Source organism: Haliscomenobacter sp. (assembly GCF_041740695.1).
In the GTDB taxonomy this organism is placed as follows: domain Bacteria; phylum Bacteroidota; class Bacteroidia; order Chitinophagales; family Saprospiraceae; genus Haliscomenobacter.
Window position 1 is genome coordinate 1 of record NZ_JBGSLK010000043.1, and the last position, 115,343, is coordinate 115,343.

A 115,343-nucleotide genomic window follows, 5' to 3' on the forward strand; every position below is an offset into this window, starting at 1 on the left:
GAGGCTACCGCAGCGACTTAAGCACGAGCCTTTTCTAAGTCGCTGCGGTAGCCTCAACCTTCTAAACTTCCTCAACCTTCTAAACCATTCCATCGGATGAACCTCATTTTTGGTATTGCACTAGACAATCCATCCTGGCCATTACCCAACCATTCACAAGGCGGTACGTTGTGGTTAGGGCCAAATGGCTTATTGCAATGGCTGGAATTTTTTTATGGCTTGGCAGGTCACAAAAACAACAATGAACACCTGCGCATTGAGCAATACCGCCAGGCGATCCGCCAACACCTGGAACAAGATTCAACAGCTTTTTTTTCACGTTCTTTTGCTGCCGATCAATTCGCAACCGCGGCCAATTTACTCAGCCGTCGGGATGAATTGTTATTGGCTGGGTGGGATTTTGCCCCAAACGCTACTACCCCAGCTCGTTTGACCAGCATTGCCCAGGTTGAAAAAGCCCTACAAGACAGTGAGCAAAGCCTTCCCGCTGGCTTCGCCGATCGTTTTATCGTCTTGGAGCAAAAAATCAAGCAACGACCTGCTCCTATTCAACGCATAAATTTCGTTGAACCGGCTACCTTGATTCCGGTACATTGGCAACGCCTTTTTAAGGCTTTGCTACAACAAGGCGTAGAGCTCAACTACCCTATTGCTCAGCATCAACCTCAGTCCGATACCGATTTGGGGCGTTTTCAGGCTTTTTTGGCGAGAAAAAGCCAAACACAAGAGCTGGCCAAAGATGGTACCTTATTGTTGTTGCGGGGTAAAAGAGACACCGATTTGGGGAGTTACCTGGCTGCCTTATTGCGCCGCAATCCTAACTTCCACCCCTGTTTCCTGATCCCGGATAAATCGCGCACGCTGGATGAAGCTTTCATTCACGAAGGTTTGCCCAGTTTGGGTATCCAACCCGCGTCCTTGGCAAGGCCCACGCTGCAAGCACTCAAATTGATCCCCAATTTTTTGTGGACGCCGATTGATCCTTTTAAAATCATGGAGTTCGTTTGTCTACCGCTTAAACCACTGGAAACTGAATTGGCCAACCGCATTGCGCAACAAATGGCTCAAACCCCGGGAATCCTTGGTGAATCCTGGCAAGCCATGCTGGGGCAATACTTCGCTGAACTAGAAGAACGAGCCGCCAAAGAACCAAGCCTGGACATTCGGGAAATTCGCCAGCAGTACCGTTTTTGGTTCGAGCGGCGGCGCTACGATATTGCTGGAGTAGTTCCTAAAAGTGAGGTGGAAGAAATTTTTCTGTACCTGCATATTTGGGCTACTCGCACATTAGAGCAGAAGAGCAACAATCCTTCTTTGCTCACCCTGGCTGAACAAGCCAAACAGATCGTCGATTTGTTGCAAACGCTACCCGAGAATGAGTTGACCCGTCTGGAATTGGAGCGCATCGTGCGGACAGTTTACGAACCTGCTCCCATGCAGATGAGTTTGCAAGAAGTAGGTCGATTCCCCTATGTCCACCAACCCAATGCTTTGACGGCCCCTGTACGGGACTTGATCTGGTGGAATTTCACCCAAAACGAACCCGACTATTTCTTCTCCCGCTGGTACGATCAGGAGCGCAACTGGCTACAGGGGCTCAACATTCAATTGAGTAGTCCTTCTGATCAAAATGCCTTATTGGGCTTTCAACGCCGTCACCCCGTTTGGATGAGCAAACATCGTTTGATTTTGGTCGTTCCCGAAATCGCGGAAGGGGAAGCCATGCTCCCACATCCCTTGTTGGGTGATTTGGAGGCTTGTTTTGGTCATTTAGACGCCATTACCTGCACTGAAGAAAATCAGTTGCTGAAGCGATATTTTGAACTGCCCCAAAAAGTAAACATTCCTTTCCGACGTTTGGGCAAACCAGCGGCGTTTTTGCGCTTGAATCACCCGGAAAAATTGGTAGAACGTGCTGAAGAAACGTTTACCAGTCTGGAAAGTTTGTTGTACTACCCTTATCAGTGGTTGTTTCGGCACCACATCCGCCTGCGTAAATCTTCCATCCTCAGCATTGTAAAAGACAGCACGCTACAGGGGAATTTGGCGCATCGTTTTTTCCAAAACCTTTTACTCATCCCTGAGTTAAGTAGCTGGACTAAATCGCAGGTTGATCAGTGGATCGATCGGGAAGCGGAACGGCTATTGCACAGGGAAGGTGCCGTTTTGCTCATGTATGGCAAAGAAGCAGAACGCAAACGTTTTTTAAAACGCCTAAAATTTGCCGCTTGGAGCCTGGTGAATTTGTTACAAAACAACGAGTGGGCGGTAGCCGCTACAGAATTGCCCCTCGAAGGGAAATTTGCCACAATTCAGTTAAACGCCCGCGCCGACCTGGTTTTGGCACGGGAATTGGAACAAACAGTATTGGACTTGAAATGGCGCGGTGGCCTAAGGCGGGAACTGATGATCAAAAACGAAGAAGATTTGCAACTCGCCCTGTACGCTCATTTGTTGCCGCTGAGTACAGACCAGGTACATACTGCTTATTTCATTATGGAAAATGGGTGGCTCATTGCTCGGGACCGATCTGCTTTCAAAGACATTACCCCAATTAGCCCCGATGTGAATCCAATTGAGGTGCGAAAACGTATACTCCAAAAGATGGAGGCTACTTTGCAGTGGCGATTGACACAGATTCGCCGCGGTGAGGTGGAAATCCGCTGCGCAGCCACCATTGCCCATTTGGAGGAACAGTATGCCGAGGACGATTTATTGGCTTTTTTGGAACTAAAAAGGGAAGATGCCCCCTTTGATGACTACCGAACCTTAATCAATCTGGTTAAGTAATTAGACTTTATAAACTCAAGCAGCTTCTGTTCATAAAGTCTTTTTGTACTTCCTGAGACAAAACTTTCGTTTCTCTACAATGGGGGTTTTTGCTATTCTCGTGTTTATACCTATAATTGACACTCTATTCTGACCCCCATCATAATCTTAAAAACAAGTGAGCATGTGTTTGATGTACTTACAACGATCTATAATCAAAGTCCTGCTTTGTATTGCCTTGTTTTTTTCCGCTGGACAGCATGATCTCAAAGCGCAAAACCTCAACGCAGCCAATGTAGCAACGGCATTGTACCAAGCTTTAGAGCATAAGTCTGATCAACAGCATTTCCATATCCTGGTCAGCCTCAAAAGTCAGGTGGACCTTTCCAGTTGGCAACAAGGAGATCTGCGGAGCTCCAGTTCCCGCGATCAGCAGGTTGCTTCCCTGATCAATGCGCTGCAAAGCAAAGCAGCAGCTACCCAGCCCCGCTTGGTCAACTGGATGCAGGCGGCGAATGGGGTGGAAAAAAACTCGGTCAAAACTTACTGGATTGCCAACATCATTGAACTAAAAGCTAGCGCAGCCTTTATTGCTGAATTGAGCAATCACCCAGAAGTAGACTGGATTGAACCTTTTCCGGAAATGGCCATCGAAAGTTATCGGTCTGCACCGGCTCCACCACCGCTTAGTCCGGGAGGCATAGAGCCGGGTTTGAACGCGATCAATGCCCGCGCTTTGTGGCGTTTGGGCTATACCGGATACGGGCGCAAAGTATTGATTATAGATTCCGGACAAGAGTATGAGCATCCAGCTCTACGTACCCAGTTTGCCTACAATTATGGCTCCATGGCTTCCACTTACCGCAGTTCCATCCTTGGCGACCTATGTGGCGAGCACGGTACTGCCGTAGCAGCCGTAGCCGTTGGTTTGGATCGTTTGACCCGTGATACAGTGGGTGCAGCCTTCAATGCTTTGTGGATGGGGGGGCCAGCCGCTTTCCGCAATCCAACCACTAACGAGATCTGCCCCTTGGAGGGCATCTCAACGAGCACGATCGAAGTTTTGCAATGGGCGCTCAACCCCGATGGGAATACCCTCACCTCTAGCGACATTCCCGATGTGGTCAACAATTCCTGGGGCAATAGCAACAATGCTGATGAGTGTCGGAGTTCCTTCCGCAACGTGGTACAAGCCTTGGATGCTGCTGGAATTGCCGTCGTTTTTGCCGCAGGCAACCGTGGGCCAGATCCTTCCACCGTTAACCTTCCCGGTGGGCTAAACCTCGATCTGGTAGTGCCCATGTCGATTGGTTCGATTAACGGCAATACCCTCAATTATCCCATTTCGGATTTTTCCTCCCGTGGTCCTTCTGTCTGCGGTCGCGATGGTAGCTTTTTGATCAAACCAGAAATGGTTGCTCCCGGTGAACGCGTGCGGACTGCCACTTTACAAGGTGGTTATTCAACGGTAGATGGCACTTCTTTTTCTGCGCCATATGTTTCAGGGGCGATTTTGCTACTCAAAGAAGCTTTCCCTACCCTGAGTGGCCGCCAACTGGGGCTGGCCTTGTACAATTCAGCAAGAGATTTGGGCACTGCCGGGGAAGACAATGATTACGGCAGGGGTCTTATTGATGTAGGTGCAGCCTACAACTGGTTGATCAGCCAGGGTTTTCAACCCACTCCACCCCTGCGAGCGACCAATGATGTCATTCACGTACTGACCAAACCGCGCATTTTTGGTTGTGATCGGCAAGCCTATATTGAAGTCAGTTTTGAAAATAGCGGGGCGGACACCCTGCGCAGCATGGACATCATCATCCGCCGCGACGGGCAAAGCACTGTTTTATTCCAAAACCGTTGGATGGGAAAATTGGCACCAGGCAAATTGACCAGCTATTTTGTCCCTCCTTTTGATGCCCCAGTTGGACGCTACATTGTGGAAGTGGAATTGCGCAACCCCAATGGTTTTGCCGATGCCCGGGCTTTAAACAACAAGTTCAAAACCTACGTCAACGTTAGCGCCTTGTCGCAATTGCCAATTGCAGAAGCTTCGGCTGTCAATATTTGTGCGGGTAGTGAAGTTTTGTTGAGCAGCAACTACGAAGGTGAAGGGACAGTGCGTTGGTTCAATCAGAATACGGGTGGCACAGTGCTGGGCACTGGCAACAATTTTGTCACCGGCGCCCTGAACAAAGATACCGTGCTTTTTGCCGAACTAACATTTAATCGATCCACTGGTCGCTTGAATCAAACGGGCGGTGATGTCGTTTATAGTGATTCAGTCGGTGGACTGGTTTTTGACGCCTATTACGACTTTATCCTCAAATCGGTTACCATTTATCCGAATCGGACCGGTTTGCGCTTTTTCACCTTGCGGAATTCTACTGGAGGAGTACAAACGATTAGTTATCGAGTGAGTAAAGTTGGGGAGCAAAAAGTCCCGCTTAATTTCAAGGTCATGCCAGGAGCCGATCAGGTGTTAGAATTGACCCGTGGAGCGGAATTGTCCGTACTCAAAACCGATTCCTCCTACCCCATCGCCATTGCGGACGTGCTGGCCATCAAATATGCCAACAATGTGGTAGGTACGGATGATTATCCCTTCTTTTTCAATTGGGAAATTGAATATGGTTATCCTTGTGGCAGGACTCCCGTGTTTATTGATGTAAATCCGAGCGCCGCCAAACCACAAGCTCAATTTGCGGTACCCAGTGGCTCTCTTAAGCCCAATACTACTTTGAGTTTTCAGGATTTGTCGACAGGAGCAACCGAGATATTGTGGAATTTTGGCAATGGGCAAGTGAGTACCGAAAGTAATCCAAGCACCAGCTACGCCCAAGCGGGATCTTATCTGGTCTCGCTGAGCGCCACCAATGCCGAAGGCTGTAGTGATGTCAGTGTAAAAACCATTCAGGTGGGTACCGCCACTTCAACCGCCGAACAGGAGGCATTGGCGTATCAACTCAAAATATTTCCCAACCCAGCCCATGACGAAGTCAACGTTGAATTCAACCTTGATCGGAGCAGACTGGTTCGGGTAAGTGTGGTCAACAGCATTGGACAAGTAATGCGTACCCAAAACCTGGGGGAACGGACGCTCGGTCAGGCTCAAATTGCCTTAACTCAGCTGCCCCCTGGCGTTTATTGGCTGATGTTTGATGTGGAAGGAGTAAGAGTTGCCAAACCACTTTTAAAGAAATGAAAGATGAGAGATGAAAGTGGCAACCCAAATCTCTCATCTTTCATCTCTCATCTCTAACCTTTGCGGTCTTAACTAAAATCACCCAAACTGTTGCACACGCCCATCATCCACGTCATCATCCCCGTTTTTAACGAAGAAAAGTCCATTGGTTTGGTCTTGGCTGAGATCCCCCGGGATTGGGTGCAGGAGGTCATCGTGTGCAACAATGGGAGTACCGACAATACCGCTCAAGTGGCGCAGGCAGCAGGAGCTACAGTAGTATTTCAGCCCAGCAAAGGTTACGGCAATGCTTGTCTGAAAGGAATGGAGTACATCCGGCAAAAGCCTCTGGCGGAGCAGCCCGATATCGTTGTTTTTTTGGATGGAGATTATTCGGATTATCCCGAGGAATTGCCTTTGGTTGTCGGCCCAGTTCTGAATGAGGGTATCGATATGGTGATCGGCTCACGTTTATCTTCTGGCAAAGCAGAAAAAGGTTCACTCACCCCACAGCAAGTTTTTGGCAACTGGCTGGCTACTTTCCTCATCCGGCATTTGTACAATTATCATTTTACCGATTTGGGGCCATTCCGGGCCATCCGTTGGAAAAGTTTGCTGGCGTTGAACATGGTCGATCGCAATTATGGCTGGACGGTGGAGATGCAAATCAAGGCTGCCAAACAAAAATTGCGCTGTACGGAGGTCGGGGTGCGTTACCGGAAGCGGGTTGGGGTGTCTAAAGTATCGGGAACAATCAAAGGAACCATCTTAGCCGGGTACAAAATACTTTATACCATCTTCAAACATCTTTGAGCTCTAATAACGAAAAAACGAAATTAGATTCTGTGTTTTCAAAGAATCCAATCATAAGGTTTTTAGGAATTGTGTGACAAACAATGCCCCGCAAACGTTTGTACGGATTATAAAAAAAATATTTCTGAAAAAGGCGTTACTTTGCCCCCCTAATTCGTTCTAAACTAGTGAAAAACGATATAAATTGCATCGTCTTTCAGCACATGTTGAGAAACCTGTTAAAAGAGAAAAACGCACATAACCAATATGATGTCCGCACTTGCCTTCTTTTTTTTGGGGGTGTACACCTTGTCCCTGACCTACGTGACCGCTTACTGCTTGTCACAATTCAATCTTCTCTACTACTACAAGCGCTTTGATTGGCGCCGTAAAAAAGAGGAGTTTAAAGCAAGATTCGCGGCAACGGCTCAGGCCGAAGCTGTAGTCGCTGCTGCCGCTGTCGTTGGGGGAAAAACCATCACCTCTGCTCAAAACCTTGGCGTAGCAAACGCTGATTACAGCCTAATGAGTACTGAAGAGTACGAAAAAACCTACCCTTTTGTGACCATCCAGTTGCCACTTTACAACGAACAATACGTAGTAGAGCGCCTGATTGACAACATGGTACAAATGGATTACCCACGTGACCGCTTCGAAATTCACGTATTGGATGACTCCACCGATGAAACCCAGGAACTGGTTCGTGGCAGAGTTGCTTACCACCAGGCTCAGGGGATCAACATCGAACAAATTCGCCGGAAAGAGCGCAAAGGTTACAAAGCTGGTGCACTGAAGGATGGTATGGAATTCGCCAAAGGTGAGTTCATGGCCATTTTTGACGCTGACTTCCTGCCTCGTCCCGACTTCCTGAAAAAGACTGTTCCACACTTCGAAGATCCTAAGGTAGGGGTGGTACAAACTCGTTGGGAGCACATCAACGAAGATTATTCGCTGATCACTCGCCTGCAAGCCCTGCAACTCAATGTACACTTTACGGTTGAGCAAGTAGGCCGCATGGAAGGCAAACACTTCTTGCAGTTCAACGGCACCGCTGGTTTGTGGCGTCGCAAAACCATCGAAGATGCGGGTGGTTGGGAAGCAGATACCCTGACTGAAGACCTCGACCTGAGCATTCGTTCTCAGCTGAAAGGCTACAAAATCAAATTCCTGGAAGAAGTATCGGTTCCATCCGAGTTACCAGCCGACATGAACGCCCTCAAGGCGCAACAGTTCCGCTGGATGAAAGGGGGTGCTGAAACCGCTCGCAAAATGTTGCCCATCGTTTGGAACTCCAACATGAGCCTGATGCAAAAAATGAATTCCACCTTGCACTTGTTGGCAAGTACGGTATTTGTGTTTGTATTTGTGATGGCGATGTCCAGTGTTCCACTCTTGTATCTGGTGAACGTTTTGGCTAAGCAGCATAATTTCGACAAAGACTTCTTTACAGTATACCTGCTGGGTATGTTGAGCATCACCTTGATGTACTACATCGCCAACGTACAATCCAAGGCGCGGCATTTGCCTGTGGTGAAATCGGTTTTCCGCTTCATTACGCACTTCCCGCTGTTCCTGGCTATGTCGATGGGCTTGTCCTTGCACAATACCATTGCCGTAATTGAAGGCTGGAGAGGTAAAAAATCTCCTTTCGTACGTACACCGAAGTTCAACATCAAAGACGGCAAAGACCAGTTCTCCAACAACAAGTACCTGAAGAAAAACCTGACCTGGGGCACTTACCTCGAAGGGTTTATGGCTTTGTACTTCGGTACTGCGGTACTGTGGTCGGCTTACTGGGGTGAAACGATCTTCATCGTGTACCACGTGATGATGACGATCGGGTTTGCTTCGGTTTATTTTTATTCTTGGAAGCACGCTCGGGCGTAATTGACGCAAGGGCTTGAAGCTATAAACGGCCAAGTAGAGGAATCTGCTTGGCCGTTTTTGGTTTGAGAGAAAGGTATTATTTGATTATCAAGCAGTTGATGATTTTCTTTTTTTGAGTTCAGAGTTCCGAATACATGACTTACGAATTTAGAAGTGAGCTACCGCAGCGACTTAAGCCAAGGTTGTGTCTAAGTCGCTGCGGTAGCACACTTCTAAACTCATGTTCTCATGTATTCGGAACTCTTAACTCAAAAAAGCCTTAAGCCAAAATCATCAGATAGGGCAAAATCGGAAATAAACCCTCACTAAAGGTTTGGGAGGGCTTGTTTTTTTTCCTCACATTGGCACTTTTGCCACTTCAAAAGCATGGAAATGCAACTCCCGCACGAACTCCATATTGCCGAACAATTTTTTGCCCCCGGACAGCGCTTTCATGCGACCTAGCCGCCGGTTTCCCCGTTCCATTTCAGCAGAGGTGGGTGCTCGGCGTTCGCCGATTGTGCCATAGATTTTGGTCATCGGTGGTGTCTTGAATTTGCCAAAAAACAGGCTATTCAGCCAGTACCACTTCCCGCTGTTCACGGCCATGATGCAGACTTTGGGGTTGGTCCCAGCATTGCGGGGAATAGTTTGGGTGAAAATTTCAAAGTAAAACCCCGAGAAATCATCCCGATTGAGAAAGAACGAACCGATGGGCGTAACGTTTGGTTGCCCCTCAGCATCCGCTGTTGCAATGGAAACGTGTAGGTTGGTGGCAAAACCATGCCGGAAGTTTTGGCGGATGATTGGCCAATTTTCAGAGGTGATGGGTGAAGGCATATGGGTGTTTTTGGATGAAACAAGGCAGGGGGGTATTGGGTTTTTGAAAGGATCGATTGGTTTGAATAGCAGAAATTGATTCTCGAGACGCTTACAAGTCTTTATTTTTCAAAAATTCTGAGCTGCCCTCGAATGGCATTGACGGTCGAGCGGTCTTCGTGGGCGTAGATGATAAAAGTCTTCAGCGGGGTAGGTTCCATCCGTAATGTAGCTGTAGCGTTTTAGCAAATGTAGCGAAATTTTTTTTAATTCAAATTTTGAAGCGGGGTGGGAAATGGAGGGATGGGGTTCTACTACAATAACGTGAGATGTGAATTAATTGATTTTTTTACCGCAGAGTTTCTCAGAGTAAACACAGAGTTTCTCAGAGTTTTATAAGTTTTCAGGAGTTTTGCCACCTCTGGTGGCTGGAGGTCGGGTACAATTAAAATTTGATTGTTTGGCATTAAGTAGTGGGGCAAAAATAAGTGCTCATTTTTCTTAAGCCAAAGGAGCATTTATTTTTTTATCGCCCTTAATAAGGTTTATTCAATTCGCCTCTGAGTAATCTTAGCCACCGAAGGTGGCCTAAACTCTGTGAAACTCTGTGTGTACTCTGCGAAACTCTGCGGTGAAAAATGTGGTGTGTGAATGGTTTTTTGCCAAAAAAGTCAATTCCTTGATATTCAAGGCGAAAAAATCAAAATTCACATTAAAATAATATCTTACACCTTAGGGCTTAGCATTGCCTTTCCCTATCAAATCCTCCCCAACTCCACCTCCGCCGCAATAAACGCAAAACTCGCCCACTGATTCCCCCCAGTAATCACCCGAAACAGCCGCTCCGCCTCCTCTTTTTGCCCATTGAGTAAATAATAATTCGCCAAACCAAGCGCCACTGTGCTGTTGCTCAATGAATTGGGCTGGGCGATTTCTTCCTTGAGTTTTGTGGCCTCAAGTGCCCCTTTGTGCAGCAGCAAGATCCGCAGGTAATCAAAATTTTCGATCAAGGGCAGGTCGGGTTTGATGCTTTCGAGCAATTTTTGGGCTTTTTGCTCCGCGCCGAGCCGCCGGTAACACAAGTACAACCAGTTGGCCGTGGCTACGTACATGTCTGGATTTGCGGATTTGCGGAGGTCTTCTTCGTAGTAGCGCGCGGCCTTTTTGTATTGCCCTTTCAGGTAGAGGCAAAGCCCCAGATGGTAGCGTATGTTCGACTGCAAGGTGCTGGTAGGAATCCCCTTGGCATTGGGTGCACCATCGGGTTCTACCTCGTCGGGTTTGCCTCTGGTGAGTGCATAAGCCTGTTTAAAATCGGCCATGGCTTTGTCTACACAACGAATGCTCATATAGCGGTGACCGCGGTGGCGGTACAGTCGAGCATCGGCGAGGTGCTGGGCAATGCCCTGGGTATACAGTTCGATGGCCTCGGAGTAATGCCCCAGATAGGCCGTTCGGCGGCCGTACCAGATGAGGGCGTCGGCGCTGTTGGGGGCTTTTTCGTAGTCGGCTTTGGCTGCAGCGCGTTTTTCTTCCATACTTGTACGGGCGGCTTCGCTCAATACGGGAGGGATGATTTGGGTGGCGCAGTCTTGCCCCAGTGCTACAGATAGAGTGATGATGGCCAGGCCGCAGCTTAAGATGATTTTGCTGAATACTTGCATAGGTTGCTGAAAATCGGGTTATGGTGGAGAGGCTTTTGACAGGAATAAAGGTAGGGCTTAAGTCGAAAATCTAAACGCAAATTTTAATTGTGTTTTTTATGAATCGGATGTGACGCTCGTTGGGGCAACCCTTGCGATTGCCTTTTGGGCAACGACAGTGGGCAACCACATAGGGTTGCCCCTACCGTTCGACCCAACGCCGAAACTCCCCAGCCTTTTCCCGACTCACCGTCACCTCCTCTCCTGGCGACACCTTCAATTTCAATTTCAACTTCCCCCAATCATCTGCACGAAATCCCTCCAGAGCCTTCAAGGCAATCAAAAACTGGCGGTTGGCACGGAAAAACTGCGTCGGGTCCAATAATTCTGCCACCTCGTCCAGCGAGCGGTAATCACTCAGGTATTTTTTGCCATCGGTGCTCAGGAGGTAGATGAACTCCTCTTTGCCAAAACACACAATGTCTTCCACCGGGATCAGGATCATGCTGCGCCCCTGGTGTGCAGAGAACCGGGTTTTGTATTTTTTATTTTGTTGGGCAAAATTGGCAAATAGCTCCTGCATTTGGCTGAGGTAAGTGCTGTTTTTAAACTTGTCTTGCAGCAGGTGAAATTTGTCCAAGGCAGCTTTTAAATCCTCTTTTTCAACGGGTTTGAGCAAATAATCCACACTGTTGAGCTTGAAGGCGCGGATGGCGTATTCATTGTAGGCCGTGGTAAAAATGATGGGGCAATCGAGTGGCCGTTGGGCAAAAACATCCAGGCTGATGCCGTCCGCAAGTTGGATATCAGCCAGCACCAAATCCGGGCTAGGGTGAGCATCCAACCATTCTTGCGCCTCCCTTACACTGCCCAAAGGACCGACAATGGTGGCATTCGGTTCTATTTCTCGAACCAAACTCAAAAGACTAAAAGCCACCAAGGGTTCATCTTCCAGCATCAATATGTTCAAGGTATTGGGCATCAAAGTAGAGGTATTTGTACTTTAAAAAATAAGTCATCATCCAGAATCTGCACCGGTTTTTCACTCAAAAACTGGTACAATTGTTGCAATTGGGCTAAGCCCTGGCCATTGGAGGATTCGATTTGGCGGCGGATCTGTTTGTTGTTTTTCACCTCCAAATAACCCTTTTGACAAGTAATGCTGATGTAGAGTGGTCGATCAATTTGGACAATGTTGTGTTTCAAAGCATTGTCGATCAGCATCTGCAAAGTGACCATCACAATCCCCTGGTCTTTGGCTGATTCAGAAATGTCTATTTCGATTTGGAGCGCTTCGCCATAACGGATGTTCAACAATGAGCTATAATGTTCGATGAAGTTGAGTTCGGTTTGCAGGTTCACGACCTCGTTCTCCTTGTGTTCCAATACATAGCGGTACACTTTAGCCAGATGGCGGATAAAACGGGAAGCCAATTTTGGATCTTGCTGCACCAATCCATCCAAAGAAGTAAGCGTGTTGAACAAAAAATGCGGATTGACCTGATTGCGCAAATTGTGGTACTGCATCAAGGTTTTTTCGCGCTCGGCCTGGGCGGCCAGTAGCTCAAAAGTGGCTTTTTCCTTTTGAGACAAGTTGAGTTTTTTTAAAAAATCAAAAGTGAAAAAGATGAAATTCAACAAGGTTATCGATGCAACCGCCAAAGCACCCAACACCATCAAAAACTCGGGATTGGCATAACGGGGAAAGTAGCTACTAAAAAGGCGAATCGTGACTAAAAAAACAGACGAAATCCCCGTAGTAGAAACCAATACAGGTACCAGGATACGAACAAAAGGGCGTTTATCCAATGAAAAATGAACCTCCAACCTTCGGTTCACCCAAATGATCAGCTCCCAAATGCCCAGGATGGTCGCAAATTGAATAAAAAACAACAGCATATATACATACCAAGGTAACCCTACCAAGATTCGGGAACGGACATAGGTGCCAAACAAACAAAACAGCCCAATAAACAGGTAAGACCAATACCGCCGTTTCATTCCTGGACAATTTGCCCGTCACTCATCACAATGACCCGATCGCTGCCCGCAGCAAAATCCTGATCGTGGGTGACCGTAATGATGGTTTGGTGATTTTGTCTGGCTAGTTCCTGAAAGATTTCAAAGACCCTTTGGGAGTTTACCTTATCCAGGTTCCCGGTGGGTTCGTCACCCATGATGATCGTAGGGTCGTTGATGAGCGCGCGGGCAATGGCCACGCGTTGTTGTTGTCCACCGGAGAGTTTGGAGGCCATTTTGTGCGCAAATCCGTCCATTTCCACCATACGTAGTTTGTCCAGGGCGCGTTGTTCTATTTCAGCGTAGCTGTATTTGCCCAGCTTCAGTGCGGGCATCATCACATTGCGCAGGGCGGTAAATTCTGGCAAGAGAAAGTGAAACTGAAATACGAAGCCCAGGTTTTCGTTGCGAAAGCGCGCCAATTGATTCTGCGACCACCCATTGAGTTTTTGCCCTTTGATGTTGAGTTCACCACCGTAATCGGTATCCATTGTGCTGAGGATGTACAACAAAGTTGATTTGCCACAACCCGACTTACCCACGATGGACAAGAACTCGCCTTGCTCCACGCTGATGTCCACTTCCTTGAGTACTTGCACCGTTTCGGGCTCGTGAAAGTATTTGGTGATTTGTTTGGCTTGTAGTATCGGCATGATGTTATCCTCTGATGATCTGCACTGGGTCTACCTTGGCGGCCTTCAAAGAAGGGAAGAACCCCGCCAAAACGGTGGTGATTACGCCAAAGCAAAATCCCATGATGTAATGTTGTGGATTAAAATTGACGGGCATGGTCTCGATGCGGATGATATCACCGTTGGGAAACGGGGTGTGCGACAAAGCCAAACAAAATCCATAACCCAAGGTCAGACCAACTATCCCTCCCAACAAACCAATGATGGCTGATTGCCACAAAAAGATACCTACAATCTGGCGGCTTTCAAATCCCGTGGCCTTCAGAATAGCAATATCCTTGAGTTTGTTGATGATGTTCATGTTCATGATGTTGTAAATGCCAAAGCCAGCTACGAGCAACAAGGTAAAAGAAATGATCCCAGTCATCGCATAACGGATGTTCTCCCCAGCCAGTAACGGAGCATTGGCAGTAGTCCAATCTTCAGCATGCACACCAAACTCCTGGCTGATTTTTTCGGCCATGACCTGGGCCTGGGTATTGTCGTACATTTTGATGTGTAAGTCGGTGATAAAACTGGGGTCGCGTAGCATTATTTTTTGCACCGTAGCCAGTGTAGCATAGGCCCGGGCATTGTCAAAGTCGGCCATCCCGTAGGAGAATATTCCCACCACCCGCAGCATTAAGATATTGCCCTCCGAAGTCGTGATGCTTACTCGATCTCCAATGCCTACGTTCATCTTCTTGGCCAAACCATAACCTAGAATGACCCCATCGTTGACACCTAACAAGTCAAGCAACTCGCCAGCATCCATTTTGCGGGCGAGGGTAAACAACTCTCCCTGGCGTTTGACATCGATGCCCAACAGCGATCCCGTTATCCGAATCGGGCCATTGTTGAAAAATACCTGGGTGGCCACTTGTGGCGCAACGCCTTTGATTTCCGGCATGGCTTCGAGGGATTGTGACAGCATGATGGCATTGCGCAATTTGGGCAACACGTTTTTGGGGCGTTGGTGGTGGACTACGTATACATTGCCTGTGGTATCCGGCGCGGCTTTGGCGATGATGGTATTTTTTTCAATTTCCAGGGGATTGTAAATGCGAATATCGGGCGCCTCTTCCATGGCCAGACGCTTGGTAAAATCGTTTACCCCGGTCATAAAACTGATCATCACCAAAAACATGGAGATGCCAAAGGTTACCCCCAACATGGCCACAACGGTCTGTTTGCGCTTGGTCAACAAGTGCGTCAAGGCAATTTCCAAAGTCAGGCTGCGCTTCATTATTTAAGTATCAATTGAGAATTTTCAGTCAAACCACTTTTCACTTGTACCCGCTGGGCATCTTCTACTCCACGCTGTATTTTGACTTTACGCTTGTCCTTTCCTTCCATGACCCACACACTATCACCAGGCAAAAGCAAAGATTTTGGAATCACCAGCGCATTCTCTGCTTCCTGAATCACAATATTGGCTTCCACATTGAGGCCGTACAATTGTTGAGGCAAAGTATCGAGCAAAGTGGCATCCACCCGAATGGATTGTTCCACCCGATTGAGCATCGGGTAAATTCGGGTGATTTCGGCATGAAAAATTTGATCGGGGAAGGCATCCATGGTAAGCAAAACCTTTTGCCCCATTTGTATTCTCCCCAAATCCGTTTCATCGATCATCAGTTTGGCAATCAAGGTTTTGCTACCGATAATAGCCAAGGGTTGATTGGGGTAAATCATATCACCAGGGTCTTTGAGCACTTCATAGACCATGCCTTCACCAAAACTTTTCAATTGGGTGTTTTGCTGCGAGGTATTGGCGATGCGCAACTGGTTTTCCGCTTGCTGGGTTTGCAGGGCTGCATTGAGGTTGACCTGACGAATTTGTTGCTGCAAGGCCTGGACTTCGCGCTGGCTGGATTCGTATTGCAACTGGGCTTGCTCAAATTCTCGTTTGGAAATGGCTTCTGACTCCCATAGACTGCTGAAACGCTGGAATTGTAAACTGTCGAAACGCAATTTAGCCTGAGCGTTTTGCAGGCGGTTGCGCAGTTCGCGCAATTGGGGCGCAGCATCGCTGGTCAGGGGTAAAGTTTTGTTGAGCAATTGTTGAGCCGCATTCACATTGGCCGCCAAATTGGAATTGCTGAGGGAAAAGAGTAGGCTACCCGTTTTGACTAGGTCTCCAGCTTTGATGCGCACCGCAGTAATGATGCCGTCGGATACACTCATCACCCGGTATTCGGATTCGGGCACCAGGGTACCGGAGGCGTAAACGGCTTCGGTTAGTTTGGTGACTTCGGGCTGAGTAAGTTGTGGTTTTTCTTTGCTACAACTCCACAGTAGGAGACTTATACTCAATATGAAAAAAGACAATTTCATTGCAATGGTTTTAAGCGATGCAACAAAATACGGGATTTTGGGCGGGGAAATGCAAATGAAATGCAGGGAAGCGGCGGAAATGGCACTTGAAGCGAATCCTGAGTTGAATTTGCTGCGATACCCATATTTATATCGACTTCCACACCTGAAAAGCCCAAAAAACTCTAGCTTTATCCCAACAGTATGAAAAAAACCAAATTGCATGAAGCCATTATTTAGCCTTCTTTTACTACTGGGTGGTTTGGGTCTTTTTGCCCAAAACACCCCTACCCTATCCAAAGACAAAGCTCAAACCCTCAAGCGCCTGGATGAACTATCCGGTAGCTATACCCAAGTCGCCATGAAAATCTGGGACTGGGCAGAATTGGGCTACCAGGAAGCTAAAAGCTCCCAGCTCCTGCAAGAACAATTGCGCAACGCAGGTTTTGAGGTCAAAGCTGGAGTGGCCGATATGCCTACCGCCTTTGTGGCCAGTTTTGGCTCTGGCAAACCGGTCATCGGCATCCTCGGCGAGTTCGACGCCTTGCCTGGGGTATCTCAAGCCGCAGTACCTACACGTCAAGAGCGCCCGGAAGTAAAATCTGGTCATGCCTGTGGACACCACTTGTTTGGGGCGGGTTCGGCCGCTGCGGCAGTAGCGGTTAAAGAATGGTTGCAAAAAAGTGGCAAATCAGGTACCATCCGTTTTTATGGCACTCCTGCCGAAGAAGGTGGTGGTGGCAAGGTATACATGGTGCGTGCAGGTTTGTTCGACGATGCAGACGCGGTCATCCACTGGCACCCTGGGAATGAAAACAGTGCCCGAGCCAGTTCTTCACTAGCGAATATTTCCGCCAAGTTCCGTTTTTACGGCCAAGCGTCCCATGCAGCGATGGCCCCCGACCGCGGTCGCTCAGCCCTGGATGGCGTAGAAGCCATGAACCATATGGTCAACCTCATGCGCGAGCACGTACCGGAAGATGCCCGCATCCATTATGTTATCACGCGAGGCGGTGATGCGCCTAACGTAGTGCCTGCTTTTGCCGAAACGTATTATTACTCCCGTCACCCCGATGCCAAAACGGCCCAGGAAATTTTTGACCGCATCGTCAAAACTGGCGAAGGGGCCGCACTGGGTACGGGCACCCGCATGGAGTACGAACTCATCAACGGCGTATACAACCTCATGCCCAACGAGACCCTGGCCCGTATCATGCACAGCAACTTGAGCGCGGTAGGTGGGGTGATTTACAACGCTGAAGAACGCCAGTTTGCAGAAAAAATCTTTCCCTCTCTCAACTTGCCCAATGTAAAAATAGAGTCGGCAGCGGCCATTTCTCCTTTTGAACAAGTTGAAGAACGCAACAGTGGCTCCACCGACGTAGGCGACATCAGTTGGGTCGTGCCTACTGTAGGTTTAGGCACCGCTACCTGGGTGCCTGGCACCTCAGCACACAGCTGGCAAGCGGTAGCCGCAGGTGGCACCGGGATCGGCGCAAAAGGCATGATGGTGGCGGCCAAAACGATGGCTTTAACCGCAATTGACTTATTCAATGCGCCGGAAACCTGTATCAAAGCTAAGGCGGAATTGAAGGAGCGCACCGGGAAGGATTTTAAATACCAATGTTTGATTGGGACGCGGAAACCGCCGCTCGATTACCGGAAATAATTGCTGTTGGGGCGGGTCCGTTGGGGCGGCCCTACGTGGCCGCCCTTGGCCGAAAAATGGGGCAGCCACGTAGGGCGGCCCCTACCACATGCCCCAAATAAATCGTACGGGCGGCACTATGTGGCCGCCCCAAATAAATGACCATGAAACCATTTTATATTTTTTCCTTACTCTTAATCGCTTGCAATGCCTGGAGCCAATCCTTCAGTGCTGCGGAAATTGCCTACTGGAAAACCCAGGCCCAAGGCATTACCATTACCCGCGATAAATGGGACGTCCCCCACGTATATGGCAAAACCGATGCGGATGCCATCTTCGGGATGCTTTACGTTCAGTGTGAAGACGACTTCATGCGGGTAGAAGACAACTACATCACCAGTATTGGTCGTATGGCAGAAGTAGAAGGCGAAGCCTATTTGTACCAGGATTTACGGGCTCGCCTGTTTCTGGATACCAATCGGGTAAAAGCCATCTACCAAACTTGCCCAAACTGGATGAAAAAGCTGCTCCATGCCTTTGCTGGCGGCTGCAATTACTACCTCTACACCCACCCGGAGGTCAAACCGCGTTTGATCAAACGATTTGAACCCTGGATGCCGCTGATGTTCAGCGAAGGGAGTATTGGGGGCAACATTAGCGCTATCTCTGTGGAGCGGCTGAAAAGTTTTTACACCAAAAACCATTCAAGTTCCTGGCGTTACAAGGACTGGAAGGAAAAAGAATGGGAACCGGTTGGTTCAAACGGGTTTGCCATCGCTCCTGCCAAAAGTGCCTCTGGTCATGCTTTGTTGCTCATCAATCCACACACTACTTTTTATTTTCGAAGCGAACTGCATGTACGCAGTAACCAAGGCTTGAATGTATACGGTGCGGTGACCTGGGGGCAGTTTTTTATTTACCAGGGTTTCAATGAAAACTGCGGCTGGATGCATACTTCCAGCGCTGCCGATGTACTGGATGAATACCTCGAAACCATTGAATGGAAAGCAGGGAAACCCTTTTATCTATATGGTGGATTAGTCAAACCCGTTAGGGTAGAAAAAGTAAAATTGTGGTACAAGGATGGCAATGAGCTCAAAGCACGCGAGTTTGATACCTACCACACCCAACACGGTCCGGTTATATCTGAAAAAGACGGCAAGTGGATCAGTATCAGCATGATGAATGAGCCTTTCAAAGCGCTGGCTCAATCCTTCCTGCGCACCAAATCAAAAGGCTACAAACAATACAACAAAGCGATGGATTGGCGGGGCAATGCCTCCAACAATACGGTATTTGCTGATCGTCAGGGCAACATCGCTTATTGGCATGGCAACTTTATGCCTCGGCGCAACCGCAGTTTTGATTGGGAAAAACCAGTTGATGGCAGTAACCCCTTGACCGATTGGCAGGGTTTGCACCCGGTTAAAGAGACCGTCCAATTGCTGAACCCGACTACAGGCTGGTTGCAAAACTGCAACTCAACCCCCTTTACTGCTGCTGCCCAAAGCCCTGATCCCAAAAAATACCCCAGTTATATGGCCCCCGATCCTGAAAACTACCGGGGGATCCATGCCGTGCGGGTATTGAAAGACGCCAGTGGTTTCACCCTGGATAAACTCATTGAAAGCGCCTATGAACCCCACCTCCCCGGTTTTGAGCCCATCATTCCGGCTTTGATCAAGGCATACGAAGAGAGTGCCAATAAAACGCCCCGGCTTGCGGAAGCCATCAACGTCCTTCGGCAATGGGATTTTAAATACAGCCTTGAGTCTCAGGCTACCACTTTAGCCATTTATTGGGGAGAGCAGATGTTGACCTATACCCGTTATCATTTGCCGGAAGATGAACCCAACGATGCTTTGAGTTTGAGTGAACACATCATCACGCGCAGTACGGCCGAGGAAAAAATCCAATTGTTCAACCTCGTTCTGGATGAATTGACCCGCGATTTTGGCAGTTGGAAAATTGCCTGGGGCGATATCAACCGCTTTCAACGCTTGACAGGCAAGATCCGTGAAACCTTCGACGATCAAAAGCCAAGTTTACCGGTTGCATTTACCTCTTCACACTGGGGATCGCTCGCGGCTTTTGGCGCAAGAACCTATCCCGGCACCAAAAAACGGTACGGCAGTGTTGGCAACAGCTTTGTAGCAGTCGTAGAATTTGGGCCACGCCTTAAAGCCAAGTCCATTGTAACGGGTGGGCAAAGCAGCAACCCTAACTCCCCGCACTTTTTTGATCAAGCGAAGATGTATACGGAAGGGGAGTTTAAGGACGTATTGTTTTATCCAGAGGATTACCAAAAGGGTGCCAACCGGACTTACCAGCCTGGACAATAAACGCCCTTACCTCCTCCGCAACAAATACACTTTGAACAATATCGCTGTCTCGGCAGTGGTATTGTTCAAAGAATGCGGAATACTTCCGTCAAAAAAAAGGGTGTCCCCGTGGTGGAGTTCGAGGATGTTGTCGCCCAAACCATATTCAACCGAGCCCTGCACCACGTGGATCAATTCCATACTGTCGTTCGCCAGTGGCCTGCGGTAAGTACCAGCAGGAATGGAAATGATGGATACTTGCAGATTGGTTTCCGCCACGCCGGTACTCAGGATGTTTTCGTACAAAAGCCCTTGTGAATCTTCCCGCTCTTCTTTTTCACCCTGGCCTTTGCGCACCAGGATATAACTGGATTCACCATTGTTGCCCACCAGATCGACCAACTCAGCCAAGGGCACATTTAATGCCATCGAAATGTTGTGCAAAACCGGGAGAGAGGGAAGGGTACGAAAATTTTCGATGCGTGAGAGCAACCCAGCAGTGATGTCACTTTTGTCGGATACCTCTTGTAGGTTCATGCCGCGCTCCTTGCGCAGTTGTCGGATTTTGCGTCCGACTTTACCTAGTTCAACGTTTCTCATTTTGTTTTGGGTTAGATGCCTTGCCTAAAGAAATAGATCAATCCAGGAATAACCATCTGATTCCCAGACGAAATCCACTACTTGGTGGCATTGGATAGAAGGAAGTTTGATAAAATAATTGATTCTGGGGATAGATGAATCGAGTAATGTTTTCCAGTTTAAAAAAGGCCCGAAATTTAGTTATTTGAAACGCTGCAAATACATCGGCAGCGGGGTAAAAATCTACCGTACGCTTGTCTTGCAATTGAAATTGTCCAGTCAGTGGTAAATAGTAGTCGGCTCGATAAGCTGCCTGATACCGCACATCAACCCCGATTCGAGCGTTCAAAACCCGAAACAGTTTGCCTTCAAAATATAAACTGTGTTTACCAAAATATTGCGGCAAACGCACGATGGCTTCTGAAGATTGTTGCAGTATGGCTTGATTATCAAGATGAATACGCCAAAGTACAAAATTTTTCTTTACAAAAAACTGCAAAATACTCACGGGTTTTCCGGATTGCAGCGCATATCCAGTAGTATCAAAGTATATCATATTATTAATCAAATGGTAAGCTGCGCCAAGCTCTACTTGAAAGCGCTCAATATTGAGGGTCGCTTCCAGGTTGGTTTCCAGTGTTTTTTTGAAATCATTGTTCCAGACGCGTTGTTGGGTGACCCAAAACTCGCGCTGAATCAAGCTGGGGCTGTACAATTGGTTGGTGGCTTTACCCGTCAAATTCCCCAATTTGCCCAATTTAAAATCAAGTTCTCCACTAGCCTGATAGTCTCCAATATTGCCCAATAAGCCCAATTTGGCATTCAAGCGCAAATCGAGCAGCGGAATCGGTTGTAAATCCCAGCGCCCGGTAGCAAATACCTCGTTGAGGCTGGAGTCCTTACCTTCCAATTCAAGGCGGTGATAGGCATGTACCAAACCCAATTCCAGCAAGCCATTTTCCTGGCGCACTCTGCCGACCAATGGCCCTTGGCTGCGGTAAGTCAAGAGGCGAAACTGATTTTCGATTTTTTGGTGGCCGACAAAATTGCGGATCCCGCGAGTATCGGTATTAAAATTGCGGTAGTAGGTATCCAGCAGCGTAATGTCTTCATCGTCGTAGCGCGAGAAGATTTTTTGAAAACTCACACTGTGCGCCACCTGGTAAATTTGTTTGCCAGCTACAGCGACCTGAGGCAAACTATCTAATTGGCTCGTATCCCTTTTGCCCAGGCGATTCAATTGGAAATATTGGGTAAACTGCACCTCCTCATGCTGGTAACGAGAGCGCCCTGATTCCAGAAAAACCTTGGCTTGGGACGGGGTGGCCAAATTGCCTTCCAGGGTAAGGGTATCGTTGACCAAGCCTCCATTTTCTTGGCGCTCCAGTTTGTTGTTGACAAAAGTGAGGTAGGCATTGTAGCGACCATTCTGGCCTTTGAACCAAAAATTGAGGCCGAAAGTCGTATTGCGCAAGGATTGCTGGGTAAACAAGGTGGTAGTCCCACGCTGCGATAGGCGCTGGTAATCAATAGAGGCATTAAAACCCTTGCCAAAATTGCGCGAGAATTGTAGGTTAAAAAAACTGTTGTTTTGATTCCCCAACTGATTGTAGCCAATGTTGGTAAAAGCGGACTCGTGCCGGTAAAAAGGAATGTCATCGGCCGATTTTAAGTACAGATCGTACTGGTGCCAGCCCAAATGGAACCCGCGGCGCAAAGTAGGCTGATACACGATGGGCTGTGCCGCTGATCCGGATATCCCCAGGTGCATGTAATCCCATTGGCGTTGCCGGGCGGGATCGTGCTGGTACAGGTAATCGTTCAGCAGGGTATCCGCAAAGATTTTTTCCTGAAAGGGATTTTTGGCAAAAAATCGATAAACCCCAAAAGTATCACGCTTGACTTCCTCCTGGATAGAATCCCGCTCTGATTGCTCTGGTCTTTGTACATTCAAACCATTGTTGGTTCCAAAACCACCCGGGCCTTGGGTTGGAAACTGAGCCAGCAGCATGGTTGTACCGGAAAGGAAAAGGAGCGTGGTGAGGAGTTTTAGCACAAAAGAATAGTTATGAGTGATAAGTGATGAATGATGAGCGATGAATTTCCATTCATCATTTATCACTCATCACTCATCACTATATTAAAGTCCAAGTATCGCCGGGTTCATCCCCATTGAGGAGAATCCACCATCGTGGTAAAGGTTTTGCATGGTGACCATCTTGGTGAGGTCGGAGAACATGGCGATGCAATAGTCAGCGCAGGCATCAGCAGAAGCATTGCCCAGCGGAGACATTTTATCGGAATAGTCATAAAAATCACCAAATCCCTTGATGCCCGAACCAGCTGTCGTTTTGGTAGGGGATTGTGAAACGGTATTGACCCGTACGTGTTTTTTCAACGCCCAGTGGTAGCCGAAGCTGCGGGCAAAAGATTCGAGCAGTGCCTTCGATTCAGCCATTTCGCTGTAATCGGGAAAACTGCGTTGCGCAGCGATGTAACTCAAACCCAGGATAGATCCCCATTCGTTCATGGCGTCTAGTTTGTACAGGGTTTGCATCATGCGGTGGAAAGAAATCGCCGAAATATCGAATGATTTTTGCATCCACTCGTAGTTCAGGTCGGTATAGTCCTTCTTTTTGCGCACGTTGATCGACATTCCAATGGAGTGCAGGACAAAATCGAGTGGGCCACCCAAAATTTCTACTGACTTGCCAAACAGGTTTTCCAAATCATCCATATCCGTAGCGTCTGCCGGAATGATTTGGGCGTTGGTTTTTTCAGCGAGGTGGTTGATTTCGCCCATCCGCATGGCTACAGGTGCATTGGTCAGCACAATTGTTGCCCCCTCTTCTACACAGCGCTCGGCTATTTTCCAGGCAATTGAGTTTTCATCAAGGGCGCCAGAAATGACTCCACGTTTCCCTTTCAATAAGTTGTTCGCCATTGGTCGTTTTTTTAACATTAATGTTTTAGGCGGAGCAAAAGTAAGTGAAAAGTGAAAAGTGAAAAGCGAAAAGTTGACAAAGCACTACATTTCATGCCTAACATCCCATTTTTCACTTTTCACTTTTCATTTTTCACTCAATTAAAGTCCTAGCAATTCCCGCGCATTCACCAAGGCCGACTCACTCGGTGGGCTTTGGCTGAGCATCACGGCAATGGCGCGTACCCGATCATCATCACTGAGCAAACGGACATTGGTGATGGTGCGATCGGGTTTGTCCACTTTGAAGACAAAATAGTGTCGATCCGCCTTTGAAGCTACCTGCGGTGAGTGGGTAATGGTCACCACCTGGTGTTCATTCGACAAATTACGCAGGATATTGCCCATTTTGAGGGCCACGTCACCGGATATCCCCGAGTCGATTTCGTCAAAAATGAGGGTGGGCAGCGGGATTGCACTGGCAACCAAGGATTTGGTGACCAGGGCGAGGCGCGACATTTCCCCACCGGAAGCGACGTCCTTGATTTGTTGCAAACGGCTACCCCGGTTGGCGGCAAATAGGAACTGTACTTCATCCAGACCTGTTGGGCACAAGTGATCCAACTTGCGGTTTTCAATTTTGAGCTGTGCATAGGGCATCGCCAATTGGGTCAACATGTTCACCACTTTTTGCTCATACCCCGGAATGACCGCCTGGCGTCGATCGCTGAGCTCGTCTGCCCAACGGTATAGCTGTTCTTCCTGCACCTTGATTTTATCGCGTAGGGCACCTATTTCATTTCCCAGATCGGCAAAACCCGCCAAGTGCTGCTCCAGATTGGTTTGAATGGCCAAAAGTTCATCAACGGAAGAAACAGTGTGTTTTTTGAGCAGACGGTAAATCAAGTCCAGGCGTTGTTGCACCTCTTGAATCCGTTCAGGGTCGTGATCGGTTTGGTCGGCCACTTTTTCAAACTCGTTGCTCATCTCGCGCAACTCAAAAATCATACCGGCAAAACGATCCGAATACTCCCCCAATTTGGGTGCGTATTTGCCGATGGTCACTAGCGCAACGCTCAGGCTTTGCATTTGACCAACGATGGATTGTTCGTTTTCAGTCAAAATATCAAAGGCCATGCCTAGGGTGCGTTTGATGTCTTCGGCGTGGCTGAGCCGGGTGAGTTCTTCTTCCCAAGTCTCCTGTTCACCCGCCACCAATCCCGCTTTGTTAAACTCTTCCAACTGAAACTGGATGAAATCCATTTCTTTGGTTGATTGCTCATTGCGGTTCAGCAACTCCGACAAACGGCGCTGGTTGGCGCTGTATTCGCGGTAAACGTTGCGGTATTGGAGGAGGCGTTCTTTGTTGCCCGCCAGGGCATCGATCATCCTGAGTTGGAAGGAGAGGTTGTGGATGTCGAGGGTATCAAACTGCTGATGGAGGTCGATCAACTCTGCACTGAGGTCTTGGAGCACCCTGAGGGTAACCGGGCTGTCGTTGACGAAGGCCCGAGATTTACCAGAGGGTGTCAGCTCGCGCCGGACGACCACTTCGGTTTCGTAGTCGAGGTCATTTTCGACAAAAAAATCGCGCAAATCATGCGCGCCCAGATCAAAGATCCCTTCGATGATGCATTTTTCTTCCTGGTTGTATAAGGATTTGGTATCGGCGCGGTCGCCCATGATCAAACCTAATGCCCCCAAGAGGATCGATTTACCGGCGCCAGTTTCCCCGGTAATGATGGTCAAGCCCCTGGCAAAATCAATGTCCAGGTGCTCAATAATGGCATAATTGCGGATGTGAAGCCTTTTTATCATAGCGCTTTAAAAAATACTGCGCGTAAAAATAAAGGTTTTGTTTGAAATAATTGGACTTCTTGCGCAAAGCATTAATTTTGCATCAAAATAATTGGATTCACACCCACACACCCACACCCACACCCATTCTTGAGTAACCACAATGAAACAATTTTTAATCTTCCTACTCATGGCCTCGGTATTCCATACCTGTGGAGGCTCTAAATCCAAATCCTGGCAGGCACTGGACCTCAAAGGATATGGTATCCCGGCGACCATCCTCGCCCCTGCTGACAGCACCCAGGTAGAAAATTTTGAACTTTCGGGAATCAAAGACGTCTCTATCACCTCTACGGGTGCTACACCCTTTGCTGTGCAAATTTACGCGGGCAAGGCCCGCGGGAATAAAGTGGTGGAACAAACCTTCCGCCAAATCCGCGAAGTACACAGCAATCCCGAATTCAGCAAAATCGTGGAACAACACACCGATGGTTTTATTTACGAAGTAAAAGGCCATCGGGAAGACCGCTACAGTTTTCGCTATGTGCATTTGGTACGGGACACGGAAATTGTTTTCACCACTGCGCTGAATCAGCGGTTTTCCTTGGAGGAGGTGAAAAAGATGTATGAGGCGGTGAAGCAGGAGTGAACTATTTAGGCATAGCTGCGAAAGAAAACGCTGCAAGAGGTTTAAATTCAACCAATTGCGGCGTTTTATTTGTGGAGGTAAGGGGATTCGAACCCCTGGCCTCTTGCATGCCATGCAAGCGCTCTACCAACTGAGCTATACCCCCAATTCACTTTCTATTTAAGTGGCTGCAAATATACAGGCGGCATGGTGACTTATCCAAATATTTTTTGCAAAAATATTTCTTGCAGCCCTTTGCAGAAAAAAACGAGCTTTTTTGCAAAAAAATCCTCAAAAACTGCAAATTATTGCATGAAATAACGCAACTTGTGGATTATTTTGGATTTTATAGCTACCGAGTATGGAAAGGATTACTGAAAAACCTTCTCGCTATCGCCACCTGGAGAAGATGAATGTGCGAGAATTATTGGAAAACATGAACCGTGAAGACCAGGAAGTTCCCACAGCGGTAGCGCGTGCCATTCCCCAAATTGAAGCATTGGTCAATGCCGTTGTTCCTAAAATGCAACGCGGTGGCCGTTTGTTCTACATTGGGGCGGGTACTAGTGGTCGTTTGGGGGTATTGGATGCTTCCGAGTGCCCACCTACCTTTGGGGTGCCAGAAGATCTGGTCATTGGTTTGATCGCCGGTGGGGATCGGGCCATTCGGCATGCCATCGAGGCCGCTGAGGACAGCCTAACTCAGGCCTGGATAGATTTACAAGGGCATGAAATAGACGAGGATGATGCCGTAGTTGGCATTGCTGCCTCGGGCACTACTCCTTATGTGATTGCAGGCTTGCAAGCTTGCCGGGCCAGAGGGATTGTCACCGGCTGTGTCACCTGTAACCCCGGAACCCCCTTGGCGGCCAACGCGGATTTCCCGGTTGAAGCCGTGGTAGGACCCGAGTTTGTAACCGGAAGTACGCGCCTCAAAGCTGGAACTGCCCAAAAACTGGTACTCAACATGATCAGTACCAGCATCATGATTCAACTGGGCAGAGTCTTGGACAATAAGATGGTCGACATGAAACTCTCCAACGTCAAATTGGTCGATCGGGGCGCCAAAATGTTGGTACAAAACCTGAGTTTGCCTTACGATGAAGCCCGCGATTTGTTGCTCAAACACGGCAGCGTACGCAAAGCCATGGAAGCCTTTTCCCCCGAGCACAACCTGAGTGCAGGCCTATGAAAATCCTGGTTGACAGCGGCGCCACCAAAGCCAATTGGGTGGCTGTGAGCGAAGGTAAAACCCTGCATCAGCTCCAAACCCAAGGCATCAGCCCATACTTTCTGAGTGACGAAGGCATCGTCGATGTGTTGCGCGAAGTGCGGCGCAGCATTCCTGGACCAGTCAATGAACTCTACTTTTACAGCACGGGTTGTAAGGCCGAAGACCAACGTCGTCGAATGAATCAGTTGTTGCGCCTGATGTTTCAGGAAGCCACGCAAGTGCAAGTTGAGACGGATTTATTGGCGGCAGCACGGGCCATGTCGCAACGTGAAGCAGGAATTGTGTGCATCCTGGGTACCGGTTCCAATGCCTGTCGATATGACGGGAGTCAAATTGTAGAAACCGCAGGTGGACTGGGTTTTATCCTGGGCGATGAAGGCAGCGGTGCCGGAATTGGCAAAGAACTGATCCGCTCTTTTTTGAACCGCGAAATGCCCGAAAACCTCCGCGAAGACCTCAACAATCACTATCACCTTACCCGTGACAACATCCTGCAATCGGTGTATCAACTCCCCTACCCCAATCGCTTTCTGGCCACTTTTGCTCCCTTTGCCTTTGAACACCGCCAGGAGCCGAGCATTCGGGATTTGTTGGACCGCCAGTTTAGTTTGTTTTTCCAACGCAGCGTCATTTTATTGGAAGGTAGTCAGCAGTTGCCGATTCACTTCGTGGGTTCTGTCGCTCATTTTTTTCAGGAGGAAATTGCCCGCAATGCCGTGCCTTTTGGCCTGCAATTGGCCCGATTCCAGCAAGATCCCATGCCAGGTTTGATCCAGTACCATGGTTAAACTGCATCTTTGTGCAAGAAACCAGGCAAAAAAAAGCTAAAATTGCCAGAATTGAAATATTTTCTGCCTGAAAATTTGGGTTTTTGAGAATAAAACTGCATTTTTGTGCAAGAAATACGAAAAGATTGGTTAGCGGTTGAAAAAACCGCAATTAAAATAAACACACTATTTGCTAGCTATTACCAGCCTGCCAGAAGAAATTCTGGCAGGCTTTTTGTTTTAGTATTGGTTTGTGGCAAATCCTTCAAAAAAATGCAGATTTCACCGCAAATTCTCAGAATGTAGTTATCTTAGTCCCACGCTAATGTATCAACCATATGCTAAAAAAAGAACGTCAAGCACTGATTTTACGCGAAGTCAATATCCACAACAAAGTTGTACTCACTGACCTGAGTATAAAATTGGATGTATCCGAAGACACGGTGCGCCGGGATTTGCAAGAATTGGCCGATGCAGGTAAAGTAATCAAGGTACGGGGTGGTGCCTTGTCCAAGTCTTATCACGTCTATTCCTACAAGGAAAATGAAATATACGCTTACCAGGAAAAAACCATCATTGCCCGCAAGGCCATCAGCCTGCTGCGCGAAGGCATGCTGGTGCTGATCAGCGGGGGCTCAACCAACCTGGAAATTGCCCGCATTTTACCCCCCGACCTCAAAGTGACTTTTGTAACCATGAGCCTTTCCACCGCCATGCAATTGCTGGAACACCAGGGCTCGGAGACGATTTTTATCGGCGGGCATTTGTCCAGTGCGGCGGGCATTGCGGTAGGCGGTGAAGTAGTGCGCACGCTTAAAGACATCAAACCCGACATCTGCCTGATGGGGGTCAACGGGATCGACGCCATCGATGGCATGACCGAATCGGACTGGGAGGTGGTGACCATCAAAAAGGTCATGATGGAATCGTCCAAAAAAGTAGTGGCGCTGTCGATTGCTGAAAAGCTGGATTCTACTCAAAAAATCCGGGTTTGTGGCCTGGATGAAGTGGATGTGTTGATTACGGAGTTGGATCCGGAGCATCAAAAATTGAATCCTTATCGGAATTTGGGGATTGAGATTATGTAGGCAATCCTGCCTTTCACTCACGCTTCTAATTGACTTTTGTCCGACAAAAATCAAGGGCATGGTGCTGTGTAATAGAATAGTTTTGTGCATCCACAAAACTAAACGTACACCATATGAAGCCACACTCAACTTTCTGCTTCTTCATTGCCATTTTGGGTTGTGCCCTAAACTTGTCGGGCCAACAAAACCTGCTCCAGTTTTTTCGCCTGAATGCCAACGAAGCTGCCTACCTATATCAGTATCCAAAAAAGCAGCCTGATTCCACATTCTTTCATACACCAATCACCAAAACGCAGGCTGAGCAAGAAACCGGGCATTACCTCCAAGTACTCATCCGAGGCGAATCGGTGGATTTGGCCCTTAAATCTACTGCTCCAATTCAAGTCCAGGTGCTGAATAACCAACAGGATCTTTCCATTTTGGTTAAGGATAGCCTGGGCCAGCAGCTACCTGATGTTCAGGTTTTGTTGGGTGAAAAACTGCTCCGCTATGATCCTGAAACACAATCTTTCCGCACCAAAAATTCACCCAAAGAAAGGATATTGGAAATAAAAACCCCTACTTCCAGTGCCTACTATAATTTGGTAAAAAGTGGTAGAAAGAGCATTGCAATCCTCACGAATTACCGGCGTTTTTCTACTAGTCGAATAGGGCGTTTCGTCACCATACCCATAAAAATTGTACAAGCTCCCATTGCTTACGTGGTTCGGAGCATTCGTTCCCACCATTGGATTTTGCCTTGGAAGTATTGGTTTCGCAAAAAATACAATCGTGATTTAGAAGGCTATATTGCCTTGAGCCAACCGGTATACCGCCCAGGGGACACCCTAAAAATGAAGGCTTTTGTGACCACAACCAAAGGGCGACCCTTGCATAAAAGCATTGATTTTCAGCTATCTAAGGATTGGTCAAAGCAGGTTTTTACAAAAAAAATCAAACCAGAACGACCCGGTGTTTACCTCTTCGAATGGCCTTTGGCTGATACATTGGACATAGATGAAGAATACCAGCTTAAACTATCGAAGCGCAAATCGGACATCGAACAAGGGTTCCGTTTAGAGGAATACGAACTGGATGAAATCAATTATACCTTAAAAGCGTCCCCTGAATCCTTTACACGTGGGGAGAAATGTACACTTTCACTCAGTGCCAAAACGACCAATGACCTGGCAGTTCCCGACGCGACTGCTGAAATTTACATTTTGGCAGGAACAATCAAAACCTTTCATGGCCAGGAGGTGCTTGTCCCCGATACCCTTTGGCACAGCAACGAAAATCTGGGTGTACGCGGCGAATGGGATGTAATTTTGCCCGATTCCCTTTTCCCGGCTGCTTCGTTGGACTTGCGCTGCCATGTATATTTCAACAGCAGTTCCGGTCAATTGAGTTTTAAGGACAAAACACTTCAATTCAAGTATGAACCCAGTTTTAAGCTGAGTTTGGACGGTAACAAAATCATGGCAAGCAGTACCTCGGCCCTTACCGATTCACTGATACTGAGCGCACAATACGCCGATGAAAAAAGCCAATCTCAAAAGGTATTATTGCCAGCACAGCTACCCCTTGACCCCAATGTAGAATCGTATACCTTGCTGAACCCCAAAACGCTAGCTGAATTTAAACTCCCCCTCCACCAGGAAGAAGAAGGCCTGCAGATTGTCGGCAAACGCAGCGCCGATTCCATCCATCTTCGCATTGAAAATCCACGCAATTTGCCCCTTTGGTACCAAATCAAAACCCATTCCGGTACAATCGAAACAGGCTTTACTCGTGATTCCTTGTGGCATTGGCAGCACCGTGATCAAAGTACTGCTTTTTACCACCTCAATTACGAATTCCTCTGGGCTGGAGAGCTTTTTGAAAGACATGAAGAATTTCGTCATTATCCCAAAGCCCTCTCCATTGACCTACAAGGCCCCGATCTAGTCATTCCTGGCCAGGAAAACAGCTACAAGGTACAGGTGAAACGTGGCTCCGGGCACCCAGCCAAAGGGGTAGACCTCAGTGCAGGAGCCATCAATGCTCAGTTTGGTGATGAAACCAGTTACAGTACACCCAATATTGGTTATCGGCGGCAAGCTGCCCCCCGCAATTTTCCTTCTTTCCGATTGTACGATACGGATCGAAATTACAAGCTTCCGATGACGCGGTTTTTGGCTCAAACTTTTCAAGTTCAAGACGCCCTATATTACCAATATCGTTATGCCCCACAACTCTTACTCACTCGACGGGATTCGGTACTACGCCAGGATTCTTTTTATCAAAACATTGCCCAATTTGCTCCATTTGTGGTCAAGGGAGGAAAAATGCAACCCATTTTCCTCATCTACCTCAATCGCAAGTTGGTGTATTCCCACCTTACCCGGGATGCGCACCCTTATAGCTTTCTCGGAACAGAGGGATATCATCAAATCACCATTCGCACCCGTGAGTATGAGTACGTTTTGGACAGTATTTTTTTGCGGCGTGGCGAAAAACTGGAACTGGTGCTTAACGAAGATTTCTGGCCGCATGGAATTGCTCCGACCCATTTCAAACGGATACCGGTTGCCCAAAATCTTAGTGCGGTTGAAAAAGGGTTACTCCGCAACAACATTTTTGTCATCCAAAATCTGAAAGCCAAGGACAGTATTTTCATTTGGGATGATCCACAAAACATCCATTTTATCACCTATCGTTCCGGGCAAAACAATCATGTCGGGCCATTTAATGCGGGTTCAAGCTTGACCTATTTGAGCATGAATCAGTTCAAAAACGCCTTTGTCTTTGAGCCTGAGTTCAGTTATGCTGTGGAAAAAAGCCGGGAACGTTTGTACCAGCATGAGTTATTTCCAACCAGCAAAAAAGAAGTTCTCTTGCCCCGCAGTTTGCCTCATCCAGCCATAGGGCAATATGTCATTTCACCCAAGTCGGTTAGGGCATTTTCACCAGCCCAGCGATCCATCGTTTTTGATCAAACGCCTGCAAAACCGGAGAAGGGAGCGGGTAAATACCAGTTTTTTTACCCTACATTTAAAACACCTGCTGATTCCTTAAATCTCTCCTTCGTGATCATCCGCAACTTGAAAGCAGACAGTCAGTTGTTGTTAAATCCCAGCACGAGGTTTATTCCCAACTTGCCCGCAGGTACTTATGAGTTGTTGCTTTTTAACCAAAAAGAGGCTGTGTTCCGCAAAAACATCCAAATCCGCAGAGACACGCTGCTGTATGAAGATTTATCCAAGATTCAATTCCAGCAAATCGACTCCCTGTTGCCGTCTCTCTTAGGTGAAAAATATGTGCCCATTCAGTCTGTACCAAGCTCTTCCACACACACTGGTAAATATTATGGCCAAACCCAACTCCTGCAAGGCCGGATTTTGGATACCAATGGTGATCCTTTGATTGGCGCTTCGGTCTTGGTAAAAGGAACCAGTATTGGGGCTGTTACCGATCTGGATGGCAATTACAGTGTATTTGCACCCTTGGGAACCCAAACTGTTGTAGTGAGTTATACGGGTTATGCATCTCAAGAAGTTGTAGTGAATGACCGAAACTATGCTTCGCGGGATGTCCGGTTAGACGAAGATGCGTCCTACTTATCTGAAGTAGTTGTGACAGGTTATGGTACAGTTACCGCCCGTACCCAAGAGGCTAGTGTATCATTGGCAGGTAAAGCGGCGGGAGTAGTGGTTCGAGGCGCCCGTGCTTCAAATACGGATTACTATGTAGATGGCATACGTATCCGGGGATTAGCTAGTCTAGATGAGAGGAATCAAAGTTCCGACACCCTCAGTTTTTCAGGCATCCGCAAAAGTTTTCACGACCATGCTTTCTGGCAACCTCGCCTGCGCAGCAACTGCAGCGGCGAAGCGGAATTCAAAGTAAAATTTCCAGACGACATCACCAATTGGAAGGTCTTTGTATTGGGTGCTGATAAAAATCGCCGGGCAGGGCTTTACACAGGCAATATCCAATCCTATAAGCCACTGATGGCGCAACTGTCCCTCCCCCGGTTTTTGGTGCATGGAGATCAAACCACCCTGAGTGGCAAAGTGCTCAATTACACCCAGGATAGTTTCCAACTCAAAACTTACTTCCAAGCCGCAGAGCAGCGCCTGTCGGAAAAACAAAGCCTGGTAAAAGAAGCTTTGGTGGAAAAAACTGAATTCCAGGCACCCGATAGCGGCGACTCCCTAAAACTTCGTTTTGCCCTAGAAACTACAAAAGGCTACACGGATGGTGAAGAACGGAACATCCGCATATTGCCCATTGGAACACTGGAGATGGAGGGTGAATTCATGGTTATTGAACGTGATACCCTATTGAATTTTGGCAACAAAAGTGGGCAAATCCAGTTTCGAGCCCAACCCACAGCCCTCCATCTGCTCCAGGAAGACCTCCAATACCTGCAAGATTATGCCTACACCTGCAATGAACAAACGTCCAGTAAGTTGATTGGTTTATTGAGTGAAAAACAAATTTGTCAGACCTTGAATAAACCCTTTACTGGCGAAAAAATGATCCGCGGCGCCATCGCTCGTTTGGTAAAAGCCCAAAACGCGGATGGTTCTTGGGGCTGGTGGCCGAATGGCCCGGTTAATGTCTGGATGAGCAATTACGTGATCCGGGCACTCCATAGCGCCCAAACCATGGGTTATCCAAGCAAGGCTCTTGAAAATGGATTGCGTTGGTTGACGAATCAATTTCCTCTAAAAAATGAGCAGGAGTTTTTACAGACATTTGAAACCCTTTTGTTGACTGGCCAAAAAATCACAGTTTCAAAGGAACTCAGCGACTCCTTGAATAAACCCCAGAAGTTGTTGCACAATCGCTTGTTGAAGCTATGGGTTCAGCAGGAGCTCGGATTGAAACCTTCATTGGATAGTTTAATGAAATACCGCAAATTGGACGCACATGGCGGCGCTTTTTGGGAAGAATCGGAGGCAACTCAGGATTGGCAATACGACTGGTACAACAACCGCCTGAGCAATACCCTGCTCGCCTATCAAATTGCACGAGGAGCTGGTTTAAAAGACGAACTACGTCGCATCCGAATCCATTTATTAGCCAATCGCGGTTACACTCAAAATGGCCTACGGAGCGCTTATGGTTGGCGAAATACACTTGAAGTGGCCTCCGTACTCAAAACCATTCTACCAGATTTATTGGCAGAAAAAAACACTCAGTTGGGAAGACTCCAATTGTCGGGTGCTTTAAATGCTGAGGTTAGTACCTCCGCCCTGGAAGCCACTTTTGACGCCAGCCAACCCTTATCATTAAAACTGAACGGCGCAGGCCCATTTTTCTGCACCGCCTATCAGCAGACCTGGAATCCCAACCCTCAGCCCAAGTCCGATCTTTTTGCGGTAAAAAGTCATTTGGAGCAAAATGGGGAAGAAATCAAGCAACTGCAATTTGGCAAACCTGCTCAGTTGGTGGTTGAAATTGAGGTCAAACAGGAGGCGCAATACGCCATGATTGAAATCCCGATTCCTGCGGGCTGTTCCTATTTCAAAAAGCCGCAAAGTTACAACGCGCCCGAAGTGCATCGGGAGTATTTTGCTGAAAAGGTGAGCATTTTTTGCGAGCGATTGCCCATTGGGAAACAGCGTTTTGTGGTGGATTTGGAGCCGCGTTTTAGTGGGACTTACACTTTGAATCCGGTGCGGGTGGAGGAGATGTATTTTCCGGTGTTGTATGGCCGGAATGGAGTGGAGAAGTTACAAATCCGACAAGACCCATAATTACTAAGGTGTACCTTTAGTGTCTTAGGTTTCTTAGGTGGTGAAAAAAACGAGTGGCATATTTTTTCACCACCTAAGAAACCTAAGACACTAAATGTACACCTCAGGCGGTTATCACAAATCCCCGATACTGATCAATTTTTTCTCCAAATACTCCTGCAATCCTTCTTCCCCACATTCATAACCCAAGCCGCTTTGTTTCCAGCCGCCAAAAGGTGCCTCGGTCGCATGTGCCGCCCATTCATTGATGCCCACAATGCCAAATTCGAGCGCCTCGGATACTTTGATGGAGGTGCGCAGGTCGTTTGTCCAGAGGTAGCTGGCCAGTCCGTATTCGGTGTCGTTGGCTAAGGCGATGGCTTCGTCAGTATTGGAAAAAGGCGTAATGCCCATCACCGGCCCAAAGACCTCTTTGCGGAAAATATCCTGCTCAGGAGTAACTTCTGATAGAACCGTTGGGGTATAAAAGTACCCTTTGGACAAGTGAGCCGGGCGTTGTCCACCAGTATTCAATCGCGCACCTTGAGCGATGCTGTTGTTCACAATTTGCTCCACCTGCTCCCGTTGGCGGGCATTGATCAGTGGACCAATTTGGGTGCCTTCATCCAGGCTATTGCCCACTTTTAGTTGAGCCATGTAGTGACTGACCCGCTCGGCAAAACTGGCATAAATTTCCTCGTGCACCAAAAAACGCTGAGGCGATACACAAACCTGCCCACAATTGCGGGTTTTGGCTATCGCGGCACTTTTCGCCACCGCTTCCACATTGACATCGGGGAAAATGAGGCAAGGTGCATTGCCGCCTAGTTCAAGGGACAATTTGGTATTGGTTTTTGCCGCACCTTCCAGTAGGATTTTACCTACTCGTGTACTACCGACAAAATGGATTTTGCGCACTTCTGGCCGGGCCAACAAGGTTTCACCAATGGCTGCTGCGTCGCCCAATACCAGATTGGCCACTCCGGCTGGCAGCCCGGCTTCCACCAACAATTCCATCAGGGCCATGGCCGTAAGGGGGGTGTATTCACTAGGCTTGGCCACGATGGTGCAACCCGCCGCAAGCGCAGCTGCCCAGACCCGGCAAAGGTTCCAAACCGGAAAATTCCAGGCCGTCACAATGCCTACAACTCCAATAGGTTGACTGATGACCGACATGCGTTTGTTGTTGCGACTAGCCGGGATAACCCGTCCGTAGTTGCGCTTGGCTTCTTCGGCGTACCATTCAAAAAACTGTGCAGCAACCACCCATTCACCATTGGCTTCCAGCATGGGTTTACCTGCCTCGGCGATGGTCAATTGGGCCAGTTCTTTGCTGCGAAGGCGCATCAAGTCGGCTACTTTTTTGAGCACATCGGCGCGTTGCCAGGCATTGGTATTTTTCCAGGCAGGAAACGCAGCTATTGCCGCGTCGATCGCCACCTGAACGTCCGCGACTCCGCCAAAGGGAACTGTGACAATGGTTTGTTCAGTAGCTGGATTGATGACGGGCCAGGTGCCGCCGTTGAGGGCGTCGAGCCAGGTGCCGTTGATGTGGTTTTTTTGCATGGTCTAGCTTAACTTTAACAGTTCTTCCCGCATGATTTCCAAACCCTGCTTCAACATGGGCTGGCTGATCACCAAAGGACAAAGTACCCGAATAACATTGCCGTAGACTCCGGCGCTGATCAAGAAGAGACCGCGGGTAGAACAAGTAGCAACCAGGTTTTTGGTTAAATCAGCATCAGGTAGGTTGGGATTTTGATCCTTAACCAATTCAATCGCCACCATCGCCCCTAAGCCACGCACTTCACCGATAGCCGGGCATTCTTTTTTGAGTTTGGCGAAAAAATTCAACAAGATTTTACCCACTTTTTCGCCCTTCCGGTTGATGTCGATTTGTTGCATGTATTCGATGGTTGCTAGTGCCCCAGCACAAGCAACCGGATTGCCCGCGTAGGTGCCGCCGAGGGTGCCGGGCAGGGCTTTGTCCATCACTTCAGCTTTACCCATTACAGCTGCTATGGGAATGCCCGATCCCATTGATTTGGCCCAGGTCGAAATGTCCGGAATAACCCCGTAATGCTCGTAAGCCGCCCATTTGCCCGTACGGCCAAAGCCAGATTGCACTTCGTCCAGGATGAGCATCATGCCGTGTTGGGTACAGAGTTCACGTAAGCCTTGCAAATACCGGGGTGGCATTACATAAAAACCACCCTCACCTTGCACTGGCTCCACAATCACTGCAGCTACGTTATCCGGGGCAACTACCGTACTCAAGTATTTTTTAAAGTTTTCCAACTCTTGTTCCACAAAAGCATCAAAGTTTTGCCCGTGCCCATTGTGGTAATAATCCGGGAAAGGCAGACGATACACTTCGGGGGCAAAAGGACCACAACCGATTTTGTAACTCACCTTGGAAGTCAAGGTCATGCCCATGAGCGTACGCCCATGAAAACCTCCCGTGTAACAAATGATGCCTTGCCGCCCGGTAGCCTGGCGGGCAATTTTTACTGCATTTTCTACCGCTTCGGCACCTGTGCTGACAAACATCACTTTGGTGGCGTCACCGTGGGGCAGAATCTCCACCAGTTTTTCGGCCAGTAACACATAAGGTTCGTGGGTCAGCACATTAAAGAAGGTATGCATCAAAGTCTGAGCCTGTTTGGCAATAGCCCGGCTAACCGGAGTAGGGCAATGGCCAGCATTGAGCACGCCGATGCCTCCGCTGAAATCAATGTAGGTTCTCCCCTCGGCATCGGTGAAAGTGGCACCTTTGGCGGAGACTGCATTGAGCGTAGACGTGGTGTACATCGCCTTTGGCAGTACCCGATTGCGGCGCTCCATTAACTCTTTGGATGTCATCTGGATTATCTTGTTTTTGGTTAAGGGAGGTTGAGAGGGTTGAGGAAGGTTGAGGCTACCGCAGTGATGTTGACAAGGACGATGTACAAGTCGCTGCGGCAGCCTAAACCTTCTCAACCTCCCTAAACCTTCTCAACCATTAATGTAATGCGTTTTTACCACACAAAAATCCTTGATCCCCGCCTCCGACAACTCCCGACCATAGCCCGATTTTTTCACGCCACCGATCGGTAAACGGGAGTCGGAACGCACCACCGCATTGACAAAAACGCTGCCCACTTCCAGTTGGCGGGCCAGGGTTTTAGCCTTATCCAAATCTTGGGTCCAGATCGCTGCACTCAAGCCGTAACGGGATTGGTTCGTCAGTTTGATCGCTTCTTGTTCGGAAGAGATGGTGGTAATGGCGGCCAAGGGGCCAAAGGTTTCTTCTCGAAAAGCCACCGAATCGGGCTGAACGTTGTCCAGCAGGGTGGGTTGAAAATTGCAGCCGTCGCGCTGGCCACCGTAAAGCAGGGTTGCTCCTTGGGCCAGGGCTTTTTGCAGTTGGCGCTCCAGGGTTTCGGCCAAATCCAGGCGGGCCAATGGGCCAAGTTGGGTGGTTGGATCGAGTGGGTCGCCTTGTTTGAGATTTTGAATCAAGTGTAAAACCTTTTCTGTAAAAGCCGCTTTTATGTCCTGGTGCACCAAAAAACGCTTGGCGGCGATACACACTTGCCCGGCATTCATCATCCGCGATTGCACTGCCGCCGCCGCTGCTTTGTCCAAATCGGCATCGGGCAAGACGATCAGGGCGTCGTTGCCCCCGAGTTCCAGCACCGTTTTTTTGATGTGGCTACCCGCCAGTGCAGCTAAAGATGATCCAGCTCGTTCGCTCCCGGTGAGAGTGACCATGCCAATGCGGTCGTCGGCCACCAAACTTTGTATTGCATCGACATCAGCAATCAGTGTTTGGAATACTCCTTCTGGAAAACCTGCCGCTCGGAAAGCGGTTTCGATAGCCACGGCACAGCCGAACACATTCGGCGCGTGTTTGAGTAGTGTGACATTACCCGCCATCAAAGCCGGAACTGCATAGCGAAAAACCTGCCAAAATGGGAAATTCCAGGGCATGATGGCCAGAACGATGCCGACGGGTTCATAGCTGACCCCACTTTCTTTGGCGTCGGTGGGGATGTTTTGTGCTTGCAGCAAAGACTCGGCGTGTTGGGCATAATGGCTGCATTGAGCAGCACATTTTTCGATCTCGCCGAGGGATTCGGGCAGGATTTTGCCCATTTCCTGGGTCATGAGCAGGGCCAATTCGGCCTTCTGCTCGCGCAGGTATTGGGCCAGGTGCTCAAAGCAGGCGGCTCTATCGGGGAAGCTGCGGGCAGCCCAGTCGCGTTGGGCCATTTGGGCCCATTCCAGCTTGACATCGATTTGAATTGCGCTGGCTTCCATGTATTCCCCTACGATTTCTTGGGTGTAGGGGTTGAGGGATTTGAAGAATTTTGGCATTGGTTTACGGAGTTTTCCCACGACAAAAGCCACGGGTTGGTGTCCCACGAATAAATTCGTGGGTTGGGGCGGTAGGTGGCCTCCCATGGATAAATCCATGGGTTGGCGATATCTCTTGGGCGGTGGAAGGCTATCACACCCATACAGCGGCAACCACTAAGGGTTGCCACTACTCACTCTCACTCGTTCTCCCCCACTTATAGACTTTGAGGTACATGTTGATCTCGTATTTGCGTACATGGTTGATTTTGTCCATGTTGCTGCGCAGGATTTCCATGAGGTGGGAGTTGTCGCGGCACATGACGTTGATTTCCAGTTGGAAATCGCCAGTACGTAGCGCCAAAAAACTCACTTCAGGGAGGGCCATCAGTTCCTGGGCGACTCGTTCAACATTCGCTACGGTATCCACCTGTACGTTGATGGCCGCGTAGGCGTTGAGGCCAATGCGCTCGGGTTCAACTCGCCCGACTATCGCAAGGATGCCACAGTCGACCAGGTTCATGTATCGTTTGGAGATGGTGCTGACGGCCATACCCATTTCTTTTGCCAGATCGGAAAAAGATTTTCGACCGTCATTTTGCAGGGTTTGCAAAATCAGATGGTCAATTTCGTCTGGTTGGTAATCGTTTGTATTGGTGGTTTCCAAAGTGGGTTGTATTATTGGAGTAAAAATAGAGATTCATTTGAAACGAGGAAGGGAGAAGAGAAAAATATTTTGATTTTTTGGTCGAAAATCGAATTATTTTTGAGCATTCCGTTTCTTTTAGGGCGATAAAAAATAAGTGTTTCATTTTGCCAAAGGATTAGATAAGTAAACGATTCATTTTAAGTGTCTTATCTAATCCTTTGGCTCAGAGAAAATGAACACTTATTTTTGCCCCACTACTTAGTAAAAAAACGCCTATGTCTACGCTTTGGATGTTCAGCTTGTTGTTTGGTAGTGTGGGGCTTATCGTGTGGAGTACCGCGCGTTGGCGGATGAACCCTTTTCTGGTGCTGTTTTTGATTGCTTTGTTGCTGGGATTGGTTTCAGGAATGCCACTTGACAAAATTGTGGATACCCTCAAAGAAGGTTTTGGCGAGACCATGAAAAAAATTGGGCTGGTCATCATTCTCGGCACAGTGCTGGGCGTCTTGCTGGAACGCAGTGGTGCCACCTTGCGCATGGCGAATTACATTCTGGGAAAAGTGGGCGAAAATCGGGCACCCGCCGCGCTTTCGATCACCGGTTTTTTGGTGGGTTTGCCCATTTTTTGTGATTCAGGGTTCATCATTCTCAATGGTTTGAAACAATCCCTGGTTCGGCGTACCAATTTCGGCATGCCGCTGATGACTTTGTGTTTGGCCACCTCTTTGTACGGGGTACATTGCCTGGTGCCGCCTCATCCAGGTATTGCTGCCGCAGGCGCTACCCTAGGGGCCGACCTTGGCATGGTGATGTTGCTGGGCATTGGTATTTCCATTCCATTGACCCTTTTGGGTTATTTTTGGGCTTTGCGTTTTGGGCCAAAGGTGACAGAGGCTGAGTTGTCCAAAGAAGTGGACCCAATTGCCAGTGAACCCCGACAACTCCCAGCAGTGTGGCGTTCTTTTCTGCCCGTGGTAGTACCCATTTTTTTGATTGGCCTCAAGTCTTTGGCCTTTTTGGGGATTGCGGCGGATGCCCCCAAAAGTGGGTGGTTGAAGTTTTTGAGTTTGATTGGTGATCCAATTATTGCCTTGTTGTGTGCGATTGGTCTGGCGGTGCTGTTGTTGCCCAGGGCGAACGACCGCAAGTCAATTCAAAAGTGGTTTGGTGAGGGGGTGGAAAAAGCGGGGCCGATTTTGGCGATTATTGCAGGCGGCGGTACATTTGGGGCCATGCTCAACGCGACGAATGTGAGTACTGCTTTGGCTGCGAGTATTGAGCAATGGCATTTGGGCTTGTTTTTCCCATTCTTGGTAGCCTTGGTTTTAAAAACGGCGCAGGGCTCATCCACTGTGGCGGCGATTACAGCGGCGAGTATTGTGGCACCCCTGTTGCCGGGGCTGGGTTTGGATAGTGAATGGGGCCGGACCTTAGCGGCACTTTCGCTGGGTGCGGGGTCGATGGTGATTTCACATGCCAATGACGCCTATTTTTGGGTGATTTCGACGTTTTCAAATTTGCGCACGGATGTGTTGTTCAGGTTGTATACGCCAGTGACGGCGGTGATGGGGGTCGTGGCGCAGTTGTTGATTTGGGGGCTGTTTTTGTTGGGGTAGTTGGAGAATCAAATGTATCTTTGGAGAAAATTCCTTAAATGCTGAATTTACTTGAAAAAATATGTAAAATGATGAATATGCTGGGTATTCCTTACATGCTTTCAGGTAGTGTAGCCATGAATGTTTACGCTGAACCAAGGACTACACAGGATATCGATATTATCGTAGAAATGTTGCTAGAAGATGTTCCAAATCTGATCAAGCTTTTGGGTGATGGATTTTATTTTTCAGAAGATGCGATGTATGATGCAATTGAAAGAAAATCCATGTTTAACATTATTGACTATTCTACTGGAATGAAAGTCGATTTCATTTTGCGTAACAATGATTTTTATGAACAATTCAAGTTTCAAAATCGGAAAAAGGCTATTTTTGAAGGCGTTGAATTGTGGATTATTAGCAAAGAAGATTTAGTCCTTTCAAAAATCAGATGGATACAGGAATTGGAAAGTGAAAAGCAAAAGTCCGACATCCGAAATTTATTGAGTACAGAAGCCCTCAACATGGACTATGTTCTCAAATGGTGTGAGCTGTTGAATTTGAAAACCTTTAACCTCTTGTAATCATGTATTTATCTCCAGACACTCCTTTACACGTAAAAAAGATTCAACAAGACATTTGGTTGTCCAAATCAATTGAAGAAAGACTCCGGCTTAGCGCAGAAATGATTGATGATGCAATCAAGTTGCAATTATTCGGAATAAAAATGAGGCATCCCGAGTTCAATGAAAAAGAAGCAAAACGATATCGATTACTCCGAATGGCTGAAAACGATCCTGCCTTAACTTGGTTAATAAAAATGCTTGATGTATAGCCCTAACCTAAACCTAATAAGAGTCAAATACATATCGTTGTACTTTTTGATCCTCTTGCTTTTGTCCTGCAACAACCTAGGCCCCAGACACCCCAAACCCTTTCAGCACGTCTCTAAAAAAGTACCACTTGCCCTTTTAGCATCTAGTACACAAAACTACGCGGAAGCAAAGGCCCAGATGCTGACTTTACGCAACAAAGTACGCCAACAACTTGCTAGTGGCACAATCGACAGCACTCAAGCCGGGATTCTATTCACCGAAGGCTTATTAGAGACAATCTTCCCGCACTGGTATGGCACGCCCTGGGATTTTAACGGCTATACTGATACGCCCAACCAAGGGAAAATTGCCTGTGGTTACTTTGTTTCCACTACCCTACTCCATGCGGGGATTGCTCTGAATCGTTACAAGTTGGCGCAGCAAGGCCCACGAGATGAGGCCATAGCGCTGAGCCTGCACAAAAGCTGCCAGACTTTTGCCGGTTTCCCGGCGAGAAGTATGGCCCAAAAGATCAATCAGGAATTGAAAGAAGGTCTGTACTTCATTGGTTTGGACGAAAGCCATGTGGGCTATTTATTGAAGAAGGAGGGTGAGTTGTACCTTATCCATGCCAACTACACCGGGGATGCTGTGGTTACCATTCAACCGCTGATGCAATCAGTTTTTCAGCATTTCACAACCTGGTATATCGCGGAGATTACTTACAACCGCGCCTTACTGGGCTATTGGTTGAGTGGGGAAAAGTGTGTGTTATCATATCCAAATTTGGCGGCTCAATCGAAAAAATAAAAGCCAAACCCGGATTATCGCCCTTGCTTTAAATTCCTAAATCCTCCCCCATTCCTTTGCGCATTGATTTTTTTTTCGGATGTTGCACGCCTTATGTTTGCAGTAAAACACTATCCGGAGCGCATCAAGGGGAAAGAATTGGATGACTATCTGGCCAATGGTTGGTACCGGATGGGGCAAACGATATTTACTACCCACTTTTTGTGCTTTGGCGAAACCTTTTACTCGGCCATTTGGGTACGGCTCGATTTGCAAGCGCACCAGTTCAGCAAAAGCCTGCGCAAGGTCATTAAGCGCAACAATGAGCGTTTTCAGTTCCATTTTGGCAAGGCGGTGATCGATGTGAGTCGAGAAAATCTGTACCAACGCTACCGGGCCATCTTTCCCGGTATGATTGCCCCTTCCATTCTCGACTCTTTGCAGGATGGCGATCATTTCAATGTGTACAATACCTATGAATTTACGGTGTACGATGGCGCCAAGCTGATTGCCGTCAGTTATTTTGACCTGGGGGAAGACAGCATTGCCAGCATTTTGGGTTTTTACGACCCTGAATACAAAGCCCACAGCCTGGGCTTGTACACAATGCTCATGGAGGTGGAATACGGCAAAATTCAAGGGTTCAAATACTTCTATCCGGGCTATGTGGTGCCGGGTTACGATCGTTTTGAATACAAGTTGCGCATTGGGCCGGTAGATTATTACGACTTGCGCTCGGGGGAGTGGTTGCCTTATGCTGCTTTTACCAAGGAAGAACTTCCCATTTACCGCATGCGGGTCAAATTGGAAGTTTTGCGCCAAACGGCGCTTAAGATGCGGTTGAACCTACCCCTCAAGTTTTATCCTCTTTTTGAAGCCAATCTATTTGGTTACCCTTCCCTACCCTTTTTTGACTACCCACTGCTGGTTTATGGGGGGGAAACACAGGAAGAGGACGGACATTACATTCTGGTTTTTGATCCTCGGATCGGCCAGTATCAGTTGCTGTTGTGTTCCAACTTTGATTATTCCTTGTTCTACTTCAATGATGCCTACACCAGCATGTTTAATGCTGAGCGGAATTTTGTGCAGTTGATTTTGATGGAGCAGGTACTGGAAAGCAATGCAAGCCCAGAGCAGGTACTCCATGCACTTCAAACGGAACAAGTTAAAGGGAAAGTAAAATAAGCACTAGTAGTGGGGCAAAAATAAATGTTCATTTTTTTTGAGCCCAACGATTAGATAAAACGCTTTAAATGAACCGTTTATTTATCTAATCCTTTGGCAAAATGAACATTTATTTTTTTATCGCCCCTTACACAAATCCCAACACCTTCGCCACTTCACTCTTGTAACTCCGCCCAATCGGCAATTCCTGGCTGTTTATTTCTACGTGATTGGGTGAAAAAGCCTGAATTTTATTCAGTGCTACCAAAAAAGAACGGTGAATGCGCAAGAATTTCCCGTCAGGTAGTTTTTGCTCCAAATAACTAATTTTTTGTTTGGTCACAATCCGGCGCCCTCCCACATGGATGATCACGTAATCTTTCAGGCTTTCAATGTACTGGATGTCTTCCAGGGGGACCTTGATCATTTTTTTATCCGCCCGCACTATTATGCTATCGGCGGTTTGCATCGGCATATTGTCCTCGCTAATGGCCGGAATATTGGAAATGCCGGGAGCGATGATGATTGAAGATCCCAGACCAGAGGCACTCGGCGTTTCACCAGCGCTATTGGCCGCCTGTTGAAATTGCGAGTAAGCCTTACTCAATGCTTTAAGAAAGCGACTAAAGGGGATGGGTTTTAACAAATAATCCACCGCATCCATTTCAAAAGCTTCGATGGCGTAGTCACGATAGGCAGTGGTGAAGATAATTTTGGGTCTTTGCTGCAAAGTTTTTAGAAATTCAATGCCATCCAACTTAGGCATTTGAATGTCCAAAAACAATAGATCAACCGTTTGCTCCTGCATGAGAGCAAAAGCTTGCAGGGCATTTTCACAACGCCCAATCAGATCCAGGCCTTCGATGCGATTGATATAAGAACTCAACACATCCAGGGCCAATGGTTCATCATCAACAATTAGACATCTTATCTTCATATCACTTATTGTGAGCGCTAAAACCCAGCGCTAAAGTCGCACATTGATCGTTGTTACCTTGATCCGTTTGGGATCAACACCATTAGCCGTAGAAACAATTTCTTTTTCCCCCAGCAATGATTCTGGGCTATTTTTCCGGCTGTCTTCTAAAACCAACATCAGCCCAGCATCAATTTTCCCACCATTCCAATTGCTAACCGCTCCGCCATAATCCCAGCCGAAGCCCCAAAAGGTGACGGGTTTGCCGTTTATTTTCACCAGTTCTTCCAGTGTTGTACCAATCGTAATGCCTTCGGGCGATTTCCAATCAGTTCCTTCTTCAGTGATGCGCAACAATGCCGGGCGATCTTTTACAATGCTGGTATCGTAATACACTTCAACGGCATTGCGGGTATCTCCAAAAATGACAAAACCAGGAGCCGTAGCGCCTTCACCCAGGTAAATCTCCTGGCGTTTTACATTTTGCACCCCAAAGGTTTGTACCAGATCGTTTTCTAAACTATGCGCTGCGTAAAAGGGTCCGATTCGTTGACCAGGCACCAACATAAAATCTCCACCTGCGGCCTGCCGTCCATTGTCTACTCCTTCTGCTTGAGGTTTTTTGCCAGCAGGTTGACAAGCCAAAACGAAAAACAGACCCAATCCAAGCAAAAGGTAAGCGGATTTCATACAATCAAGTGTTTTAGCAACGCAGAAAAATTAACTTCCCGATTTTGGGTTTTGAATAGGAAGTCGAACGCTTCATTTCAAGTGAGCTTCCTATTCAAAAGCCTCAAAAAAAATCGGGAATTAATTTTTTGCGTCATACTAGGCATTAAATGTAAAAAAGTTTGGCTTAGGAAGCGATGACACGGGGTTTAAATTTTTTTGCTCCATTTCCAGCGCTCTTCAATTTGCCGAAAGGTTTGTAGTTTTTCAGCACTACCCATAAAATCAGCGATGGCGTCAAGGTGCTCAAACATCGGTTTGTCCGCCCACCCGTGCCCACCTTCAGTACCACTCACTAACATATAGGGCTTGTTGAGCGCTTTCAGGCGCTGAGCAATGGCGCCAGCACCAAACAGGGGCAGGTAGCCCGGTTGATCTGGTTTGCACAAATGGTGAGATGCAGCTCCATATGGCACCAAGGGGTCGCTTTCACCATGAAACAGGAGTGATGGCAAAGCATTTTCGGCCGTAATCCAGTTGATGTCCAGCAAAGCACCCGCCATAACCAAAAGGCCAGCATATCGAAACCCAGCCGGTAACCCACGTTGCTCCAGCCCCAGCTCACCCTCTTTCCAGTAAGCAGCATTGACGATTGCTTCCGCTCCTGCGCTGCTGCCCGCCAGGATAATTCGCTCAGGGTGGATGCCCCATGCTTCGGCATGTTCCAGCACAAAACGGGTAGCCGACCACACGTCTTCTGCCGCACTGCGAAAAGCAGCAATTTTGATGGATTGTTGTTGATCACAACTCATCGAACGGCCGCGCATGCTCAGGTGATAGGAACAAGGGATGGCCACGAGCCCCAGGCGGGCCAGTTTTTCGGCGAATTGTACATAGCGGATTTCGCTGCGGCTGCCTTCCGAAAAACCACCACCGTGGAAATACAGTACCGCAAGTCGGTCTTTGCGCTCAACTTCAGTGGCAAGCTGGTAAACATCCAATTCCAGCAGTTGGCCATTTTTCTCGGCGTACGGATGAGTCATTTTTTGTAAATCAGGCTTTGCTGCTGATGCATCAGTGCCCGTATTACTACCTAAAAACTTTGAAATACCTCTGATGGTTTGTCTGAACCAGCTCGGCTTGGCCATAGTTGAATTGAATGTTTGCTTGGGGCGAAGGTAGGAAAAGGTGAAGGATAAACCATAAGTAGTGGGGCAAAAATAAGTGTTCATTTTTTTAGGCCAAAGAATTAGATAAGATACTTGTAATGAATCGTTTACTTATCTAATCCACTGGCAAAATGAACACTTTTTTTTCATCGCCCCTAAGGAACGGAAATCAAATAATGACTTGAAATGCAACAAGTTTTTCTCTAAAATGAGCAGGGCTAACCCCGGTTGCATTTTTGAAATACCGGCTAAAATGGTATTCGTCGTCAAAACCGACCTCCGCTCCGATCTGTTTAACGGATTTTTCAGTAAGATACAGCTCTCGTTGGGCCTCGATGATGATGCGTTCGGAGATGAGTTCAGTGAGGGTTTTATTGCAATACATTTTGGTGATTCTCCCAAGGGTTTTAGCCGTGATATTAAGCATCAAGGCATAATCCCTGGGCGAGTGTTTTTCTCTAAAGTGGGCTTCAATTAATTCTTTAAAGGTTTGCAAAACAGAAGGATGATTGTCCACTAAAGGTTGCTGTTCATGCTCTTTTTCCTGCTTTTTTTTGAGGCGCGCAGCATGGATGAGAAAAATTTTAAGGTAAGCAACCAGCATTTCTTGTTTGGAAGAATCAAAGGTGTTCATTTCAGCTTTAATCTTTTCAAGCAGCCGTAAAAATTCATTACTATACCCGGCATTTTCGATAAAAATAAAAGGAGGGTTGAACAGGTTGTTAAATAGTAATCCATTACAATTTGTTTCTTTATCGTGTTTGTAAATGCAAAAAAAATCAGCCTGGAATTGAATGAATTCACCAACTATTTCAGCGGAAGAACTCAGGATAAATGGCTGATAAGGAGAAAAAAACATCATAGTCTCCTGCCTCAATTCATATTCATTACAATTTGTTTTGAGCGTTGCGCTACCTTTTTTAAGCCAAAGAATAGAATAGTGATATTGCCTTTGTATTTGACTAAATGAATCTTGATTAAACGGCTTGATCAGTAAAGCAGCAGCTGCATTGTTCTCGAAAATGTGAGTATGTTGTCCAGTTGGAGTCATGGTTAAGCAAGCTTTTGGGTTGAGGGTATCACCTTTTACTCCGCCAAATTTTGGGCATAGTGGCAACTCTTACAGGAGCTTAGTTGGGGCGTACTATCATGCACAAAGCTAGGAGTAGCAGAGTATACCTTAATATTTCAAAATTAGTCTTTGTACTTGAACATTACTCATTTGTGTTGGCTTGCTGACGGACAGTTTCGCGTTTTGGCCATTTTCAAACATAAAAAATGCGCTGCCTATACCATAAGGAACGAGAACGAAATAACTTCCCGCTTTACCTTCGCTCTTTCGAACTTATTCTTCCTATCTTTTTCGTTAAATAGGCTTGCTATTCGCCTCAAAAGATACTCGACTAAGTTTAAAATAGCTTTGGTAAATTCGGGAACTTATTTCGTTCTCGTTCCTAAGCAGCGCATCCAATTAAAAATAAATTTCACAGGTTCTATTGTTGGCTAACCACCGGACAGTTTACGTTTGCTACGCCGGTACCGAGAATTTTGGCAGCTTTTGCCGTAGCCAAATTGCTGACTTTGTTAAAATCAGCATTATCAAAAACATTAACCAGCCACAAAGGGGAGTAGCTCGCGTCTGCTGGAAGAGTTGCTAGTACGTTGTGGGTCAGTCCAGCTCCATTGTCAATAAACCCAGATGGAGGTCCACCACCAGGTTTGTCCGGGTTGATTTTGAAAGAAACATAAATAGGAGAAAGGGGGACAGTACTTCCGGTAAGGGCCTTTTCTTCAAAAGTAAAATAGAAGACAATTTTCCCTTTGTACCAACCCCGGACGAGGCCTTTTCCTCCACTACCCAATCGTTTCGTTGCGGTAGAGCCTTCAGGGACAACCGGGCAATTGACCAAATTGGTAGTAGGTTTGACCGTATACCCTTTGGCCTTAATATCTGCTAATGAAGTAACACTATTGGCAACAAAATCCGCAGGCACTTCAACTGCGTTGACCACCCAAAAGTCATTGTATCCTGCATCACCTGGGATTTGTTCAATGACGTTTAATTGCCCCTCAATGGTTTTGCCATTGTTCATCGGAACATAAATTGGGGCAGGGACGGTCGATTGTACATCAAAATTGTAGTAGTCTACGATGTTGCCTGATGGGCCAAAGCCCTTTGTAATAAATGGAGTCTTGTCAAAATCAATTGCAGCGTTTGCCTCCGGTAGGCCATTGGTAGCACTTCTTACCATTAGCATTCCTGCACTAGCTGAAAAACGATCTACCGCTTGTTTTGCGGCAGTATCAGGATTGACGCCAGTGGGTTTTGCGTCATCATCATCACAACTTGTGAAGATAATTGCCACTGAAAGTAGCAGTAAATTCAGGAATAAATTCGATTTCATGCGATTCGTTGATTTAAAGTAAACAATTAATTGGAGCAAAGATCAACGAATAGAGTGCTCTTGATAATGGATGAAAAGGGCAATATAATGGACGATTTTCCTAAAAAAAAAGAATGCATAACCAAGACAAATATTAGAGATAATTTTTTAAAATAGAGGGAAATCACTAAGGCGCTATCTATATAATTTCCAAAACATTATAGCTTTTGATGAAATCAGATAAAATGTAATTCTAATGACATTTTCATTAACATAACATGTCTTTTCACGGACAGCACCACACCAAACCCCTTTGTTTTTTTGTGAAAAAAATCATGGCAAAATCAATGTTTTTCATTTGTTCCATTCTGCTTGGTATCCTCGTATTTTTCAACTCATGTGGAAATGAGAAAGAAGACAGCAATACGCCGCCAACGTCGACCGTAGAAGAATTCATCGCGAAGGACGCTGACTTCGATGGTTTTAGAAACTGGGAAGTAGTTGCAATTTTGGATAAGGCACTTTCTGCCGAAGGGAGAGCTCATACCGATGCAGCAAGGACCATCTGGATCAAACCACCAAATACCAAACGGGGTACCAATGGGCAATACCCTATTGGCACGATCCTTATCAAAGAAGTAAAAGGGGGCTACGGGATTGTTGCCATGGTAAAACGTGGCGGCTCATTCAATCCTGCTCACAATGGTTGGGAATGGTTCCAAATCGATGCAGCTAGTAAAATAACTTCTCGCAGCGCTTCAAATACCTGCAACAACTGTCACTCATTGGTTAAAAATCAAGACTATGCTTTTTCGAAAAATTAGTCTACAATAGCCTGCATGGGTAAATCACATTCCGGTTTCTCTTCATTTCCAATCAAAAACTTTATCATGAATACATCACACATGTATCTCCTGCTGACAGCATTGTTGAGCGTCAGTGGACTCGTCCAAGGGCAATCAAAATACTATTCCAAATCAGGTTCAGTCATCTTTGATGCAGAAGGTAAACTTGATGACATTGAGGATATTAAGGCTCAAAACAACAGCGCTTTCTGCGTAATTGATTCAAATACAGGGCAAATGGAATGGTCGGTAAACATCAACAAATTTGTCTTTAGGAATTCATTGATGCAGAAACATTTTAATGAAAACTACTTGGAAAGCGAAAAATATCCCAAAGCCACCTTTAAAGGCAAGATTAATGAAATCAGTAAGGTTGATTTCACAAAAGATGGTACCTACCCAGTTAATGTAGCAGGAATGCTGAGCTTACATGGTGTAGTAAAGGAATCAAATTTCAAAGGGGTCATCACCATCGAGAAAGGTAAAGTTCGGGTAAATTCTAGCTTTGAAGTTTTGTTGAAGGACTATAAAATTGATATCCCAACCGTGGTCTTTTTAAAAGTTGCTGAAAGTGCCAAAGTTACAGTCAGTACCCAGCTTGAAATTTTAAACACAAACAAATAGCACGATGAAACAAAGCTATCGATTTTTCATAAGCTCGATCATGCTTCTCGGCATATCCTGGCAAGCAATCATGGCCCAAGAGGATAACCTTATTGGCTTATTGGGTGAAGAAACAGAAAAGGAGCAAGTAGTGAATGCCTTCAAATCTCCTCGAGTTGTCAACAGCCATAGTATTGAAATGCTGGGGGCAGGAGCCCTTGATTTTCGCATATTGCACCGATTCGGTAAAATTAGCGATGGCTTTTACAATCTTTTTGGCCTGGATAATGCCTCCATGCGGATGAGTTTTGATTATGGTATCTCTTCTAATTTAAGCATAGGGATCGGACGGAGTACCAATCGAAAAGAAATGGATGGATTTGCCAAATACCGCTTACTCTCACAAACCAAAGGGAGCAAACCTATACCCATTTCCCTTGTTTTGGTTGGAGGAGCTGCCTACAATGGTTTGCGGGCCCCGTTTAGCAACCCTGAAATTGAGCCTACGTTTAAACGCAGGTTGGCTTACTACACGCAGCTCATCATTGGTCGAAAGTTCAATGAAAAAATTTCCTTACAATTGGCACCAACCTGGCTGCATCGGAATATTGTTGAGCAACAACAAATTGACAATGACTTGATGGCAATCGAGCTCGGCGCTCGTTACAAACTTGTCAAACGAGTCGCATTGATTATCGACTATTCCTATATCCTGAATCCACCGTTTCCCAATTCAGGTCACAATCCACTTTCCATTGGTTTTGATATTGATACTGGCGGGCATGTTTTTCAATTGCACTTCTCCAATGCCGTTGGTATGAATGAAAGAGCATTGTTAACCGAAGCAAATGGAGATTGGCTAAACGGAGACATCCAGTTTGGGTTTAACCTATCGCGGGTTTTTCAATTAAAAGAAAAAAAGAAGGCTGATCAACTAGTGCATTAAATAATTCACGCAATCGGTCTTTATACTAAATTTGAAATCCGGCTGGCCGATGGTCCATCCGGGTTTCTTTTGCATTACGATATTTTAAAGCAGTTTTTGCCCCTTTGTATTAAATTTGTTACTCAAAGCATAGATTGGGGACAGGCGTATGAAAATCATCTATTTTTTTTTACTGTTATTTGCATGTTCAAGCTTTAATACGAAAGCCGCCGACGTCCCTTTGATCCTCAATTTTCCTGCAAAAACCTACCAAGCCTCCAATCAAATTTGGTCCATCACCCAGGATCAACACGGCATCATCTATGCAGGCAACAAAGATGGCTTGTTAGAGTTCGACGGCGCCAACTGGGAGCTGCACCCCTTGCCCAATGGCCAAACCGCCCGAGCCGTGGCAAGCGATCAAACCGGGAAAATCTACTGTGGCAGTTATGGCGAATTTGGCTTTTGGCAACGCAATCAACTTGGCAACTTATACTACACCTCTCTTAGCAAACAATTGCCACGGGAAGACATTCGCAAGGAAGAGTTTTGGCACATCTTGGTTCATCGTGAGGTAGTCTATTTTCAGTCTTTTGGGGTAATGTACCAGTATGCTGGCAAAAAAGTGGAGCGAGTTCCGGCGTATTTTCCTTTTATGTTCATCAAAGAATGTAATGGCCGTTTGTTGATTCCAGCCATCCGAGCGCCGATTTATGAATTGGGGGCAAAGCAAAAAATAAACGAGCTAAAAGGCAGTGATTTTTTTGCCAATCAAACCATTACGGCCCTCATTGCTGATCCGGCTGGTTTGTTGGTAGGTACCAGCAACGGAGGTATGTTCCGGCAAAAAGGAAATATGTTTGTCCCTTGGGAGCATCCTGTAAATCCGGAATTAAAGCGGTATCAATTGAACAAAGCGATTCGGCTGCGCGATGGTCGTTTGGCCTTGGGTACCATTTTGAATGGCGTTTTTATAGTCAAAGGAGCACAAATTCAGTACCACCTCAACCAGAACAATGGTTTACAAAACAATACCATTCTGAGTTTATTTGAGGACAAAAAACAAAACTTGTGGCTGGGCTTGGACAAAGGTTTAGACCTGGTTGCGCTCCACGATCCCATGTTGTACTATACCGATCGAGAGGGGGAGATTGGGGCCATTTATACTGCTGCGATCCACCAAAAGCGACTTTTTATTGGCAGCAATCAGGGCGTTTTTCATCGGAGCTGGCCACTCATCAAAAATGAAAGGTATCAACTGTTACCGGGCTCACAAGGTCAAGTTTGGCAATTGGCCGTGTTTAATGACCAGTTGCTTTGTGGGCACAATGAAGGCACCTTTGTTATTGATGGCAATCAGTTTCGGCGCATTTCCAGCGTGACTGGCGGTTGGTGGTTTGTACAGCCGCCTCAAAAGCCACAATATTTACTCCAAGGCACCTACACCGGTTTGGTCGTTTTCCGGCAAGATGCCGCTGGGCAATGGCAATTCAGTCATCAAGTTGAAGGTCTAAAAGAGCCGCTGCAAAAGCTGGTATTTCAAGCCCCCAATGAATGCTGGGCTGTCAATCCCTACGAAAGCATCTATCACTTGACCCTCGATTCCAGTTACCAAAAAATCACTACGATTGATACGATCAACACCGCAGACGGTTTGCCCGCTAATTCCAATCTGGATGTTTTTGTGCAGGATGAGGAGCTGTGGATTTGGTCCAGAGGGCGGCAGTTTATTTACCAACCCAAGATCAAAAAATGCCTTCCCGCTCCACTTACCGGTGAAACCCAATCCAAGTTCTTCCGCTCCACTGCTGCTGAGGTATTCGAAATTATGCCCCAACAGGTGCGGATCAAAAAAAACAAACAACTCAAAAGCATCATCAATACCACCCTTGCCACCCACTACAACCCCATTGTGGAATTGCAAAAAGGAACTTACCTGTTTTGCATCGACAACGGTTATGCTTTGCTCAATCAGATTGATGCTTTGGAAAAAAATGCCGAATCAACCTTACGCATCAAAAAAATCGAATCCTTAAACCCTAAAAACAAACACAAAATATACCGAAAGGAGGGGGTGATTTATTTTCCAGCAGGCACACATACGCTGCGTTTTGTTTTTTCCCTGGATGAATATACCCGCACGACCCAGTTTCGCTATCGGCTGAAGGAAGAGCAAAAAGAGTGGTCCGGTTGGAGCCGCTTTTCCGAGAGAGAATTCAGCAGTTTGTCTCCGGGCCGTTATACACTGGAAGTACAGCGAGACCTCAATGAACAGACTGCAAGTTGCAGTTTTGTCATTGCGCCACACTGGTACCAAACCTCCTGGATGTACCTTTTGTATTTTTTGGGCTTAGCCGGGTTGTATGCTTTGTTGAATCGGGTACACCACCGGCGGCTTCAAATCCAGCGCCGCAAGTTACTCCTGGAAAAAGAGCGGGAACTCCATCAACAACGCATCCAAAACCGCAACATTCAGCTGCAAAATGATGTGCTCAACAAGTCCAAGGAATTGGCCAGTTCCACTTTTCACCTGATCCGCAAAAATGAAGCATTATTGCAAATCAAGGAAGAACTGATTCGTTTTAAAGCCGAAAGTGGGGATCGCACTGCCGCCAAGCACTACCAAAAAATGCTGCGCCTGGTGGACGAACACCTGGGCAATGAGCAGGATTGGCAGGTTTTTGAAGACAATTTCAACCAAGTCCATGATGAGTTTTTTAAAAAGCTCAAATCCATGTTTCCTTCAATCACCCCGGGAGATTTACGCCTGGCTGCTTATCTGCGCATGAATTTGAGTTCAAAAGAAATTGCCCCGCTCCTGCACCTTTCCATTCGGGGCATTGAAAACAAACGTTACCGGCTTCGACGAAAACTTGAACTGGAAGGGGACGATAACCTGGTGGAGTTTTTAATGAGTTTGTAGTACTGTTTTGGAAGATAAGTGCGTGATTGTCATCTGCTCAACACCTGACAATCACGCATTTTATACTTATGACAATTCTCATAACAAACCATTGATTTTCAATAATAAAAAAATCACCAGCCCGGTGATTTTTCGCAGTGGCGTAGTAATGGTGAGGTTAAAAAATAGCTATTGTAGTATAAATGAGATAAGATTGCACTTACATCTATTTGATCGCAAGTATGAAGCAACGCTACCTACATTTTTTTAGCTTTCTATTCCTCTCTTTACAGGCATGTGTGCCAACTTATAGTCAGGAAGTTTACTTTTTTAGTGACAGCAACAACCCTGGCTATTATGATACTGGATTGGCATTTAAGTCTGGAACCAGTTTTTTGGAACAAACCGGTAGCAGTGGTGACAAGCTCCCCACCGATGGCACTGCTTTTCAGGGCCGCAATAGTTTGCGCCTGCGTTGGAATTCACGCAGCGCTGGTGATTGGTCGGCCATAGTGATCGCCCCAGGTTTCCCCTTTCAAGACATCAGCAATACCGACACCCTCGCTTTTTGGGTTTATGCCCCCAATGGCCTTAACAAGGCGGATTGGCCCAATATTTTTCTGGAAGGTGCCCCTGGTTCCACCAAGTCGCGCAAGTACAACTTAGGCAATTATGCATCTGGTCTGGATGCAAAAACCTGGACCCAGGTCAAAATCCCCCTCAGTGTCTTTTTTAGCGATCCCAATCAAACGGGCATCAATTTTAAACAAATCAAAGCCATCATTTTTGGGCAAAATGCCGCCGATGCTCAGGAGCATACCCTCTTGATTGATGAAGTGCGGACTTATCGGGCTGCTGCTACCTCAAATCTAATTGCACCAGAACTGTTTCGGGCCAAAGGTTACGATAGCCACATCGAATTGCGCTGGAAAAATAGTGGGAACTCAGGCGGCACCGCTTTTCGGGTTTACCGCTCTTTGAATGAAGGGCAAACATTCAGTCTCATCGGGCAAGTGAGCAAATCCGATAGCATTTACCTGGATTTTGTGCGCCCACTTGGACTCAATGTAAAGGTGAGTTATCGCCTCACCAGTGCCAGTGGCAGTGGCCAGGAAAGCCAGCCCAGCGCCGTAGCCAGCGCCAGCAGTGCGCCTATGAGCGACGAGCAGTTGCTGGACATGGTGCAGGAATATACCTTCCGCTATTTCTGGGATTTTGCCCACCCTCAATCGGGCCTTAGCCGCGAACGGAATACCTCTGGAGACATTGTCACCATCGGCGGAACTGGTTTTGGGGTGATGGCGCTGCTGGTTGGGATTGAAAGAGGATTCATTACCAGAGAACAAGGGCGGGATCGTTTGTTAAAAATGCTCAGTTTCCTGGAAAAAGCCGATCGTTTTAAAGGCGCTTTTCCCCATTGGATGAATGGGGTGACTGGTAAAGTTATCCCCTTTAGCCCCCGTGACGATGGTGGTGACTTGGTAGAAACTTCCTTCCTCTTTGAAGGCTTGTTGACGGCACGGGAATATTTTAAGGGAAGTACAGCTGAAGAACAGCAGATTCGCAGCAAAATCACCGGATTGTGGGAAGCCATTGAGTGGGATTGGTACCGCCAATATTTCCAGAACTTTATTTACTGGCACTGGTCTCCCAACCATCAATTCGCCATGAACTTCCCCGTGCGCGGCTGGAATGAAGGCATGATGGTTTACCTATTGGGCATTGCCGCACCTACCCACGGCGTACCCGAAGGTTTGTATGAAAAAGGATGGGCTGGCAACAGCAACTACGTCAATAAGAATCAGTATTACAGTGTTCTATTACCTCTAGGGCCTGCCTTAGGTGGGCCCCTTTTCTTCGCCCATTATTCGTTCATGGGTTTTGACCCACGCAACATCAAGGATAAATACACCAACTATTTCACCCAAAACCGCAATCACACCCTGATCAACCGGGCGTATTGCATCGCCAATCCCAAGAAATTTAAGGGCTATGGCGAAAACTGCTGGGGCTTAACCGCCAGCGACGACCCCATACAAGGTTACCTCGCACACGAACCCAATAGTGGCCCCCAAGACAATGGCACCATCGCCCCAACTGCCGCACTTGGCTCTTTTCCTTATACTCCGGTAGAATCTTTGGGGGCACTCAAACATTTTTACCGCGAATACGGTGCCGAATTATTTGGCCCCATGGGATTTTATGATGCCTTCAACCCTCAACTCAATTGGACTGCGGACAGTTACCTCGCCATCGACCAAGGCCCGATCATCAACATGATCGAGAACCACCGCAGTGGTCTGTTGTGGAAGCACTTCATGGCCAATGCTGAAATCCAGACGGCGCTCAAAAAAATTGGCTTTACCGCCGATGTAACCAAAGTTGAGACGCTCCCTGCTACCGACTTGCAACTCAAAATATACCCAAATCCGGTCAAAAAAAATCTTGATCTTTCCTTTGTTCAACCTTCAAGCGAAACAGTCAAGATTGAGCTGAACGATACAGCAGGCCGGGTAGTACACCGTTTATTAGGACCTACACGACTCAACACCGGACTACAGCGTCAGCAATTTACCTTGCCAGCACTACCCAAAGGAACTTACTTCTTGCAAATCAGTTCACCCACGTATACAAGCACTTATCCACTGGTCATTTCGCAATAGGTTCAACACATGAACCCAAAATTCAACAACATGAAAAAACATCTGCTCTTTTTCACAATGCTTTTGCTACCCTTGCTGGGTATGACTCAAGTAGTACTCGAAGACTTCGAGGGCGCCGCCAAGTTGCCCTGGAACGCCCTCGATGGTCAGTTCTCGGTGGTAGACAACCCCGCTGGAGGCAATACTTTGGGCCTCAACAGCAGCGCTAAGGTTGGTTCTTATACCAAAAAAGCTGGGGCTGGATATAGCCTGCTCCTCGCTGAGTTGGCTACCGCACTGGACCTCAGCACCAACAATCAATTCAAAATTCAGGTCAAAGCTGCCGTAGCTTCGGCGTTCATCCTGAAACTGGAAGGTGCCAACGGTGCCATCGAAGGCAACAAAAACATTGCCGTAAGCGGCGAATGGATTGAGTACAGCTTCGATTTTAGCAAGGCGGCAGCTACACCCAACCTGAAAAAAATCATCCTGTTTTTTGATCCAGGTGTGGATGCCAGTTCTGACACTTACCTGTTTGACAACCTGACGGTAGGGCCAGCTTGTAGTGGAGCAGCACCTAGCGCCTTCATTCTGGACAACTTCGAGTGCGCACGCAACATCTCTTACGGCAGCCCAGGTTTTGCAGACATCAGCTCAGTTGATAATCCTGATAAAACAGGCATCAACACCAGTGACAAGGTGGGCCGTTACAAAGATACCGGCGGTGAATTCCACGCGATGGTGCTGGACTGGGGTGGTGCAATGCCGCTCAAGGATCGGAACGTTGTCCGATTTAAGATGTGGGCCCCCAAAGCGGGCAAAATACTCGTCAAATTTGAAGCTGGTACTTCCCCTCAAAAAGAAATCTTCCTTGACGTCACCGAATTGAACAAATGGGTAGAATACACCGCCAACGCCAGCGACCAGGCAGACGCGAATCACACCAAATTGGCAATTTTCTTCAACGCAGGGGTATTGCCCGGGGCTGACGACGTTTACTACATAGACGACATCTCTTTGGATCCTGCTCCCACTTCTTTTGTTTATGAAGACTTTGAAGGGGGTGCCAAATTGAACTGGAATGCTGCCGATGGATCATTCGTAGTAGTGCCCAATCCTCCTGGTGGCGACACCCTGATGCTCAACGGCAGTACCCAGGTGGGTGCTTATACCAAAAAAGCAGGTGCTGGTTACAGCCTTTTCCTGACTGAATTGGCACAGCCCCTGGATTTGTCCCTTTACAACGTGTTTAAAATTCAGGTAAAAGCAGCCGTAGCCAGCTCTTTCTTGCTCAAATTGGAAGGACCTGGAGTTGCAGAAGAAGAAGTGAAAAACATTGCAGTCAAAGACCAATGGGTAGAATATACCTTCAACTTTAGCAAATCTGCGGGGGTCAAAACCTTTAATAAAATCATCCTGTTCTTTGACCCCGGGGTCGACGCAAGTTCGGACACTTACTTGTTCGACAACCTGATCGCGGTACCCGCGGGTGATTGTGCCGGGGTAGACAAAAATCCAGATGTGTTGGACGATTTTGAGTGTCAGCGTAATGCGGCTTACGGCCAACCTGGCTTTGATGACATCACTGCGGTAGACAACCCAGACAAATTTGGGGCCAACCTGAGCGCCAAAGTAGGTCGTTACAAAGATGTAGGCGGTGAATTCCATGCACTGGTGATCGATTGGGGGGGCAGCATCCCGCTCAAAGACCGCAATCAGTTGAAACTGAAAGTATGGGCACCAGTTGCAGGCAACCTCTTGCTGAAACTGGAAGGAGGTACTTCTGGCGCAGAAGAAAAATCCATTCCCGTAACCCAATTGAACAGGTGGGTAGAATATACTGCCGATTTTAGCAACCAAGAAAATGCCAACCACACCAAAATTGCCATCTTCTTCAATGCTGGAAAATTGCCAGGTGCAAATGACATTTACTACATAGATGACATCAGCCTCGTAGCTCCTGAAAAGAGCAGCGCACTGGAAGATTTTGAAGATGGCTCCTTATTAGGTTGGGAGTCCTTGGGTGCTGAGGCAGTTTTCGGCAAGTACAATGGCGATATTCCCAACCCGGATAAAGTGGGTAACCCTTCCTCTTTCGTTGGTTCTTACACCAAAGGAAGCTCCAAGTTGGGCGGTTTGAAAGCATTGTTGCCCCAAGGTTTCACTCTGGAAGCCTTACCACAAGTTAACTTGCAGGTATGGGCACCAGCTGGTGCAAAGAGCCTGACGCTGCGTTTGGTGTCTGCTTCACAAGGGACTAAGGAAATCAACCGTCCTATTGATGCTACTGGCAAGTGGGTTGATTTGAATTTCAATTTCAGCAACTTCAAAAACGTTACTGATTTTGAACAGGTTGAAGTGGTATTTGACCCAGATTTGACTTCTACCGCTACCTGGTATTACGACAACCTGACGCAAACTGTTTCTACGGTCAACCTTTGTGAAGGCGTAGTAGCCGTGGCAGGTCAAGTTGATGACTTTGAGTGCCAGCGCAATTTTGCCAAAATTTCTCCGACTGGTGATGTCTTAAAAATAGTAAACAATCCTGATCCAAGTGGCATCAACTCTTCGGCTAGTGACAAAGTAGGTGAGTACACCGATCCTCGGGACGAATGGTCTGCCATCGTTTACGAATTCCCACAAGCCATTGACCTTTCTGTATTGAACCAATTGCAAGTCAAAATCTGGTCGCCTAAAGCTGTTCCACTTTTGTTCAAACTCGAAGGGGGTACCGGTCAAGCACCTGAAGTATTCTCGGAAGTAACTGCTGCCAATACGCGCAAGTGGGTACAATACTCCATCGACTTCAGCGCTGCCGCAGGCAAAGGCAATACCAAACTGGTCATTTTCTTCAACGCAGGCCAATTGCCAACTGCGGATGACGTGTACTACATCGATGACGTCGAACTGCGCAGAGCACCTTACACTTCTTGTGTTTCCAACTTCGAAACCGCATTGGACAACCTGGGTGGCTGGCAGTATTTTGCCAACGGCACCCTTGATGGACAAAAGGTAAACATCATCGTGGACAATCCAAAGAAGAGTGGCATCAATACCAGCAACAAGGTAGCCGAATTCATTGAGCGGCCAGGGGGAGAAGTTTTCGCCGGGTATTTCAATGATGCAATTCCTGCACAAATTTCCATGGGGACCAATAAGAAGATCACCATGAAAGTGTTGATGGATCACGAAGCTGATGTAGTCTTCAAGTTGGAGCGCAGCAGCAATGGTGCCCCCAATACTGGTGATACCAAAGTTAAGTACACTACGCCAAACGAATGGCAGGAACTGACCTGGGATTTCACTACGCTGAACATTCCAGACGGAGCTCTGTACTCCACCCTCGCCATGATCATGGATTTCGGTGCCGTACCTACTACCGAAAAACGTTACTATTTCGATGACCTCGCGATTGGTGACAAGTCTTGTTCTGGTACCGTTGGTGTACGTGATCTTGCTTTGAGCAACCTCAAAGTTTATCCTAACCCGGTAAGCGCCGAGTTGATCATCGAAAATGGTAAAGATTTGTACGGCTATGACGTGTTCAACGCTTTGGGACAAAAGGTTTACTCTATTCGTTCCAGTGGTCAAAACTACGTCAACCTGAATACTGCCGAACTCGAACGTGGCATGTACATTCTGGCTGCTTACGATAAGAATGGCTTGATGAAGGCCAAGACGAAGTTTATTAAGCAATAAGTTGAGAAAGGTTGAGGGAGGTTGAGAAGGTTGAAGAAGGTTGAGGCTACCGCGAGCGACGTTGACAATGACGCTTATGGCAGCCTCAACCTTCCTCAACCTTTCTAAACTTTCCTCAACCTCACTCAACCCCAAATAAGACCGACATGCGATCTTTATACACTCTGCTCCTATTGGGTGCGACTGGTTTTTTTTCGCAGCTGCAAGCCCAGGTTACCATTACCGGGAAGGTAACGGATGAAAAAGAAGAGGCGCTGATCGGCGTCAATATTCAGGTTAAAAACACGACCCTTGGCGGGGTCACCGACATTGATGGCAACTACAGCCTGGAAGTTCCCGATGGCCAAGCCATTCTGATTTTCACCTATACTGGTTTTCAAACCCAAGAAATCTCGGTCAAAGGCCGCACGAGTGTTGATGTAATCATGGGTGAAGCCACCCTGATGATCAACGAGGTGGTCGTAGTGGGTTATGGTACCCAGCGCAAAAGTGACCTGACCGGCTCGGTAGGTTCCATCAAATCCAGCGAATTACAAAAAGTAGCGGCTTCCAACGTAACCCAGGCCCTGCAAGGCAAAATTGCCGGGGTCAACGTCACTTCGGCTTCCGGTCGGCCCGGCGAAGGACCCGTCATCCGTATTCGCGGCACCGGAACTTTGAACAACGCCAATCCCATCTACGTGGTCGATGGACTCATCCTCGACAACATCGACTTTCTCAACCCCAGCGACATCGAAAGTATGGAAGTCCTCAAAGATGCTTCCGCTGCCGCTATCTACGGTACCCGTGGCTCCAATGGTGTGGTGCTCATCACGACCAAGAAGGGAGTTCGTGGCCAAAAAGCCCAGTTCAACTTCAGCGCTTACAACGGGATTCAACAGGTAGGCAAAAGACTTGATCTGGCCACTGGATCCGAATACGCCAGTTTGGTGAATGAATTTTACCGCAATGCTGGCGGAGCAGGACCTTACCCCAATCCTGAATCTTTTGGGGCAGGCACCGATTGGCAGGACGTCATCTTCCGTGATGCCTCCATCCAAAATTACAACCTGAGCATTCGAGGTGGCTCCGAAGCCATGACTTACAGCATCAGCGGCGATGCCTTCCTCCAGAACGGGATCATCCGCAGCTCGTATTTCAACCGCTACTCCTTGCGGGTCAACAACGAATACAACCTCATCAAAGGGGTAAAACTGGGGCACAACCTGGCCTTTATCTCCAGTGCCAACAACCGCGAGCCTGGTGGCATCGTGTTCAACGCTTACGCTGCCGACCCCACCGTGGTGGCCATCAACGAAGCGGGTAAATACGGCAGTACCTCCACCAACTCCAACGTGAGTAACCCAGCTGCACAATTGGAGTACAACAGCTATAACCGCGGTTATGGCCAGCAGCTCAACGGCAATGCTTTCATTGAAATTTACCCCATCAAAAACCTGACTGCGCGTAGCAGCTTTGGGTTCAATAGCATCAACAACCGGGGCAAAGGTTACGAGCCCCAGTTTGAAGTGGACGACAGACAACGCAACCCACAAAGTCGCATCAACGCTGAGTTTTCGCGCTTCAACGACCTGCAATGGGAAAACACCCTGAATTACTCGCGCGAAATTGGCATTCACCGCTTTAGCATTCTGGCGGGTTACACCCAACAAGCGCGCAGTGGGGAACGCATCGGCGGCTCTCGTCAACGTTTGATTGGCGACACCGAAGAGTTCTTTTACCTTGATGCAGGCGACGTGGAAACCGCCACCAACTACAACATTGGCAACAACCCCGAGCGCTACCAATCGGTACTATTCCGGGCCAATTACAACCTGAAAGAACGTTACCTTTTTACGGCTACTTTCCGTCGTGATGGCTCTTCTAAGTTTGGTTCCGAGCGCCGTTACGGCAATTTCCCCGCTTTTGCAGTAGCCTGGCGGGTGACTGAAGAGCCGTTTATGAAAGGTCAAAAAATAATCGACAACTTGAAGTTGCGGGCCAGTTGGGGGCGTTTGGGCAATGATAAATTCCCTTCCGACGCCGCCATTCCAACCGTTACCAATAACCTGAGCGCCGTATTTGGGGGTGCAGAAAGCCTGAATTTTGGGGCCTCACTCATCTCCCTGGCCAACCCATTTTTGCAATGGGAAGAAACCAACAGCACCGACCTGGGTGCCGAATTGGGCTTTTTGAACAATCGCCTGACGCTGGAAGTGGAATACTACCAGCGCAATACCAATAAGATTCTGGTTCCTGTGCCCATCCCTGACTACGTCGGTTCGGCCTCTAACCCCTTTGTCAACGCGGCGGATGTGCGCAACTCTGGTTTTGATGTCACCCTGAATTACCGCAGTTCGGTTGGGAAAATCAACTACCGCTTTGGCGCCCTGGCTTCTACCCTGAAAAACGAAGTACTTTCGCTGGGTACCGGAAACGAAGCACTTTTTGCCACCGCGACCCGCACCATTGTAGGCCAGGCGATCGGTTCTTTTTATGGCTATAAAGTAGTTGGCGTGTACCAAAATGCCGAAGAAATTGCCGCAAACCCAGCGCGTGAAGCAGTGGCACCCGGCGACCTGCGTTTTGAAGACACCAATGGCGATGGCATCGTAGATTCACAAGACCGTACCTACCTGGGTAGCCCCATTCCCAAACTGATTTATGGTTTCAATTTTGGGGTTGACGCTTATGGATTTGATTTCTCCGTAGATTTCAATGGGGTGAGTGGCAACAAAATCTACAACAACAAACGATCTGCCCGTGGTTTTGGGATTCCCAACTACGAAGCCTCCTTCCTGGAGCGCTGGACGGGGCCTGGCACTTCCAATTTTGAACCACGCATCACCAATGGTGGTTATAACTATCAGGTATCTGATCGCTTCCTGGAAGATGGTTCTTTTTTCCGTTTGCGCAGTGCCGTTTTGGGTTACAACCTGCCCAAAAGCTTGCTGGAACGCATCAAGTTGAACAGCTTGCGGGTGTACGTAAGTGGGAATAACCTATTTACCCAAACAAAATACTCTGGTTTTACACCCGAAATATCCAGTGAGAACGTATTACAAGTAGGAATCGATGGTGGAGTGTATCCATTGTCGCGTACCTGGTTGGCTGGAATCAATGTTTCTTTTTAAAAGTTGAGAAGGTTGAGGGTGGTTGAGGAAGGTTTAGGCTCCGCAAGCGACTTAGACATGGAAATTGTCAAAATCGCTCGCGGCAGCCTAAACCTCCCTCAACCTTCCTCAACCTCCTCAACCCTTCAACTCAAAGCTCATGCGCAAACAGTATTTATTTCGGATAACGACAAGTGCCCTGCTGGTTTTACTGCTGGCGCCCGCTTGTCAAAATGGAGACTTTTTGGAGGTAAAACCACAAGGCGTGATCAACGCCAACAATTACTTCCAGACTGCTCAACACGCTACTTGGTCGGTCAATGCTACGTACAATTCCTTGCGGGATTGGAACCTGACTTCATTGCCGTGGTTGGCCATGACGGATATCGTTACCGACGATGCGGTCAAAGGGAGCTTCCCTGCCGATGCACAGCGCCTCACTGCATTTGATGATTTCAGTTGGGACCCCGGTTTCCCTGAAGACATTCGCGCTTCCTGGCGCGGGCATTATCAGGGTATTTTCCGCGCCAATGTGGCCATTGATGGGATTCCCAAGGTGCCAGCGATGGATGAGACCCTGCGCAAAAGATTGATTGGTGAAGCCAAATTTCTCCGCGCCCATTTTTATTTCAATCTGGTGCGCTGGTTTGGTGACTTGCCACTGATCACGCGGCCCTTGACTCAGGATGAGTTTTATACCCAAACCCGGGCAGCAAGTGCAGAAATCTACAAGTTGATTGCCTCTGACCTGACCGAAGCCATTGCCAGTTTGCCGGAAAAATCAGCCTATGCCCCCGAAGATTTGGGGCGGGTGACCAAGGGTGCCGCCCGTGGCTTGTTGGCTAAAGTGTATTTGACCACTAAAGATTATCCGAATGCAGAAAAATATGCACTGGAAGTCATCAATTCCAATGAGTACAAACTGCTGGCGGATTACCCCAAAATTTTCCTGCCCGAAGGTGAAAACTCCAGCGAGTCGGTTTTTGAAGTACAAGCTACCGCGCTGGAAGCATCCTACGCGGGTGCAACGGCTTGGAACATGGTGCAGGGGGTACGGGGCACACCCAATTTGGGTTGGGGCTTCAATTTGCCTTCGGATGACCTGATGAAAGCTTTTGAATTTGGGGATCCGCGCCGCGATGCCACCGCTCTTTTGGTAGGCGAAGCATTGCCTGATGGTTCAGCACTGGTAGAGGACAACCCGCAAATAGAAAACGAGCGCTACAACCAAAAAGCCTGGACTCCGGCACACGCCCTGCTGCAAGACAACGGGCCAAGCAATATCCGCATATTGCGTTATTCCGATGTTTTGCTCATTGCTGCTGAGGCCCTGAATGAAAACGGTAAACCCCAAGAAGCCCTGATCCAACTCAATGCGGTGCGCATCCGGGCTCGCGGCACCCGCAGAAATATCCTGCCCGATGTTACCATCACAGACAAGGATGCCCTGCGCCAAAAAATCTGGCAAGAACGCCGGGTGGAACTGGCCATGGAGCAACAACGTTGGTTTGACCTGGTACGAACTGGGCAAGTTGAAGCGAGAATGAAAGCCGTGGGCAAAAACTTTGTCAAAGGAAAGCACGAATTGTTCCCGATTCCGCAAACGGAGATTGACCTGGCGGGGGGAAATATTGCGCAGAATCAAGGATACTGATTCCTACGATTCAAGGTAAAAGGCCTGACTCCCTTAGGGGCGATAAAAAAATAAATGTTCATTTTGCCAAAGGATTAGATAAGAAAACGGTTCATTTAAAGTGTCTTATCTAATCCTTTGGCTCAAAAAAAATGAACATTTATTTTTGCCCCACTACTTAGAGGAGCCAGGCCTTTTGTTTATGCAGAAAAAGGTACTGAGTCTAAGAACTGTGGGTCTGGTATGCCATATTGAATGATTTGTGGCGTCTGATTGGGGTTGCGAGTCCTGACATCCTTTAGAATAGCCTGATAAAACGCCCTGTAATCGCCTACAAATTTACCCTTATTCCAGTTTTTCAACAATGCATAAGAAAATTCGCTATGTTGCAAATCTTTATTCTCTAGTGCTTTTTGGTTGCTTTTACATGCAGTAAGGGTAATCAAAGAGGCCTCCATTGGCTTCGTCCGCGCACCCCGGGTATTTTTCATCAATTGATCATAGAAGGACTGATTGTTGATATAAGTTTGCATCTTTTTTTCCATTGAGAACAATTCTACCTGACTATTTTCCAGGGAGGCAGATTCGTCTTCTCTACCAATGGTGCCACTATTGCAAGAATCAGAGACAAGCAAGATTCGAACTCCTCTTCTAAATTGGCACCAGGCCGTCCACAATTCATCGTCGAGGAACAAGCCATCGTATAAGCACCAGGCTTCATCCAATTTATCAACTTCCAATCTTTCTTTATCCTGCTCTTGTTTGCCATGTCCAGCATAATACACCACCACTAAATCTCCGGGAAAGGCAGCATTTGCAAGCGAATTTAGTTTATTCTGCACATTGAGGCGGGTAGCCTGAGCTTGAAGCAAAATATGGGGAGTGTTGAATCCGCGCAGAGCGATAATTTCCCCATTTACTTTTTTTACCCCAGCTTCCGCATACCGCAAGGTGCCATACCAGCCCCCATAATGCTGAGCCTTAACTTCATTCAATCCAATAAGGAGTGCGTGCTTTTTTGCCATAATTATTGTTATTTATTTTATTATTCCTTTCAGTTCCGTAAACGGCACAAAAATCTTTAACTCTCCCGCAGCATAAGACCCAATTTCATAAGGCACATAGTTAAAGCAGATGCCTTTTCCCGTGAGGAAAAAATTGCCATTGGGTTCAACTTTGTCTACAAAAAGTATTTCACTCAAGTCTTGAGTGTTGAATTTTTTCTTGGCGCTTTCGGTCAGGGCTTTGGTGAGTACCGTTTCATAGCCAGGTTTAAATACGTCTTCCAAACTGATTTTTTTCTTTTTGACCAAATCAAAACTTGCACAGGCGGAGCCGTAATTGCCATGGGCTCCCCCCGCGTAGCTGTAGTCCATTACCGCGATACTGAGTAGATTATCCTGATTAAAAAGGACTTCCATCGTTTTATCCGCATCGTAATTCAGGTACAGGTCATCCTCTCCTTCTTCCAACATTCCAGCGATTTCTTCGTGGTAATCTTTAAAAAACTGTTGCTGTTCAGCATCAAATGCTTTTTGAGGAGTTTTGTACACCTGTGCCAGAGAATCACCAACCATTTCTTGTAAAAGTGCGTCTTTTAACCAGTTTTCACTAGGGATAAAATACTCATAGCCAAAGTGGCCTTTGGGTGAATCTTTGCGGTCTTTATCGGCTGCTTCAGTTTTTTCGAGGCGCTTTGCGGCGAATTGCTGGGTTCCTTCCGGGAAATTAAGACTGAGTTTAAAAGGGGATTTTTTTCCACTGGAACTGGTGTATTCTCCGCTGTAAACGCCTTTTTCGAGTTTGCCCTTGAAGCTCCCAAAGGGTTCGTCGCCAACGGAATGTTCCGTCAAAATCAGTTGCCCCTGCCCGGTGGAATCGGTGGATGAATAAAAGCCGATGGGCTCTTGTGTGTTTTCGTAGTGGTAATACCCATTGTACCAGGGATTGTCGTCGAAATCAAGGTCTTGAAGCAAGTTCATCCGAATCGGTTCATCACCAATGGTTCCTACAAAATGCAAATAAGCAAAGTCCTTGGAATCAGGCATTTGTTCTGTAGAATTGTCTCCCTTTGGGGTACAGGCAAAAGCTATTGAAGCTACAAACAAAGCAAAAAACAGTTTTTTCATAAATGCCTATTTAGGTGTTTAACAGTTATGCGACCAAAATAAAGGAATAATTGCCTTATTTTTCGGCTTAAAATGTTCAGCAGTTGAATACAAAAAGCCTTTAAGTAGGTTTTTCAACTAAAACAATGCACAATGAGACAAAGAATCACAAGCTTTATGTTGCTCTTGAGTTTGATCATGCTCAATGCATGTTTCAACTTGGCCTCTAAAGAAGAAGAAAGATTTGAAGAGCAACAGGCCATTATTGAAAAGTACCTGAGCGATAAGGGCCTCACCGCTCAAAAAGATCCTTCCGGGATGTACTACATCAATACCCTGGAAGGAACGGGCAAATCCATTCGTTTCGACTCCACGGATTTGGTAACCTTCAATTACCGGGGCTACCTGATTGATGGCACCGAGTTTGACAAATCTGAAGCAGGCAAACCGATTACGGCTTCCTTACGGGGCCTCATTCCGGGCTTTCAGGTAGGTATTGCCAAAATGAAAAAGGGAGGTAAAGCGACCTTTATCATCCCTTCGGATTTGGCCTACGGCTCCAATCCACCGCAGGGTATTCCTTCCAACGCGATCGTTATCTTCGACGTGGAGTTGGTGGGCTTCGGCACGCAAGCTGAAAACGATGACGAAATCATCCGCAAGTACATTGCCGACAATAACTTGATTGCCGAGAAGCACTCTTCGGGCATGTACTACATCATCAATGAGCCGGGCACTGGAGACAACCCAATCTCAAGTTCCGTGGTGACCGTCAAGTACAAAGGCTATTTTACCGACAAAAAGGTATTTGATGAGACCAAAACGGACGCAGTGGCCCAGTTTCCGTTGAGTAACCTAATCGAAGGTTGGAAAATTGGCGTGCCACTGTTGAAAAAAGGGGGCAAGGGGACTTTTCTTTTCCCGTCCAGGTTGGGTTATGGCGCCAATGGTAGCGCTGGTGGGGTGCCTGGAAATACGGTGATCCTTTTTGATATTGAGTTGGTGAGTTTTTAAAATAGAAGCACCATAAGTAGTGGGGCAAAAATAAATGTTCATTTTTCTTGAGCCAAAGGATCAGATAAGACACTTAAAATGAACCGTTTACTTATCTGATCCTTTGGCAAAATAAACACTTATTTTTTATCGCCCACAAGGGCTTAAAATTTCGCCATCTTCAAGGTTGTAAGGTGGCGAAATTTTATTTTTTGCGACATCCTTCTTTATTGCTTTCCAAATAAATTCAAGCTATTTTTTATAAAAGTTGTTACAGCTGAAGTGATTTAAATACTCCTTCAAGAGTCTCAATCTACCCATTATCAGCATTCAAAATCAATCCAAGCATCCATTTATTTCCCCAATCCGTCGAATTCCTACTGTCAGAAATTTGTAAAAATCCTCCTTCTTTCCTATCATTGTGTAACTTTTACACAAAGGGTTCTACATTTTAAAATCTACATCATGCACCCAATTTTTCAGTCCCTCCTGCAACGGACCACTGTATTGCTTACACTATTGCTGTTTGGAGGATTCATTCAGGCGCAAACACCACGGATTCTGGTGTTTAGCAAAACGACGGTTTTCCGTCATACTTCCATCGATCCGGGCAAACCAGCCTTGATTACAATGGGCCAAGCCCAGGGTTTTGCGGTGGATACCACCGAAGACGCCAGCAAATTCAACGAAACCAACCTGAAGCGCTACGCTGCGGTGGTGTTCCTCTGCACCACTGGTGACGTACTCAACGCTCTGCAACAAAACGCCTTTGAACGGTTCATCCAGGCGGGTGGCGGCTATGTGGGCATCCACTCCGCTACCGATACCGAATACGACTGGCCCTGGTATGGCAAACTGGCCGGAGGTTACTTCACCAGCCATCCCAGCACGCCGAGCAACGTACAAAAGGGGATTTTCCACATCGAGGACAAAACGCATCCAAGTACCAACTTCCTGCCCGATCCATGGGAGCGTACCGATGAATTTTACGATTTCCGCGACATCAATCCGAATGTAAAAGTATTGGTGAGCATTGATGAAAAATCGTACTTCGGTGCCAAAATGGGTGTGCCGAAACACCCCATGAGCTGGTACCACGATTACGATGGTGGTCGTGCTTTTTACACCGCGATGGGCCATACCAACGAGAGTTTTTCGGAAGACCTTTTCCTGCGCCACCTCGCTGCGGGTTTAAAATACGCCATTGGCAACAAACCACTGGATTATTCCAAAGCACGCAGCAAAGCGATGCCGGAAGAAAACCGCTTCACCAAAGTGGTTTTGGAAGACAAACTGGAAGAACCGGTTGAATTGACCATGCTCGACAACAATCGCGTGCTGTACATCCAACGCCGGGGTGCAGTGAAAATCTTCGACCCAAAAGTTGGCAAATCCAAAACGATTGCGACCATTCCGGTGAGTACCAAATACCTTCCAGATGCCAAAGGCAATCAGGCGGAAGCTGAAGATGGGCTCCTAGGCATGGCCAAAGACCCCAACTTTGCCCAAAACAACTGGATCTATTTGTACTATTCTCCCCCTGGAACTGATGCCAAAAACATCCTCACCCGCTATGAATTGCGCGGTGAAGAACTGGTTTTAGACTCCAAAAAAGTACTGCTTGAAATCCCGGTTCAGCGTGACCAATGCTGCCACACGGGCGGCTCGATCGCCTTTGACGCCAAGGGCAACCTGTTCTTGTCTACGGGCGACAATACCAATCCTCACGGATCTGATGGCATGAACCCGATCGATGAACGTCCCGGACGTGCACCTTGGGATGCCCAGAAATCTTCGGGTAACACCAACGACCTCCGTGGCAAAATCATCCGCATCAAGCCTCAGCCCGATGGCACTTATACCATTCCTGAAGGCAACTTGTTCCCTCCAGGAACCGCCAAAACCCGCCCGGAAATTTACACCATGGGCCACCGCAACCCTTACCGCATTTCCGTTGACCAAAAAACCGGATATGTGTATTGGGGTGATGTAGGCCCGGATGGCAACAACCCGATGCCCAGTCGTGGGCCACAAGGTTTTGACGAAGTAGGTCAGGCGCGCAAAGCGGGCAACTTCGGTTGGCCTTATTTTATCGGAGACAACAAGCCTTATACCTACTACGATTTTGAGGCCAAAAAATCGGGTGCTGTGTACGACGTCAATGCACCGATCAACAATTCGCCGAACAATACCGGATTGAATACCTTGCCTCCTGCTCAAAAAGCATTTGTGTGGTATCCATACGCTGAGTCCAAAGACTTCCCACTGGTAGGTACAGGTGGCCGCAACGCCATGGCAGGGCCGGTATACTATAAGGATGATTTCAAAACTGCCAAGCGGGCTTTCCCCGATTATTACGACGGCAAATTCCTGGAATACGAGTGGATGCGCGGCTGGATCATGGCCGTGACCATGGATGCCGAAGGCAACTTTGTGTCGATGGAGCGCTTTATGCCCAGCCACAAGTTTAGCAACCCGATCGACATGGAGTTCAACTCCGATGGCGACTTGTACATGCTGGAATACGGCAGTGGCTGGTTTCAGGGCAACGACGACGCTCGCCTGATCCGCATCGAATACAATGGAGGCAACCGCAAACCAGTGATCGAAGTAGCTGCTGACAAACCTGCCGGAGCAAGACCACTCAGCGTGCAATTGTCTTCGGCAGGTACCAAGGATTACGACAGCGACCCGCTGACCTACGAATGGGTGATTGCACCCAAAACAGGTGCGGCCAAACCTTTGACCTTTACCGTTCCCAATCCTAAACTGACCCTGAGCACAGCCGGGGTGTACAACGCAACTTTGACGGTAAAAGACGGTAAAGGTGAAAGTGCTACCCGCTCCTTGGAGCTGATCGTGGGCAACGAGCCACCAAAACTCGATTTCACTTTGACCAAAGGGAACAAGACCTTCTTTTTCCCCAATAAAGACATTGCCTACAAAGTAGCTGTAACCGATAAAGAAGACGGCACTATTGCCAATGGCAAAATTGATCCAGCAGAGGTAGCAGTCAACATCGATTACCTACCCGAAGGTTATGACAAGATCGCCATTGCCCAGGGGCACCGCAGCGCGGATCAATCCACCCGTTTTGCCCGGGCTACCAAACTCATTGACGGAACCGACTGCAAGGGTTGCCACAAATCGGCTGACAAGTCGATCGGGCCAAGCTTCCGCGATATTGCCCTGCGTTACCGTGGTCAGGCTGATGCTGTTGCCACTCTGGCTGGTCGGGTCATCAATGGCAGCAGCGGTGTGTGGGGACAAACGGCCATGGCCGCGCACCCTGCCCTGAGCAAAGACGATGCGGAAGTGATCGTGCGCTACATCATGCGTCATGAAGATGCTTCTGCAGTAGAATTGACTTTGCCAGCAGAAGGTACTTTCAATACGACTGTTCCTTCCCGTGGCGACAAAGGCATCGGCGTATACCTGCTCCGCGCAGCCTACAAAGACCGTGGTGTAAAAGGTATCCCAGCCCTGAGCTCCGAGCAAACCTACGTACTCCGCAACTCGAACGTGGACATGGCTGAAATCGACTACCTGAAGGACATCAACAAGATGAAATTCGGCGGCAATCATTTGGCCATTGCAAGTGGTAGCGGTAGCTACATTGGTTACAAACAAATTGACCTGACGGGGGTAGCAGAAATTGGGTTCCGCCTTTCGGCGCCTGCCCAAATGAATGCTGCAGGAGGCATTGTGGAAATCCGTTTGGATAGTCCTACCGGAACATTAATCGGTAGTTCGAACAAAATTGAACAGAGTGCTCCAAGCGCTGGTTTTGCCCCTCCGCCACCCACACTGGTTGTCATCAAACCAACTACGGGCGTACACGACATTTATTACGTGGCCAAAAACGATCAAGCAGAAGCTGGTCGAGGGCTATTTGTGATCACGGGCTTGATGTACAATGCGGATGTAACGCCAAGTACTGGGGCCAGTAGCGGTGCCGCACCAGCAGCACCAGCCGCTGGGAAATTCGAGCAATACGCCGGAAAATACAAAATGACGGGTTTACCTTTTGAGAGCATCGAAATCAGTGTAAAAGAGGGTAAACTAATGGTTATGGCAGGAACACAAGGCGGGGAATTGACCCCACTGGCCGCCCCTGATAAGTTTGACGCTGGTGGCCAGGCTACTTTTGAATTTGTACGCGATGGCCAAGGGAAAGTGATTTCCATCAAACTTGGTGCAATGGGTTCAAGTTTTGAAGGGCAGAAGATGGTGCCGTAAAGAAAATTGTGCTAACACTTAATGATACGGGCTGGCTCATTTTCGATGGGCCAGCCTTTGTTTTTTGGGGGGCTTGATCTTTTTCGATTTTTGTTTGTTCTTTTTGCGGAAAGCAATTTATTCTTACAATTTATGCAACCTCTATTGACTCCCTACACCTTAGGGAACCTCGAATTAAAAAACCGCGTAGTGATGGCGCCGATGACGCGCAGCCGCACTCCCGATACCGTCCCCAACGCTTTGAATGTATTGTATTACAGCCAAAGAGCCAGTGCGGGATTGATTGTAGCCGAGTCCACTAACATCAACAACTATGGCATCGGCGGTCCCTTTACCCCTGGGATTTTTTCACCAGAACAAGCCGAAGGCTGGAAACAAGTAACCGCAGCCGTACACGAACGTGGCGGCAAAATTTTCCTGCAACTCTGGCACGCTGGCCGGGTAGCCCACCCCGACAACATTGGCGGCGAACAACCCGTGGCACCCTCGCCCATCAAGGCAGACGGCAAAGCTTTTACCGCCGCTGGGTTGAAGGAATATGTTACCCCTCGTGAGTTGAGCATTGCGGAAATTCGCACCATCATTGAAGAATACCGCCAAGCTGCGGTACACGCTAAACTGGCGGGTTTTGACGGGGTTGAGCTCCACGCCGCCTTTGGGTACCTGCCCAATCAATTCCTCAGCGATGCCGCCAATCAACGCCCCGATGAATACGGTGGCAGTGTCGAAAACCGTACCCGTTTTGTGCTGGAAGTATTGGATGCACTCTGCAGCGTATGGGACTCCCAACGGGTAGGCATTCGCATCGCCCCCAGCAATGTGTACAATAGTGTGTTGGATTCCAACCCACCCGCGCTCTACGGCTATTTGGTTGAAAAATTGAATGCACTCAATCTCGCTTACTTGTCGGTGATGGAAGCTTTTGTCAAGGAGCATCCCAACCCATACTTCATCTACGATGTATCCGGACATTTTCGGCCTTTGTACCGTGGGACTTTGATCACCAATGGCGGCATCAACCAGACCAGAGGGAATTTTCTGATTGAATCTGGACAAGCCGATTTGATTGCCTTTGGGCAATTGTTCATTGCCAATCCGGATTTGGTGTCGCGTTTCGCCAATGAAGTCGAGCTGGCAGTGCCAGATCGGAGCACATTTTATGGCGGAGATGAACGGGGGTATACCGACTATGGGGCGATAAAAAAATAAGTGCTCATTTTGCCCCACTACTATGCTTTTTTGTAGTGGATCAATTTTCGCCTTACTAGCTGTAAAAAGTCATTTCAGGCATCAGTTAAAAACTTAACTTTGACAATTAATTTTTTTTAAAATTGTATCATTGCCCTTTCTTCTTACTCTCCCTAGTTATTATCATGTTACCCTACACTCTTGAATAGCCAGATTGCAGCTAAAAAACGCATAATGAATCAAAGAACAGCGCATACTTTCCACATCCCGGTAATGGGACTTTCTTATACGATTGACTCCCCGATCAAGGTAGCTCGATTTGGCATTTCATCCGTAGTTTCAATCATGGAAGATCACCTGACTGAAACGATGCGCATGTATTATTGTCGCGACACCGGTAGGCATTATGAGCCCATTGCCGACAAAGCTCCAGACTACCGCGCTAAAAGAATTACGGCTTATTTGAACCTGATGAACACCATTGTTGCCGAACAAATGCAAAAAATGCGAACAGAAGCATTTGTGGAAGGCAATGAAATAGTGCAATACTTTGAAATGCTTCCTGACGATAGCTCCTTAAAAAAAAGCTATCTGGACATGCTGCAATGCACCGATGAGGAGGAGCGTCTGGCGATCCAGAACTACCTGAGAACCCAATTGGTAGCAGGAAGTATTCTGGTCAATATCATGACCAAGGTTGATGGCGACAAGTGGGACAAACAAGGAAACATCATCCCCAATGGATCAGATGCAGTGACCGCCTTGCGTGGCTACATCGAAAGCGATCTTGATGATTCTTCGATTGTTTTTTCGGCAGGGATGAATCCCCGGCTATACACCTACCTGGAACAGGTTGATGCTTTTGATCCAGATGAGAACTTGCAGTTCCGCAAAAAAATAGTGATCAAAGTGAGTGATTACCGCTCAGCTTTGATTCAAGGCAAGTTTTTGGCCAAAAAAGGGATTTGGGTGAGTGAATTCAGAATTGAATCGGGACTGAACTGCGGAGGGCATGCTTTTGCCAGCGATGGTTTTTTACTGGGGCCAATCCTGGAAGAATTCAAATCAAAACGGCAAGAACTGACCGATGGCATCTTTGAGCTTTACAAAACCGCCATCAATCAAAAACTGGGCAGGGAACTCAGTCAAAGTCCTGCAGTAGACATTACGGTGCAGGGCGGAATAGGCACCTTTCGTGAAGATACTTTTTTACGCACCTATTACGACGTGGCCAGCACGGGTTGGGGAACTCCATTTTTGTTGGTTCCTGAAGCAACAACCGTGGATGAACACACGCTCAACTTGCTGATCAAGGCCAAGGAGCAAGATTTGGTTTTGAGCAATAGTTCCCCCTTGGGCGTGCGGTTTCATTATTTGCGGGGAACCACGGCCGACATCGAGAAACAAACCCGGATCGTCAATGGCAAACCAGGAAGCCCTTGTCCCGAAAAATTGTTGAGGTTTAATACTGAATTCACCAAAGAACCCATTTGTACGGCATCGCGCAAATACCAGAATTTAAAACTGAAGCAGTTAAAAACCATGGAGTTGCCCGAAGCTGAATTCGAGAAGCAACAAACAGTAGTCCTGGAAAAAGAATGTTTGTGCATCGGACTGAGCAATTCGGCTGCACTAGCGCACGGGGTTACGTTTCTGGAAAAATACCAGGCGGTGAACATCTGCCCCGGCCCCAACATCGTAAATTTTTCGGCAGTGGTGTCCTTAAAAACCATGGTGGACCACATCTATGGTCGAGTTGATTTGGTCAACAATCCAAGCCGCCCCCATATGTTTATGGCAGAAATGAAATTGTACATCAACTACCTAAAGGAACAATTGATCAGTAAATACGCTGAACTAGAGGATAGAAAAGTTAGAAACTACTTCCGATCCTTTATTGGCAATTTGTCAGACGCAATCGCTTATTACCAAAATCTGCCCGAGTGTGCGGTCGTAAACCGGCCATGTTTCGATGCGGAATTGGCAAAGGCGGAAGTGGCAGTGGCGGGAATTAAGGAAACTTATTCGTTTGATTGAGTCAAAGCAGGATAAACAGGAGGTGATGGTTTTTTAACAAATTATTAGCATTTTCCTAGGCCGCAATTGTATTGCTAAGTTCGTCTTGAAGGAAAGTAATTTTGCTTTACACCTTTCAAGCTCAGACCTATGATTCCCTTATCAACACTGTACCGAAGAGATGGATACAAAGCTCCGCCCTGGCGCATTGGCTCCCTTTTGCTTATTTATTTTTGCTTGTCCACACAGTTGGTGGCACAAGTGCAGCGTGGACAATTTCACCTGGGGGGGCAGTTCTCCTTTGAAAACAACTTTTACGAGGGCGGAAAAAGTTTTTCAAGCACCATTCAGCCCGAGATAGGGTTGATGCTCTCCAAAAAGTGGAGCATTGGTGTGAGTGCTCCTTTTAACATTCAAGCTTCAACCCAAAATCGACCCTATTATCGACTTGGTGTCGGGCCTTTTGTCCGAAGGTATTTTGATCTTAAATCCGGCTTTTATGCCATTCTGCACTTACAAGCCGAGACACAATTTAACCTTGGGCGCCAAACGGTTCGATCCACACAGTGGGAAGTTCAAGCGACTCCGTCCATTGGTTACTTTTTCAGCCCACGTTTCGCGTTGGAAGCGGGGTTTGGTGGATTTACCTATGTATCCAACCGTTCTCGCAGCAGCGTCCAGGATTCAAAAACCAGCTTTAACCAGTTCCGCATTCAATCTACGCCCGTAGTTGGTTTGCGCTACTATTTCCCCCATTCTTCTCAAGAATAAATCACCCAACAAACAGTAACCCGATATGAAAACCTACCATATCAATCTGCTTTTATTTTTAATCGTAATTCTCCCTGTTTCGTTGACGGCTCAACTCAATCAAGGGCAGACTTTTATCAATGGCAGTTTTTCGGTAAACAACTACAACTCCCGTGTAAATGATTCAGACAAGACCAACAGCAGCAACGACTTTGGTGTATATTTCCGTGGCGGGTATTTGCTTAAGGACCACCTAGCGCTAACCCTGGGACTCAGTATAGGGCAGAGTAAAAATACAGGTTACAATGAGATTTACACCCAGGCTGAAATCAGACCAGATGGGCAAGCTTTGTACACCCGACAAGAAGCTGACACTAAAAACACGTACAACAACTTTGGTTTGTCATTGGGGCTCAATCGTTTTGTTTCTTTAAAAGAAAGGTTGTACTTGGTCTTAGATGGAAACTTTGCGGCTAGCTTTCGATCTGGCAATAATTCACAACAAATTCCCGGGCAAAACGAACAAGTTAGTGAATGGAAACAAAACGATGTTGCACTCAACTTTAGCCCAGGGCTGATTTATTTCTTGAGCCCTCGTTTTGGCTTAAGCGGAACCTTTGGAGGCTTTTATTTGCGGTTTCAACCCAAATCTGATCAAAATTACGCATCTACTCTTTCGGGAGGGTTTTCTACAAGCGGGGTATTGGGTATTGGCTTGAATTACTTTTTCAAATAAGTTTACCAGGTCCAAAGCCAATCCGTTTCCAAGGTTAAATCCAGCTGCTGTGCGTACAAGGTTTCACCTTTTTTATACACCTTGCTGTTTTGGTAGCTGCCTTCCTGGCTATCCCAATAGGTATGGACTTTTTGTTTGTTCAAATCGACGACCCAATATTCGGATACCCCTACGGCAGCATAAAGGTTTCGTTTCACCTTGTTGTCGTAGTTAAACGTGGTATCAGACACTTCGATCAGGAGGAATAAATCTGGACTACGAAGCATCGCATTGACATAGTAGTCTGATCTAAACTTGGCCAAAGCAAGGTCTGGTTCAGGTTGAGTAAATTCACTCGCCATGAAAGCGCATTGGGGGAATACCAGTGCATTTTGGCCTACCTGTTCTACTAAAAAGTGAGTCAATTTGCTCACCATGGCGTTATGTCTTATTCCAATTGGGCTCATGTTGATGATTTCTCCGTTGATCAACTCCACCCCACGCTCAGGCAGTATTCCTGCTTCAGCCATCTTGTTGTACTCGCTTACGGTGAACAATCGCCGCTGTATCTGAACAGACATATTGAATGATTTTGGAACAAGATACAATTTTTTGAGGCTTGGAGTCAAGTGGTACATTTGTTTATCAGCACAAAAATGGGGAATGGGGTGAGCAATTGCAAGGCAGTTTTGTAAGGTTTTGACCAGGGCAAATTGAGCGGATTGACCTGGTAACGATACGATATGAAATAGACTAGATTTGAGGTGAGTTGATTATCAGGCCATTGATTCATTGCCTAATGGTTTTGAGTTAAGAGTTCCGAGTCACTCTAAAAAGCAAAAAAATCTCCCAATCACCAGATAATCAACTCTCCTCAAGTCTAATCATTTAACAACACACAATTAATTCTGCATCATATCTCCACCCTGCATGTTCGTCCGGTTGTTCTTCCGGTTGAACAAGGACATGTCCATTTTTCCAAAACGGTAGGAAAAATTCAGGCGAAGCAACTGCGGGTTCATGATGCGAGACGTTTCTTGCGAAAAGAAATCGGTCAAGGTATAGGAACCAAACTTGCGGGTTCCAAAGATGTCCGAAGCACTCAGGGTCAAAGTCCCTTGATTTTTCAAGATATCCTTGCGGATGGAAGCATCCAGGAACCAGTAATTTTTGGTGTAGCCCTGCGCCGTGTTTTGAGAAGGCGGACCACCACCCTGGAAAGGATCAGTGTTTGTCGCTGGAGTAAAGGAAGCCCGCGAGCGGTATTCCCCGTTGAATTGCAGCGCAAAACCTTTCGGCAATTTGATTTGCACAATTTCCTTCAAAAAGCCACTGGTGCGGTTCACCTTCAAGCCAGTTTCCACATTGCTGGCATCCACCGAAGCCTGGAAAATATTCAGGTTGGTCGTCAGATCCAGCCAGCCAAAGAAGCTGTTTTTTAGGGTAAATTCTGCCCCGGTAGCCGAAGCACTGTTGCTGTTGGCAAAACTGGTGATCACTACCTCTTTATTCAAAACTGCATTGAACTCGGTGAACTGGTAGGAAGCAATCAAATTGCTGGCCTGCTTGTAGTACACCGAGATGAGCAAGTTGTGGTTTTTGGCAAAGATGTTCTGGTACGACAATTCCAGGGAGTTGGTAAACTCTGGAAGCAAAGTTGGGCTACCCCGACGCAGGTTGAGTGAATCGGAGAAGTCAGTAAAAGGCATCGTCTGGAAAAAATTCGGGCGATTGACCCGGCGGGTATACGCCAACTGAATTTGATCCTGATCATTCAACTTCCGCGTCACAAACGCACTGGGAAACAAACTGATCGGGTAGGCAATGCTGAACGAAGAATCGCGGTCGGTCAAAGCACCCCGGTAAAGGCTGCTCTCGGCGCGCAGACCCACCTGGAAGCCCCAGTTTTTGCTCTGCTTGCCGAGTTGCAAATAGCCAGCATACACGTCATCGTCGAACTTGAAGTGGTCGGACAACTGTGGAACTGCCCGCCAAGCATTGAGGTCCACATCAAACACCGAGTTCATGTTGTCGTTGCGGTTGTTGCGCATCACGGCTTTCAGGCCACCTTCGAGTTTGAAGTCTTTTTTGAGCGGGTTTACAAAGTCGGTTTGGATGGTCATGAAGCTACCCTGCCCCAGGCTTTCCTGCATTTCCCGGCTGCTAAAGCCCGAATCGTATTGGGTCAGATAAGCACTGCCACCTTCAAAACGCACCTGGTTGAAGTTGAAATCCGCCGTCCATTCTGCGCCTTTTTTGGGGAAGAGGTGTTTGAACTGGGTGGTCACCCCAAAGTTGCGGAAGCTGCGGTCTTGCTCCGAGCTGCGTACATACTCGCTGGTTACGGTATTGCCGGGGTACAAAAAGTCGGTGGTATTGGTGATGGCGTCATTGGGACTGAATTTCCCACGCACATAACTGCCACTAAAAGTCAGGGTATTGCGGTTGTCCAGCAAGAGGTCTACTCCGGCCCGACCATTGGCGAATATGCCTTTCATCTGGCCTTCAGAAACTTGGGTCAGATTCGAGGCAGGCTCGCCAAAAAAGTTCTCGCGCAGCGTTTCTCCTTCAATTTTGCCCCGGTTGCGCATGGCCATGAGGGAACCAAAAACGTTCACTTTACTGCCCCGGGCATTGATGTCGCCACCAAAGTTGACCCCACCCCGGGTGTCGGTTCCGGCACGCACGCTGCCGTTGTAGCCCAAGCGTTTTTCTTTTTTCAAAACAATGTTCACAATCCCGGCGGTACCACCACCTGCGTCGAATTTGGAGGAAGGGTTGGTGATCACCTCTACACTTTCAATCGCGTCGGCAGCGATTTGGTTCAAAGCGAGCGTTGTGGGGCGGCCATCCACAAAAATTTGGGGCGAGCCGTTGCGCAAACTCACATTTCCATCCAAATCAACGGAAAGGGAAGGTACGTTTTTGAGCGCGTCTTGCGCCGTTCCACCCGCAGTAGTCAAGTCTTTATCGATGCGGTAGGCCTTGCGATCGAGCGCCAGGGTAGCCACCGAAGCTTTATCGGTGATGGTGACTTCGCTCAAGGTTTTGGCTTCCGTTTTTAGTTTGATGTTGCCCAGGTCTTTTTCGCTGGCACCAGCGGCACCCATACCTGGGAATCCACCACCAGGAGCTCCCCCTCCGGGCATGCCAGTAGGGGCTCCAGCAGCGGGCGCTTTAGGGGCAGACATACCGAAGTTGAAACTTTGTTTGGTTTCGGCGAAGCCTAGAAAATTGATGACCAATTCGAAGTCACCAACCATGGGCAGTTTTTCAATGTTGAAATCGCCGTTTTCTTCAGTCAATTGGCCAGCCCACATGGTATCCTTGAGCGCACGAGTAGCCGGGTTAAATGTTTTGCCCAATACTTGTACGGTAGCATAACCGACGCCTTTGCCAGCTTCGTCTACTACTTTACCGTAAACGCGGGCAATGTTCATTTTGGAAGGATCGAAACCTTTGCCAGCAGTGGGCGGGCCACCAGCGGGCAATTGTGCACTGAGTCGGGTGATCAGCGCTAAAAAGAGAACAGTGAGGGTGATTAATTTGTGCATGATGCTGAAATTTTGTGTCGGCATTGCCGTGTCGGTTTATTTTTAAATCCGCTACAAAAATGCTACTTTCATTGCTACTAAAAAGGGAGTCTCGATGAGCAGGAAGAATGTATCGGTGAACCGCCGGGTAGCCTATTTTTTCACCTCGTTTTTTTCTCGACCTTTGTCCCAGATATGAAAACATCCTACGCCATCATCATTCAGGCTGCCGTGTGGATCACGATTTGGGCAGTCTTTTCTTTCACTGGCAATAATGAGGACAAGTTGCCAGGTTTTTACTTGTTGAACACCTTAAGGGTTTTTGGCTTTGTCTTGCTTTTTAATGTGTTCCACCGCCTGATATTGCCTATTTTTTTTGCAGGAAAAAAGATGCTCTTTACCCTTGCGGTGCTGCTTGTACTGGCGGGCAACGTAACCTATTCGGTAGTTATTGACCTCAATTTCGGCATCCCCGCAAAAATCTCTGCTGAAGCCCAAAAAAAAGGGCAACAACCGAGATTGTCCATGAAGTATCTGATCATTCCTCCGATTTTTCTGGGTTTGATGCTTTTTGGCGCAGCAGCTTCCGTAGGCGGGCTGTCGGCCTTTGAAAAGAAGAAAAAAAGTGAGGAAGAAGCCAATCGCCGCCGCCTGGAAGCGGAAATTGCTCTGCTAAAATCCCAAATCAATCCGCATTTTTTGGTCAATACCCTCAATAATCTCTACGTCCTTTCGCTAACTGAACCAGAAAAGACCCCGGACGGCTTGCTGAAGCTTTCGGAAATGGTCAACTACATTTTACACGAATGCGCCAAACCCAAAGTCCCACTCGCCCTGGATATTGAATTCATTAAAAACTACATCGCATTACAACGCCTGCGACTGCCACCAAATGCTCATTTGCAGGTGGATCTGCCTGGTGCTGTGCCGCCTGAAATCGAAATTGAACCCATGATTTTGATTCCTTTTATTGAAAATGCGTTCAAACATGGCTTGACTACCAAGCAAGAATGTGAATTACAGGTGGTGCTGCACTTGCAAGGTAAAAACCTGACGCTGGAGGTCAAAAACCCTGTTTTGCCCCCCAAATTAGCGTACAGCGGCAATCCTTCTGGAATCGGACTGGCCAACACCCAGCAGCGACTGGAACATTCTTATCCAAATCGCTATCATTTGCAGATCGAAAACGACGACCAAACCCACGTAGTTAAACTGGAACTAAACCTCGCGCCATGACCTTCATCGCCCTCGACGACGAACCCCTGGCGCTGGTACTCATTGAAAAATACGCCCGGGATGTACCGGAGTGGAAACTGCTCACCACTTTCACCGACGCGGCCGCAGCGGGCGAATATCTACAAAACAACACGGTCGACCTACTTTTGACCGACATCAACATGCCCGACATCAGTGGGCTGCAATTTGTGCAAGCGCTGCCAGATGAACGGCCCATGATCATCTTTGTGACCGCATACAAGGAATTCGCCCACGAGGGTTTCAACCTAGATGTGGTGGATTATCTGGTCAAACCCGTTGCGCCAGAACGGTTCAAAAAAGCCTTACAGAAAGCGGCTGATCTCTTGGAATTGCGACGTAAAGCTGAGGCCGCTAGCGCCTCCTCTCCTACTCCTCTGGAGGATCACATTTTTGTGTTTTCGGAGTACCAAAAGGTTAAAATTTTGCTCAAAGACGTGTTGTACCTGGAGAGTATGGGGGATTATGTGAAGATTTATTTGGAATCACAGCCCAGGCCAATTTTGACTTTGGAGCGTTTGAAAAATTTGGCGGAGCGGCTGCATGGGCAGGGTTTTAGAAGGATTCATCGCTCGGTAGTGGTGAATGTGGAGAAGCTCGAAGTGGTGCAAAAATCGCGGGTCAAAGTGGGCGGAACTTGGCTGGCGGTTGGGGAGACGTATTTGGGGGAATTGGAGTGAAACCTCGCCACTCATGCACTCGGAACTCGTCATTCTCCCTTTCACTTCTAAACTCGTAAGTCATGTACTCTGAACTCGTCACTCAGATAAAGTTTTTTTTGAGTGCCGAGTTCAGAGTACATGACTTACGAGTTTAGAAGTGAGGGAAGAGTTCAGAGTACATGACTTACGAGTTTAGAAGTGAAGGACGAATTTTGAAGTCGTTTACGCAAAAATGCCGCCTCTTAACCCGACAATCAAGCCATTTTCTACCCGTTCTGACCAGGGCAAATTCAGGTTATTGGGCATTTTTTACGCTATTTGACCTTTTTTCTACGCGTAGAGATTACCAAAAGTTACTATATTTCCCACTACAATGAGTGTCCCAATTATGTAGTAAATAAAATATTCGTCAAGCTTAATCCCTTAGTTATGATAAAGGCAATCCTTGTTATCGTCGCTTGCATTTCTATTCTTCAAGTAGTACGCTTTGGTTGGAGCAGGCTGGCCTATAATTTTTTCTCACTTTTACTGATTTTTCTAATCTTTGGGCGGATTGCGTGCGAAAAGGTTCTGTGTCTCTGGTATTTACCGAAATATTTAATCTCACTCGTTTTTACAAAAATAAAATGCCCCGCCTGTGCTGGGTACGAACCCGATTGGAGTTTAAGAGGAGGTATTGATGAAGCTGGTTTGCACAATCCTTTCAAACGCATCCCGCAATGATCATTGGTAGGCTGCGATACCGGGGGCTTGTTCCACATAGTTATGGGGCGGAGTTTATCCGGGGGGTGGAGTTTTAGGAATAGTCAACTTTTCCCTTACGAGAAAGGTAGAGATTAACACTGGTACCAAAAAGCTTTTATTTTGTGAAAGCAAAAACTCAATTATAACAATTGAACGTACAGCATTGTTCCTATTATAAACACACCAACTATGAGCCAAGCTGCACGCAATGTCCTGGGCAATCCGCTCCAGCCATGTAGTCTCGATCCCCTGACGGGCTTTCACCGCGATGGCTGCTGCAACAGCGGCCCGGAAGACTCCGGTCGCCACCTCGTCTGCGCCACAATGACCTCAGCCTTTCTGGCTTATTCGCTTAGCCAGGGTAATGACCTCATTACGCCCCAGCCGCAGTGGCACTTTCCCGGGCTAAAAGCAGGCGACCGCTGGTGCCTCTGCGTGCTGCGCTGGAAGGAGGCTTACGAGGCTGGGGTTGCTCCACCCGTGGTGTTGGAGGCTACGCACGAATCCGCCCTGCGCCATGTGGCTTTGGCCGACTTACAAGCTATTTTGCAATAGTGCGACTGAATAAATTAAAACAAAAAATTGCCTTGACTTTGATTCAAAATTTTTCGTAAAAATGAAGATCAACCTAAAAGCGATCCTCTTCACATTTACCCTATCCATTCACACAAACCTCCCCGGCCAAAACCTCTCTTTTTTTGCTGGCCTCAATGGAACCGTCCTCCACGATTACCATTCCTTTGAGGGACATTACCGTTCTGATTATCAGTCAGGCTTGGGTTATAGCCTGGGCATTGGTCTTGACCGCATCAAGTGGTTTTGGAGGAATATTCCTTTCAACTTTAAATTCGAGCGCTATGGTGCTCAATTGTCTGCTGGCGATGGAGGCTTAGGTGGAGGCTACTCGGTAGATGCCCGGGTGGACAAATCGATCCTCACCTTGGGGATTTACCCCTTGAATTTTCGCATCAAACAAAATTTCAAATTGAGCATAGGTACGGAAATGGCCTACTTGTTGGCCGAGCAATTGCAGGGAAAATACGGCAGCTGGATAGGTGGACAAACACCTCGAGAGACTACTCTAGTGGAAAAATACCCCCATTACAGTCGCAAGACTTACCTGGGTTTGGGTGCAAACCTGAGTTACGACTGGTCCATCTCTCCATCACTGGTGGTTGCACCTTATTACACTTATTATTTTGGTTTGTCCAATGAATTCAGGGAGTTTCCGAACATTACGAAGGCAATGCGGCACACGGTTGGTTTGGCGTTGAGGAAGCGATGATTTCTCATATCAAAACTCGCAATTCTACCTTTACTTCAAAACTCGTAAGTCATGTATTCGGAACTCGGAACTCAAAAAAAATTAACTGAGTGACGAGTTCCGAATACATGACTTACGAGTTTTGAAGTGGAAGGACGAGCGGACGAATTTAGAATTATGAAGTACTTACAAACTCCCCCTCCGCACCAAATAAAACGGATTTTTCACCTTCTCCTTCCTCCCTTCCAACAACAACTGTGCCGCAGTCTTCCCCATCGCCTCAAAATCCGTCGTAATCACCGTAATGTCCAGCACCTCCTTCAGGGTCGTATCATTAAAAGAAATCAGCCCGATGTTTTGCCCCAATGTCAAGTCCGTTTGCCGGATTTTTTTGATCAATTCCGCCAGGTCGGTTTCTTCGATCACACAATACACCGCACCCGCCTGGATGGATTCCTCCGTGGCTGTTTCAATAATGCGGTAGGTCTTTTGGTAGTTGACGCAATAGTTGTGAAAGCCGCGGGCAATTTCGGTGGGATAGTTGCCGTCGCTGGGCATCACCAGTACCATTTCCTGGTATTTTTGCAGCAGTTCATTGGCGGAGAGCAGGGCATTAAAAATGTCGCGTTGGAAATCCTGGAAAACCGCGCTGTGCTTGGTCGGTAGGTTAGGATAATCTTTGTCCAAAAAAAACAATTCCTCGGCGGGGATAGTCTGCATCACCGCTTCAAGGTTCACCTTGTCCAGGTCGTGCACAAAGTGGGGCATCACCACGTAGTAGTTGTATTTGCCCAGGTTGCGCTCGATGATGTCGGCAAACAATTTGGCGTTGTAATGGTGTACCTGGAGGTCTACTTGTGCCCGTTCGCCCAGCTCTTGCAGGAAGGAGTAATAAATGAGTCGCTTGTAGGAGCTGAGTTTGTTAAAAATGAGCAGGATGCGCAGCTTGCCATCGTTTCCCCCCGATACGTAATAGCCCTTGCCTTGCACCGAGACAATGAATCCCCGTTCCCGTAGTTCGCGGTAGGCCTTTTCTACGGTATCCCGGGCCAAATCGTAGTGGGCACTCATCTCACTGATCGAAGGCAGTTGATCGTTTTTTTTCAACAATCCCCTTTCAATATCCGTGATGATGGACTCTACGATCTGCTTGTATTTGGGCGTTTTGGACTTGTGATTGAGATGGAGGTGGTACATGTTTTAGCTATCAGCTATGAGCAGTCAGCCATCAGCTATCAGCAGTCAGTTATCAGCCAGTTGGTGGGAAACGAACAAATTCGGATACAGCACCACCTGGCTCATAGCTCATTGCTGATAGCTGACTGCTTATCGTGTAAACGCCATCGCCACACCCCCGTCCACGTTCAACATATTCCCGGTGGATTTGGAGAGGCTGCCATCTACAAAAACGAGGACAGCTTTGGCAATGTCTTCTGGTAAAATTTCTTCGTTGAGCAGGGTGCGCGCTGCGTACATTTTGGGCAGGTCTTCGACAGCGATGCCGTAGGCTTTGGCGCGGCCTTCCGCCCAGTCGCCTTCCCAAATTTTGCTGCCGCGCAGTACTGCATCAGGGTTTATGGAATTCACCCGGATTTTGTCTTTACCCAATTCAGCGGCCAACAAGCGACTCATGTGCAACTGAGCTGCTTTGGCAGAACCATAAGCCACGTTGTTCGGTCCGGCGAAGAGGCCATTTTTGCTAGCAATGTTCACAATGTCGCCATCCAGGCCTTGGGCGCGCATGATGGCTACTGCCTGTTGGCTCACCAGGAATTGCCCCTTGACCAGTACATCTTGCAGGATGTCCCAATCCTTGATTTCGGTGCTTTCCAGCGGTTTGGAGATCGACAAGCCAGCACAGTTCACAATGATGTCTACCCCACCGAAGGCCAGGATGGTCTTTTGCAACGAATCGGCAATGGCGTCCGGTTTAGTCACATCGATGGCTACAGCCACGGCCGCATCTTTACCGTATTTTTTCTTGAGTTCAGTCTCTGTTTCTTCCAGCCGATCGCGGTCAGCAACCACGGCCACTACCCCTTGCTGGATGAGGATTTCGGCAATGGCTTTGCCGATACCGCCAGTACCACCGGTGATGTAGGCAATTTTGGCCGAAAGCGCCTTGGGCTTGGGCATCCGCTGGAGTTTGGCTTCTTCGAGCAACCAGTATTCGATGTTGAAAGCTTCCTGTTCGGCCAGCCCCACGTATTTGGATACCGCTTCGGCACCCTTCATCACATTGATGGCGTTGGTATAAAACTCGGCGGCTACCCGGGCAGTTTGTTTGTCTTTGGCAAAAGTGAACAGGCCTACGCCGGGGTACAAAATCACCACCGGATTGGGGTCGCGCATGGCGGGGCTATTCGGGTGCTTGCAGCGCTCGTAGTAGGCAGCATAATCGGCGCGGTAGGCTTCAAATTGCTGGAGGATGTGCGCTTTCAAATCTGTGGTCTCAGCTGGAACATCCAGTACCAGCGGGCGGATTTTGGTGCGCAAAAAGTGATCGGGGCAACTGGTGCCCAGCGGAGCCAACACCGCCAAATCATTGGAATTGATGAACTCCAACACCCGTGGGTCATCGGTAAAATGGCCCACCATGCGGCGATAGCTGGAAGCCAGCCCGCGCAGGGTTGGCATCACCGCAGCGGCTTTTTCGGCGCGATCAGCTGGAGCGTAAGCCTCCCGCATGGCACCACCAAATACTGGGCGATTTTTGCCGTAATTTTTTTCCAAATACAAGGAAGCAGCTTCGATCACTTCCAGGGTATTGATGTAAGACTCATAGGCGGTGTCACCCCAGGTAAACAAACCATGTCCACCCAAGATCAACCCGCGCAAGTTTGGATTGGCTTTGATTGCTGCTTCCAGTTGCAGACCGAGGTCAAAACCGGGGCGCTGCCAGGGAATCCAGGTCATGGTATCGCCCCAGATTTCGTGCATGATGGCTTCTCCGTCTTTGCTAGCCGCCAGGGCGATCAGGGCATCGGGGTGCAGGTGGTCGATGTGTTTGTAGGGCAAAAGTCCGTGTAAAGGTGTATCGATGGAAGGGGTAGCACATTTTGGATCAAAAAGGCAATAGTTGAACAAGTCCACCATTTCATCTTCAAACTCCAGGCCCCGGTAGCGGCGCTTGAGGGTATGCAACTTGTCGACGTAGAGGTTGGCGCAGCCAGCTTTGGTCAAGGTACCAATGTCGCCGCCCGAACCTTTGACCCACATCACTTCAACTTTTTCGCCGGTGAGGGGATCGGTTTCGTCAATTTTGACTGAAGTGTTTCCACCCGCATAATTGGTGAGGCGCAGGTCGGCTCCCAGCAGGTTGGAGCGGTAAATGAACAGGTCGACCTCATTTCCGGCTAAGGATGCAGCGTGTGCTTCGTCCCAGAGGTAGCTTACGTGTTTGAATGTAGTGGTGGACATCTCTTGCTTTTGTTTGTAATGAGCTTTGTACGACAAAGGTAAACAAAAGGGCAATAGTGGCCTTCCTGAACTCTCCTGTGAAAGAGTAAATGCGTTCGCATCAATGCTAAGGTGTGTCTTTGGTGTCTAAGGTTTCTTAGGTGGTGAAAATATTGCTCCGCAAGGGGCTTCTTTCACCACCTAAGAAACCTAAGACACTGAAGACACACCTAAGAAATGCAATCAATTCAAGCCACTCGAAATTTTCGGGATTTGCTGCACAAACTCCGAAGGGTTCATCCCAAACTGCTTTTTAAAACACTCCCGGAAGTACTTCAAGTCCTGGAAGCCGACTTTATACGTCGTTTCCGCCACCGAATAGCCTTTCTCCAGCAATTGTGCTGCACGTTTGACCCGGATGGTGCGGATAAAATGATTGGGTGATTCGCCCGTGATCGCTTTGATTTTGCGGTAGAGTTGCATGCGGCTTACTAGCAATTCGTGGCTCATTTGCTCTACGGAGTAATCGGGGTTTTCGATGTGTTTTTCCACCAGCGCGATGCATTTTTCCAAAAACTGTTTGTCGAGGTGGTTGATGCTGAGTTCCGCGGGTGAGATATCCACTTCGTGTTTGCGGGCAAACTCCTGGTCAAAATGCCGCTGGATGCGTTCCCGGTTGTTGAGCAGGTTGCGGATCCGCGCCTGCATGAGGTCAATGCTGAAAGGTTTGCTGATGTAGTCATCCGCGCCGGTGTCGTAACCTTCCACCTGATACATTTGGGAGGAACGTGCGGACAACAAAATCACCGGAATGTGCGCCGTCGCTTCCTCCTGCTTTACCTTGCGGCACAATTCGAACCCGTCCATTTCCGGCATGATCACATCCGAAATGATGATATCGGGAATGTATTTGCGGGTTTTTTCCAGCCCCTCTTGCCCATTTTCCGCCTCAATCACTTCGTAATCGGGGTGCAGGCTTCGGCGGATGTAGGTACGGATGTCGGCATTGTCTTCCACCACCAACACCAGTGGCTTGTCGGAATGAATGGTTTCTTCCTGCGCAGTCTCTAGCAGTACTCCATTTTCATCATAAGGATAATGGCCGGAATCCTCGGGATCGCGGTAATTGAATTTGATGACTTCTGGCGGGAAATGGTCCTTGCCCAACGGCAGTTTCACCACAAATACCGAGCCTCGGTGGATCATACTGTAGGCCTCAATGTTTCCTTTATGCAATTCAACAATACTTTTCGCCAGCGCCAAACCGATCCCGGTGCCTTGTCGACGGCTGCCGTGTTGGCTCGAACGCGCCCGATAGAATTGTTCAAAAATATGGGGCAGTTCTTCTGCGGATATGCCAATGCCTTCGTCTTCCAGGGAGAAAATCACCTGTTTGTTGTCAGTGTCCAGTTTCAGCTGAATGGTGCCTCCGTCGTCGCTGTATTTGAAGGCATTGGAAAGCAAATTGAAGAGTACTTTCTCCAGGAGGTCGCGGTCGACCCAGGCTTTGAGTTCGTCTACACTGGCGACAAAATTAAACTGGATGTTGCGGTGCCGCGCTAAATCGCGGAAGGCAATGGCGATGTTTTTGAAAAAACGCACCAAATCCATTTCTACCACTTCCAGGTGCATCAAGCCCTCTTCAATTTTACGGAACTCCAGCAACTGGTCGATCATTCCCTTCAATCTTTCGGCATTGCGGTACATCAAGGTGTACATTTCATGGGTGGTAGGATCGGTTTGTTCCCGCTTGAGGAGGTCTTCCAGGGGCGAAAACAACAAAGTCAGCGGCGTGCGCAATTCATGCGAGATGTTGGTGAAAAAATGGATTTTCATTTGTCCAATTTCTTCCGTTTTTTCCCGCTTAAAGGTCTCCATTTTGACCTGGTTGCGCAGTTTTTCCCGTACCAAAATACTCTGACGGTACACTCCAATCGCCGCCGCAATCAATCCAGCGTAAATGAGGTAAGCCCACCAGGTGAGCCAAAAAGGAGGCAAAATTCGAATCTTGAGCCGGGCGGGTTCTTTGGCCCACAGCCCATCATTGTTGGCGGCTTGGACTTCAAAGGTGTAACGCCCTGGAGACAAATTGCTGTAGTGGGCAACCCGCTCCTTGGCCGTCGAAGGAATCCATTGCTCGTTGAAGCCCAAAAGGCGGAATTTGTATTGATTTTTATTGGGTTCCAAAAAGTGCATGGCAGCAAACTCGATGGAAAACAAATTCTCGTTGTACCGCAAAACCAGTTCGGGCGTAGATCCAATGCTTTGCTGAAGAATCATCCGATTGTGCGCCTGATCGCCCACTCCGACAGACTGGTTAAAGAGCCTGAAATCCACCAATTCTACCGTAGGCGCGATCGGGTTTTCGCGAATTTGGTGTGGCTGAAAATACAAAACACCACTGTTGCTGCCGAAAAATACATATCGATCCTGAGTATAAACACTCACATTGGAATTGAAAAAATTGGAAGGTAATCCATCTTGAGTGTCGAAGACCCGAGCGTAATCCTTTTTCCCGGTTTCCGGTGAAAAGCGGCTCACACCTCGGGTCGAAGAAACCCAGAGATGACCATTTTCATCCTCCGCCAGGGATTGAATGATGTCATCGGGCAGGCCGTCTGCTTTGAAGTATTGCTTAAATGTGCCTTTCTTTTGATTCCATAAGTTGAGGCCATCCTCGGTACCGACCCAACTGCGTCCAAATACATCTTTCCAATAACAATTGACAAAATTGCTGGAAATGGTGCTGGCCTGGGTTGGGTTATTCGTAGATTTACGCAAGAGTTTTTGAGGAAAGCCTTCCTTGTCCAAAAGCAGTTCAAGCAATCCTCCACCCCGAGTGCCCACACAGAGGACATTTTCACCCGCTTCATTTTTGTATTCAAAAGTCAGCACAATTGGAAATTGATCCAAATTTACCCCACCTTTCATCTTGCGGTAAATGTGAAAAGTTCCTTTTGCCGGGTCGTGTCGAATAAGTCCACCCGCCCAGGATCCGATCCAAATCAAGCCCCGTGTATCACCCCAGACACTCATCAGGTAGTTGTGACTCAGGCCATTTGCTACGGTGTATTGTTTGCGTTGAGTGGGATTATCAGCATTAAATACGATGAGGCCTTCGCCTCGGGTACCCGCCCAGATGTTGCCTTGTTTATCGGCGTGTAGGGCATGGATAAAATCCGCCTGGCCACCCAGGGAAATCCGCCGGGTTGTTACTTGTTCTTTGTTGCGAATGATTTCAAAAACCCCTTGCCCAAAACTTCCAGCCCATACCCGATCATTCGCATAGGCCATACTGTTGATGCTGACGTCTTCGGGGAAATGAATGGCGGCAAAGGGATTGCGTTGGAAATTCATTTTTCCCACCCCCTTGTTCGTACCTACCCAAATCTGCCCAACCTGGTCTTCACAAAGGGTCAGTACGGTACTGGCATGTAAGCTGCCACTTTGTTTGGGAATGTGAAAATAACGTTTAAAAATACCTTTATCGGGAATGTAATAGTTCAAACCATAATCAGAGCCCACAAAAAAGCCACCATCTCCTTGCTGAGAGGGAAAAACAATACTGGTAGTCAAATTATTCGATAAGCCATCCGGCGAAGCTTGAATGTGCTGAATTTGGTTGCTGGCAAAATCCAAACGCTTAAGCCCGCCGCGGGTAGCGATCCAAAAGAGGTTGTCTTTACGCGGATCTTCGACAATGTCGTAAACGTGGTTGTGAGCAGGTACTTGACTGGCCACAGCTCCTATGGGAACAACCTCCATCCGGGTGATGGAAAACCGCCCCACGGCACTCAATATGCCTCGGTATACGCCGTAAGTGGTCGCAAACCAATAAGAACCATCCCGACCCCGGATGGTTTTTGCAAGTTCCGCATTGGTGATGGGAGAATCTTCAAGAGGCGTAAAAGTATGATCTTGATTCAATACGCATAAACCAAGCGCGGTACCTACCCAGATTTTCCCCTGGTCATCCTGAAAAATGCTACCTACTTTGTTGTCTGGCAGCGATTTTTTTTGCTTGGAATCGTGTTGATAAACCTTGAACTGTTCGGTCGTTCGATCCAGGCGATACAATCCGGTATTTTCGGTCCCTACCCAAAGATAACCTTCCCGATCTTCGTACAAAGCAATGATTTTTTCGCCCTTGATTTCATCTGGAGAGGTAATGGTGAGTTTGAATTTTTTCAAATTGTAGCCATCGTAGCGGTACAAACCATTCCAGGTTCCGATCCACAAAAAACCTTGTTTGTCCTGGTACATGGCGGTTGCAGCCACGTTAGACACCACCATGTCTTCTGGCAAACGGCTAAAAGTGGGCTCTTGCGCACTTGCAGCACATACCCAAATCCACAAAAAAAGCAGCAAAATCCCGATACGTTGCATGATCGATGATGTAGATTCGAAGAATACGAAAAATAACAAGTCCTTTACTGCACCACAAAACGTACCACCGTAGCCCGGTCTCCCTGGCTCAAGCGCAACAAATAAGCACCTGGCACCAAACCTACCGTAGATACAGCCTCTACCTGCCCTGTCGCACCAATGATTTTTTGGCTTGTCAATTGCCCGCTGACGTTGAACACATCGATCCGATATTCACCACTTGGCAAATTGCGGGTATCCACATGTAAAACGGCGCCAATGGCCACCGGGTTAGGGTAAATATTGATAGATACATCGAGGGAAACTTCCAAGGTGGGAACAGTTGTATCATCTTTTTCAACGATGAAAGCCAAGTTCCACAAAAAATCGGGAACGCCAAAATTTAGTTTACCCCCTTGGGTATTGAGTCCTTTGAGGGTAGTTTTCACCTCTCCCGTGGTACAATCATAAAAACTGACCTTGTAGGTGCCATCCAGGATGTCATTCAAAGTCACGCCCCCATTGATGATCGAAGCGGGAATGCCCTGATCGCGCACGTGACGCCAGTTGTACTTGGCATTGTGCACCCAGCCCGCGGCCATATCCCGGTTGGCAGCCTGTACAGCATACACATTGTGCGGCGAGGTAGCCACCCCTTCAATTTGGTAGGCGCCGATGTTGATCCAGTCGGTACCCAGATTATCCACTTTGATGCGGTGCAAACCTGCGGGCACATCGATGCTAAAGGTGGAATTGATGGCGGCATTGGGATTGTCTTTGATCAATTTATCGTCGAGGTAAATGGCTACCGAGGGGCCCTGGCCTTTGCCGCTTCCCGTCCTTACTTTGAATTTTCCACCGCCAGGGAGAAATACTTCAAAAGTGGGGGGATTGCGCAACTGGGTATTGAATTGCGAGCCATACAAAAAGCGCCCCAAACGGGCGTTCGCAGGGCTGATGGCTCCCGTTTCATCCACCACAATTTTATTGTCAGTGGCCTGTCCCCAATCCGATACCGGGGCAATGGAGAGCTCGCCGCCGCCACCACCTGTACTGCGGGCACTGGCGGGTTTAAAATTGCCTTGCAACAAAGGGACTTTGGCCAGTACCTTACTCAAAGGCGTGAACAAGGGGTACAAATTGCGGGGTTCCACGTAACTGTCCCACCACCAGGTAGCTGCCGCCCCCAGTGCGCCAGAAAAAGCAGAAGCCCACATGGTATTGTGGATGTGGATGCCATTGGGGTCGATATTCGACAAACCTTCTCCACCCACACTGATGCCAAATTCACCGCCGTAGGTTGGTTTCCCAAAAGCGTTCAGGTTGTCGAGGCCTTTGCCCGACACCGCTTTTTCGATGTTGTCCACTTCCGCATAAAGGTGATTTTGGGTAAAATCCATCGAGCTCAAGCGCCACAATTCGGGGTCTTCTTCTCCACCGTAACTGGTCGTGACGAGGTGTTTGCGAGCGTCAAGTTTTTTGAGGTATTGGCCCATCTCATCGTGCCAGCTGCGCACGGCATCGCGCACTGGGGCAGTGGAAAACTGATCGGTAAAACTTACTTCGTTAAACAGCTCCCAGGCCATCACATTGGTACTGAAGCCCCAACGCGCTACGATGTAACGCAGGCGGTTTTTGTGCAGGTTTTTTGCGGCAGGGAGGTCAAAAAAATTCCAGGTTTGGGCACAAGGGCCACCGTTGGCCGTATTGTAGGGGTTTTCACTCCAGTTGGGGTTCACATTGGACGAAACCTGACCGTGGTGATTGATGCAAAACATCATGTAAATCCCCTGGCGGGCGCATTCTTCCAGCATCCAGTCGATGTGCCAGGCGTTGTTTTGGCGGTAACGTTTCAAGCCTTCAAAGCCGTTGCCATTGCGCCACTCGATGCCCAGTCCCCAATGCGCCAACCAGAGCCGCATAAAATTGGACTGAGCAGCACCCATCGAACCCAACCATTTTTTATAATCCAAATAGGCATTGCTGCGCTGCCAACATACGTTTTGGCCCACTGGAATGTAGGGCGCTCCACTGTCGAAGGAGAGGTAGTTGGTGGTATTTTTGCGCACGAAGCCGGGACTGTCTGAAGCAGTACATTCAAAGCTACCGCTGACTGCTGCGCTTTCACCAGCGGCTGTTTTGACTTTCACAATAAAATTCCAGGTCCCTATTTCCGTGGGAGAGAACCGGATGCGAAAACCCGCATTGCCCGCTACACTCAGGTTACCCGAACTGGTATTGAGGCTAAAATCCTGCATGTAAAAGCCATCCACGGTATCTTGTTTGCCACTTGGCGCTAAAAAAATGCCACTGAGGGCAATTTGATCGTAATCGTAAGGGTTGGAAAAAGTAGCGCTCAGGTCGACCAGGGCTTCAAATTTTTGAAACTTGCCCACACTGTTGCTCAGCGGGTTAATGCTGTTGATGGTAGGTGCTTGTGCGCCAAGAAACAATGACGTCAGAATCATGAAAGCCAATGTAAGTATTCCTTTCATAAGCAGTGGAGCTTTTTGCGATCTTTAAGCTTGGTGTTAACTTGGGCAAAGATAAGAGTCGGCTCCGTTTTTGCGCAGGGGGAATCTTGCAAGGATGAGGGGGAAATGGAACATAATGGTAGTGGATGTAAAAAAATCAGTTTTGCCTCAAGAGTAAATTCCTAATTTTGGGCTTTCACCAATTCACTACTATGCGCGTTCACCTGCTTGCGATATTGGGTCTAACTGTTTTTTTGGGAGCTTGCCAATCCTCCTCCTCCCCCAAAACCAACGAAGTCCCCCCCATCACCGCCGACGAGCACTGCTACTCTGGCGCATCACCTTATGGCACCCATGCCGATTTTCTCATTGCCGATTTACTGGAAGCAATCGACAAGATCAAACCCAATCCCGCCATGGCCAAAAGCCTGGAAGGTATGGTCGAAATCAACGGAGGGCAATTCGACATGGGCGGCGACAATGAACAAGCTCGAACGGATGAATTCCCAAAACACCCCGTAGCAGTCCAGGATTTTTGGATGGACGCCACTGAGGTTACCAATGCCCAGTTTCAAAAATTTGTGGAGGCTACTGGTTACGTGACCGTTGCCGAGCGAGACATCGATTTGGAGGAACTCAAAAAACAAGTGCCACCAGGTACCGAATTACCCAGTGCTGAAGAACTACAACCATTCTCTTTGGTCTTCAAAGCGCCCAGCAGTGGCAACTTACAAACCCTGGCACCCAATGACTGGTGGCAGATGGTCAAAGGGGCCAGTTGGCAACACCCGCAGGGGCCAGCATCGAATATTAAAGGCAAAGAAAAGCTCCCCGTAGTCCACGTTTCTTGGTACGATGCGGTCGCTTATTGCAAATGGGCAGGAAAACGCCTGCCCAGCGAAGCAGAGTGGGAATACGCCGCCCGTGCCGGGGAAAGCAGCAACATTTACCCTTGGGGAAAAGAACCCGTCAGTGCTAAAATGGCCAATTTTTTCCAGGGTGATTTTCCGGTCAAACAGCTCAACGAGGATGGATACCTGCGACTAGCACCCGTCAAATCCTTCCCCGCCAATGCCTTAGGCTTGTACGACATGGCTGGCAACGTCTGGGAATGGTGCGCCGATTGGTACCGCCCGGATTATTATGCCGAAAAAGCACAATTGTTGCGGAACCCGCAAGGCCCTGCCGACAGTTATGATCCTGACGAACCCAGTACACCTAAAAAAGTAGTCCGCGGGGGATCATTCCTCTGCAACGATACCTATTGCTCCGGCTATCGGGTAGCGGCACGGATGAAAAGCAGCCCGGATACGGGTTTGGAGCATACCGGGTTTAGGTGTGTGCGGGATAAAAAACAATGATTTAGTTCAGGGAAGTTGAGAAAGGTTTGGGAGGTTTAGGCTACCGCAGCGACTTAGACAAGATCTTTGTCAAAAACGTTGCGGTAGCCTAAACCTCCCTCAACCTCCCTAAACTTTCCTCAACCTGCTTAACAAATGACCAAAACAGCAAACCACCTTCTCGCAGTACTCACTGCTGCCGAACCACTCTTGCGGCAGCTAAGTCCGGCCCTGGCCCAGCAAAAACCTCGCCCCGACAAATGGTCGCCCAAAGAAATCATCGGGCACCTGATCGATTCCGCCTGCAACAACCAGCAGAAATTTGTACGCACGATGGCCACTCCAAAATTGGAATTTCCAGGTTATGCGCAGGATTTTTGGGTCAGTGCGCAACATTATCAGGAAGCTGAGTGGTCGACTTTGGTTGATTTATGGATCGCTTACAATCGCCATTTGGCGCATGTGATTCGACATGTAGACCCGGCCACTCTTCAGCACGCCATATTGATCCAGGGTGCTGTCCCTTTCACCTTGGGCTTTATTATGGCTGATTATGTGGAGCATTTGAAGCACCACTTGTTGCAGATTTTCCCGGAGGGGCCTTTTGAGAGTAAGTTCGCGAATGTGTACAATGCATAGCTAAAGCAACATATCTTTACCACAAATTGCCTCTCTAGAGGATCTAAACGCACACTCAACCAATGAAAAAAGCCATCTTATCCAGTTTGTATTGCTGTTTGCTACTGAGCTTCAGCATCCATACTTTTGCGCAAAGCAAACTAATCGAGAAAGTAGAACGCAAGGGCAACGAACTCGTGATTTCCTACGAAAAGTATGTCCTGGCCAACGGCCTCACCGTGATTGTTCACGAAGACCATTCCGATCCGGTTGTACACGTCGATGTCACCTACCACGTTGGTTCGGCTCGGGAAGAAATTGGAAAATCCGGTTTCGCCCACTTCTTCGAACACATGATGTTCCAGGGCTCTGACAACGTAGCGGACGAAGAACATTTCAAACTCGTGACCGAAGCAGGCGGCACCCTCAATGGCTCCACCAACCGCGACCGTACCAACTATTACGAAACCTTACCCAGCAACCAAGTGGAGATTGGTATCTGGCTCGAAGCCGATCGCATGGGCTTCTTGTTGGACGCCGTAACCCAGAAAAAATTTGAAATCCAGCGTGCTACCGTGAAAAACGAACGCGGCCAAAACTACGACAACCGCCCCTACGGTTTGGCGGGTGAAGTGACCAGCAAAAACCTCTACCCTTATGGCCATCCCTATTCCTGGCTGACCATTGGCTACCTCGAAGACCTCAATCGGGTGGATGTCAACGACCTCAAACGATTTTTCCTGCGCTGGTACGGCCCCAACAATGCAACCCTGACTGTGGGTGGCGATGTTACTCCGGCTCAGGTGCTCAAATTGGCGGAAAAATATTTTGGCAGCATTCCTCGTGGCCCGGAAGTGCAAAACATGCCCAAAATGGTGCCCGTGCTAGAAGGCGACCGCTACATTTCTTACGTAGACAATTACATCCGTTTCCCCCGCTTGCAAATGACCTTGCCCAGCGTGCCTAACTACCATTCTGACAAGGCTGCACTAGACTGTTTGGCTGCTTTGATGGCTCAGGGCAAAAACACTGTTTTTTACCAAAACTTCATCAAAACCCAAAAAGCCCAACAGGCCAGTGCCTTCAACTCGGGTGTGGAATTGAGTGGAGAGTTCAGTATCGGCGTCCAACCCACTCCTGGCCAAACCTTGGCAGATATTGAGGCTTTGATCCGCAAATCCATCATCGATTTTGAAACCAAAGGGGTCAGCGACGAAGAAGTGGAACGCTACAAAGCCCAATACGAAGCCCGGAGCATCAATGCCTTATCCAGTGTATCTGGCAAGGTGTCTCAATTGGCCGCTTACCAAACCTTTACGGGCAATCCCAACCAGTTTCCAGCTGAATTGGCCAACGTACGCGCCCTCAGTAAAGCGGACATCCTGCGGGTGTTCAACCAGTACATCAAAAACAAACCAGCGGTTATTTTGAGCATTTTGCCCAAAACCGGGGACGTGAAACCCGCTGCTGCCGATGGCTACAAAATTGACGAAAGCAAATACGTAGCGCCACCCGATCAATACGCGGGTTTGACTTATGTTAAAGCCAAGGACAATTTTGACCGCACCAAAAAGCCCGTTTCGACTACCAATCCAAGCATCACTGTACCCACCCTCTGGCGCTCCAAAATGACCAACGGCATCCAGATCATCGGTACCCAGAATACGGAAGTCCCCACCGTTACCTTGTCCTTGAGCATCAAAGGTGGGCAAATGCTCGATCCGATTGAAAAGGCTGGGTTGGCTAACTTGTGCAGCCAAATGTTACGGGAAGGCACCGAAAACTACACAGCAGAAGCCTTCGAAGATGAGTTGCGCAACCTCGGCGCCAGCATCAACGTGGGCGTCAGCGAAACTGCCCTGACTTTTTCCATGAATACCCTGGTCAAAAACCTGGACAAAAGTTTGATGCTCTTTGAAGAGCGGCTGTTCCGCTCCAAATTAAAGGAGGAAGACTTCAACCGCCTCAAACAAAATACCATTCGGGGCATCATCAACAGTTCTACCCAGGCCGCTGCCGTGGCATCGGATTTGTTCAACACCATGATTTATGGCAAAAAGGACATCCGGGGTTATGCCATCGATGGTACTGAAGAAACCGTAGCCAAAATCACCCTGGCGGATGTGGAGCAATTCTACAAAAACAACCTTTCGGCGCCCTTGAGCAATGTAGTGATTGTAGGGGACGTAAAGCAAGCCGATATCCTGCCTAAGCTGTCATTTTTGAATAAAATGTCGACAAAAGCTGTGGCACTTCCAGTATTCAAACCCGTGGTCAAAACCGAAAAAGCCAAAATCTACCTCGTAGATCAACCCAAGGCGGCCCAATCGGAGATCCGCATCGGTTACCCAGCCATGGCTTTTGACGCAACGGGGGAATACTTCAAAGCAGGTTTGATGAACTACAACCTGGGCGGTTCTTTCAACAGCCGCATCAACTTGAATCTGCGCGAAGACAAGGGGTATACCTATGGTGCTCGTTCCGGCTTTTCTGGCGATCTCGGCTGGGGAACTTTTGTGGCCAGCGCTGGGGTGAAAGCGACAGCAACCGATAGTTCTGTAGTAGAATTCATGAAGGAAATCAACAAGTTCCGCAATACGGGCATGACTGATGCTGAACTAGCCTTCCTGAAAAGTTCAATCGGCCAACGGGATGCCCTACGTTATGAAACGGGTTTCCAAAAAGCAGGATTTTTGGGCCAAATCGCTAAATACAACCTTCCTGTCGATTTCACCAAAAAACAAAGCGACATCATCAAGTCTATCACCAAAACGGAGTTGAATACCCTGGCCAAAAAGTTATTGAAGCCAGAAAGTGCTTACATTTTGGTCGTTGGCGACAAAGCCCTGATCAAACCAGGTTTGGAAAAACTGGGTTATGAAGTGGTGGAGTTGGATAAGAAAGGTAATGAGGTGGTGATTAAACCATAAAACCTTCAAGTGCCTTCAGCTCATAATTCCTGAGGTGTCCCTAAAGTGTCTCGGGTGTCTAAGGTGGTTCAAATAAAAACTCTTACGCGCAAGCGCTAAGAGCATATATTTTTTTCACCACCTTAGACACCCGAGACACTTTAGGGACACCTCAGGAATGTTACATCAATAATGGAATTTTTCAGCAACCTAAGTATTTATCAATTTACCTCAGCCTGATGTTTACCGGGTCCCAATTGATCACCCGCTTCTGCTCCGCACTCATATTCGCCGCCAGCGAAGGCCCTTGCTAAACAATTCATTTGCTTTATTCTCTCAAAAAAACTATATTTCTACAAAAGCTAAAAATCATGGAAGCAGCAACTTTGCCGATCCAGAGTGATTACGAAATTGAGCGTGGTAAACCTATTCCTAGTAAGCTACATGCAGTGGTACAAATGAGATTAATCCTGTATTTGGGAACCCATTATAACGAACAATACATTCTCTTACCCGAATTCGCCTTGGACACTCCAGGTCAGAAGTCTGTACCGGATCTTTCTATTGATGAACTTAGTCCTGTTGATTTCAATAGGGATGAAATCAAAAAACCAACTCCCCCGCTCGCGACCATCGAAATCCTTTCTCCCACCCAGGTGTTACAAACCCTACTGGACAAAACCAATGAGTATTTCTCTTCTGGCGTAAAATCCTGCTGGGTAGCCATCCCACCGCTCAAGAGCATTTATGTTTTTAAAGCACCAAATGACTATCAGGTATTCAGTCATGAACACATTTTGCGTGATCCAAATCTAAACATCGAGGTCCCTCTTGGTGTTATTTTTGCATCATGATCAAGTTACTTGCCTTTTCATTGCTATTTTTTGGTAACATTTGCCTGCTAGCTGGGCAAAACGACTGGCGCATTGCGGGTAAATCCGTTCCTGCTCTTCAGCAAAAAATCTCCCTTACTCCTACTCTATCTTTTTGGAACCGAACGCCCCTTGTCGCTGTTACAGACAAGCAAAAACGCCAAAACTTTACTTCAGCCGCCAGCTTTCCGCAATGGTATTCCGTAGATCAACTTCCTTTTTTTTGCAAAATGGAAGTCAAAATGGAAAAGGCCATTAAATTTCCGGTGAAAGTCCGCTTGGGTGAGGTGCAGTATGTGGAAAAAATGGAAGGTAAACCGTATTATTAATGCCAAAGCCGCTCGGTCACAAATCTTATGGCTCTATTCCGCACTTACCTGGTTCAAGACTGGGGAGTGGCGATCATCATTGCCACGACGGCCAAGCACGGATTGCTACCCAACAAACCCGCGATGCCAAAGACCTCGTGATCGTCCAGGAAAAACTCGATGGCTCCAATGTGGGCATTGCCAAACTGCATGGCGAAATCATTCCCTTGGTTCGTTCCGGGCATCATGCTTCCTCTTCTCCTTATGAACAGCACCACCATTTTGCCTCTTGGGTGCAAGAACGCTACAAACTATTCGATGCCGTTTTATTAGAGGGAGAACGCCTCTGTGGCGAGTGGTTGTTGCAAGCACATGGCACGCGTTACAATTTGCAAAACCGCGAACCCTTTGTGGCTTTCGACCTGTTGTACAATCGGCACGAAAGGGTCATTTTTGCCGAGTTTCAAAGCCGACTGGCCTCCAGTGAAATTGCCATTGTCCCCACAGTATATGTCGGTGCTCAAGCTTTATCTATTCAGGCAGCCATGCAGCTGTTGGTTGAAAGTCATTATGGTGCCTTGGATCCAGTTGAGGGGGCCATTTGGCGCGTTGAGCGAGAAGGTAAAGTTGAATTTTTGGTCAAATATGTCCGCCCTGACAAAGTGGATGGAATTTATTTGCCTGAGGTGACTGGCAATGGTGTAACAATTTGGAATCTTTCGTCTTTGCTAGGCGAATAAAGCAGAATGACGAATCAGGGGTCTTACCTCCTATTCCTCATTCATTCCAATTCCACTGGGTTAAGTAGTCATCTGACTTTTTTAGGGTCAACTATTCAGCCCCGTGGGATACAGAGCTACTCCTCACTCAAATGAAAATGCAAATCCTTCCACTCAAACATTTTAGGCTTGACATGCCCATCGAGATAGTGTGTTGGGGTAAATTGAATTTGAGCAGCCTTGCACCATAGGCCATGTTGTTTGATGGAGGCTTTAGCTTGTTGAATGATAGCGGCCTCCAATTCCTGGGGATATTTTTGATCAAATTGGGCCTTGGATAGTTGGTAGTAGTCGGCAAAAATTTGCTGGATGCTTGTACCCATCAGGTGATGAACCATCATTTGGACGGCCTGATTAAAAACGGCCTGCTCTTCTGATTCGCCCACGCAAAAAATCACTTTCACTCTGAGTGATACTTCCTCTTGAAGGAGTTGATCAATTTCTTTAAAAGCAGTTTCACACGCACCACACCAGGGGTTGGTAACCAATACAGCTTCGTGCTTGGCACTCGTTGCTCCAAATTCAGGAATGACCACTTCTTCAGGCAAGGGAAGCAACGCAGTTTCATTCTGCAACGCAGCCTTTAAAAGTGCTGGATTCCTTTTGATCGCTGCTAATTTTGACCAAACCGCATCATGAGCTAAGGCTTTTTCAATGTATGGCTTCAACAAGAGCCACAGGAAAAAAGGAATAGCAAAAGAGGTGAATACAAATAAAGTATCATAGCCCGCCAAGGCTTGCAGCGGCCGAAATGGCAATACCACCGTCACGAATTCTATCACAAAAAGCCCCAGCACCACCAAACACAGTGGACACCATTGCTTTGCTTTAAAAGCTTGGTGATACACCGACCATGCTGAAAAAAGCAGCGTTAGCCCACTCAAAATCTGCACAATAGGGTTGGCAAGATAGGCCTGTTTGAGGCTTAAAAGTGCTCCGATGCTTCCAATAAAATACAACAAGCCCAGTTCTGACCAGCCGATCAACCCTAAAAAGCTAGCCGATTTACTTTTAAGCAGATTGTCACATTTGCTTTTTCGGCTGATGACTTGGCAAGCTTTGGCCGCTAGCTGATTTTGGGGGCTTAGTTGGTCCAGCACTAAAATGGAGCAAATGATGATGCCAAAAATTTTGACGATCAGCAAAAGGTAGCCAAGCCAGGGATGAACTAGTGCAAGACCGCTGATGAAAATTTGTAGAGAAATAATTAGGCCTGTCCTGGCAAAATCCTGCTTATTCTCTGCAAAAAAGAAGTTTAATTTTTCTAAAAAAGAGCGCTTAGGGCGTTGAATATTTTGCCAGTCTACGATTAATGCAGCACCTGACCAAATTTTTAGAAAATCTTCAATCCGTTCCTCTAATTTCCTATTTTCATTATCCCGACGGATGACCCAGTCGCCATTGATGCCTTCAACAATGGAAAACAGCCCATTGTCCACTTTTAAATGGGCAATAAATGGACTGGGCAAGTCAGGTAGTTTTTCCGAAGGAACTTGGATGCATAAATTATCTACCCGATATGTTTTCAACACTTCGTGGATGGAAAACAAGCTGGGGTAGCTGGGATGCGATAAAAAAAGTGTCTTTAGTTCTTGCTTCGAGACTTGAAAATCAAGTATACTCCTAAGCAAGTAAAAGGTCGTTTCCAGGATGTTGTCCTGTTTATTTGAGTTTGTCCAAAAAGGCTTTGACATCTTCAGGTGTTGCGTTTTGGAGAATGATATGGCCGTTGGGGTCAATAAGAAAATTTGTTGTAATAGATGTTATTCCGATTTTTTTAGCAAAAGAATTTTTGAAAGATGGATAGTCAATACTGTGATTAGCTGACATGAGTTGGTCCTCGGCAATTGCTTTTTTCCAATTATTCTCACTGTAATCTAATGAGACAAGCAATGGGAATAGTAAAGTATTTTTAGCAATATAATCATTGTTTATAAACTCATAATTCAAAGCACGGGATTGTTTAGACCAACTAGCCCAGAATACAATGAAAATATATTTTGTTTGAAAATCATTCAAACGTATTTCCTGATCATTAAATCCTTTAACTCTAGAATTAAAGGGGATTTCACTAATAACACTGTTAGTATATTGAAACTTTGAACGAAAAGTTTTAGTGAAGTGTCGAAAATCATAATTACTTTCAAATCTTTCTTCTAATGTATCAATGTGCTTCTTAATTTCATTTAGATAAATATTAGAGTTTATACCAATAAGACAAAGCTCTTTAAGTAAAAAGCTATGCGTATTAATTATTAACTTAAAAGTATACTCTTCAAGTTCCAAATCTAATCCATCTAAATTTATTTCGTTCTCGCTATTAGCTATACTACCATGTGTCTTTCTTATTATTGTTTTTCTTTTATTGCCAATTTCTTGAATCTTATTAATGTAATTATTTCGGTCAATAGAAGAAGGAGATCCTTGTATTATCGAGGAATCAATTGTGACATAATTATTAGATTTTATATTTATAGTTTCATTTGGCTTTGTAAATAATTCAAGGTAACTTGATTTTTGCTCATATCTAATTTGTATCCACTCTTCGTGTGTTATTTTCTTTTTTAGTTCATAAGAGCCTTTTATCATTTTAACGGTATCAATTATTTCACCATTCTCAGACATTGTAGATATGTACACCCGTTGATCCATACATGATTCGCAGATGCCATTTATCATAAGGTTCTCATTTTGGGCGCATAGTAATATGCTAAAACATATAAACAAGACTACATAAACAAGTTTTTTCATAGTAAGAAAATTAAAATGCAATTAATAATAAGTATGACTCATTTTGTTTACAGTATGCTGCAAGCAAAATGAGTCATACCAATACATCACACAAACTTAAACTCTTTTATTTTTTTGCGAACTTTATTGTTATATAAAGCAATCAATTTTGGGTCGATTGATTTAAAACAATCAATATTGGCAAGGTAATTAATGATATGAAACTTGCACAATGGCCTAAACCAAAACTGATTGCTCTATGTAACAATTTCATTTGCCCGTTAGATTATTCAACCGCTCCAGAACAGCTTACGCTTACGATTTCATCTTTCGCCCATCCTTCGTACAAATGCTTTTTGTAAGTTGCTTCTGTTGCTTCCCTCCACGAATCAGAACAGGCTGTTCCTGTGTCAGTGATAGTTGTTCCATTCACTTTAAATGAGGTGACACAAGTAAAGGCGCCCTTAAATAATCCTCCCCCACAATCTGGAGCAACTCCACCCTGAATTAATTTGGATTTGGGTTTTTCTATAGCCCAAATATTCCATTTAGAAAAATGATTAGTATCCATAAAATTGGTTTTTAAGCATGAATCGAATAGCTGCTTGCTAAAGTCATCAAATTTGGACTAAATAAGTCCTATTTGTAGGAAACCTTGCAAACAACAAATCAAATTAAAAAACACTATACCTACGGCTCAGCATCCCAGCCATAATTTTCAAACATACACTTATTCCATTCTTTCAGTGCAGCGTTAACAGTAGATAAATAATACACAGATGCAGCTGCATCACAAACAGCCCAAAACGGGCCTGCTGCTAAGCACGCTATTAGCTCTCCGCCATAAAGTGCTGTTGCCTGGGCAATACTGGCATTCATACCGTCAGTACAAATAAGATTTGCGACCCGCAGCTTCTTGTGCTTAGATTCTATATTCCCTTTCTCGGCATCTACCAAATCCGAATTTCCCACCTTTAGTGTCAATAAAATAGTTTCATAATTAATTCTTTCACCATATTTATTTAAAAGTTTATTCATGTCTTGTCTAATAAGATTAAGTTCATCTTTTACTCCAATTTCAATCAAAAAAATTTCCTTCTCTTTGTCATCTTGCGAATAGTTAATCCTTTCTAAAGTCCGAGAATTAATGTCCGCAGACTTTACGATTAGGCTACTTATTTTTTTGATAGCACTAATAAACACTTCATCCTGAGCCAAAATCTCTGCAATTTCCTCATCTGATTTAATGTCGAAATTTTCCTTTTGGCAAGAAAAGGATATTGAAAGCGTTAGCAAACTAAACAAAATAAACTTCTTCATTTAGGTTTTGATTTTAGTTAAAAAATAAAAGAAAGAGCTCTAATTAGGCTCATCTATATACAAATCTACCCCTCCTCACTGCACAAATCATGCAGTACCCAAAATTCCCTTAAAAAATTTTCACCGCCCTTAATTTTCTCTGCATCCACCCGCTGTACAAACAGCTCCCGGCGGAATTCCACATCCGTTGTATAATAATAAGACTCCCGCTGCGAGCAATATTCCACCGGAGCGCCCAGGCTCCGCAAGGTATCAATGAGTTTATACACTTTACGTTCGCATACATTCAAGCGGCGAGCCAGTTCGCTGGGCTTGCCGGTAGCTTTGCGGCGAATGAGGCCGTCGAGGCGGTCGATGAGATCGAGGATTTCGAAGAATTTAAACATAGGAGAGAAAATGTTTTAATGTATGAAGCAGGATAAAATAAAGTACGATTTGACGAAGTACGAAGTACGATTTGGCACTCATCCGATATCCGTACTTCGTACCTCGGCACTTCGTACTTCGCTTAATCGTACCTCGTACCTCTTTCCTTCGTACATTTCACTGTCCAATTTGCCACAGTTTTCCGAGCAACCGTTCCAACATCCGCCGTTCCTTGGTTACAATCCGAGCTGTGCCGCTCAGGTTTTGGCGAAAAGGAATGATTTTATTGTAGCTACTACGCAGCGTATCGGAGAGTTTCACCTCCACTTGGTAAAAGAACTTGCCCTCTTGATCAGTGGCTGGCAGTCTGGAAATATAGCTCACCGTACCCTCCAGGTAACCAAATTCATCGGGAGGGAAGGCATCGAGCTCGATTTGCACCCGGTTGCCAAGGCTCATGCGTCCGCTACCCGTAGTGGGGGCAGTGCAAATGGCCACTACACCCTCGGAGCTGGCCGGAATGATGGTGCCTGGAGCTTTGCCAGCGTTTAGAAATTGCCCTTCGCCCAGGCCCGTTTGCCACACCAAAGTGCCAGCAATGGGGGCGGTGATGAGGTATTGAAGTTTCCATTGGGCCAAAGCGGCTTGCAATTGCTGCGTAGCTTGTTGGTAGCTGCGGGTACGTTCTTCCTGACCAGTTTGGCGGTCGGCGTGCAGGCGCAGTTGTTCGGTACGGAGTTGTTCGGCGCGCATGCGGTTTTGGATGGCCTCTTCCTTCATGCTGTGTGCGGAGCGGCGAGCCTGGAGCCAAGCCGTTTTTTTGCCCTCCAATTCCTGGTCGCTGATGACCTTTTGCTTGTTTAGGCTGCTGGCCCGATTGTAGTCGCGTTGCACCAGTTCAACTTCCTCGGAATATAGCGTACTGCGCTGATCAAGGGCTTGAGCCAATTCAGTATTGCGTTCGGCTTCCTGCTGCAAAGCGGCAATTTGTTCCTGAGTGATGGTTTGCGCAAGGAATTGCTGCAAAGCTTCTCTGGTTTGCAACCAGGACGCAAAACTAGCTTGTACATCGCCAAGCTGCAATGGGCGGCTTGGCAGTACAATGGTGCTTTGTACAGGTTTGGCAATAGCTTGTTCCACCCATTGGAGGTCTGGCCAATGGGCAGCGCTATGGATCAAGCCCAGCGTTTGCCCAACTTGTACCCATTGCTGGTTGGGCACCAAAATGGACCCCAGTCGACCGCCATTGGCACAAACTACTTCCACCGGAGCTTGTTGGGTACGCAAAAGCGCCATAGCCTGAATGCGATCGGGATAACGGATAAACCAGCTCATGGCTACCGCCATTGTGGCAATGGTACACATGAGCCCCATTCCGGAGTGGAGTAGCCAAGAGGGAGGAGTGGCGAGAAAATCCTGGAGGGCATCGGGGCGAGATGCAGGGGATGAGGTTGTTGTTGGCATAGAAGTTAATTTTGATGTACGAAGGAAAGAGGTACGAAGTACGATCAAACGAAGTACGATTTGACGAGGTACGAAGTACGAATACCGGGCGCATCCGGTATTCGTACTTCGTACCTCGTCAAATCGTACTTTGCTTTATTGTGCTTTATTCATTGGTTCTGAGCTTTTTCAAAGTGGCTACGACAATCGCCAGTAATTCATTCGTTTCTTTCCACAGTGGTTTCAGATCTGTTTTAGCTTCGGGATGTAATTCAGCGATGATTTCCAGCCAGTACAGGGTTTCGTCCAGCTCTTCTTCCACAATTTTGATTTTATTCAAAAAATCCTTCGCGGACTTGGCTCTACATGCGGCACGGTAATTGGCTCCAGGTGAAGTGGCAGAACGGATCAATTGTGCCCCAAGAATTTTGAATTCCTGCTTTACTGGCAGTTTTCTCACCATCAGGATTATTGCAATGGCCAGTTTTTTATAGCGCTCTTTTAATTGTTGAGTCTGATCCATGATTGGGCGTTTTGAAGTACGATGGAAAGAAGTACGATGGAAAGAAGTACGAAGTACGATGGAAAGAAGTACGAAGTACGATTTGGCACAGCATCCGGCATTCGTACTTCGTACATTGTCACTTCGTACTTCGTTTAACCGTACTTCGTACCTCTTTCCTTCGTACATTAATCTCATTTTCCTAATTCCAGCTGGTTCTTCACCAACGTATAATACGCTCCTCGTTTCTCCGTCAGCTCCTCATGCGTTCCCAATTCCACAATCTTTCCTTGGTCCAACACCACAATCTGATCCGCATGTCGAACCGTACTCAAGCGGTGTGCAACCACAATGACTGTACGTCCCTGGAAGAAATTATCCAGTTGTTCGATGATTTCTTTTTCGTTGTTGGCGTCCAGAGCATTAGTGGCTTCGTCGAAAAACAGGAACGCGGGGTCTTTGTACACGGCGCGAGCAATCAAAAGGCGTTGCCGTTGGCCTTGGCTGACCCCGTTGCCGCGTGCCCCAATCATGGTATTGAAGCCCAAGGGGAGCGATTCGATGTAGGGGCGAATGTTGGCGATGCGTACCGATTGATCCAGTTGTGCGGAGTCGGGAAAGCGGGCACTTTCGGAAATGTTGTTCGCAATGGTATCTGAAAAAAGGTACCCGTCCTGGAGTACAGCACCACAGTGTCCGCGCCAGGCATCGGATTGGATTTGGTTGAGCAAGGTAGCTCCTACCCGAATGCTGCCTTTTTGGGGGTGATAAAAGCCCAAGAGGAGTTTGAGCAGGGTGGTTTTGCCACTGCCACTCGCGCCTACTATGGCCGTAACTTTTCCACGGGGGATGTTCAGGGTCAGGTTGTCCAAAACCCATTCGCTGAGCGGATTGTAGCGAAAACGAACCCCATCGAGGTGGATGTCACCTTGCGTAGGAATGGTGGGAGATTTGCTGTCGTCGTGGGCGTCTTCGTTTTCCTGCTCGTGGATTTCATTGAGGCGTTCGAGGCTGATCCGGGTATCCTGGGCGGAGCGTAGAAAACCAATGAGTTGTTGGAGCGGGCCGTTTAATTGCCCCACGATGTATTGCACGGCCAGCATCATGCCCAGCGTCATTTGCCCAGCCATTACCGCTTGTGCGGCCAGGAAGGTGATGAAGATGTCTTTGAGTTGGTTGATGCCCAAACCACCCAGATCCTGGTATTGGGAAATGTTCAAACTGCGCATTTGGGCGCGCAGGAGTTTAATCTGGATGTCCAACCACTGGTCGCGGCGCTTTTGGCGACTGCCTTGTAGTTTGATTTCGGGCATACCCTGGATGATCTCCAGCAGGGCGTCCTGGTTGCGGGATTGGTGGCGAAAGGAGAGGTAGTCGATTTCTTTCCTTTTTTTCAAAAAGAAGGCCACCCAGAGGGTGTATGCCGCCGCTGCAATCGCAAAAACCGTAAAGATCGGCAAAGAGTACCAGGCCAAAACGCCGCCAAACATCACCAAATTGAATAGGGACAAAATCACCGAAAGGGCGGAAGAAGTTAAAAAGCTCTGGATGCGGTGGTGGTCGCCAATCCGCTGGAGCAAATCCCCGGTCATTTTGCTGTCGAAAAAACCCAGCGGTAGACGCATGAGTTTGGCCAAAAAATCGCTGATCAAGCTGATGTTGATGTGGCTGCTGACACGCAGCAAAATCCAGGACTGAATGAAGCGGATCGCCATTTGCCCGGCAAAAAGCATAAACTGTCCGAGTAGGACGACGTAAATGAAGCTTAAATCCCGCAGGGCAATCCCGTTGTCAACCACCGATTGGGTTAAAAAGGGAGCAAAAAGGGTGAGGATGGCACTTAGCCCCATGCCCATACCCAATTGTACGAGCATGCGCCGTTGTGGCCGCAAGTAGGAAAATAAGGTACCAAAACCTCGTTTGCGCTCACCAGGGTTTTCTTCTTCATAAAAATGGGGCGTCAGCTCCAGGAGCATGGCCACACCTTTGTCCCCGTCGCTGAGCCAGGAGTCAAGAAATTCGCTGCGTTTAAGTCGGATTTTTTGCCCAGCCGGGTCAGCAATCCATACGAAACGCCGACTGATGCGAAAAACCACCACGAAATGGCGTTGTTGCCAATGGGCAATCAAGGGCAGTGGCGCTTGCATGAGCCCGGGAATTTCACCAGTATTCGTAAAAGGGACTTTGACCGACAAGGTGCGGAATCCAATTTTTTCAGCTGCATTGCCAATGCCGTGCATACTCACCCCTTCCCGATCAATGTGGCAGTGGGTGCGCAGGTAATTGGCTGAATAGTTGCGCCCATAGTACTGGGCAATCATCCGCAGGCAGGTTGGCCCGCAGTCCATGGTATCGTGTTGGCGATAAAGGGGGAAGTAGAGTTTTTTCGAACTAGTCTTAACCATAATAAATAAAGGATTGTTGGGAGATATGAAACACTAGAAATGTACGATGTACTTAGCACGAGTCATTAATGTACGAATGAACGAAGTACGAGGCACGATGTAAGTTAAATTCTGCTGTAAGTCTTGTACTTCTCTTAATTTACACTCTGCCACATTAGCCACAATTGTGGATAATGTGTTCAAGATTTCGTTGAAGTTTTCCATTGCTCTTTATTTATCTCTGATTTCTGATGTAAAAATATTAGCTCTTTCAATCTCAATCAAGGAACTTTTACCCTCATTTGACCACCCCAAATTTTCGCTATTGCCCTAAAAGATGTCATTTTGACTACCCAAACTCAGTTGACGACAAGATTTGTATTCAAAATTCAAATGCAAGATCAAGCATACATGTTTCTAAAATTTTGCAAATTGTCGAAAAATACACGGCAAATTGTAGTAAATACTGGAATTAAAACTAATTTAGCTGCAATTATTGCAAATACCAGCATCAAAACTTGCAAAATTGCTCGCAAGAAATGGCTGGATCACAATTACTCAACTACAAAAAAAACTTAAGCGTATGTACAAAAAGTACGTGTTCAGGTACATAAGCGGCATGGCTTTGCTCTTGCTGCTTCCCTGGGTCGGCTATGCTCAAGGCAAGGTAATGCTCAAGGTCAATGGAATCGTCAAAGATGAGACTGGAGAGCCGCTCATTGGTGTGAATATCCAGCTCAAAGGCACACCCGTCGCCAGTATCACCGATTTGGATGGCAATTACACCCTCAGCGGAGAAGTAGCTGAAGGTGAATACAACGTAGTGACCAGCTACATCGGCTACTCCAACAGTAGCCAAACGGTACAGGTTTCGGCCAGCAATGCCACGTTTCAACTGAACTTCGACATGTCGCCCGACATGCTCAATCTGGATGAAGTGGTCGTTACAGGCAACACTTCTACAACTACACGGAAGTCGCTGGGCAATAACATCTCGGTGATCAATTCGGACAAAATCAAAAACTCGGCAACAACGAACTCACTAGGTGCCCTTCAAGGCAAAGTGATGGGTGCACAAATCACCCAAAACTCGGGTGACCCTGCCGGTGGGATCAGCATCCGTTTGCGCGGCGCCTCTTCGATCAACGGTTCCAGTGATCCGCTCTACATTATCGACGGGATCATCGTGGACAACTCTTCCCAAAACGTGATCAACCGCAACGCGGATGCACAAACTACGGGTTTTCAGGCTGGTCAAAACCGCCTTGTCGACCTCAATAGCGCCGACATTGAGCGGATTGAGGTGTTGAATGGCGCTTCGGCAGCGGCCCTTTACGGTGCTCGTGCTGCCAACGGCGTGATTCAAATTTTCACCAAGCGGGGCAAAGCTGAAAAACTAAGGGTTGAGTTTTCTACCAGCCTCGTCACGAGTGCCTTGCGCAAGGAAATCCCGATGACCACCATTGGGGAGCGTTTTGGTAAAAAAGGGAACGATCGTCTGGAAACCGCGCAGGATCGTTTGTCCATTCTGCTAACCGTTGGTTTACCAGATGCCACTTTAACTTCACAAGGAGTCAAATTTGTCAAAGCCGGTTACACGCCTCGTACCTTGGTCACCGACAAATATGCAGTAAAACGGTACAACTACTGGGATGACATTTTCCAAAGTGCCATGGGAACGGAAAACAACCTTTCCTTTAGTGCGGGCAACGACAAAACCCAATTTTACGCCTCCCTCGGCTATTTCGACAATGAAGGTATCTTGAAAAATACCAACTTCAAACGTTACAACCTCCGCCTCAACCTCGACCAAACCTTAAATTCCTGGGCAAAATTGTCCTTCGGCTTGGGGGCCAACCTCTCCCGCTCGCAGGACATGCCCAATGGCAACAACTTCTTTAACCCCATCTCCGGGGTGTTCATCATCGACAACGTGTGGGACCTCAACGAACGGGATGCCAATGGCAACCTTCGTCAAGTAGAGCAAGTGCGCATCAACCCACTCAGCATCATCGAAACCTTTGACATCAGCCAGCAGACTTACCGCACCATGGGCAACGTCAAGCTGAGTCTTTTCCCAGCCAAGGGTTTGAACATCGACTTGATTGGTGGCGGCGATATCTACTCACTGCAAGGGAACGAATACCACCCACGCCTACCTTACAGCGGGGTTAGTGCCGACTTCTTCCCTGACGGTTATGTGAGTTTGGCCACCGACAACCTGATGCTCTTCAACAACGACTTGAACATCACTTACAACCGTAACCTGAGCACGGCCCTGACTTCGACCACGATGGCGGGCTACCAAATTCAGTACAACCGCCGGCAGTACGCCGCACAGGATGGACGCGATTTGGCGCCGTTTGGCAAAACCATTGCCGCAGCCAATAACCTCTTCAACCGTCCGGTGCAAAGCATCTCTGAACGTTTCATTTCTGGTGCGTTCATTCAGCAGACTTTTGGTTGGAAAGAACAGGTGTTCATCACCCTGGCTGGTCGGATCGACAAGTCTTCCGTTTTTGCTGAAGACAACCAGAACAATTTCTACCCCAAGGTTTCGGGTAGCTGGGTATTGTCCGATTACATCAAAAACAAAGACCTGATTTCCTCAGCTAAACTGCGCGCAGCTTACGGCCAGGCGGGTAACCTGACCGGGATTGGTGCTTACGATCGTTTTGACAACTACCTCTTGTCTTCGATTGGTGGTTTGGCCTCAATTACACCTTCTACCACTTTTGCCAACCCATCAGTGCGGCCTGAAAAGATGACCGAATTTGAATTTGGTGGCGATTTTGCCTTTTTGAAAAACCGCCTCAGCCTGAGTGTGAACGTCTACAGCCAGAAAATCACCGACTTGTTGTTGACCAAGCCCGTTCCTCCTTCCGTAGGCGGTACCAGCATTGTGACCAACGTGGGTGACAATACCTACATGGACAACAAAGGCTTTGAGTTGATGCTGAACGCCGCACTGGTGCGCACCAAAAACTTCAAGTGGGATCTGGGACTGCTGTACAACCAAAACCGCAACCGCGTGTATGGAATCGATGGCGACTTCTTCTTCCTGCGTACCGGAGGTCCTCAGGCAGTATTGAATGGTCAATCTTTTGGCGCTTTTTACGGCACTTATTACGCCCGCGACAACAATGGCAACTTGTTAAAAACCACCCAGGGCTTGCTGCAACCTGAACGTGGGGTACAAACTACTGCTTTTCAAGGCACCACCGATCGTGGCGCAGATGGCCAACCCAAAACCACTGGAGTAGGTAGCACCGAATTGCGCAAAGTGATTGGTGACCCAACGCCAGATTGGACGGGGTCGTTCAATACCAACATCGTGTACAAAAAACTGAGCTTCTACGTCTTGTTCGATGCGGTGATTGGTGGTGATGTTTACAACTGGAACCGCATCACTTCCAACAACGTGGGCTGGGGCCCCTTGGCTGAGCAGGAAATCCGGGGTGAAGTGCCTCGGGGTACCGTAGCTTCAGTAGCTGGCGGGATCAACGGTGGTCGGATTCAGGAAGAGCACGTGGAAGATGGATCTTTTGTCAAAATCCGTGAAGTAGCATTGAGTTACGAACTAGGCAAAGTGAAAGGTTTGTTCGAAAATTTCAACATCAGTATCATTGGCCGCAACTTGTACTCCTTTGACAACTATCAGGGTTTTGACCCCGAAGCCAACTCGGCTGGGCAAAGTGACCGAGTCAGAGGCGACGATTTTGGCGCAGTTCCAATTCCACGCACCTTGATGGTTCGTTTGAATGGTCGTTTCTAACACTAAAAAAGGTAAACAATGAAACTAAAACATATTATTTGTAGCTTTTTAGCCCTGGCAGCCCTCCTCCATTCGAGTAGCTGTACCAAAGAATACGTCAACCCCAATGCCGCTACCAAAACTGAGGTATTGAGTTCACCTGATGGTTTGATGGGCCTGGCAGTGGGTATCCGCCGGGAGTGGTCGGTAGGCGCGACGAGTGCCCTGTTCAATGTAGTAATTTGTAATGGACTCGCTACCAAAGAACTGACGGTTTTGAATACGGGCAACAACACCCTGGCTTCTCTGGAAGCAGGCAAGGGTTCACTGAATGGTGCCAATTCAACCATGGCCAACCTTTGGACTAGCGCCAACCTGGTCAAAGCTTACGCGCAACAATTGATCGATAATTCATCAGTAATTGGCGACCCAGGCACCAAGGCAGGCGTAGAAGCCTACGGCCTGTTCTTTAAAGCACTGGCCATCGGTACCTTATCCCAGTTTTGGGAACAGGTACCCACAGAGGTCATTTCTTCCAATGATTACATTGACGGTCAGCGCCCCGGATTCAAACCCCGCGCCGCCGCACTAGACGAGGCCATTGCCATCCTCAAACAAGCTGATGCAACCATCAAAGCAAATGCACCTTCGGCTACGTTTAATGCCAAAGTGGGTACAGACATCAGTTTGCCCAATGCCATTCAAGCCATGAT

General features: G+C 47.5%; 81 protein-coding genes and 1 tRNA gene (1 of these 82 running past the window's edge). 44 read left to right on the plus strand and 38 right to left on the minus strand.

Annotated features, from left to right (window positions below):
- Positions 1-96: 96 nt before the first annotated feature.
- The 4 genes from ACEW9O_RS08970 to ACEW9O_RS08985 all read left to right on the plus strand — a co-directional run bounded on the left by ACEW9O_RS08970 (position 97) and on the right by ACEW9O_RS08985 (position 8,632).
- Positions 97-2,790 (plus strand): PD-(D/E)XK nuclease family protein, encoded by a 2,694-nt coding sequence (locus tag ACEW9O_RS08970; protein WP_373549813.1) that lies wholly within the window; start codon positions 97-99, stop codon positions 2,788-2,790.
- 163 nt (positions 2,791-2,953) lie between these two features.
- Complete coding sequence (locus tag ACEW9O_RS08975) at positions 2,954-5,974, plus strand: S8 family serine peptidase (RefSeq protein WP_373549814.1); 3,021 nt, start codon at positions 2,954-2,956, stop codon at positions 5,972-5,974.
- Positions 5,975-6,064: 90 nt separating this feature from the next.
- A complete protein-coding gene (locus tag ACEW9O_RS08980; RefSeq protein WP_373549815.1) occupies positions 6,065-6,766 on the plus strand; it encodes a glycosyltransferase family 2 protein in 702 nt (233 codons plus the stop codon).
- A 246-nt stretch (positions 6,767-7,012) separates the two neighbouring features.
- The gene (locus ACEW9O_RS08985) at positions 7,013-8,632 is read left to right on the plus strand and encodes a cellulose synthase family protein (protein ID WP_373549816.1); all 1,620 of its coding nucleotides are present in this window, start codon (positions 7,013-7,015) and stop codon (positions 8,630-8,632) included.
- A 336-nt stretch (positions 8,633-8,968) separates the two neighbouring features.
- Here the strand turns inward: ACEW9O_RS08985 and ACEW9O_RS08990 are convergent, their stop codons facing one another.
- The 7 genes from ACEW9O_RS08990 to ACEW9O_RS09020 all read right to left on the minus strand — a co-directional run bounded on the left by ACEW9O_RS08990 (position 8,969) and on the right by ACEW9O_RS09020 (position 16,100).
- On the minus strand, positions 8,969-9,451 hold the full coding sequence (locus ACEW9O_RS08990) for a pyridoxamine 5'-phosphate oxidase family protein (RefSeq protein WP_373549817.1): 483 nt from the start codon (positions 9,449-9,451) through the stop codon (positions 8,969-8,971).
- Positions 9,452-10,188: 737 nt separating this feature from the next.
- Positions 10,189-11,094, minus strand: coding sequence for a tetratricopeptide repeat protein (locus ACEW9O_RS08995; RefSeq protein ID WP_373549818.1), 906 nt, complete (start codon positions 11,092-11,094; stop codon positions 10,189-10,191).
- 181 nt (positions 11,095-11,275) lie between these two features.
- The gene (locus tag ACEW9O_RS09000) at positions 11,276-12,055 is read right to left on the minus strand and encodes a LytR/AlgR family response regulator transcription factor (RefSeq protein ID WP_373549819.1); all 780 of its coding nucleotides are present in this window, start codon (positions 12,053-12,055) and stop codon (positions 11,276-11,278) included.
- A complete protein-coding gene (locus tag ACEW9O_RS09005) occupies positions 12,055-13,074 on the minus strand; it encodes a sensor histidine kinase (RefSeq protein ID WP_373549820.1) in 1,020 nt (339 codons plus the stop codon). Before ACEW9O_RS09005 ends, ACEW9O_RS09000 begins: the two co-directional genes overlap by 1 nt.
- A complete protein-coding gene (locus tag ACEW9O_RS09010; RefSeq protein WP_373549821.1) occupies positions 13,071-13,745 on the minus strand; it encodes an ABC transporter ATP-binding protein in 675 nt (224 codons plus the stop codon). Before ACEW9O_RS09010 ends, ACEW9O_RS09005 begins: the two co-directional genes overlap by 4 nt.
- 4 nt (positions 13,746-13,749) lie before the next feature.
- Positions 13,750-15,009 (minus strand): ABC transporter permease, encoded by a 1,260-nt coding sequence (locus tag ACEW9O_RS09015; protein ID WP_373549822.1) that lies wholly within the window; start codon positions 15,007-15,009, stop codon positions 13,750-13,752.
- Complete coding sequence (locus ACEW9O_RS09020; protein ID WP_373549823.1) at positions 15,009-16,100, minus strand: efflux RND transporter periplasmic adaptor subunit; 1,092 nt, start codon at positions 16,098-16,100, stop codon at positions 15,009-15,011. Before ACEW9O_RS09020 ends, ACEW9O_RS09015 begins: the two co-directional genes overlap by 1 nt.
- Here ACEW9O_RS09020 and ACEW9O_RS09025 point away from each other — a divergent pair.
- The 3 genes from ACEW9O_RS09025 to ACEW9O_RS09035 all read left to right on the plus strand — a co-directional run bounded on the left by ACEW9O_RS09025 (position 16,081) and on the right by ACEW9O_RS09035 (position 20,069).
- Positions 16,081-16,287: a hypothetical protein gene (locus ACEW9O_RS09025; protein WP_373549824.1), complete on the plus strand. Its 207-nt coding sequence runs from the start codon at positions 16,081-16,083 to the stop codon at positions 16,285-16,287. The two genes, ACEW9O_RS09020 and ACEW9O_RS09025, sit on opposite strands and share 20 nt — an antisense overlap.
- Positions 16,288-16,302: 15 nt before the next feature.
- On the plus strand, positions 16,303-17,748 hold the full coding sequence (locus ACEW9O_RS09030; RefSeq protein WP_373549825.1) for an amidohydrolase: 1,446 nt from the start codon (positions 16,303-16,305) through the stop codon (positions 17,746-17,748).
- 143 nt (positions 17,749-17,891) lie between these two features.
- Entirely contained in the window at positions 17,892-20,069 is a 2,178-nt protein-coding gene (locus tag ACEW9O_RS09035; RefSeq protein WP_373549826.1) for a penicillin acylase family protein, read from the plus strand.
- 6 nt (positions 20,070-20,075) lie between these two features.
- Here ACEW9O_RS09035 and ACEW9O_RS09040 read toward each other — a convergent pair whose 3' ends face one another.
- The 4 genes from ACEW9O_RS09040 to recN form a co-directional block, all read right to left on the minus strand.
- The gene (locus tag ACEW9O_RS09040) at positions 20,076-20,648 is read right to left on the minus strand and encodes a helix-turn-helix domain-containing protein (RefSeq protein ID WP_373549827.1); all 573 of its coding nucleotides are present in this window, start codon (positions 20,646-20,648) and stop codon (positions 20,076-20,078) included.
- Positions 20,649-20,685: 37 nt separating this feature from the next.
- Entirely contained in the window at positions 20,686-22,683 is a 1,998-nt protein-coding gene (locus tag ACEW9O_RS09045) for a putative porin (protein WP_373549828.1), read from the minus strand.
- Between the two features lie 84 nt (positions 22,684-22,767).
- Positions 22,768-23,571, minus strand: coding sequence for an enoyl-ACP reductase (locus ACEW9O_RS09050; RefSeq protein ID WP_373549829.1), 804 nt, complete (start codon positions 23,569-23,571; stop codon positions 22,768-22,770).
- A gap of 141 nt (positions 23,572-23,712) precedes the next feature.
- A complete protein-coding gene (gene recN, locus ACEW9O_RS09055) occupies positions 23,713-25,368 on the minus strand; it encodes a DNA repair protein RecN (RefSeq protein ID WP_373549830.1) in 1,656 nt (551 codons plus the stop codon).
- Between the two features lie 142 nt (positions 25,369-25,510).
- On the opposite strand from recN, the gene ACEW9O_RS09060 reads away from it, so the two are divergent.
- Complete coding sequence (locus tag ACEW9O_RS09060) at positions 25,511-25,996, plus strand: hypothetical protein (RefSeq protein WP_373549831.1); 486 nt, start codon at positions 25,511-25,513, stop codon at positions 25,994-25,996.
- A gap of 72 nt (positions 25,997-26,068) precedes the next feature.
- Here the strand turns inward: ACEW9O_RS09060 and ACEW9O_RS09065 are convergent.
- A tRNA-Ala gene (locus tag ACEW9O_RS09065) sits at positions 26,069-26,141 on the minus strand.
- Positions 26,142-26,336: 195 nt separating this feature from the next.
- Between ACEW9O_RS09065 and murQ the strand changes: the two genes are divergently transcribed.
- The 4 genes from murQ to ACEW9O_RS09085 all read left to right on the plus strand — a co-directional run bounded on the left by murQ (position 26,337) and on the right by ACEW9O_RS09085 (position 34,790).
- Entirely contained in the window at positions 26,337-27,167 is an 831-nt protein-coding gene (gene murQ, locus ACEW9O_RS09070; RefSeq protein WP_373549832.1) for an N-acetylmuramic acid 6-phosphate etherase, read from the plus strand.
- The gene (locus ACEW9O_RS09075) at positions 27,164-27,997 is read left to right on the plus strand and encodes a BadF/BadG/BcrA/BcrD ATPase family protein (RefSeq protein WP_373549833.1); all 834 of its coding nucleotides are present in this window, start codon (positions 27,164-27,166) and stop codon (positions 27,995-27,997) included. Before murQ ends, ACEW9O_RS09075 begins: the two co-directional genes overlap by 4 nt.
- A gap of 317 nt (positions 27,998-28,314) precedes the next feature.
- Entirely contained in the window at positions 28,315-29,064 is a 750-nt protein-coding gene (locus ACEW9O_RS09080; RefSeq protein WP_373549834.1) for a DeoR/GlpR family DNA-binding transcription regulator, read from the plus strand.
- Positions 29,065-29,177: 113 nt separating this feature from the next.
- Positions 29,178-34,790 (plus strand): carboxypeptidase-like regulatory domain-containing protein, encoded by a 5,613-nt coding sequence (locus ACEW9O_RS09085; protein ID WP_373549835.1) that lies wholly within the window; start codon positions 29,178-29,180, stop codon positions 34,788-34,790.
- Between the two features lie 114 nt (positions 34,791-34,904).
- Here the strand turns inward: ACEW9O_RS09085 and ACEW9O_RS09090 are convergent, their stop codons facing one another.
- From ACEW9O_RS09090 to ACEW9O_RS09105, 4 genes are all read right to left on the minus strand, one after another.
- Entirely contained in the window at positions 34,905-36,335 is a 1,431-nt protein-coding gene (locus ACEW9O_RS09090) for an NAD-dependent succinate-semialdehyde dehydrogenase (protein WP_373549836.1), read from the minus strand.
- A 3-nt stretch (positions 36,336-36,338) separates the two neighbouring features.
- Positions 36,339-37,631: an aspartate aminotransferase family protein gene (locus ACEW9O_RS09095; RefSeq protein WP_373549837.1), complete on the minus strand. Its 1,293-nt coding sequence runs from the start codon at positions 37,629-37,631 to the stop codon at positions 36,339-36,341.
- 132 nt (positions 37,632-37,763) lie between these two features.
- Complete coding sequence (locus ACEW9O_RS09100; RefSeq protein ID WP_373549838.1) at positions 37,764-39,128, minus strand: NAD-dependent succinate-semialdehyde dehydrogenase; 1,365 nt, start codon at positions 39,126-39,128, stop codon at positions 37,764-37,766.
- Between the two features lie 169 nt (positions 39,129-39,297).
- On the minus strand, positions 39,298-39,774 hold the full coding sequence (locus tag ACEW9O_RS09105; protein ID WP_373549839.1) for an Lrp/AsnC family transcriptional regulator: 477 nt from the start codon (positions 39,772-39,774) through the stop codon (positions 39,298-39,300).
- A 257-nt stretch (positions 39,775-40,031) separates the two neighbouring features.
- Between ACEW9O_RS09105 and ACEW9O_RS09110 the strand changes: the two genes are divergently transcribed.
- From ACEW9O_RS09110 to ACEW9O_RS09130, 5 genes are all read left to right on the plus strand, one after another.
- Positions 40,032-41,372, plus strand: coding sequence for a GntP family permease (locus tag ACEW9O_RS09110; RefSeq protein WP_373549840.1), 1,341 nt, complete (start codon positions 40,032-40,034; stop codon positions 41,370-41,372).
- 38 nt (positions 41,373-41,410) lie between these two features.
- Positions 41,411-41,935 (plus strand): hypothetical protein, encoded by a 525-nt coding sequence (locus ACEW9O_RS09115; protein ID WP_373549841.1) that lies wholly within the window; start codon positions 41,411-41,413, stop codon positions 41,933-41,935.
- A gap of 2 nt (positions 41,936-41,937) precedes the next feature.
- Entirely contained in the window at positions 41,938-42,186 is a 249-nt protein-coding gene (locus ACEW9O_RS09120; protein WP_373549842.1) for a hypothetical protein, read from the plus strand.
- Positions 42,187-42,364: 178 nt separating this feature from the next.
- Complete coding sequence (locus ACEW9O_RS09125) at positions 42,365-42,976, plus strand: hypothetical protein (protein ID WP_373549843.1); 612 nt, start codon at positions 42,365-42,367, stop codon at positions 42,974-42,976.
- A 93-nt stretch (positions 42,977-43,069) separates the two neighbouring features.
- Positions 43,070-44,143 carry an arginine-tRNA-protein transferase gene (locus ACEW9O_RS09130; RefSeq protein ID WP_373549844.1) on the plus strand — a complete coding sequence of 358 codons (1,074 nt, stop codon included), beginning with the start codon at positions 43,070-43,072 and terminating at the stop codon, positions 44,141-44,143.
- 127 nt (positions 44,144-44,270) lie between these two features.
- On the opposite strand, the gene ACEW9O_RS09135 is transcribed toward ACEW9O_RS09130, so the two are convergent.
- The 5 genes from ACEW9O_RS09135 to ACEW9O_RS09155 form a co-directional block, all read right to left on the minus strand.
- The gene (locus ACEW9O_RS09135; protein ID WP_373549845.1) at positions 44,271-45,059 is read right to left on the minus strand and encodes a LytR/AlgR family response regulator transcription factor; all 789 of its coding nucleotides are present in this window, start codon (positions 45,057-45,059) and stop codon (positions 44,271-44,273) included.
- A gap of 30 nt (positions 45,060-45,089) precedes the next feature.
- On the minus strand, positions 45,090-45,728 hold the full coding sequence (locus ACEW9O_RS09140) for a hypothetical protein (protein ID WP_373549846.1): 639 nt from the start codon (positions 45,726-45,728) through the stop codon (positions 45,090-45,092).
- 188 nt (positions 45,729-45,916) lie between these two features.
- On the minus strand, positions 45,917-46,939 hold the full coding sequence (locus ACEW9O_RS09145) for an alpha/beta hydrolase (RefSeq protein ID WP_373549847.1): 1,023 nt from the start codon (positions 46,937-46,939) through the stop codon (positions 45,917-45,919).
- Between the two features lie 106 nt (positions 46,940-47,045).
- On the minus strand, positions 47,046-47,927 hold the full coding sequence (locus ACEW9O_RS09150; protein WP_373549848.1) for a helix-turn-helix domain-containing protein: 882 nt from the start codon (positions 47,925-47,927) through the stop codon (positions 47,046-47,048).
- Positions 47,928-48,369: 442 nt separating this feature from the next.
- On the minus strand, positions 48,370-49,281 hold the full coding sequence (locus ACEW9O_RS09155; RefSeq protein ID WP_373549849.1) for a hypothetical protein: 912 nt from the start codon (positions 49,279-49,281) through the stop codon (positions 48,370-48,372).
- A 302-nt stretch (positions 49,282-49,583) separates the two neighbouring features.
- On the opposite strand from ACEW9O_RS09155, the gene ACEW9O_RS09160 reads away from it, so the two are divergent.
- The 8 genes from ACEW9O_RS09160 (at position 49,584) to ACEW9O_RS09195 (ending at position 65,622) form a co-directional block, all read left to right on the plus strand.
- A complete protein-coding gene (locus ACEW9O_RS09160; RefSeq protein ID WP_373549850.1) occupies positions 49,584-50,084 on the plus strand; it encodes a cytochrome P460 family protein in 501 nt (166 codons plus the stop codon).
- Positions 50,085-50,150: 66 nt separating this feature from the next.
- The gene (locus ACEW9O_RS09165; RefSeq protein ID WP_373549851.1) at positions 50,151-50,729 is read left to right on the plus strand and encodes a YceI family protein; all 579 of its coding nucleotides are present in this window, start codon (positions 50,151-50,153) and stop codon (positions 50,727-50,729) included.
- A gap of 40 nt (positions 50,730-50,769) precedes the next feature.
- A complete protein-coding gene (locus tag ACEW9O_RS09170; RefSeq protein ID WP_373549852.1) occupies positions 50,770-51,654 on the plus strand; it encodes a DUF5777 family beta-barrel protein in 885 nt (294 codons plus the stop codon).
- A gap of 148 nt (positions 51,655-51,802) precedes the next feature.
- Positions 51,803-54,556, plus strand: coding sequence for a two-component regulator propeller domain-containing protein (locus ACEW9O_RS09175; protein WP_373549853.1), 2,754 nt, complete (start codon positions 51,803-51,805; stop codon positions 54,554-54,556).
- Positions 54,557-54,777: 221 nt separating this feature from the next.
- Positions 54,778-57,198, plus strand: a complete 2,421-nt coding sequence (locus ACEW9O_RS09180) for a glucoamylase family protein (RefSeq protein WP_373549854.1) — start codon at positions 54,778-54,780, stop codon at positions 57,196-57,198.
- A 30-nt stretch (positions 57,199-57,228) separates the two neighbouring features.
- Positions 57,229-60,876, plus strand: coding sequence for a T9SS type A sorting domain-containing protein (locus tag ACEW9O_RS09185; RefSeq protein ID WP_373549855.1), 3,648 nt, complete (start codon positions 57,229-57,231; stop codon positions 60,874-60,876).
- Positions 60,877-61,022: 146 nt separating this feature from the next.
- Positions 61,023-63,989 carry a SusC/RagA family TonB-linked outer membrane protein gene (locus ACEW9O_RS09190; RefSeq protein WP_373549856.1) on the plus strand — a complete coding sequence of 989 codons (2,967 nt, stop codon included), beginning with the start codon at positions 61,023-61,025 and terminating at the stop codon, positions 63,987-63,989.
- 139 nt (positions 63,990-64,128) lie between these two features.
- Positions 64,129-65,622 (plus strand): RagB/SusD family nutrient uptake outer membrane protein, encoded by a 1,494-nt coding sequence (locus ACEW9O_RS09195; protein ID WP_373549857.1) that lies wholly within the window; start codon positions 64,129-64,131, stop codon positions 65,620-65,622.
- Between the two features lie 179 nt (positions 65,623-65,801).
- Here the strand turns inward: ACEW9O_RS09195 and ACEW9O_RS09200 are convergent, their stop codons facing one another.
- Complete coding sequence (locus tag ACEW9O_RS09200; protein ID WP_373549858.1) at positions 65,802-66,626, minus strand: caspase domain-containing protein; 825 nt, start codon at positions 66,624-66,626, stop codon at positions 65,802-65,804.
- 12 nt (positions 66,627-66,638) lie between these two features.
- Positions 66,639-67,730 (minus strand): DUF3298 domain-containing protein, encoded by a 1,092-nt coding sequence (locus tag ACEW9O_RS09205; RefSeq protein ID WP_373549859.1) that lies wholly within the window; start codon positions 67,728-67,730, stop codon positions 66,639-66,641.
- Between the two features lie 132 nt (positions 67,731-67,862).
- Between ACEW9O_RS09205 and ACEW9O_RS09210 the strand changes: the two genes are divergently transcribed.
- From ACEW9O_RS09210 to ACEW9O_RS09235, 6 genes are all read left to right on the plus strand, one after another.
- Positions 67,863-68,723: an FKBP-type peptidyl-prolyl cis-trans isomerase gene (locus ACEW9O_RS09210; RefSeq protein WP_373549860.1), complete on the plus strand. Its 861-nt coding sequence runs from the start codon at positions 67,863-67,865 to the stop codon at positions 68,721-68,723.
- Between the two features lie 444 nt (positions 68,724-69,167).
- Positions 69,168-72,941 carry a ThuA domain-containing protein gene (locus tag ACEW9O_RS09215; RefSeq protein ID WP_373549861.1) on the plus strand — a complete coding sequence of 1,258 codons (3,774 nt, stop codon included), beginning with the start codon at positions 69,168-69,170 and terminating at the stop codon, positions 72,939-72,941.
- Between the two features lie 132 nt (positions 72,942-73,073).
- The gene (locus tag ACEW9O_RS09220) at positions 73,074-74,150 is read left to right on the plus strand and encodes an alkene reductase (RefSeq protein WP_373549862.1); all 1,077 of its coding nucleotides are present in this window, start codon (positions 73,074-73,076) and stop codon (positions 74,148-74,150) included.
- A gap of 213 nt (positions 74,151-74,363) precedes the next feature.
- A complete protein-coding gene (locus ACEW9O_RS09225; RefSeq protein WP_373549863.1) occupies positions 74,364-76,166 on the plus strand; it encodes a hypothetical protein in 1,803 nt (600 codons plus the stop codon).
- A 129-nt stretch (positions 76,167-76,295) separates the two neighbouring features.
- Positions 76,296-76,916 carry a hypothetical protein gene (locus ACEW9O_RS09230; RefSeq protein WP_373549864.1) on the plus strand — a complete coding sequence of 207 codons (621 nt, stop codon included), beginning with the start codon at positions 76,296-76,298 and terminating at the stop codon, positions 76,914-76,916.
- A 25-nt stretch (positions 76,917-76,941) separates the two neighbouring features.
- Complete coding sequence (locus ACEW9O_RS09235) at positions 76,942-77,631, plus strand: outer membrane beta-barrel protein (protein ID WP_373549865.1); 690 nt, start codon at positions 76,942-76,944, stop codon at positions 77,629-77,631.
- A gap of 2 nt (positions 77,632-77,633) precedes the next feature.
- Here the strand turns inward: ACEW9O_RS09235 and ACEW9O_RS09240 are convergent, their stop codons facing one another.
- The 3 genes from ACEW9O_RS09240 to ACEW9O_RS09250 all read right to left on the minus strand — a co-directional run bounded on the left by ACEW9O_RS09240 (position 77,634) and on the right by ACEW9O_RS09250 (position 81,164).
- On the minus strand, positions 77,634-78,191 hold the full coding sequence (locus ACEW9O_RS09240; protein ID WP_373549866.1) for a Uma2 family endonuclease: 558 nt from the start codon (positions 78,189-78,191) through the stop codon (positions 77,634-77,636).
- 44 nt (positions 78,192-78,235) lie between these two features.
- On the minus strand, positions 78,236-78,403 hold the full coding sequence (locus tag ACEW9O_RS09245) for a hypothetical protein (RefSeq protein ID WP_373549867.1): 168 nt from the start codon (positions 78,401-78,403) through the stop codon (positions 78,236-78,238).
- 109 nt (positions 78,404-78,512) lie between these two features.
- Complete coding sequence (locus ACEW9O_RS09250; protein ID WP_373549868.1) at positions 78,513-81,164, minus strand: outer membrane beta-barrel protein; 2,652 nt, start codon at positions 81,162-81,164, stop codon at positions 78,513-78,515.
- A 174-nt stretch (positions 81,165-81,338) separates the two neighbouring features.
- Here ACEW9O_RS09250 and ACEW9O_RS09255 point away from each other — a divergent pair, with 174 nt between their 5' ends.
- The 5 genes from ACEW9O_RS09255 (at position 81,339) to ACEW9O_RS09275 (ending at position 85,088) form a co-directional block, all read left to right on the plus strand.
- The gene (locus ACEW9O_RS09255; protein WP_373549869.1) at positions 81,339-82,379 is read left to right on the plus strand and encodes a sensor histidine kinase; all 1,041 of its coding nucleotides are present in this window, start codon (positions 81,339-81,341) and stop codon (positions 82,377-82,379) included.
- Entirely contained in the window at positions 82,376-83,077 is a 702-nt protein-coding gene (locus ACEW9O_RS09260) for a LytR/AlgR family response regulator transcription factor (protein ID WP_373549870.1), read from the plus strand. Before ACEW9O_RS09255 ends, ACEW9O_RS09260 begins: the two co-directional genes overlap by 4 nt.
- A 411-nt stretch (positions 83,078-83,488) precedes the next feature.
- Entirely contained in the window at positions 83,489-83,782 is a 294-nt protein-coding gene (locus ACEW9O_RS09265) for a hypothetical protein (RefSeq protein ID WP_373549871.1), read from the plus strand.
- A gap of 210 nt (positions 83,783-83,992) precedes the next feature.
- Positions 83,993-84,358, plus strand: coding sequence for a DUF2237 family protein (locus ACEW9O_RS09270; RefSeq protein ID WP_373549872.1), 366 nt, complete (start codon positions 83,993-83,995; stop codon positions 84,356-84,358).
- Between the two features lie 61 nt (positions 84,359-84,419).
- Positions 84,420-85,088 (plus strand): hypothetical protein, encoded by a 669-nt coding sequence (locus ACEW9O_RS09275; RefSeq protein WP_373549873.1) that lies wholly within the window; start codon positions 84,420-84,422, stop codon positions 85,086-85,088.
- A gap of 165 nt (positions 85,089-85,253) precedes the next feature.
- Here the strand turns inward: ACEW9O_RS09275 and ACEW9O_RS09280 are convergent, their stop codons facing one another.
- From ACEW9O_RS09280 to ACEW9O_RS09295, 4 genes are all read right to left on the minus strand, one after another.
- Positions 85,254-86,264 (minus strand): GntR family transcriptional regulator, encoded by a 1,011-nt coding sequence (locus tag ACEW9O_RS09280; RefSeq protein ID WP_373549874.1) that lies wholly within the window; start codon positions 86,262-86,264, stop codon positions 85,254-85,256.
- Positions 86,265-86,393: 129 nt separating this feature from the next.
- Positions 86,394-88,487 carry a bifunctional aldolase/short-chain dehydrogenase gene (locus ACEW9O_RS09285; protein ID WP_373549875.1) on the minus strand — a complete coding sequence of 698 codons (2,094 nt, stop codon included), beginning with the start codon at positions 88,485-88,487 and terminating at the stop codon, positions 86,394-86,396.
- A 222-nt stretch (positions 88,488-88,709) separates the two neighbouring features.
- Complete coding sequence (locus tag ACEW9O_RS09290) at positions 88,710-92,852, minus strand: two-component regulator propeller domain-containing protein (RefSeq protein ID WP_373549876.1); 4,143 nt, start codon at positions 92,850-92,852, stop codon at positions 88,710-88,712.
- Between the two features lie 44 nt (positions 92,853-92,896).
- Positions 92,897-95,326 carry a DUF5060 domain-containing protein gene (locus ACEW9O_RS09295; RefSeq protein WP_373549877.1) on the minus strand — a complete coding sequence of 810 codons (2,430 nt, stop codon included), beginning with the start codon at positions 95,324-95,326 and terminating at the stop codon, positions 92,897-92,899.
- 191 nt (positions 95,327-95,517) lie between these two features.
- Here ACEW9O_RS09295 and ACEW9O_RS09300 point away from each other — a divergent pair, with 191 nt between their 5' ends.
- From ACEW9O_RS09300 to ACEW9O_RS09325, 6 genes are all read left to right on the plus strand, one after another.
- Positions 95,518-96,666: a formylglycine-generating enzyme family protein gene (locus ACEW9O_RS09300; protein WP_373549878.1), complete on the plus strand. Its 1,149-nt coding sequence runs from the start codon at positions 95,518-95,520 to the stop codon at positions 96,664-96,666.
- A gap of 135 nt (positions 96,667-96,801) precedes the next feature.
- Positions 96,802-97,284 (plus strand): DinB family protein, encoded by a 483-nt coding sequence (locus tag ACEW9O_RS09305; RefSeq protein ID WP_373549879.1) that lies wholly within the window; start codon positions 96,802-96,804, stop codon positions 97,282-97,284.
- A 62-nt stretch (positions 97,285-97,346) separates the two neighbouring features.
- The gene (locus ACEW9O_RS09310) at positions 97,347-100,193 is read left to right on the plus strand and encodes a M16 family metallopeptidase (RefSeq protein ID WP_373549880.1); all 2,847 of its coding nucleotides are present in this window, start codon (positions 97,347-97,349) and stop codon (positions 100,191-100,193) included.
- 350 nt (positions 100,194-100,543) lie between these two features.
- Positions 100,544-101,026 (plus strand): Uma2 family endonuclease, encoded by a 483-nt coding sequence (locus ACEW9O_RS09315; protein ID WP_373549881.1) that lies wholly within the window; start codon positions 100,544-100,546, stop codon positions 101,024-101,026.
- On the plus strand, positions 101,023-101,373 hold the full coding sequence (locus tag ACEW9O_RS09320) for a hypothetical protein (RefSeq protein WP_373549882.1): 351 nt from the start codon (positions 101,023-101,025) through the stop codon (positions 101,371-101,373). The genes ACEW9O_RS09315 and ACEW9O_RS09320 overlap by 4 nt, the downstream gene beginning before the upstream one ends.
- Positions 101,373-102,092 carry an RNA ligase family protein gene (locus tag ACEW9O_RS09325; RefSeq protein WP_373549883.1) on the plus strand — a complete coding sequence of 240 codons (720 nt, stop codon included), beginning with the start codon at positions 101,373-101,375 and terminating at the stop codon, positions 102,090-102,092. The genes ACEW9O_RS09320 and ACEW9O_RS09325 overlap by 1 nt, the downstream gene beginning before the upstream one ends.
- Before the next feature lie 116 nt (positions 102,093-102,208).
- On the opposite strand, the gene ACEW9O_RS09330 is transcribed toward ACEW9O_RS09325, so the two are convergent.
- From ACEW9O_RS09330 to ACEW9O_RS09365, 8 genes are all read right to left on the minus strand, one after another.
- The gene (locus tag ACEW9O_RS09330; RefSeq protein WP_373549884.1) at positions 102,209-103,825 is read right to left on the minus strand and encodes a vitamin K epoxide reductase family protein; all 1,617 of its coding nucleotides are present in this window, start codon (positions 103,823-103,825) and stop codon (positions 102,209-102,211) included.
- Positions 103,794-104,810 (minus strand): TlpA family protein disulfide reductase, encoded by a 1,017-nt coding sequence (locus tag ACEW9O_RS09335; protein WP_373549885.1) that lies wholly within the window; start codon positions 104,808-104,810, stop codon positions 103,794-103,796. The genes ACEW9O_RS09330 and ACEW9O_RS09335 overlap by 32 nt, the downstream gene beginning before the upstream one ends.
- 337 nt (positions 104,811-105,147) lie before the next feature.
- Entirely contained in the window at positions 105,148-105,432 is a 285-nt protein-coding gene (locus ACEW9O_RS09340; protein ID WP_373549886.1) for a hypothetical protein, read from the minus strand.
- Positions 105,433-105,551: 119 nt separating this feature from the next.
- On the minus strand, positions 105,552-106,181 hold the full coding sequence (locus ACEW9O_RS09345) for a hypothetical protein (protein ID WP_373549887.1): 630 nt from the start codon (positions 106,179-106,181) through the stop codon (positions 105,552-105,554).
- 65 nt (positions 106,182-106,246) lie between these two features.
- Positions 106,247-106,567 (minus strand): hypothetical protein, encoded by a 321-nt coding sequence (locus ACEW9O_RS09350; RefSeq protein WP_373549888.1) that lies wholly within the window; start codon positions 106,565-106,567, stop codon positions 106,247-106,249.
- A 157-nt stretch (positions 106,568-106,724) separates the two neighbouring features.
- Positions 106,725-108,011 (minus strand): HlyD family secretion protein, encoded by a 1,287-nt coding sequence (locus ACEW9O_RS09355; protein WP_373549889.1) that lies wholly within the window; start codon positions 108,009-108,011, stop codon positions 106,725-106,727.
- Between the two features lie 145 nt (positions 108,012-108,156).
- Complete coding sequence (locus tag ACEW9O_RS09360; protein ID WP_373549890.1) at positions 108,157-108,513, minus strand: four helix bundle protein; 357 nt, start codon at positions 108,511-108,513, stop codon at positions 108,157-108,159.
- Between the two features lie 173 nt (positions 108,514-108,686).
- Positions 108,687-110,897, minus strand: coding sequence for a peptidase domain-containing ABC transporter (locus ACEW9O_RS09365; RefSeq protein ID WP_373549891.1), 2,211 nt, complete (start codon positions 110,895-110,897; stop codon positions 108,687-108,689).
- Positions 110,898-111,459: 562 nt separating this feature from the next.
- On the opposite strand from ACEW9O_RS09365, the gene ACEW9O_RS09370 reads away from it, so the two are divergent.
- Together ACEW9O_RS09370 and ACEW9O_RS09375 are read left to right on the plus strand one after the other, a co-directional pair.
- On the plus strand, positions 111,460-114,651 hold the full coding sequence (locus tag ACEW9O_RS09370) for a SusC/RagA family TonB-linked outer membrane protein (protein WP_373549892.1): 3,192 nt from the start codon (positions 111,460-111,462) through the stop codon (positions 114,649-114,651).
- Between the two features lie 18 nt (positions 114,652-114,669).
- Positions 114,670-115,343, plus strand: partial view of a RagB/SusD family nutrient uptake outer membrane protein gene (locus tag ACEW9O_RS09375; RefSeq protein WP_373549893.1) — the 5' portion only. 643 nt of this gene lie beyond the right edge of the window; only the first 674 of its 1,317 coding nucleotides appear in the window; it begins with the start codon at positions 114,670-114,672; its stop codon lies off the right edge, out of view.

Coding starts and splice junctions, on each gene's coding strand:
- ACEW9O_RS09325 (WP_373549883.1), top strand. CDS start 101,373: ATGCCAAAGCCGCTCGGTCACAAATCTTATGGCTCTATTCCGCACTTA.
- ACEW9O_RS09140 (WP_373549846.1), bottom strand. CDS start 45,728: ATGAAATCCGCTTACCTTTTGCTTGGATTGGGTCTGTTTTTCGTTTTG.
- ACEW9O_RS09250 (WP_373549868.1), bottom strand. CDS start 81,164: ATGCACAAATTAATCACCCTCACTGTTCTCTTTTTAGCGCTGATCACC.
- ACEW9O_RS09145 (WP_373549847.1), bottom strand. CDS start 46,939: ATGAACACTTATTTTTGCCCCACTACTTATGGTTTATCCTTCACCTTT.
- ACEW9O_RS09295 (WP_373549877.1), bottom strand. CDS start 95,326: ATGAAAGGAATACTTACATTGGCTTTCATGATTCTGACGTCATTGTTT.
- ACEW9O_RS09360 (WP_373549890.1), bottom strand. CDS start 108,513: ATGGATCAGACTCAACAATTAAAAGAGCGCTATAAAAAACTGGCCATT.
- ACEW9O_RS09135 (WP_373549845.1), bottom strand. CDS start 45,059: ATGAAGATAAGATGTCTAATTGTTGATGATGAACCATTGGCCCTGGAT.
- ACEW9O_RS08985 (WP_373549816.1), top strand. CDS start 7,013: ATGATGTCCGCACTTGCCTTCTTTTTTTTGGGGGTGTACACCTTGTCC.
- ACEW9O_RS09150 (WP_373549848.1), bottom strand. CDS start 47,927: ATGACTCCAACTGGACAACATACTCACATTTTCGAGAACAATGCAGCT.
- ACEW9O_RS08970 (WP_373549813.1), top strand. CDS start 97: ATGAACCTCATTTTTGGTATTGCACTAGACAATCCATCCTGGCCATTA.
- ACEW9O_RS09040 (WP_373549827.1), bottom strand. CDS start 20,648: ATGAGAAACGTTGAACTAGGTAAAGTCGGACGCAAAATCCGACAACTG.
- ACEW9O_RS09235 (WP_373549865.1), top strand. CDS start 76,942: ATGAAAACCTACCATATCAATCTGCTTTTATTTTTAATCGTAATTCTC.
- ACEW9O_RS09050 (WP_373549829.1), bottom strand. CDS start 23,571: ATGGCGAACAACTTATTGAAAGGGAAACGTGGAGTCATTTCTGGCGCC.
- ACEW9O_RS09190 (WP_373549856.1), top strand. CDS start 61,023: ATGCGATCTTTATACACTCTGCTCCTATTGGGTGCGACTGGTTTTTTT.
- ACEW9O_RS09030 (WP_373549825.1), top strand. CDS start 16,303: ATGAAGCCATTATTTAGCCTTCTTTTACTACTGGGTGGTTTGGGTCTT.
- ACEW9O_RS09200 (WP_373549858.1), bottom strand. CDS start 66,626: ATGGCAAAAAAGCACGCACTCCTTATTGGATTGAATGAAGTTAAGGCT.
- ACEW9O_RS09005 (WP_373549820.1), bottom strand. CDS start 13,074: ATGAAACGGCGGTATTGGTCTTACCTGTTTATTGGGCTGTTTTGTTTG.
- ACEW9O_RS09120 (WP_373549842.1), top strand. CDS start 41,938: ATGTATTTATCTCCAGACACTCCTTTACACGTAAAAAAGATTCAACAA.
- ACEW9O_RS09095 (WP_373549837.1), bottom strand. CDS start 37,631: ATGACATCCAAAGAGTTAATGGAGCGCCGCAATCGGGTACTGCCAAAG.
- ACEW9O_RS09060 (WP_373549831.1), top strand. CDS start 25,511: ATGAAACAATTTTTAATCTTCCTACTCATGGCCTCGGTATTCCATACC.
- ACEW9O_RS09330 (WP_373549884.1), bottom strand. CDS start 103,825: ATGTCAAAGCCTTTTTGGACAAACTCAAATAAACAGGACAACATCCTG.
- ACEW9O_RS09195 (WP_373549857.1), top strand. CDS start 64,129: ATGCGCAAACAGTATTTATTTCGGATAACGACAAGTGCCCTGCTGGTT.
- ACEW9O_RS09260 (WP_373549870.1), top strand. CDS start 82,376: ATGACCTTCATCGCCCTCGACGACGAACCCCTGGCGCTGGTACTCATT.
- ACEW9O_RS09085 (WP_373549835.1), top strand. CDS start 29,178: ATGAAGCCACACTCAACTTTCTGCTTCTTCATTGCCATTTTGGGTTGT.
- ACEW9O_RS09175 (WP_373549853.1), top strand. CDS start 51,803: ATGAAAATCATCTATTTTTTTTTACTGTTATTTGCATGTTCAAGCTTT.
- ACEW9O_RS09215 (WP_373549861.1), top strand. CDS start 69,168: ATGCACCCAATTTTTCAGTCCCTCCTGCAACGGACCACTGTATTGCTT.
- ACEW9O_RS08990 (WP_373549817.1), bottom strand. CDS start 9,451: ATGCCTTCACCCATCACCTCTGAAAATTGGCCAATCATCCGCCAAAAC.
- ACEW9O_RS09170 (WP_373549852.1), top strand. CDS start 50,770: ATGCTTCTCGGCATATCCTGGCAAGCAATCATGGCCCAAGAGGATAAC.
- ACEW9O_RS09265 (WP_373549871.1), top strand. CDS start 83,489: ATGATAAAGGCAATCCTTGTTATCGTCGCTTGCATTTCTATTCTTCAA.
- ACEW9O_RS09185 (WP_373549855.1), top strand. CDS start 57,229: ATGAAAAAACATCTGCTCTTTTTCACAATGCTTTTGCTACCCTTGCTG.
- ACEW9O_RS09315 (WP_373549881.1), top strand. CDS start 100,544: ATGGAAGCAGCAACTTTGCCGATCCAGAGTGATTACGAAATTGAGCGT.
- ACEW9O_RS09255 (WP_373549869.1), top strand. CDS start 81,339: ATGAAAACATCCTACGCCATCATCATTCAGGCTGCCGTGTGGATCACG.
- ACEW9O_RS09090 (WP_373549836.1), bottom strand. CDS start 36,335: ATGCAAAAAAACCACATCAACGGCACCTGGCTCGACGCCCTCAACGGC.
- ACEW9O_RS09230 (WP_373549864.1), top strand. CDS start 76,296: ATGATTCCCTTATCAACACTGTACCGAAGAGATGGATACAAAGCTCCG.
- ACEW9O_RS08975 (WP_373549814.1), top strand. CDS start 2,954: ATGTGTTTGATGTACTTACAACGATCTATAATCAAAGTCCTGCTTTGT.
- ACEW9O_RS09165 (WP_373549851.1), top strand. CDS start 50,151: ATGAATACATCACACATGTATCTCCTGCTGACAGCATTGTTGAGCGTC.
- ACEW9O_RS09275 (WP_373549873.1), top strand. CDS start 84,420: ATGAAGATCAACCTAAAAGCGATCCTCTTCACATTTACCCTATCCATT.
- ACEW9O_RS09270 (WP_373549872.1), top strand. CDS start 83,993: ATGAGCCAAGCTGCACGCAATGTCCTGGGCAATCCGCTCCAGCCATGT.
- ACEW9O_RS09180 (WP_373549854.1), top strand. CDS start 54,778: ATGAAGCAACGCTACCTACATTTTTTTAGCTTTCTATTCCTCTCTTTA.
- murQ (WP_373549832.1), top strand. CDS start 26,337: ATGGAAAGGATTACTGAAAAACCTTCTCGCTATCGCCACCTGGAGAAG.
- ACEW9O_RS09115 (WP_373549841.1), top strand. CDS start 41,411: ATGCTGAATTTACTTGAAAAAATATGTAAAATGATGAATATGCTGGGT.
- ACEW9O_RS09125 (WP_373549843.1), top strand. CDS start 42,365: ATGCTGACTTTACGCAACAAAGTACGCCAACAACTTGCTAGTGGCACA.
- ACEW9O_RS09100 (WP_373549838.1), bottom strand. CDS start 39,128: ATGCCAAAATTCTTCAAATCCCTCAACCCCTACACCCAAGAAATCGTA.
- ACEW9O_RS09075 (WP_373549833.1), top strand. CDS start 27,164: ATGAAAATCCTGGTTGACAGCGGCGCCACCAAAGCCAATTGGGTGGCT.
- ACEW9O_RS09340 (WP_373549886.1), bottom strand. CDS start 105,432: ATGGATACTAATCATTTTTCTAAATGGAATATTTGGGCTATAGAAAAA.
- ACEW9O_RS09280 (WP_373549874.1), bottom strand. CDS start 86,264: ATGTACCACCTCCATCTCAATCACAAGTCCAAAACGCCCAAATACAAG.
- ACEW9O_RS09210 (WP_373549860.1), top strand. CDS start 67,863: ATGAGACAAAGAATCACAAGCTTTATGTTGCTCTTGAGTTTGATCATG.
- ACEW9O_RS09290 (WP_373549876.1), bottom strand. CDS start 92,852: ATGCAACGTATCGGGATTTTGCTGCTTTTTTTGTGGATTTGGGTATGT.
- ACEW9O_RS09010 (WP_373549821.1), bottom strand. CDS start 13,745: ATGCCGATACTACAAGCCAAACAAATCACCAAATACTTTCACGAGCCC.
- ACEW9O_RS09335 (WP_373549885.1), bottom strand. CDS start 104,810: ATGATAAATGGCATCTGCGAATCATGTATGGATCAACGGGTGTACATA.
- ACEW9O_RS09035 (WP_373549826.1), top strand. CDS start 17,892: ATGAAACCATTTTATATTTTTTCCTTACTCTTAATCGCTTGCAATGCC.
- ACEW9O_RS09220 (WP_373549862.1), top strand. CDS start 73,074: ATGCAACCTCTATTGACTCCCTACACCTTAGGGAACCTCGAATTAAAA.
- ACEW9O_RS09285 (WP_373549875.1), bottom strand. CDS start 88,487: ATGTCCACCACTACATTCAAACACGTAAGCTACCTCTGGGACGAAGCA.
- ACEW9O_RS09320 (WP_373549882.1), top strand. CDS start 101,023: ATGATCAAGTTACTTGCCTTTTCATTGCTATTTTTTGGTAACATTTGC.
- ACEW9O_RS09025 (WP_373549824.1), top strand. CDS start 16,081: ATGAAAAAAGACAATTTCATTGCAATGGTTTTAAGCGATGCAACAAAA.
- ACEW9O_RS09310 (WP_373549880.1), top strand. CDS start 97,347: ATGAAAAAAGCCATCTTATCCAGTTTGTATTGCTGTTTGCTACTGAGC.
- ACEW9O_RS09305 (WP_373549879.1), top strand. CDS start 96,802: ATGACCAAAACAGCAAACCACCTTCTCGCAGTACTCACTGCTGCCGAA.
- ACEW9O_RS09245 (WP_373549867.1), bottom strand. CDS start 78,403: ATGAATCAATGGCCTGATAATCAACTCACCTCAAATCTAGTCTATTTC.
- ACEW9O_RS09365 (WP_373549891.1), bottom strand. CDS start 110,897: ATGGTTAAGACTAGTTCGAAAAAACTCTACTTCCCCCTTTATCGCCAA.
- ACEW9O_RS09155 (WP_373549849.1), bottom strand. CDS start 49,281: ATGAAATCGAATTTATTCCTGAATTTACTGCTACTTTCAGTGGCAATT.
- ACEW9O_RS09130 (WP_373549844.1), top strand. CDS start 43,070: ATGTTTGCAGTAAAACACTATCCGGAGCGCATCAAGGGGAAAGAATTG.
- ACEW9O_RS09300 (WP_373549878.1), top strand. CDS start 95,518: ATGCGCGTTCACCTGCTTGCGATATTGGGTCTAACTGTTTTTTTGGGA.
- ACEW9O_RS09205 (WP_373549859.1), bottom strand. CDS start 67,730: ATGAAAAAACTGTTTTTTGCTTTGTTTGTAGCTTCAATAGCTTTTGCC.
- recN (WP_373549830.1), bottom strand. CDS start 25,368: ATGATAAAAAGGCTTCACATCCGCAATTATGCCATTATTGAGCACCTG.
- ACEW9O_RS09370 (WP_373549892.1), top strand. CDS start 111,460: ATGTACAAAAAGTACGTGTTCAGGTACATAAGCGGCATGGCTTTGCTC.
- ACEW9O_RS09110 (WP_373549840.1), top strand. CDS start 40,032: ATGTCTACGCTTTGGATGTTCAGCTTGTTGTTTGGTAGTGTGGGGCTT.
- ACEW9O_RS09225 (WP_373549863.1), top strand. CDS start 74,364: ATGAATCAAAGAACAGCGCATACTTTCCACATCCCGGTAATGGGACTT.
- ACEW9O_RS09000 (WP_373549819.1), bottom strand. CDS start 12,055: ATGCCCAATACCTTGAACATATTGATGCTGGAAGATGAACCCTTGGTG.
- ACEW9O_RS09345 (WP_373549887.1), bottom strand. CDS start 106,181: ATGAAGAAGTTTATTTTGTTTAGTTTGCTAACGCTTTCAATATCCTTT.
- ACEW9O_RS09015 (WP_373549822.1), bottom strand. CDS start 15,009: ATGAAGCGCAGCCTGACTTTGGAAATTGCCTTGACGCACTTGTTGACC.
- ACEW9O_RS09350 (WP_373549888.1), bottom strand. CDS start 106,567: ATGTTTAAATTCTTCGAAATCCTCGATCTCATCGACCGCCTCGACGGC.
- ACEW9O_RS09020 (WP_373549823.1), bottom strand. CDS start 16,100: ATGAAATTGTCTTTTTTCATATTGAGTATAAGTCTCCTACTGTGGAGT.
- ACEW9O_RS09355 (WP_373549889.1), bottom strand. CDS start 108,011: ATGCCAACAACAACCTCATCCCCTGCATCTCGCCCCGATGCCCTCCAG.
- ACEW9O_RS09080 (WP_373549834.1), top strand. CDS start 28,315: ATGCTAAAAAAAGAACGTCAAGCACTGATTTTACGCGAAGTCAATATC.
- ACEW9O_RS09240 (WP_373549866.1), bottom strand. CDS start 78,191: ATGTCTGTTCAGATACAGCGGCGATTGTTCACCGTAAGCGAGTACAAC.
- ACEW9O_RS08995 (WP_373549818.1), bottom strand. CDS start 11,094: ATGCAAGTATTCAGCAAAATCATCTTAAGCTGCGGCCTGGCCATCATC.